This is a genomic window from Streptosporangium amethystogenes, from assembly GCF_000721075.1.
GTDB classification, from domain to species: domain Bacteria; phylum Actinomycetota; class Actinomycetes; order Streptosporangiales; family Streptosporangiaceae; genus Streptosporangium; species Streptosporangium amethystogenes.
In genome coordinates this window covers 57,672-141,645 of record NZ_JOEQ01000019.1, presented here as the reverse complement: position 1 = coordinate 141,645, position 83,974 = coordinate 57,672, and the positions used below count along the sequence as shown (strand labels likewise).

The window sequence follows — 83,974 nt, the reverse complement described above, 5'->3', positions numbered from 1 at the left end:
GACCCGAAGTGTTCCACCGCCGGCGAAAGTGTTCCGCTGCCGCTGCCGGAAAGTTCCACCGCCGGAAAGTTCCACCACGTGCTGCCGGAAGCGTTCCACTACGTGCTGCCAGTTCCTGGCCTGGGTCCGTCCACTCTGGAACGCCCCGTCAACCAGATGAGTTCTCGGCTCCCTACGGTCACGGATCGGTCGCGTAGGGGTTGGTCGACCGGGAGCGACGAAGAGGGGTACCTCTGGATCTGTCGACCGACCTGCCCAAGACCCCTAGAAGTTCCTACTACAGTGCGTGATCACCCCCGGTGCTCAAGCCGATGTGGCCTGATCCAGTTGGGTCCAGCCGCGTTGAGGACACCAACCCAAAATCAGCGGCACAAATCGGGAGAGGTGAGGAAATCGGTGACACCGTCTCAAAGCCCGGAACGATCAGCTCGACCTCACAGCTATGTGCCCCACCGGAGCTCATGCCTCTGGATGCCCTGAGAGCCATGCTTGCCACGTCGCTGATCCCACAGCAACCAAAGATGATCTTGAAGTCCGCTGGGTAGTCACACTGATCACCCAGGAGCTCATCCGGCATGTAGAAGATCTAGGGGGCGCTGAGAGCACCTCACGTTGCCCTCTTCTCGGAAGGGTGAGCCTTTGCGATGGAACCAGTAGGGCCAGGGCCCATGCCGCTTTCCATGGTCCTAGAAAACCTCAGGCCGGGCTTTCCGGAGAGCCTCCATATGTGACGAAGGTCACAGATCAACTTCCGTCAGCTCGCGTGGAGCAGCACTAGCGAGGGAGACCACCGAACTGTGGAGAACCTCAATCTGGAGCTATCGGCCTCGGCTGCCCTGCCCCTGCGAGGGACCACGCTGCGGCGTCGACCGAACGGTCCGCTGAACCTGGGCGCGCTGGGTCTGCTGGGCTTGAGCGCGTTCGGTCCGCTCCTGAGCGACGCGCTCGGGGGACATCGCGGCGCGCAGGCCAATCTCCTTGCTAATGGCGGCCAACTGCCCGCGAGCCTCCTCAACGGTGGCCGGGCGACGTCGGCCCGGGAAGGCCAGCGCGGCCGCGGTCGCCGCGCCGTGCGCCTCCTGGTCGACGGGCCGGGCCGGGCGAGGCGGAGCGGCGGGCGGCGGGGAGCTGAACCGGGCCACGTCGGCGGCGGCCACGGTCGCCAGCTGCTCCAGGCGAGCATCGGTGAGAGCGCCGTAGCGGCGTTCGGTCCAGGCCGGGGCCGCTGCTGCGCGGCGCCGGTGTAGATCGTGGGCCAGGGTCTTGGTGTGCTCGGTGAGGGCGGCGGCTTGGCGCAGCTGGCGGTGTTGCTCGTGCCAGGCGGCGATGGTGGCCACCAGCACCAGCAGCGCGGCCGCCACCACCATCCACGTCGCACTGGCCGGCCCCTTACGGGCGGCGTGGCCGATAATCCGGACAACAGCCCGCACCTCGCCCCACCCCGCAGGGCGGCCGCGCCCCTCACCGCGGGGAGCCTGAGCCGACCAGGCCAGGCGGTCGGCCAGCGCCGCGATCGGCCCCGGCCCGCCCGCACTCGGCGTCTCGATGCGCTCGGCGAGCGCGGCCACCATCGCGGCCGCGCCCCGGCACCCACTGCGCCAGACCACGACGTCGCCGGGTGGGGTGTGCTGCAGGCGCTCGCGGACGGCGTCGACCAGCTGCGCGGCGCGTGCCCACTCCGTGACGTCGACGGCGGTCTGCTCGCCGGGACCGGGCGGGCCCGCGACGTCCGGGGAGCGCCGCCACTCGGCGAGCGCCTGGTGCTCATTGACGATGTCCCACTGCTGGCGCAGCCGGGGCAGGGTCAGGTCCGCGGCGAGCTTGCCGCCGCCGAACCACACCGGCTCCTGCCCCTCGGCCGGGCGTAGCGCGGCTGAGTAGCCGACGACCTGGTCGCGGCCGCCGGTGACGAACCGGGGCCGTACCAACGCCCCGGAGGCCTTGACCCGCCGGACAAATTCGGCTTCGCTCGCCGAGCGCGCGGCGGCCGCGCGCACCAGGCGGGCCAGGCGCTGCCGTTCGGAGGGGGCGCCGGCGCGCATCTTCTGGTGTTCGGCCTTGGAGTAGCCGGGCATGCCGTGCCCGGCGCGGCCTTCCACCACCACCAGGTCGAAGCGGCGCTCCATCTCAGCGCACACCCGGCTCATGGTGCGCCGGTCGTTCCAGGTGGCGGCGACCTTGCCGTCCTCGCGCACCAGGTTGACCATCAGGTGGATGTGCTCGTTGCCGCCGACCGAGCGGCCGTGGTGGACCGCGATCCACCGGCACGGCGCCCGGTCGTCCGCCTCGTCGAACCCCATCCTGGCCACCGCCGTACGGGCGACCTCGGCCCACTGCGCATCGGCCAGCTCCTCGCCGGGCGGCAGGGAGATCGCGCAGTGCCACACCCAGCCGTTCGGCGGCGTGACCCCGAGCAGGATGCGGTGTGAGTCCATGTCGCGGCCCAGCGCGTAGATGGCGTCGGCGTCGGCGACGTGGTCCAGCCGCGTTCCCTCGGCCAGGCCGAGCGTCACGTCGGCCGCGATGATGCGCTGGTCGGTGTGCTCCCCGCTGGAGCCGGGCCCGAACAGGTAGCGCACCAGCCCGGCGGGGCTGCTGCCGCGCTGAGCGGAGATGAAATTGTTCACCAGCCCCGGCCCCCGCCGCGGCCGTCGTCCTGGTCGTGGTCGGCGTCGTGGCCCTGGTGGCGGTCAACCTCGGCCTCGACGTCCAGGCCGTGATCGGCGTCGTCCTCGAGTACGGCACGGCGGCCGTACGGCAGGCCGAACTCGCCGTAGAGCGCGGTTGCCGCGTCCAGCCGCGCGAGGAAGCGCAGCGTCGCGTGCATCGTCGCCTCCAACGCTGCCGGCACCTCTCCGGTGGCGTTGGCCACCTTGGCCAGCTGGTTGAGGTTGACCCCCACGGCCGCCACCAGGCGGCGCGCGGCCAACAGCTCGGCGGCGTTCGCGCGCAGCTGGCTCGCACTCGCCGCGTCCCCGGCCAGGCCCGCCTCCACCAGGAACCGCGGCACGCTCACCCCGGCCTGCCCGGCCCGCGCGTCGACGATGGCCTGCTCGGCGTCCGACATCCGCACCGAGTGCTTGTGCGGCCGCCCGCCCGGCTCGCGCCGCTGCCTCACCGGCGGCCGCCGTGCCGGCTGACCGCCCGAGCCCGCGTCGCCCTCGTCCTGGCCCCGATCGTCTCCTGCCGCCATCCGGCCTCCCCCAGCGGAGCGACCCGCCCCCCGGCGGGACATCTCCTCCCAGACGATAGGAGAGGAGATCAACCGGGCGAAAGCTCGCGAAGCGATCCGGAGCCGGATCAAATATCTTGCTAACGCAGGAAACCGGTCCTCGCCTACGCGCGAGGCCCCTCGACACCACAGGTGTCACGCGCGGAGATGATGTCAGCCGATGCGCGGACTTGCCGCCCAGCGGATCGCTACGGTGAACGGCCATGCCCCTCCCCCCGTCGCCCTCCGATCTGTTGTCCTGGCGAGTGAGGGGCGCGACGATGTGGAGGCCATGGAGCCCCAGATATTCGATAACGGTCACTGCCGCGGCACGGCTACGCTCTCGCTGTGGACCGCTACGCCTGGCTACCAAGTCACCAGCAACACGCCGCCTACAGCCTCGCTCATGCCGACAACCTGATCGAGCGCGCCGGCCGCATCGCCCTCGATCACACCCGGCGAGGCACGGTGACCCTGAACGACATCGTCGTCGGAGACTTCGCCACCATGACGGTGACCGGGGTGGTGCCCCTCCCACAGGCCATGGTGCGGCTTGCCTCCGATGCCCTCAACCAGCTGCGGTCGACTCTTGAACACGTCCTTTATGCCGAGATAGAACATCGAGTCGATGCTCCTCTGACCAGCGGGCAAGCCCGCGGGGTGGAGATGCCTTGCACCTCATCCGTCGACAAGCTCCAGGAGTGGGCGACGAGGAGACCGCGTCGCGATGTGGACGTGCTGCAACCCGGGAGAGACCTGTACCGGCGGATCGCCGACCTGCAGCCGTTTCACCGCAGAAACTCCCAAGACGCCCACCCATTGAAGGTTCTGGTTGAGCACACCAACCACTCCAAGCACCGCACCCCGTCGCTCGCCGCCACTCTTATTGGCGCTGTGACTCCTGACCGGCCATCCGATGACATCCAGGTGACGATGCCATCAGACCGTCCAGTCCAGGTCGGCGACGTTCTGGCCAGGCTGCCGGTCGGCCGCGTCGTCGAGGTCAACCTGTGGCCAAAGGTCTCGATCCAGCGCCCCCACACCCAGACCTGGCACATCCTGATCCACGAACTGCGCGACCTTGAATCCTGGGTTCGCCAAACCGCCCTACCGACGCTGATCGCAGGTAGCACCGATGTCAGCCCGCTGCCTCCCCACCTCGACATCACCGTCGGCTACGCCGACTTCCGCACCGCGCTCGACGCAGCCAGCCCCGCTCCTGCTGCGGACCGTCTCGAAAAGCTGGTGGGCGCCGAGATGGCGCGTGAAGGGCTCCCCGGCATCCTGCTCTTGCACCCCCACGGCGTACCACACGGACAGGCCCTCACCGCATGGGCCGCCACACTGAGCGACGACGAAGTACTCCAAAGATTCGAAAGCCTGCATGGGCTTGAATGGCACGACTTCGATGCCACCGTCCGCGCCATGATCGACGAGGCGCTCAACGGTCACCGCGGGCCTACTGGTCCGCTACACCCTGCGCCGCGCCCCCATGCCCAACCATGATCCTTTAGGTCAGATCTCCACGGTACGAAGGGAGGGCCACTCTCCCCGCTGAGATCAGGTACTCGATGTCAGCCCTCTGCGGAAGAATGCCGTCATGGGCGAATCCCTCGCGACACAGTTCCTTAGAACAGATCTCGAGATTTCCTGCACTCAGTGCGGTTACCCGATATGGATCAGGTACTCAGAAGTCGTGGCGCAGGCCACCCTCACCTGTCCCTGCTGTTTCATCCAGCTCCGGTTAGTCGACGACACCGGCAGCGCTCAGAACGCGGGCAAGGTCATCGACGAGGAGATCACACGAGCTCTGAAAGGCCTCAGCCGATGAAGTACCAACAGCAGCTGCAGGTGGCTGTACGCGAACGACTTCGCCGACTCATGACGGTGTCCTTCGCCAATGCTGGCCACGAAGTACATCTCACAGTCACATGGATCAAAGGCCAGCCGGCGCTCAGAGGCTTGCTGGAGGAAGCTGGCAGAGCCGAGTCCGGCCTGGACCGAGAGCGTTTCCGCGCAGGTTTGGCCCGCGACGAGCCGTTCGTCTGGACAAGTAGGACCGAGGAAGGGCGTGCCACCCTCGTCTGGGGGCTGTTGCAGGACATCGCGGCGGAGGACGAACGCAATCCCCAGGCAGGGTTTCGGACCGCCATGGAATACAGCAACAAGTCCAACCTTCAGGACAGCTGGCGGGAGTTCGCTGAGGACATCCTGCAGCCGCTGTTCGACTTCCTCTGCGAACGTGTCGGCGCGGCGAGCAGCATCCTGCACACGCTGCAGCGCTATCGGACCCGCATCGAGTGGTTCGATCGCGACGAGCTGCACGCCCGTTACACGGCCGACACTGGCAACGGCGAGGAGATCTACAACCTCGACCTTCAGCGTTTCCTGTTCCTGGAAGGCGATCACCTCACGCACGCCAAGCCACGATCAGCCTCAGGCGAAGCGGATCTGATTGGCGACCTCGACGGCAGCGAGCCCTTGATCTGCGATGGAAAGATCTTCGACGGCAGCGGGCGAGGCAAGTCCTACCTCATCAAGGGCATGCACCAGATCATCAAGTACGCGCACGACTACGGGCAGCACACCGCTTACCTCGTTATCTACAATCTCACCGACAAGCTCATCGACTTCCCCACCGACGGCACCCCCGACGCCTGGCCGCCGTACACCGAACTCGCTGGCGTCCGGGTGTATTTCATTCACGTCCGGGCCCTGCCACCGACCACCACCGCCAGTAAGGCTGGCAAGGCCACCCGTGTGGTCATCGCCCGCGATGACCTCTCCAACCCCGATAGCGCCTGACACCCAATAGACGGTGTGGTCTCCACTGACCACGGGGCGATTCAGGGTGAACTGTGAGGGGATACCTCAAGATCTTGAGCAAGCCCGACATGCCCCTTGTCGATCGCGGCCTCGTAGAACGCGTCAGCGAGGGCCACGATGATCCCTTTGATCGCAGGCCCGTCGGTGAAGAAGTAGTCAGCCATGGTGTTGTGCGCCTCCTGGTTGTCGGCGACGGCCTCGGTGACGGCGGACTGGAAGTCCTGCGACTCCATGAACTGCTTCTTCGAGTTCACACGGGTCTGCTGGAGCAGGTTCGTGTCGGTGAGCAGTCGCTGCACGAGCCCCTGCACGAACTCCCGGATCTGGGACTCGGCGAACGACTCGGCGCCGAAGAGGTCGTTCATCTTGTCGATGACGACCTGGAGCGCGACGTACTTCGGCTCCTTCTTGGTGCCGGTGCCTGCTCCGCTAATCCCCTTCAGCTGGCCGTCTCCGGTCAGCGAGATGTCAACCGCGATTGCCTTGCTGTGCTTCACACCAACCAGGACCACGTCCGAAAGGTCGACCTCGGCGCTCCACGAGGACTCGGCGATGACCTTCTCCAAAAGCCGGAGGAAGATCGAGAGCATCTCCATATAAGGGTCGCCGTAGTCGACGATCTGGCTCATGAAGTCATAGAGCCGCACGTAAGTGGAGACGTCCTTGCGGAAGAGATCGAGCGTGTTGAGCGTGACCTTGTCCTCGGCCTCGATCGCTGCCGCATAGCGACGCCGGAAGTCATGCTGAGCCGGGCTGATCGCCGCCGAGAGCGCGTTATTGCCCTTGCGGGTGACCCACAGCTCGGCGACCTGGCGGACCTGCTCCTCGGTGTAGATGCCCGCTTGGGCGAGCTTGTTCGCCAGATGTATAACGACGTACGGGTTGGTCTCGGTCTCCAGGGTGGCGTTGGTGAAGTACGGCTCGAAGGCGGCCCTGATGTCGTCGGGCTTGTTGACGAAGTCGATGACGAACGTCTTGGCCTTCTGCTCCCCGCCGGCGGTGCGGTGGGTTCGGTTGAGCCGGGAGAGCGTCTGCACGGCGGTGACCCCAGAGAGCTTCTTGTCGACGTACATCGCCGAGAGCAGCGGCTGGTCGAAGCCGGTCTGGAATTTGTTGGCAACCAGCATGATCTTGTACGTGTCGCCCTTGAACGCCGCGGCCAGGTCGGCGCCCGCTCCAGGGTTCATTTTTGCCTCGGTGAACTCGTCGCCCTTCGACGGCGCCGGCCCCCAGCCCTGGCTCCACTCGTCGTTCTCGGCCATCGACACCGACCCAGAGAACGCAACTAAAGTCCGGTAGTTGTATGATGCGTCCTCGGCCGCCCGCTTGGCGATGTAAGCATCTATCGCCTTCTTGTACTTCACCGCGGCCTTGCGCGAGTCGGTGACGACCATCGCCTTCGCCTTGCCCTCCAGCAAGTGGGCAACGTTGAGGTGGAAGTGCTCGACGATGATCTTCACCTTCTGGCTGATGTTGGTCGGGTGCAGCTGCACCCACCGCATCAGCCCCTTGCGGGCAACCGACTCTTCGACCTCGCCACCACCGCCGCTCCCTGCCTTCCCATCGATCTTCAACACGGTGTCGTAGGACTGGTAACCCTTAAGCACGTCGAGGATGTAGCCCTCCTCGATCGCCTGCTTCATCGAGTACAGGTGGAACTCGCGCGGCTTGCCGTCCGGCCCCTTGCGGCCGAACAGCTCCAGGGTCTTGTTCTTCGGGGTTGCTGTGAAGGCGAAGTAGGAGATGTTTTCCGACTCGGCCCGCTCGGCCATCTCCGAGGCCAGGACCGCCTCGACGTCGATCGAGCCGCCCTCCTCAATCTCCTTGATCTCCTCGGCGGTCAGGACCTGCTTCAGTTTCGAGGAAATCTGTCCCGACTGCGAGGAGTGCGCCTCGTCTGCGATGACTGCGAACCGCTTGCCCTTCAGGCCAGAGTCGGCCCGAATCTCATCAAGTGCGTACGGGAAGGTCTGCACCGTCACCGCGATGATTAACTCGCCATTCTTCAGCGCCTGCGCCAGCAGGCCGGACTTTGACTTCGCACCGGCCTTGCGCACGTCCTCGGGACTGATCGTCGCGACGATCTTCCCTGTGCCGTCGATCTGCCGGATCGCGTCCTGAAGCTGCCCATCGAGCACCGTGCGGTCCACGACCACGATGACCGAGTCGAAGACCTTCTCATCATCGATGTGGAGCCGCGCGAGACGGTGTGCCGTCCAGGCGATCGTGTTCGTCTTTCCCGACCCCGCCGAGTGCTCAATCAGGTAACGCTGGCCGACACCCTCCTCAGCCACCGCGGCCACGATGTTTGTGACCGCCTCCCACTGATGGAACCGGGGGAACAACATGCTCGTACGGCGCACCGACGTGCCGGTCGCGACGTCCCACTCCTCCTTGGTCTCCACGATCATCAGCCGACCGATGATGTTGAGCCAGGCATGCTTCTCCCAGACCCGCTCCCACAGATATGCCGTCGCTGACCTCCCGTCCACACCAGGCGGGTTCCCGGCACCGTCCTCGAAGCCGGTGTCGAACGGCAGGAAATGCGTATCCTCGCCTTCCAGCCGGGTAGTCATCGCAGCCAGGTCGTTGGAGACCGCGAAGTGGACCAGCGCCCGATGCCCGAACGACAGCAGCGGCTCGCGCCGACCGTTGGTCAGCGGGTTGCGCTTCTTCTGGTACTGCTGGATCGCCTCGTTCAGCGACTGGGTGAAGTCGGTCTTCAGCTCCACCGTCGCGACCGGGAGCCCGTTGGCGAAGAACACTAGGTCGATGCTGCGTTGATCGGCGGTCGAGAAATGCACCTGACGCATCACCCGGACCCGCATCGCCGCATAGTGCGCGTTCGTTGTCTCATTCAGCGTTGTCTCGGGCCTGAACTGCGCCATCTTCAACCGGCCACCGCCGATGTACTGCACCCCGGCACGTAGGATGTTCAGCATCCCGCCGCCATGTTCCAGCGGCCTGTCAAGCGCCGTAGTCAGTACGTCGAGAAACTTCGCCTGCGACCCAGCCGTCTTCAACGCTTTCTCGTACGCCGACTTCTGAGTCGCCTCCAGCCACGCGAACAGATCCTCAGGGAACAGCGCCCGTTCACGGTCATAGCCGGTGTCGTCCGCCGAGTACAGCCACCCATGGGCCGCGAGGTACTCGCAGATTTCGGTCTCGAAGACGACCTCGTTGTGGCCAGCCATCACGCGACCTCTCGTACGTCGACCTGACCCGTCACGGCAGCGGTGATGAGTGCCGATCGGCGCTCGCGAGCGAGCTCGATCAGGCGCTGCGTCTCTGCGATGAGCGCGTCAATCTTCTCCGCCTGCTCGTCAAGATGGACCGCGATGCGGCGCTGCTCAGCTACGGACGCCGTCGGCACCCGAAGACTCTTGATGTCATCGAGAGCGAGTTGCATCTTCGTCCCGCCCGCTGCTCCCTGGTTGAGTTGGTCTTGGCCAGCAGTGGTCAGCATGAACCACCCCGCGAACCTTGAGTCCAGGCGGTTTGAATCAAGGCGGCAGAGGGCCACATGCTGGCTTACATACGAACCGACCCAATCGCTATCGACCACAGCTACGGATCCCAGGTAGGCGGTGATGGAGAAGAGCAGGTCTCCTATCTCCAGTATCGTCCGCGAGCCTTCGGTCACGTCAGCCGGGAGGCTAACGAACTGGATCTCGCCCCGGATGCTCAGGTTCGTACGAGGCAGATTTCCGATTCGCAGGAATCGCTCGCCGTCGTCAGCATAGTAGTCGCCCCAACCGCGAGACCCGCTCGTTAGAAACTTAATGTACCGGCGCAGTTGCACACTGGGCTCGCCGAGAACAGCGAAGGTTGTGTCCACAACCGCTTGCCGCCGCTCGCGGAGTATCTTGATCAGGCACTGCTGCTCCTCGATGAGCGTGTCGATGCGGGCGGTCTCGCGGTTGAGGTAGTCGGCGACAGCGCTCTGCGTTTCGAAGTCCGGGAGGTCAATCCGAATTTCAAGGAAATCGCCCTGGCTGATGTTCTGCATCGAGGAACTCGTCCCAACGCTCGCAGCTTCGACCTGAGATCGGTAGATTGGCGTCTTCGTCCACCAATCGACGAACCGCGGGTCAGCGCCACTGAATGTCACGGCCCACAGCCGGTCTGGAAGGTAGAGGTTCGGGAAGTCCTGACCCACTGCAGCAGCGACCCCCAAGTGTTGCTTTGTGTTCATTCGGCTCACAATCAGCGAGTCGGCCAGCACCGGACACGACACTCGGTCTAGGTCATGAGCATCCACTTGCTTGTTCTCTTCTGGACTAAAAACTCCGCCGTAAACGGCACTCGTCTTGAGCACGCCTGGCTCATCGGCGGTGGCTGGCCATGGTGCTCCATTGACGCTGGTTCCACTCTGGACGGATCTAACGACTCGCTTGAGCGGAAGGTTCCGCCACCCGATCCTGGTCACTTCTCGACCTCGCGGAGCAGATCGAGGATCTTGGCGACCTGTTTCTCCAGGTCGTCGTCGATTTCGGTGAGAGGGCGGGGCGGGACGTACTTGTAGAAGTGGCGGGTGAAAGGGATCTCATAGCCGGTCTTGACCTTGGCCCAGTCGATCCAGGCGTCGGGAACGTGCGGCTTCACCTCGGCATCGAAGTACGCCTGGATGACTTCGATCTTGCCCACAGGTCCGGCGGTCGAGCCGCCGTAGGTGAAGGGCACGTTCTCGGTGTCGCGCTTCTTGGAGTCAGGCTTCGGCTTCCTCTTGCGATCGACGACGGGCTTGCCGTCCTCATCCAGAAGTGATCGCTCGACGGTGATGGTCCAGTAGCCGAACTCGTCATTGCGCAACACCTTCGAGAACTCGGGGTCGGCATCGGCGAAGTCGGCGTATAGGCGGAGAACCTTGGCGCGGTCAGTATCGCTGAGCTCACGGTTCTTGTTGCCGAGGTTCTTGCGCATCTTGGTCCAGAACGAGGTGCCGTCGATGAGCTGGACCAGGCCCTTGCGGTCGGGGTGCTTGGTGTTGTCGAGGATCCAGATATAGGTGGGAATGGGGGTGTTGAAGAACATATTGGTCGGTAGTGCGACGATCGCCTCGACCAGGTCGTTTTCCAGCAGCCCCTTGCGGATGTTGGACGGGCCGGATTCTGCGCCCCCGTTGAAGAGCGGCGAGCCGTTCATGACGATTCCGACCCGGCCGCCGCCGTCCTCGGGGGCACGCATCTTGTGCGCCAGATGCAGCAGGAACAGCATCTGGCCGTCCGAGGTCGGCGGCAGGCCCGGCGCGAAGCGGCCGTATGGGCCTGCCTGGTCACGCTCTTTGGTGACGGCCTTGGCGTACTGCTTCCAGTCGACGCCGTATGGCGGGTTGGACATGCAGAAGTCGAACTGGCGGCCCTTGAAGGCGTCGTCGGTGAGCGTGTTACCGAAGGTGATGTTGGACGCGTCATGACCCTTGGCTAGCAGGTCGGACTTGCAGATCGCGTACGACTGCGGGTTGTACTCCTGGCCGTACAGACTCAGCCGGGCGCCCGGGTTATGCGCGAGCAAGTGCTCCTCGGCAAGGGCGAGCATGCCGCCGGTACCGGCGGTGGGGTCGTAAAGCGTACGGACGATGTTTTCCTCGTCCAGGACGGCGTCCTTCTCGGCGAAGAGAAGGTCGACCAGCAGTCGGATCGCGTCGCGCGGCGTGTAGTGGTCACCGGAGGTCTCGTTCGCGGCCTCGTTGAACTTGCGGATGATGTACTCGAACGCGTCCCCCATGTCGGCGTTGGACACTACATCGGGGTGCAGGTCGACGGCCGCGAAAGACTTCACGATCTCGCGCAGGAGACCGGCCTTCTCCAGGGCGATGATCTCCTTCTTGAAGTCGAAGTACTCGAAAACATCGACATCGGCGGAGAACCGGTCGATGTAGTCGACGAGATTGTCTTCGAGCCCGTCCGCGTCCTTCAGAAGGTTGGCGAAGCTGTACTTCGAGGTGTTGTAGAACGGCCGGCCAGTCTTCTTCTTGACCTCGACCCGGAGCCGGTTCGGGTTCTCGTATGCCGCAGCCAGGTCTCGGACGGTCTTGCGGTCCGGCTCCAGGATGCAGTCGAGGCGCCGAAGGATCGTGAACGGGAGGATCACGTTCCCGTACTGGTTGGGGCGGTAGGGACCCCGAAGCTGGTCGGCAATTGACCAGATGAAACTACCGAGCGTGCTCACAAGGCTCCTTACGGGAATCGCTCAACGTGCATAATTACGCTGGCCCACTGGGGTAGCCGTAACTCGGGCAAGGCAACGCACGTCCGCTGACGGGGCGTCATGAAGCCATCTTCGCGCACCTCGGCCTCCTGCGTACCCGGGAAATCAGGCCCGCCCGCACCGTAGTGGAACGGGCCGACACAAAGCGCGAGCAACGAGAGTCAGGCAGGTGAAGCCCTGCAGGATGTAGTCGTCGCCGTCCTCCTAGACGGTTGGCGAGTCACCGTCGGGGCTGTCGGGATTCTTGCCGAGGAACCGGAGTGCCATGAGCCCGGCATGGCGAGGAGTGCGAACCGATCTCCAAAGCCCAGCAGGGCTAGGCACCAGATCGGGGATCGTCCTCAAGAACTCGTCCGCGCAGGGCCTCCAGTTCCCGCCTCAGAGCGCCCGACCCGACGAGCATCAGGGCGTGTACCGCGCTCGCCTCCCGGGCGGATGCCCAGATGCCCGATCCGCGGGCCTGGAACGGGAGGACCTCGATCGAGTGGACCCGGAAAGCGGCCGGGTCCAGGTATCGCATGCCCCCGGTCCCGCACAGGTAGGTCGTGGCGCCTGTCAGCCAGGCCAGGTCGGCCAGGCGTTGCGAGCGTTCACCGGGTGCGAGCAGATCGCTGCTGTGCAGGATCCGCCCCCGCCACCCGACCTCCTCCAGCAGCAGGCGCGTGGACAGCTCCGTCACGTCCGCCAGTCGATCCGTACTCTCGAACGCGGCGAGTACGGGTTCGAGCCCCCTCTTGAACGACGGCCAGTAGGCACTGTGCCGGTAGTGGTCGGCGAGGAGCTGAGCGACCCGGCGCCGGCAGCGGGCGGGATCGGCCAGACGCGCTCCGCGGATGGAGGTGGAGCGGCCGTATGGCAGATGGGTGGAAATGGAGAGCCATTGCGGCTGCCACGAGCCGTCGAGCGAGGCGAGGCGCGCACGGTGCTGGTAGTCCCTGCGTGCGAACTGCACGTCGTCCAGGACGATCCAGTAGTCGGCGGCGAACAGCTTGGCCAGCGTCACCAGCCGGGGGAAGAGATTGGGCTGGTGGATAGCGCACACCTCGCCGTACGGCAGGTCAGGGCGTAAGGAGCCTGCTGTCGAATCCGGCGCGGAGAAGAGCCTTGTAGGCGTCATGAACCTCTCCTGGGACGGGCTGCTCGATGGCGTAGCCGAGCTTGGGGTACTCGATCACGCGCTGGAGGTCGCCGACGAGCATGTCGATGACCAACTTCGGATCACCGATCGAGCTGACGTAGTCATCCAGCTCAAGCGGCTCGGAGGCGCACACCACCTCGACCTCGGGCCATACCCTTCGTGCCGTGGCGTAGGCCCGGCGCTCCATGTACGGCTTGGAGATCAGGAGCACCGAACCGGGCCGAATACCCGCATCGGCCAGCACCTGGCGGGACAGTGCGATGTTCTGGCCGGTGTTGGTGGCGTTCGGCTCCAGCAGAATCGCCTCGTCGGACATGCCGAGGTCGAGCGCGTGCTCGCGGTAGTGGACGGCCTCGCCTCGGGGGAAGCGCGCCGCCGTAGTGGGGCTGGTGGCACCGGAGAAGACGAGCAGCGGGAACCAACCGGCGCGGTGCAAGTCGACTGCCGCGCGGGCCACCCCCAGATCGTGGCTGCCCAGGCCGATGGCCACGTCACACCGGCTCAGGTCGTGGTGCATCTGGTGGTAGTCCCAGATGGTGTGGGCGTGCTGCCACTGCTCGTCGGTGATGACCTGCTGCTTGACGCTCACTCGGTTGCTCCCTGGTCACCGTGGCAGAGGGAGGCGGATTTCCCCCTGGATGCCCTCGATGCTGCGCAGTTGGTGCGCGAGCCCATGCTGCGCGGCCTCGCGTGCGGCACGGTCGAGGATCAGCACCCCATCATCCACTGTGGCCCGATCCGAAAGCAGGACGTGCCCGTAAGCCGTCTCTAGCCGGACCCGCTGCATGGGCGCATCGGTGACTGCGGTGGCGCGGCCCTGCAGCGGAGAGGTCAAGACGGCCTCGGCCGCGACGAGCAAACTAAATAGGTCGTCGTTATCGCCGACGAGCCGGTCGAGCTCGTCGGGAGTGATGTGAACCAATTTGATGACATCGTTCACGCGCTTAAGTCGAATCACGGGGGTTCCTGTAGGGGGCAGGTTGAAAGGTTCGGTGCGCCAGGGCTGATCGGCAACGTCAGCGCGTGCGTACGGTGTGGGGTCCGTACGCACGCGCTGACGTTGCCGAGCTTCACTTGAGCGTCGCTACCACCAGGTTCAGACCGCCGGCCAGAGGCTTGTTGCGCCGTGGCACGAACCCGGCCTTGGTCAACAGCTCGGTGTACTGGCTGCTGGTGCGCTCCTGTCCGCCGGGGAAGAACTTCATCATGGTGACGTCCAGGAGGGCGTTGAGCGTCAGCTTGTCGATGCACCACAGCGCGGTCGGGCGCTGCGACATGACCATGGCGGTACGGACCCGCGCCAAGAGCCGCAGCGCGTCCTCATCACCCCAGTTGTGCAGGATGCTGCCCAGCAGGTACACCCCGCTCCCGGGCGCCGCGTCGAGGCAGGGGACGCCTTCGAAGGCATCGCCTGCCAACACCTGCCAGCGGTCGGCCATCCCGCGAGCGGCCATGGCCGCCTCGGCTCGTTCGGCGACCGACGGCAGCTCCTGCAGAACTCCGTTCAGGTGCGGGTGGGCCTCCAGGACGGTCGCGAGCATCATGCCGGTGCCGCCACCCACGTCCACGATGGTCCGCACGTTGGAGAAGTCCTGATCGGCGAGTGCTCTCGCGACCGGGTGGGAGCGGGAGGACATGAACTCGCCGAACATCTCCCTCTGCTTCGGGTGGCCTTCCAGGTACGCATACAGCGAGTGCTTGCCGCCGGGAAGGACGGGCCGGCCGGTGCGAACGACCTCACCCAGCTGGGGCACGGCGCTCCAGCTGACGGGAGTGGCGGCCCAGGTCACCGCGTGCCGCATGGAGCCCGGGACATCGCGTCGCAATGCGGCCCCCAGGTCGGTCAAGCTGACGCCCCCGGGGGTCAGGGTGACGACGCCCGCGGCGACCATCGGGAGCAGGATCCGCTCCAGCAGGTCCGGGATGGCGCCGCACCGCTCGGCGACCTCGTGGACCGGAAGGATTTTCTCGTCGGTCGCGTCCAGGGCGTCGGCGACGCCAAGCTCGCAGAAGGCGTTCAGCGCGCCGAAGAGCGCGATGCCGTCGATGATGTCCTGGATGTTTTCCTGCTGCCGGGCGCTCACATGGTCGGTGCCGGGTGGTGGAGTGGTGCGAACGCGCTGGGGCAGGCTGGCCTGGCTCATGGGTGCGGTTACCCTTTCGGCGTTGAGGTTGGCGTCGGCGTCGTCAGCAGCTGGTCCACGTTGAACGGTTTGGTCAGGTAGCCGATCTCGTGCATGGTGTCGGCGACGCGCTGCAGGCGGTTCTTGTCGCACGTGACGGGCCAGGTGCCCAGGGCGATGACGGCGGCGGTCGCGGAGTCGATCTTGGTGTAGGTCGGCAAGATCTCCTCGACGGCGTTGCGGTCACCGGCGGCGTCATGCTGAGCCCGCACGATGGCGCGCTGGAACCTCGCGGCGAGGTCCGGGTTCCGGGCTGCCCACTCTGAGGAGACGACCCACCCGGCGATGGGGAAGATATCCAGAGGGCCGCCGGCCGCGGTCATGTCCCCGATCTGTGTGCCGCCGGAGTAGCCGATCTGCGTGCTGTAGGGCTCGGTGACCCATGCGGCATCGACCCTGCCCGCCAGAAGATGCGTCTTCATCTCAGGGAGCGGGAACTCCTTGAAGGTCACGTCATTCGCGGTCAGGCCGACCTGCCGCAGAGCCACCGTGACCGTTAGCGTCCCGATGCTGCGCAGCGTCGCGACCCCGATGGTTTTGCCCTTCAGGTCCGCCATGCTCTTGATGGCGGAGTTCTTGGGGACCATGACGACGAACGTGCCGGGTGCGGCCTGGTAGTTGTCGGCGATCACGGTGAGTTTCCGCCCGGCGTCAGCGGCTTGGATGACCGTGACGTAGTTGCCCTGGATGACGTCGAAGCTGCCACCGATGAGGCTTTCCAGGGCGGGACCGGCACCTTGGATGGGCGCGATGCTGACGTCGAGCCCTTCGGCGCGGAAGTAACCGCGATTTCTGGCGATGTGAGCGGTGGAGGCGTCCGGGACCGGCAACGCACCGACCTTGATCTTGGTCAGCGGAGACTCTGCGACGTCCTTGGAGGGATCCGTGACGCCACAGGCCGATATAGCGACAGTAAGCAACAGGGCAATTACCGAAAGTGTCCGTTGGGGGGAACGCAAGGACCGCTCCGAATCGTAAAAGGAAATGTCAGATGGGTGGGCGGCCGACTGCCGCTCAGCGAGGAGGGGGGAACTTAGCTCTCATGAGAGGGCTGAGCGAAGCCGTGGGGTGAGATCGAAGGGGAACGATCGGGCGCGTCAGAGCTCGTGCGATATGCGCGGCGGCGGCCTCGATCTCACTGGCGGGGGCGATGGGCGCTCCCCAGATCCACCACAGCCACGGCTTACCCTGCCGGGGTCTCACGGTGATCCGTCCTCCGAAGGCGGCGTTGTCGCGCCTGACGACGACGAGAGACAGATGTGATCGCGTGGTGAGGGTCGCCTGGAATCTTCTGCCCTCCACCGTCTTGCCGAGGGTACGCAGAATGATCTCGTCGCCGGGCTGGTCCATCACGTTGATCACCGCCGGTTTCGTCGTGAGGTCGATAGATAGCGTGTGAAGGGGGGCGACGCTCGCGGCCGGCCGGGGATGCCATCGCTGTGCATCATCGGTTCCGTAGCACGGCGATACCCCCGACGAAGTGCCCGCTCTGCGTCACGGGCGCATTTGTCCGGCGAGGCCTGTGGGGCTCCAGCGGCACCACTCCCGGCTCCAGCGCCTCGAACCCGTCGAACAACCCGACGATCTCCTCCATCGGGCGCGGGTAGATCTGCGCGTCCGCAGCCACGTAGGCGGCGGTCGCCTTCTCCAGATCCTCTTTGCTCATGGCACCAGGGCAGGCGTGTGAGAGCACCAGGTGGCTACCCTCGGGCATCCACTCCCGCAGCGTGGTCAGGATCCGTCGCGGCTCGTCGTCGGGCATGAAGTGCAACAGCGCGCCGGCGATGACCGCACCCGGCTTACCACCGGACCGCAGTGCCTCTATGTCCGGGTGCTGCAGCAACGTGGTGGTGTTTCGGACATCGGCCTCGACGATGCGCACCAGGTCGTTCGTCGCGAGCAGCGCCCGGCCGTGGGCTGCGACGTTCGGGTTGTTGTCCACATACACGAACCGGGCGCCAGGCACGATCCGCTGGGCCACCCGATGCAGATCATCCTTGGCGGGACTGTTCGAAGGCAGGCCCGACCCCAGGTCGAGAAACCATCGCATCTCCATGCGGGCGAGGGTCTCAACGCTCTCGATGAGGAACTGTCGGTTGGCGCGGGCCAGCTCGGGCAGTTCAGGAATGATCTCGGTGAGCTGCTCGGCCGTAGCGCGGTCGCCCCCGAAATTGTCCTTGCCACCCCGCAGCGTGTCATACACGCCAGCGGATGTAGGAGGCGAACCGGGCAGCTCAACGTATGGTCTGAGGGCTTCACTCATCATGGAACTTTCCGGGCTGGTCATCGTGTTCTCCTTGCCTTTGCTTGCCCTCCCCTCCATGCAACTGTGCGGGCGGGCCACCAGACCGGACGCGAAGGAGGACCTTTCACCGGACTTTTCCTTCTCTCGGCGGACTTTCGCTGGAAAAGTCCTGCGCTACCGTGAGGAACGGTGACTACCCCGAGGCGGACATGACCGAGCAGTGGACGGCGTTCGATCGCGAGTGCAGACTGCGTGGCTGGGGACAAGCGGCCGCGTTCCTTGCGGAATACGCGAGGTCAGCGCAGTTGATGGGGGAGGAGGCTAATTTGACTGAGCGACAATTACGTCGTTGGCGCAAACCGAATCCGCCCCTTCCTCGTCCCCGAGCATGGCGGGTGCTGCACGCGATGTTCGGCATGAGTCCTACTGAACTGGGTTTTCCGTCGCCGCCTCCGAGTAGAACGGAATACATCGAGCGGACATCCGAAAACACGTTTGGCCTGGACCGTAGAATGTTCCTGGCCGATACCCTCGGCGCTGCCGCGAGTATTAGCCTGTCCGGTTCCGACTCTGTAGGTACCACCCATATCGCTGAGCTGCGCGAGGTTTTGCGTTCGCTCTATGCTCTCGACGATGCCTATGGCGGGGGTGATGTGCGATCTCTTGCCGTACGGCATCTGCAACGGATTCGTCGTGTGATCAACACCGGAAGCTACCCCGCCAGTGTCGGCCGACAACTCCAGCTTCTGGCAGGAGAAACAGCGGAGCATTGTGGTTGGTTGCATTATGATGCCGACCAGCAAGATGAGGCTCGCCGGTTCTGGGGCGAGGCATTGACCACCGCCACCATGCTGCGTGATCCAAGCCTTGAGGTTATGGTGTTTGCCAGCCTCAGTATGCAAGCCATTCACGAAGACCGGCCTCGGGACGGCTATGACCTAGCCCGCGCGGCCCGGCTGCGCGCTGAGGCTATGCAGTCGCCAATTTTGGTATCGATGATCGTCGCACGTGAAGCTCGCGCTCTTGCGAAAATGCGAGACAACAGCGGTGCGCGACGGGAACTCGCTTGTGCGATGCGCGTGATTGAACGTTCCGACCGAGAGCGGCCGGCACCGTCATGGGCAGCCTTCCATGGACAGGCCGAACTTGGTTACACGCAGGGCTTGATCTACGCAGAAACCGGGCACCATAACGCGGCTGTTCCGTTTCTGCGCGCTGCTCTGGCCCATCAAGAGCGCACCTATACCCGTAATGCTGCTCTTTATCGGATCACTCTGGCCCGTAGCCTGGTGCTGGCTGGAGAGGCTGACGAGGCCGCTTCTGAAGCGGTTGCTTCTCTGCCTCATCTGGAAGAAGTCGAATCCGGGCGTGTGATCCGGCGGCTGAGGGAGGTCCGCAACCTTCTCGCGAAGACCGACAGTCGAACAACAGCCGGTTCGGTAGAGGTCTTATCGAATCACCTAACAGAGAGGGCGATATGACTGATCAGGTGACCATCCAGCGATGGGACGGCAGCGGGGCGGTGGCGCAGCTGGACGCGATCCTTTCAGCGTACGAAGAGGTATACGCCGAGCCTCCGTACCTGGAGGGACCACGGGATGTCGCAGAGTTCATCGAGCGCTTCCAGCGTCAGGTCGAACGTCCGGGCTTCCGGCTTGCGATCGCGTATGAGGATATGGAAGTCATCGGTTTCACTTTCGGATACCTGTTGCCGCCGGACACCCAATGGTGGCGAGGGCTGCTTCGACCGGTACCGGAGGAGTTCACGCGGGAAACCGGGGACCGAACCTTCGTCATCATAGAACTGGCTGTCCGAAACCCGTGGCGGCGGCGCGGCATTGCCAAAAAGCTTCACACCGCTCTGATAGAAGGTCTGGAGGTCGAGCGGGTTACGTTGACGATGCGACCCGAGCCAGAAGCGAGACCGGCCCAATTGGCGTACGAGTCATGGGGATACAAGAAGGTTGGGGAGTCGCGACCTTGGGACGAGGCGCCGCTGTATGACTCAATGGTCCTCAACATGAAGAGCCACTGATCCCTAGCAGGATGTCAGCGAATACATAGACGTCCATCGGCCGGAGCCGCAGGATCGAATAGGGTTCGGCCGCGATACCTGCATGCCGCTTTCGCGGGTAGGGTTACCTTTAATCAATTCGACTTTCCGTAAACCCGAAAGTCTCATTCTGTAACCCTTGCAATAAATGTTCAGCAAGCAGCCTGACGTTAAGCGTGCCCGCAGTCAGGCATTATGTCATCGTCGATTGCTTTTTTTGGCTGCCCGGCATTTGAGAAGGTAGCCGAAAATAGCGCCATGCCAAAAAGCGCCGAAAAGAAAACTCTTGACAACTCCAAGTGGAAGGCATGCAATACGGAGCACTTCCAATCAACCGTTAAATCGGAAGGAGCCTTTGATGAGCGTCAGCACGATGACGCTGGAGTCGCGGGTCGAGGAGACGGCCGACTCGGACCTCTTCGACCTGGACATCCGTGTCGTGGAGAGCAGCGGTCAGATCAACAGTCTGATCTCGACCACAGACGGCGGGTGCGGGTCCACGTGCGGCAGCAGCTGCGTCAGCAGCACGTAACCAGCGAACGCGGATGCTGGCTGTGCATATCGCCAGGCATCCGCTCTCGTACGGAACTCAGGGCGGGGCCAATCCAAGCTCCGCAATCGAGCAGAAAGGAGATTTCGGATGACCGCGACAGTACTGGAGTTGCAGGTTGAGGAGCCGGCCGGGTCGGACCTCTTCGACCTGGACGTCCGCACACTGGAGGTAGCGGACTCGGCCGGTCTGATCAACATGACCGACGACGGTTGCACCAGCACCTGCGGTGCCTGCGTTACCAACGCCCCCTGATCGGGCGCACGCCTGATCTCAGGCCGGTGCCGTTGCATGGGCCCTCCCGCAGCGGCGCCGGCCATCCCTTGATCACCGCGACATCACGGAGGTATGCATGCCCTCCCACGTTCGTCCGGGGTTCCGATCTGCCGGCACGGCCCTCATCCGTGCCAGCGCCCACTCCTGGCCAGATCTGCCGCCGTGGCCTGACCTGACCGATCCCGCGCCCGAGCGCGTCGCTTCCTGGGCGCACTGGCTCCGGCAGGTGTGGGCGGTCGACGGCCTCGCCGAAGCCCTGGACCACGCCAGCCCCGTGCTCGCCGCGCAGGTGCGAACCCTTTGCGCGGCCGAGGAGCCCGCCGTCCGCGAGACGTGGCGCGCGGTGCTGTCCGTGGCCCGCTACCTGCAGCGCATGGTGGGGCGAGCGACGCCGTTCGGCTTGTTCGCCGGGGTGGCCCCGGCGTCCTTCGGGGCCACCGCGCAACTGAGCTGGGGTACCCGGCATCACGCCGTTGCCCGAGCGGGGGCGGAATGGCTGGCCGACGTCGTCGCACAACTGGAGGGATGCCCCGGCCTTATGGCCCGGCTGCCGGTGGTGGCCAACACCACGCTGATGGTGCGCGGAAACCGTCTGATCGTGCCCTATCAGCCGCGGGGAACAGGGGCGGTGGAGATCTCGCTGCGCCACACCGCCGCGGTGCGCGCCGCGATCGACGCGGCCCGCGCACCAATCCGCATGGAGGACCTGGAAGCGAAGATCCAGGCAGAATTCCCGGCGGCCGCGTCGGCGAAGATCTCGGCGATGCTCATCGAGCTGGTCACTCGTGGCGCATTGATCACCAGCTTGCATGCGCCCAGCACCGAACCCGATGCCTTGGGCCACCTGGTGGAGCGACTGGAGGCGGCTGGGGTCGCGACGGTGGCACTGGTCGCCGACCTGGCCGTCGAGCTAAAAGAGGTCCATGCACTCCTTGAGCGTCACAACCAGGCGCCTGCGAGCGAGGGCCGCGTAGTTCGCACGGACGCGACCGCGCGGATGCGCCGCCTCGCCCGGACCAGGCAACACCCGCTGGCGGTGGATCTGCGGCTGGATGCGCAGGCTGTCCTCCCCGAAGAGGTCGCCCGTGAAGCAGAGCGTGCCGCGCTGACCCTGGTACGTCTGAGCGCCTACCCCTACGGCACACCCGCTTGGAGGGCCTACCACCAGCGGTTCTACGAACGGTTCGGCATCGGGTCGATGGTGCCGCTGCTGGACGTCGTCAGCGACAGCGGTATCGGCTGGCCTGATGGATACCCGGGCACGGTGACACCCGCGCAGCGCTCGCCGATGTCGAGCCGCGACGAGGTGCTGCTGGCGCTGGCTCAAGACGCGGCACTCGACGGCCGCGCCGAGGTGGTCTTGGACGAACAGCTGATCGCGGCCCTGGAGCTGGGTTCCCAACGGCTGCGGCCACCGTCGCACCTGGAGCTGGGGGTACGCATTCATGCCACCGACCAGCAGGCTTTGCAGCGCGGCGACTTCCGCCTGGAGATCATGACTCTCTCACGAGCCGCGGGGGTAGTGACCGGCCGGTTCCTGAGCGTCCTTCACCCGCGGGACCGGAAAGAGTTGGCCGCTGAGCTGGCGGACCTGCCGGGCGGCGACCCCGACACCATGGCGGCGCAGCTGTCCTTCCCGCCGCTGGACCCGGCAACCACACACGTGACCCGAGCTCCACAGACCCTGCCGACCGTGATCAGCTTGGCTGAGCACCGCACCGCCGACGAGGGGACACTGACTGCCGAGGATCTCGCGGTGGGCTGCGACGGCCGCCGGATGTACCTGGCCGCGCCCGCGCTCGGACAGCGGCTGGAAGCCGCGGGAATGCACGCGCTGAACCTGCAGACCCACACACCGCCACTCGCCCGCTTCCTGACCGAACTCAGCCGTGCCCAATGCGCCCAGGTGGCGATGTTTGATTGGGGGGCCGCCGCACGTCTGCCGTTTTTGCCGAGGTTACGCTTCGGTCGCACGATCTTGTCCCCGGCGAGGTGGCGACTGAAGGCGGCCGAGCTGCCCACTCGCTCGCAACCGTGGACGGTATGGGATGAGGCCCTGACCGCCTGGCGGGTGCGGCGTCGGGTGCCGAGTCTGGTGCGCCTGACCGAGGGGGACCGGCTGCTGCCTCTGAACCTGGACGTGGCCGGGCACCGGGCGCTGCTGCGCGCGCACCTGAACACCTCGTCGCACGCCGTGCTGACCGAGGTCTCAGCCCCCGAAGACGCCGGTTGGTGCGAGGGACGCCCTCATGAGGTGATCGTGACGCTGATGGCCGTCGAACCGCCGCCGTGGCCGCGCTTGCCGACACCCACCCGGGCACGGATCGTCGGCCGCACCCAAGGTCAGATGCCTGCTACTTCCCGTGTGCTGCTGGCCAGCCTGTATGGGGACATCCACCGCCAAGACATTGTTCTCACCGAGCACCTGCCCATCCTGCTCGACCGGCTCGGCCGACCGGCCTGGTGGTACATCCGCTACCGCGACCCTGACCATCATCTGCGTCTGCGCATCGCCTTGCCCGACCCAACAGGATTCGGCCTGGCCGTGCGTACGGTAAGTATCTGGGCCGAGGAACTGCATCGGGCCGGTCTGCTACGCGAGGTGACCTACCCCACCTCCTACCCCGAGACCGGCCGCTGGGGATCCGGCCCGGCGATGGGCGCGGCCGAGGCGGTGTTCGGCGCCGACTCGCGCGCCCTGCTCGTCCAACTTGGCCAGCCGGTCCGCCCCCACCACCAAGCGCTGGTGACCGCCCATAACGTCGCGATCGCCGTGGCGTTCACCGGCAGTGTCGCCACGGGCATGCAGTGGCTGATCGACCACATTCCCGCCACCGCACCGGGCCGGGTCGCGCGGCCGGTGTTCACCGAGGCCGTCCAAATCGCCGACCCCCGCGACGACTGGGCGGCGCTGCGCGCGGCCCCGGGCGGCGCCGCGATCGTCGCCGCCTGGAAGCCCCGAGACGAGACCCTGGCCGCCTACCGTACCCACCTGGCCGGCCCCGACGCCGTGGGCATCGACGTCGACGACGTCCTCGGCTCCCTGATGCACATCCACTTCGTACGCGCCTGCGGCATCGACTTCGACGACGAGGCCGTGGGCATGTACCTCGCCCGCGCCGCGGCCCTGGCCTGGCGTGCTCGCACCTGCGGTGGCCGCTCGTGACCGATGACCACCCCGCCGCCGCGTTCGCCGAAGCGGTCGCTAACCAGTTGGCGCGTCCCGATGCCGTTGCCGGGCCGTCGACCGCTCAGCCGTGGTGGCGCCAGTCGCTGGCCCACGGGGCGCCGGGCATCGCCCTGCTGCACATCGAACGCGCCGCCGTAGGCCTCGCACCGTGGCAGCGCGCCCACGACTGGCTCACCTACGCCACCCGAGTTCCGCTCACCGCCGGAGCCGACAGCCACCTGTTTCATGGTGCTCCGGCTATCGCTCACGTTCTCGCCTGCGCGGCCGCCGCCCGGCCCGGCTCCTACGAGAAGGCCCTGGAAGGCCTCGACAGGGTGATCACCGCTGATGTCCGGCGCCGGGCTGGTTTCGCGCAGGCCCGCATCACCGCGGGGCGCCTGCCCGCACTGGCCGAGTTCGACGTGATCCGAGGCCTGACTGGCGTCTGCTCCTACCTGCTGCGCCGCGACCCCGGCGGCGAAGCGGTCCGCGCCGTTTTGGAGTACCTGGTGCGCCTGACCAAGCCCCTGAAGATCAATGGGGAGACACTGCCGGGCTGGTGGAGCGCCTCGGGCCCCTCCGGGCGCGACAGCGTCCGGTTCGCCGGGGGGCACGGCAACTGCGGGGTGGCCCACGGGATCGGCGGCCCGCTGGCCCTGCTGGCGCTCGCCGCCCAGCGCGGCGTCACCGTGCCCGGCCACCGTGACGCCATCGGCCGGATCTGCGCGTGGCTGGATCGGTGGCGCACCGACACCGGCGCCGGCCCGCTGTGGCCGTACTGGGTCAACCGCTCTCAGCTACGCGCCGGACATCGCGACCTCGACGGCCCGCAACGTCCCGCATGGTGCTACGGCACGGTCGGCCTGGCACGCGCCCAGCAGCTCGCCGCCCTGGCCATCGGAGATACCGACCGCCGACACATAGCGGAGGACGCCTTGATCCACGCTCTGACCAACCCTCTCCATCGCGCGGCGATCACCGACACTTCGCTGTGCCACGGCTACGCCGGGCTCGCCCATGTCGCCACCATCTCGGCCTCTGAGGCCACCCCGGACGCCGCGGCCCGGCTGCATGCCCTCGTCCCTGACCTGCTGGACGCCGTCCAGCCCGCCGCCGGCGATCCCGAACACACCGCCGCCGCTCTCCTGGGTGACGTTGGACGCGATCCGGCTTTTCTCGACGGCGCCGCCGGCGTCGCCTTGGCCGCCCTTGCCCCCAGCACCGCGACCCTGCCCCGAACCGGCTGGGATGCCTGCCTGCTCATCGCCTGACCGCCCGCGACCGACCTACCTTGTGAGGACGCCCCACCTGATGCTCACTATCGACTGGCGCCAGTACAACATCGAGGTCCCCGACCGTGCCACGGCCGAACACGTCGCCATCTGGGATCTGCGCCCGACGCTGACCGCAGCCCAGGGCGCCGGTCTCCTGCACGGCTGGTGGTTCGTCCGCAAGCACCCCTGGCGGCTGCGCTACCTGCCCGATGATCCCATTTCCACCGTCATCGCCGACCTGCTGGACAAACTGGCCGCCGACGGCCGGATCGTCAGCTGGGCGCTCGGGATCTACGAGCCCGAAACAACGGCGTTCGGCGGGACCGCGGCCATGAGCGTCGCCCACGAGCTGTTCCACCATGACAGCCACCACCTGCTCACCCGCGCCGCACGCCACGACGGTCCGGTCCTGGGGCAGCGTGAGACCACGGCCCTGCTGTGTAGCGCGATGCTGCGCGCCGCCGGTCTGGACCTCTACGAGCAAGGCGACGTCTGGGAAAAGGTCGCCGAGCTACGCACCGCCGAGCCCAGGACCGTCGCCCCCGAGCGGGCTGCCAGGCTGGCCGCGGCGATGCGCCGCCTCATGACCGTCAACGTCCGCGATCTGTGCGATCCGGCGAACGCCGGTCCCCTCGTGGGCTACGACGGGTGGGTCACCGCCTTCGAGAAGGCCGGGCAAGCCCTGGCGGACCTGTCGCGCCATGGACGGCTGACGCGAGGTCTGCGCGCTGTCCTCGCCCACCACATCATCTTCCACGCCAACCGCGCCGGGCTCCCCGCAGCCGACCAATCCGCCCTTGCCGCGTTGGCGTTGGACACCGTGTTCACCACAGACCGGGACCTCGCGTCTCGATCTGCCACCACCTCCGAAACAACTAAGGTCGACCGAATGACTACTCTCAGCGATAACCCCGCGTTGTCCGCCGACCGGCTCCGCGCTGAACTGACCGACCGGCTGCGCGAGCAGAAGGTGCTTCGTACCCCCGCCGTCGAGGCGGCCTTCCGGCGAACCCCCCGGCACCTGTTCCTTCCCGGCGTACCGCTCGACCAGGCGTACGCCGACAACCCCGTTTACACCAAGACGACCGAGGATGGCACTCAGATCAGCGCCGCCTCACAGCCGTGGATCGTCGCCGGAATGCTCGAACAGCTCGACCCGAACCCCGGCGAGCGAATCATGGAAGCCGGGGCAGGCACCGGCTACAACGCGGCGATCATGGCCGCTATCGTCGGTGAGAGCGGCCACATCGTCACGATCGACATCGACGAAGATCTGGTGGACGGCGCCCGCGAGCACCTGGCCGCCGCAGGGGCCGACAACGTCGAGGTCATCCTCGGTGACGGCGCGCTCGGCCATCCTCAGCGCGCCCCCTATGACCGGATCATCGCCACCGTCGGCGCGTTCGAGACACCGACCGCGTGGCTGGACCAGCTCGCCCCCGGCGGGCGCCTGCTTGTGCCGCTTCGCCTGCGCGGAACCAACTCGCGCACCATCGCCTTCGAGCGAGGCGAAGACCGCTGGCACAGCGTGGGCAGCAAACTGGCGGTCTTCATGCCGCTGCGCGGAATCGGCGACGACGCACGGCGCATCGTCACCCTCACCCCCGAGGAGGACGTGACCCTGCAGGTCCACAAGGACCAGGCCGTCGACGGCCACGCCCTGGCCGGGGTACTGGACACCGAACGGCATGAGAGGTGGACCGAAGTGCTCTTCCCTCCCGGAGTGCTGCTGGAGTGGATGGAACTGTGGCTGTGTCTGCGCCTCGACAACGCCCTGATGCGGATGAACGTCGAGCCCGCGGTCAAGGACCGTGGCCAGGTCACCCCCATGTTCCCCTGGGGCTCCATGGCCACCACCCGAGGCGCTGACCTCGCCTACCTCGCCATCCGCCCCGCCACTCCCCCGCCGGCCGATGGCGGCAAACTGTACGAGATCGGCGTCATCGGCCATGGGCCCACCGGTCAGAACCTCGCGGAACTGGTGGCCGAGCAGGTCCGGATCTGGGGTACGGAGTACCGCACCCGTACCGTCCGTTTCGAAATGCCCGATAACCCCGAGACCTCCGATCCCGACTCGGGCCGGTTCGTCCTGGATCGGCCACACCACCCCATAACGGTCATTTGGGAGTAGCGCAATGGATCCGGCCGGACCAGTAGCGCGCCGGTTTCCCCTCGTCGCGCGCTCACGCCCGGCCTGTACACCGCTCGATGCCCGCGTCAGCGAATTATGCGCCCTCGCCGACGCGGCCGAGCGCGACGAAGATCCATCGTCGGCCTCCGTCGTCTTCAACCAGGCCGCCCTGCTGGCCTCCGATCTCGGGTTGCCGGACCTCGCGCGGGCCTGGTGTCACCGTCACGCCGAGCTCTACCTGCATGCCTGTCCTCTGAGTGGGCAGGCCGCGCGCCGTGCGCTGGAACCCCTCGTCAACCTCGCTCGCCTGCGCATCCGCGACGGTGACGGCGACGGCGCTCTGCGGCTCCTCACCGACCTGTACAAGGCCGTCACCACCCGCGCCGACACCGTCCTCGACGGTCTACCGGTGCGAGCGGGAACGCTCACCTCGAACACCGACGATCACCGAGAGGTTCGCCAGTGGTTGTGGGGCGTCTTGCTAGCCGACGGGGCTCGTGCCCTGACCGGCGCGGGCCGCTGGCAGGACGCGCTCGCGCATCTCCAGCAGCACAACGGTGTCGGCCAGCGGATGCTCGACGGCCGCCAGGTCGCGGTCATCGCGAGCAGCACCGCGGGCGACGCTCAGGGCGCCTTGGCGCTGCTCGCGGACACCGTTCCTGGTGAGCCGTGGGAAAACACGGTGACGGCGTGCCTGACCGTGCTGTCCCGTCGTGCTGCCTACCAGCCGGTCGATGACGACCTGGCCGTACTGGTGGACCGCTACCAGCGGCTCGTTCCCGCACCTGGCCTGACGGTGTTCAGCGTGCGGCTGGGCTTGTCCATTTTTGACGTCGCTGAGGGCGTAGAGCATCCCGGTGTGAGGGGTGTCGCCGCCACGCTGATTCAGCGAGCGATAGCGTCCCGCGATGGATACGCGGCGCGTGAGGTACTGGCCCATGAGGGGTGCGCCGCGCTACTCACCGGCGAGCAGACACGCAAGCTCGCTGGAGTGGTAGAGGTCTGCGCTATGGGACACCGGAGATTTCCGGCGCGGTCGAGGGCCGGTCTTTCCATCGCGTTGATCACCAGCGAAGCAGTGCTTTCCCACTCATTGAGGTGATCTCAGTGACTTTCAAATGAGTCTGCCGTGCTCGATTGGGTGAGGACGAGGGCGGCGCGGGCGGTATTGCCGATCTTGCTGAGGGTGGTGGTGATGTGCTGCAGGGTGCGCCAGCGTTGGTGAGTCGGACTGGCGGCTGCTGGGGTTCGCCAGCATAAGCGTATGCCGCGCCTTTAGACCCGATTTTGTCGATTTGAGTCCGGAAGTGGCCATCTTGCGCGCTCATTCCGAGCATGAGACGTCCGTCCATGGGGCATCGACCCTGCTCAGGGGATAGGCGAACATTTCAAGTCCCCCTGCATGCTTCACGCCAAGAAGGTCGACAAGCTCGCCGACGCGACACAAATCCTGAAACCACTTGCCTGCGGTGACATTGCGGTGTGATCTGATGACGTGCAGCGATGGGACAAGTTAAATGATCGTCAGTTGACGGTGTTGCAGCGGATCGAGAAGGGGCAGGAACCGGTCAGCGCAAAGACGCCGGAGCTGGCTATAACGGTGTACGCGCTTCGTGACCGTGGCTTGGTCACCACGCCGCGAAAGGACGGATTCTGGCAGGCCGAGATCACTGAGGCTGGCCGCTTCTATCTGGAGCATGGCCATCACCCGGACCGGCCAACTCCAGGCACAGCGAGCAGTGCCATCGTTGCCCGTACACCAGGCGCCTCCAGAACACGTGACGCCGGTCAAAGCCCCCTCGGCCTGGCCAAGGAGTTGATCGAACGCCTACAACACAATGGGGGAACCCTTGAGATCCAGAACCCTGACCAGGAGACACGCGCGTCTTACCGGCGGGCGATGCACGCGGCCAAACAACACAACTTGGTACCCGTAGGTTTCCATCTGTGGCACACCGGCCGAAATGGCGGCGATCTGATCATCCGGCTCTTCGACGACGCGCATCCGGACGAGACGGACTGGAACCGCATTCGCCTTAGTGCACGCGATAAGGTCACCGATGCCGACGCGCTGGTCAAGCTGCTTCGGGATCATTCCGAGGTACTGGCCGTCTCCGAGGCACTCATGCCCCGGGCCATCGACCTGGTCAAGTCCCTTGCAGAAGAAGCCCGCCGACGCGGCCACAAACTCGCGATGTCCAAGAAACGCAAAGCTCGCGGACTGTACATGCAGGTCGGTACGGGGCAGTACCCGGTTGCCGTCAAAGAGGAACAGGACCAGGTGGTCCGCGAGCCAGATCCCGAGGGAAAACGCCGAAAGCCTTATGCCTGGCAGCGACTCCCCGTGCAATACGAATCCGTACCAACGGGACGCCTTCGCCTGGAGTTACCCCAGTCGCCGCATAGTCGACGCGACCAGTGGACGGATAGTTCGCGCTCGCTGGTGGAAAGCAAAGTACGCGAGGTCGTCAAGGAGATCGAGCATCGCGCCGGAGCGGAGGAACAGGCTGCCCTCGCCCGAAGACAGGAATACGAGGAGTGGCTCGCCAAAGAAGAACGAGAAGAAGCCGCGAAGCGGGCGCGCTGGGAGGCCGCGATGGTGCAGGCCCGGAGCCGCGCAGTTGACGACTACCGCAACACGACATTCGCCAATGCCTTGGATGCCTGGGGGGCGGCCAGCGAAATCCGAGAGTTCTGCGCCGCTCTCGACCAAGCCGCGGCTGGCTGCCAGGAGCCAGGGGAAGCCGAACTCCTGCGACCCTGGATCGAGTGGGGACACGCAATCGCCGACCGCCTGGATCCACTCCGCGGTCCATCTCGTCTCGCCCACGCGGGCTTCGACAAGGATCCAGCCCCAGACGACCTGCGCCCTTACCTCGGGGACTGGAGTCCCCATGGCCCCCAAAAGGGGTATTACCGGCCTCAAGCCGAACAGCGAACACAGGTCAGCGATGCCTACCGCGAAAGCTGGTCGTATGGACGCCGAGGTCGGCCTCAATGGTGGCGGCGATAGCGTGACACTTGCGGGCCCTCAACTCCGACACTGCGCGCTGGACCAGCTCACCCAGACGTTCGACCTCAGCCCGTAAGGCCTTGAGCTCGTCATAACGGTCGATGACTTCCTTACCGCACCACTCATAGAGCGCGCCACCGACGCAACCGTCCGTTCACCTTCAACACCACGCAGATGGCTTCTTCCCTGAAATCCGGCGAGAACTGCCTGCGACGCCTCGTCACGTACCTACCTCTTCCAGACTTCTGTCAGCTTATGTAGCCGACTGTCCGGAATCTGCTGGGCACCTCAGGGGCCGCAGGCGGCGCAGGATCTTGCAGGGCAGTTGTGATGTCGGCAGGCGGCGAGGAAGACTCGGCCAAGGGCGAATCCCATCCATCCTTGTGCCGACGCTGAGTTGCCATTCGAGAACGGTGATCTGATGGCGGAGGGCGAGGGTTTGACGTTCTTGACTCGATCGCCCATCGGAAGCAACCGCAGCGCCGCGAAACGTTCGTGACGGCGCGATATGCCAGACCAAAAACCACGAACGATCACCATGCTGCACTCTGAGCGGCTGGGATCGTCTACGTAAGGCGAGCCCCAGCAAGGCTAGTCTGGCCGGATGACGTTATCGGCAGGTGAGGTGCCATTGGAGTGGTTGTTCTCAAAAAGACGATCAGTGTGCTCCGGGCAGTAGCCGAAGGACGCTCCTTCCTTACTGGGCTCGCCACAGTGCTCGATTCGCCAGCACCCGCTCGCAATGACCCAACAGCACCTTCCTTGGTCGAAAAGGGCCTTCTCATCCTCTGTCCATCGCTCTGGATGGGTGTACGGCGTGATGACGTAACTGAGGTTGTCCATAGACCCACCCTGTTCGCGACGGAGCCCCGAAGATCCGCCTGACAATCGAACATGATACCGAATAAAGCTGTGTGGCTAGTCGGGTTGGGCAAGGTAGAACGAAGCCCTGCCACTGGACTGCGGCGGCCTTCCAGGTCATGTGCGGCATAGATCGGCTTTTAGGTCGCCGATTTCCGTAAATAGGGTCTGGAACGTGTGAAACTGTCAAGCCCGATCGCGCGATACGTAAGAGACCGGTCTGGCGCAACAATTTCACATCGAACGGGTGTACATGGCCGCGACTAATCCCCCTAAGCCGCTGCTGGACAAGTCCGCTGAAGCGGTGAGGCGCTTCGGCAAATCCGCCGCCATCAAGTTGAACGGCGGCGGGCAACCCGAGGATCAACTCCGTGCGCCGTTAGAGCGGTTGTTCGAGGACATAGCCGCAGCCCTCGGTGTCGACGTTGCCATGATCGGTGAGATGTCTCTCGCCGCACTCGGCGTACGCCCGGACTATGCCGTGGACGTGGCCGGTGCCCGGGTGGGCTACGTCGAGCTCAAAGCTCCTGGACGCGGCGTGCCGACGACCTGGACCCCAAACAAACACGAGAAGACGCAATGGGAGAAGTTGCGCCTGCTGCCGAACGTCCTCTATACCGACGGCGCTCTCTGGGCGCTGTATCGCGATGGTGAGCTGATCGGGCAAGTGGCCCGGCTGAACGGTGACATCTGTACGGCAGGCAGCAAGCTCGTTCCCTTCGATGGGGAGTTCGCCCGTGTTGTTTCCGATTTCCTTCTGTGGAAGCCAAATCCTCCACGCAACATTCGCCAGCTCGTTCGCGCTGTAGCCGGATTGTGCAAGCTGCTGCGCACCGAGGTCCTCGAAACCATCGGCCGTGAGCTGCGGGGCGAGGAGAAGCAAAAGATCTTCACCGAGCTCACCACAGACTGGCGCAAACTGCTGTTCCCCGGCCTCACGCATGAAGAGTTCGCTGACGCCTACGCACAGACGGTGACATTCGCCATGTTGCTGGCGCGGGTGGACGGCATCGCCTTCGAGGGCCGCAGCCTCGGCCAGATCGCCGCGCACCTCGGCAAGAACCACTCGCTCATGGGGAAGGCACTAGCCGTACTGACCCATGACGCGGTGGAGGGCCGCAGCGTCGTCGCCGAGACGCTCAAGCGGGTCATCGGAGCGGTGGACTGGGACCGGATCAGCGACGGTTCGGCGGACTCCTACCTTCACCTGTATGAGCACTTCCTTGAGGCTTACGACTCCGACCTTCGTAAGGAAAGCGGCTCGTACTACACACCGAACGAGGTCGTCTCGTTCATGGTCCGCTTCGTCGATGACATCCTACGCAACCGGTTCAGGCGGGACGGCGGCTTCGCAGCAGACGACGTCGTGGCCGTGGATCCGGCGATGGGCACAGGAACCTACCTGCTCAACATCGTCAACAGCGTGGCTCGGACTGTGGAGAAGGAGGAGGGCAAGGGCGCGGTTCCCGCCCAGCTGAAGAAGCTCTTCGGACGCCTGATCGGACTAGAGCGACAGGCCGGCCCCTACGCCGTCGCCGAACTCCGGCTGAATCAGGCCCTCAAAACAGAGCATGGAGCCGAGGTCGCTGAGAAGGACCAGAAGCTCTACGTCGCCGACACTCTGGACAGCCCCTTTGATGACACGCAACTTGACCTGGGTTCGATGTACGAGCCGATCGTGCGGTCTCGCCGCGAAGCCAACCGGGTCAAGCGCGAGACACGGGTCCAAGTCGTCATCGGCAATCCTCCGTACCGGGAACGTGCCAAGGGGTTGGGCGGCTGGATCGAGCAGGGCGCCGGAAACTCCGGGATCGGCACGCCACTGCTCGACTTCAAGGCCTCCGGGCTCGGCAGATATGAGTATGTGCTGTCCAACATGTATGTCTATTTCTGGCGGTGGGCGACGTGGAAGGTCTTCGACGCCCACCCGGACCAGCCCGCCGGCATCGTGGCGTTCATCACGACCTCGGGCTACACCACCGGCCCTGGCTTCGCTGGAATGCGCGAGTACCTCCGCCGGACAGCCGATGAGGGATGGATCATCGACCTCTCACCGGAGGGACACCAACCCGACGTGTCGACTCGTGTCTTCCCCGGCGTTCAGCAGCCGCTCTGCATCGGAATCTTCGCCCGGTACGGCACGGGCAATTGGGAGACACCCGCGCTGATCCATCACATCAGCCTGGCGGGGCATCGCTCCCAGAAGTTCGCGCGCCTGGCGGAACTGGTTGTCGACGGACCCGGATGGGCCGACTGCGCAACCGGCTGGGCGGATCGACTCCAGCCCGTTCAAGGGGAAGACTGGCGTAGCTACCCGGCGCTTGGAGACCTGATGCCCTGGCAAGCTCCTGGCGTCAAGCCCAACCGGACCTGGGTGTACGACCCGAGTCCCGACACCCTACGAACACGCTGGGAGCGCTTGATCAAAGCTCCTGCCAGCGAAAAAGCCATCCTGTTCAAGGAGAGCGACGCCCGTAAGGTCGACAGCGTCGTACGGCCGATCACCGGTTTCGTTATTCACAATGGGACGATCAAGGATGAGACTGGCCGATGTCCTGTGCCAGTCCGCGTCGGCTACCGATCTTTTGATCGGCAATGGATGATCCCAGACAATCGCGTTCATCACCGCCCCAGCCCCGATCTGTGGAGAGTGGCGAGTGACGCCCAGGTATTCGTGTCTGAACAGCACGCACATCCCATCGAGGGTGGCCCCGGTCTGGTCTTCACCGCCCACGTGCCGGACATGGACCACACCAACGGCCGGGGTGGGCGAGTGCTTCCGCTCTACCGCGATCGAGCTGCCGGTTCGTCCAACCTCGCTCCCGGCCTGACACGCCTGCTGTCTCACTGTCTCGGCCTGTCCGTCACGGCGCCCGACGTGCTGGCGTACGTCGCGGCGGTGACCGCTCACGGCGGCTACACGACTCGCTTCGCCCAGGAACTTCGAACGCCGGGCGTGCGGGTGCCGCTCACAGCCGACCCAGAGCTGTGGACCCGAGCCGTACACCTAGGGAAACGCGTCATCTGGCTGCACACCTACGGCGAGCGCTTCGCTGACTCGGCCGAGGGCCGTCCCGCAGGACCCCCAAGGCCGGATCCAGCCCACCGTACAAAGTCACAAGTAGCTATCCCCGGAACGACTGAAGAGATGCCCGATGACATCTCCTACAACCCCGAGACTGCAACCCTGCACGTCGGCGTCGGCCGCATCTCACCTGTCCGCCCTGAGGTGTGGGCGTATGAGGTATCCGGAATGAAGATCGTCAAGAAGTGGTTCGGCTACCGCAAGAAGAACCCGGCAGGCCGGAAGTCCTCGCCCCTCGACAACATCCACAGCGAAGAATGGCCCGCCGAGTTCACCACAGAGCTGTTGCAACTCCTCCACGTACTCACGCTGTGCGTGGAGCTGGAACCCGACCAGAACGACCTACTGGAGAAAATCTGCAACAGCCCGCTCATTCCCGTCGCCGACCTCGAAAGAGCGGGCGTCTTGCCGGTTCCCCCCAGCGCTCGTAAAGCCCCCGCCGCCGAATCCCCCGAAGCCCCGACCTTGTTGTGATCATGTCTACCCGAGCTCGCTCGTCCTGGCAGATGCCTAAGCTGATCGCGTGATTCAGGAAGACGCTGCTGTCCCCGAGCGCGTGGGCCGTTCCCTGCCATCGGCCTTCTGGAGTTCGCGCCGGTCGCAGTTCAGGGGGTGCTGGCAGCGACGCGGTACCAGCCGGGTGCGGCGGTCTGCATGCTTCCGCCGGGGGTCCAAAACCGCACCTGGGAGCGGGTCAGTCTCCCCGGGTGGCCGCCTCCACCGCCGAAGTCTCTGTATACGTCCTTGCCGGTGTTCTCGACCCAGACGAGCGACTTCTGCTCGGCGGTGAGCCGTCGTTCGAGCCACTCTGCGTCGACGAGGAGTTCGTTCTGTCCAACGTTGACCGCGTGGCGAACGGTCGCGACGAGCTGGCCCGTGTCGTCGGTCCAACCGTTGCGCCCGTTCCAGTGGAGCTCGCCGGGGGCGAGTCCGAAAAACTCGGGGGCGGGCATGTAGAGGGAGATGGTGTTCTGGTCCCCGGGGGCATACCCGTATTCGCCGAGGAGGCGCCAGGCCGCGGGCTGGGTGGGGACGGTGAGCGGCTCGGTCCATTCATGGCGCATCATCTGGAGGTCCTCTCCGTGGCGGTGGCCATAGGGGAATTCGCCAACGTACCCATGGTGCACCTCGGGATTGTTGGCGATGGGCGTGCTGAGGAGATCGCGCCCTTCGAGTTCGCTGATAGCGGCAGCGAGGTCTTGGGTCGCGACCAGATGGGTGTAGAGGTGGGTCCAAATGCCCCGGGTGCGCTCCGTGGTGTCGGAGCCGTTGTTCCAGGCATAGGTACCAGACAGGACGATGTGGGGACGGCCTTCAAAGACGGCTTCTTTGACTGCGATATCCGGGAGGTCGGTGTCGTTGACGATCCACTTGGCGTCGGTTTTCGCGACCATAGACGCCCAGTCGTAGGCGGGTACCCATGGGCGTGGGGTCTGGTCAGCGAGGGCGAACTCGATAACAGTCGGGTCGACCTGCCGGGAGATGTTGGTGTGCGGGCCCGGGACGACGGGCGCCGGCGGGTCCCAGCTGTTAGGGATTTTAGGGGCGTGGTCGGAGACGATGCCGATGAGGCGGTTGAGCGCTATCCACTGATACTTCTTGCCGATGCGTTCAATCCATGCGGGCTTAGACCGGCCAATGCCAAACTTGCCGACGACGTACCGGTCGAAGGACGCGTGGAGTCGGGGCTGGTACCCGAGGCGGATGACTTCGGTGACGACCCACCGTGCGGCGGAGGGGAGGTCGATGCCGTGGCGGTCTCGGAGTTCGGGGCTAAGCTGGTAGATGAAGAAGTCGTCGCCGGTGGCCGAGCGGACCAGCTTCGGGTAGCTGCTGGTTTTGTATTTGACGATGTCTGTGTCGGTGGGCCAGGTGATGGGCCAGTCGCTGGTGTAGGGCGGCCGGAACTGGTCGACGGTGACGCCAGCGGGGAGGACTCCGCGGTTGTTGGCGGCTTCGAGGATGCTGCGAGCGGCGTCACGCACAGCGGCGTTCGGGGTGACGATCGACGGCACGGAGAAGATGGTTTTCCACACCACCTCGGCCGCGGCAGCCCAGTCGTCTTGGGTGCCCCTCACAAGAAGGGCCGCGTACGCGGCCTCGCAGGCTCGTTCGACGACCCACTCGTCGTCGACCACGGTGAACCGGTCCAGCAGCCCGGCCGCCTGGCCCGGGTGGCGGGTCAGGAGACGGGCGGCGGCGATGGTTGCCGGTTCCCGGACGCGGCGGTCGCTGGCGCTGGTGGCCCACAGGAGCGCGGTCGCCCACAGGCGGGTGGTTTGTTCACCAACGTGGTCCAGCGGCTTCTCCCTGGCCCACCGGATGAGCCGGTCGACTGCTCCGCTGGTGCCGTGGGTGATGTGGAACCAGCCGGGCAGAAACGAGTCGCGGGCACCCATGTTCAGGCCGGTGAGGAACTCGTGGAGGCAGTCGGCGTTCAGAGGGTGGTTGGGGCGGGCGGTGAGACGGAACAGCATCGTCAGCGCGTCGGAGCACACGTCGGCCTGGCGGAGCGCGTCGACAACGATGTCGCGGGTGGCATCGGTGATTGAGATGCTATTGCGCCATCCGGTTCCGGCGACAACGGCTACGGCGATGGCGTCGTCGTCATCGATTTCAGTGCGGAACTCGGTGAGCTCGAGCCCGAACCGTTCCGCGACCACGACGGATGTTGCTTCGAGAAGGCCGAGGTCGGTCGTGCCACCGAGGCCGATGACCCTGCCAAGACGGCCGCCGAGCTCGGCCGCGATGCCGGCGGCGTCGATGACGTCGGAGAGGGCGTCGGAGACGATGAGGTGGTGTCCGATGCGTTCGAACGTGATGGCGATGATGTCTGCGCCGTGGGGGCTGCCATCGGGGACGACATCCTCTTCGACGAGCCCTTGGGCGATGAGCGCGTCGAGGAGTGACTTCTCGGCACTCCGGTCGGACCAGATCGGTGCCAGCTGGGCTTGAGCCTGGGCACGAGTCAGCAACGGGTCGCCGCCGCCGTCGGCGATGGCTGAGGCGAGGGCATGCATGGCCTGGTGGACGAGGCGGTCGGACGGTGAGGCATCGATCCGGTCGCTGACGATGTTGTTTGCATTGTCGAGGACCATCCGGGTTAGCTCGTCAAGGCCCATGGTGGCCTGGTCGAGGGACAGCCGGGTGTTGTTCTTGAGCGCTTCGCAGACCAGGCGCAGGTACAGCGGGTTGTCGAATTCGCCGTGGATGGGCGGCGACGTCGGCGGTTCGAGGCCGTAGAACGCGGCGTACTCGCTGACCGCTTCGAACTCGACCCCTTCGAACCCGGTGTGCTCGAACCGTGGCAAGGTGAGCCCGGGTGGGAGGACCTGGCCGACGTAGTGCGTGCGTGCGGTGAGGAGGAGCTGGACGTTCGGGTACCGGCCGACGGTGGTGATAAGCCGTTCGAGGTTGTCGCGCCACGTGAACCGTGGGCGGGTGTCATTGAGCGCGTCGATGATGAGGAGGGCCGGGACGCCTGCGACGCGGGCGCTCTCGTCGAGGAGCGCGATGGCTTCCTCGCTGGTGAGGTCGGACGGCATCTTGAGCACGTCGCGCAGGTGGGTCAGCGGGTCGCGGTCGGTGAACCAGCGGCCGTGCATCATGACGCTGGGGCGGCCCTGGCCGAGGCGCCGGACGACCGCGTCGATGGCGAGGTAAGTCTTCCCGATGCCGGCGGCACCAGTCATGAGTGCGACCCGGGCGGCGGCGAGCCGACCGACGGGGCTGATGAGGAGTCCGGTGGCGTCAGTGAGCTTTTCGCCGAGTTCGCGCAGGGCGTCGACGGCTGCCGCGGGGAACGACACCTGGTACTCGGCCTGGAACTGCCGCCAGCTCCGGGTGTCCCAGTTGTCGTCGGGGTACGTGGCGTCCATCGCTGCGACTTCGACAGCTTCTTGGTCGCTGACGATTTTCGAGGCCTCGTCGAGCGCTTGAGCGAGGTCGTCGAGTCCAGTGGTCGTGCGCGAGGTGTGCCAAGCGGCTAACGCGTCAGTGACCTTGGTGGCGGCGTCGAGGGCTATGTTCAGGTCTGCGGTGGGTACTTCGTGCTTAGCGTTGCGTACGCGGCGGGCGGAGTCGTTGACTTCATCGATCTGGTTGCTGACGACCGCCCACCACTCGTCGTCAGAGCAGAGCGCTGCGATGGACCTGGCGGCGGGCACCTCGACGTTCAACTCGGGCATGTACCGGGGCCGGGCGGCGTCAATCGCCTCCTGCAGCCGATCTTTCCACCACTGGGCGGGGAGGAGGTCGGCGTCGAACCAGTACCGGCGCTGGATGCCGGTGGTGTCAAGGCGTTCGAGTCGGGTAACGATGCTCGTCGCCCACTCGAACTCGAACTCCACCGTCATGCCGCGCGCGGTGGCCATGGATTTCCAGCCCTCGAGCCAGCCTCCCGGGTCATTGATCTTCTCCAGGAGCGACTTGCCGCGGCCTCCGGTGGGACCGGTCGGGTCAGCAGGGATGGCAATCGCGTACTTGGTCAGATTCGGATGCTGGTCCAGGGCAGCCTTGACGGACTTATCGAGCTGTGCCTTGTCGACGTCGGCGTGGGTAGTCCAGTACTTGGCCTGCCAGCCGTGCTCGGTGCCGCCGGGCAGCGTCCAGTAGCACTCGACGCCGCCGTCGCCGCCAGCTCCATGCAGTGAGACGAACTTGGCGTCAGCCGTGGGCGGCTCCTGTGCCACCTGTTGGCAGATGAACTGCTCGTACCCGTCGCGTTGCCCGCCAGGGCCGAGTGACCGAATCCGCGTGAATTCGATATCGGGGATGTTCACGGGGTGCCCTTCGGGTGCTGCGGTCGGTCCGGGAGAAACGCTACCGGTCCGCCTCGGAACTCGCGGCCGGAAACTGGCGCGACCCGGCCCCTCTATGCCGGCCGTGGTATGACGTCAAGCGCACTTCTGTGACAACGATCGCGAACCTGGACGCAAGATCTGCGCACAGGCATCTCGGACGTTGCATTCCGGGTCGAACTGATCACGCTCGTGGTTGGCGCGGCCCTGGTTGGGGTTCGCAAGTCCTTTGCCGGGCGGTAATCCGCCTTGCCCCGGAGCCGGTGGACCGGGTGTGATGATCGGCGTGAACATCTTCTCGGCGGTCGAGCGAACCGACCCGTCCCCGGCCGGGCACGGGGACAGCCACTCCCAGTTCATCGACCGTGTGGCAGGTCCCTTCTGGGACCAGGTCCGGGACCTGATCGAGGACTGGTTCTCTCGGCTTTGCTCGGATGCCCAAGCGGACGTCAGGGGACGGCTGCGCTCCAGGAATGACCGGCAGTCCAAGGGGGCCTTCTTCGAGTTGTACCTGCACGAGTGTCTCCTCCGGATGGGCTACACCGTGACTTGCCACCCGGAAATCGACGGGACCAGTCGCCGCCCGGATTTCCTCGCAGAGAAGGACGGCAGCGCGGTCTACATCGAAGCTCGATCAGCGTCGTCCAGTGACGTCGCGGTGGGTGCGTCCGCGAGGGTCAACACTCTGTACGAGTCGCTCGACAAGATCGACAGCCCGAACTTCTTCCTGTGGATCGACGTGGAGAGGCAGGGGGGCGGCCCGCTCCGGGCTCGCCCACTGCGCTCCACACTGGAGAAGTGGCTAAGAGAGCTGAACCCGGACGCCTACAGTGACCGTGGGAATGGCCGACGTGACTTCCCAGGAATGCTTTATGAGGCGGACGGGTGGCGGATCCAGTTCCACGCGCTCCCGAAGTCGCTCGAAGCGCGCGGAAAGGAGGGCGTGAGACCGCTTGGGATCTTCGGTGGCGGGCAGGCCTTCTTGGTGCAGGAGGAGGGGATCAAAAACGCGCTGAGCGACAAGGGTTCCGCATACGGGCGGCTTGGTGCTCCGTACGTCGTCGCGGTGGCGTCGAGCAGCATGACCACCGGTAACTACGACGTGAAGAACGCCCTATACGGCACCGAGGCCCTGCTGACCGGCACTAGCCCTGGCGGCGAGACCCGTTTGGACGCCCTCGTCCGCAATCCCGACGGTTACTGGTACAAGGGCGACCGTTGGGACCACCGCCACGTGTCGGCGGTGCTCGTCGTCAAGAACCTGCACCCCGCTTTCGTGGGCACCCAGCAGCACACCATCTGGGAGCACCCCGACCCTGAGTGGTCCGTGCCCCCGTTCCCGATGTGGCGGCGATCGACGGTCGACGCCCACGGCGCAGTGCATTTCGTCGATCCTGCGCACACACCGACGGAGTGGTTCGGCCTTACGGACCCATGGCCGATCGGGGAGCCCTTCTCGCGAGAGGGCCGATCCTAGAAAGGCCGGGCTCGCACCCCAGCCTGTGCCGACATGCAGTGGCAGTGGACTCGGGGGCCGTGTCGACGGCGATGCCTAGTGTTCTACGTTCTCCTTGTTCACGACCTGCCCGGGGTCGTCAGCGACCCGCCGCAGTGCGTTCGTCATCGCGTCGAGCTGGGCAGGCGAGGGCAGCTCTGTTGTCATGTTCCATAGCGCCTGGCCACCGTGCCGGGCGCCTTTCAGGTAGTCGATCCGCTTGAGCAGTGCGACACCTTTTTCTTGATCTTCGGGGCCCAAGGGCGAGCGTCCAGCAGCCCGAGGACAATCCCCTCGATCAGCGCGATCTTCGCGTCCTCGAATCCCTGGAACCGCCATCCGTTGAACTTCAGGCAGACGACTTTCTTGTCGCCTTCGAGCGACCCTTGGATCATCTCCAGGATGCTGGATTTCCCTGCACCCCAGTCGCCATGGACGCCGAACGTGACCGCCTGATCGGGTCGATGGCGCAGCATCTTGATGATGGTCCGCGCGATCGCCTCGTTGTTGAGCAGGTCGACTTTCGCTTCAGCGTCGATAAGGATCATGAATGCCTCATAGTGTTGTCGCTCAGCGGGAAACCCTCTCCAGCCGGCCCACGAGCCCGGAAACGCACTAAGGCCGGACAGTGCATAGTACGGCCCCAGTAGGACCTCATCACGATTTGTTGCCTCGGCGCATCCGGCCGACCGTGTGAATCACCCACGGTCGGGACACCTGTGCAAGTGGCGCTGGGCCGCACATCATGCGAGCCGCTCAGGCCATCACAGCATTCCCGGCCAGCGATCCCTGACTCCGGTGTACCGGAAAAGCGATGGTCGTTTCCTCGATCTGGCCCCAGGCGGGAGATAATCACCGTGTCATCTCCGATACGCGGTGAGGAGGGCTCAGTGAGCGATGCCGACCTGAACGATGACGGAGCGCCTACTCTGATCGCACGATACGGGCAGCTCCTGAGCGAAGATCATGACGAGGGTGAGCGCGGCGAGCTCCTGCTGGGCATACTCCATGACCTTCTGACTGGGTCTGGCATCCAACCTCGGCCAGCCGCGCCACTCGTCGGGGTGAGTCCGACGCTGGGTCTGCGGCGTGGTGACACGAAGCTGCTGCTTGATCTGGTTTGGCGCGACTCACCGCTGACGGCACAGGACGTCGCTGTGTGGCAGCAGGCCGCGCAGCGGCGTCGCAACGTGCAGATCGTGCTGATTTCGATGTCGGGGTTCGACTCCCGCGTTGGCGAGAGCGTGGACCCGCAGAGCCCGGTGGTGGTCTTGCTGGACCGTACGCACGTCGAGGCCGCGCTGTGTGGGCTGCTGACGATCGAGGACGCAATGCAGGAGGTCGGCGACCGGGCGATCTTCGACGGCGCAGCCTTCACCTCCGTGACCGACCTGGTACTGACGGCGCGGCGTGACAATCCGCCGTCGTTCGTGTCGTTCACCCGGTCGCCGATGCCGTGGGAACTCGAGCTCGCCGTTGCCGCTGGCGTCTCGCTGCAGCATCTGCTCAGCGCAGGTGCGGGGTGGGGGCAGATCACGGGTTTCACCGTCGATGGGTCCCGGATGCTGATCACGACCGGCGGAGGCGTCATGGAAGTCGACACCCTGCGCGGCACCGCTCACTGGCTGCTGCCGCTGATGGGTTGCTCGGGAAGCGCTCTGGCCTCGGCCGACGGTGGAATCCTGGTCCGGAGGGGCTCGGCCGTCGTGCAGTGGAAGGACGGTGTTTTGACACCGATTGCCGGGGATTTGGGCGATACCCGGATGCTGCTGTTGGGTCCCAATGGGCAGGCATGGGCCTTGTGCGGCAGCGGCGTCGAGCTGGCCAGCGCGAAGCTGGGCCTGGTTCGGCTGGGCGGCACGGTCGGTGATCAACAGCGCTACTCGATCTCGTTCGACGCGAACGTGCTCAGCGCGGTATGGCTGGACAACCTGCGGTTCTTCCTCGGCGCAGAGGGCCACAGCGCGGTCGTGGACCTGGGCCGCAGCACGATGGTGCGACGGGAGGACTGGATCGAGTTGCCGAGTCCCCAATATCTTGTGGTCCAGGGCGGTGAGGTCATCGCCGCAGGTTCCGACCGTACTGGCGTTCGAGCCTTCCTCCATCGTGTCAATCCCGCCGCGAGAACGACCAGTCTGGTCGCGCAGATGCAGCTCAACATGGTCCAAGGGCTCGGCATCACCCCACAGGGACGGCTTCTTCTGCTCGGCGACGTGCGGGGCAACAGCCAAACCCCGCGCCCGGTCATCATCGAGGTGAGTGGGGGCGGACCCCAGACCTACACTGCGACCCCCACGAGTGCGCTAAAGAGACCGGTCGAACCCGAGCCGCCTGTGGCTAGCGCTGTGGCCGGAGCGACGGCCGAGACTATCGATGCTCCTTCGGCTGTCGCGGCGGCCACCCCCGACCCGTACGCGGCCGTCCGGATCGTGGCGCATGGTGAGCGCAAGAACTACGCCCTGGATCACCGACCTCTCAAGACCGGTGGACAGGCTCAAGTGTTCCGGGGAACGCACAAGCACACCGGCACAGCGGTGGCGTTGAAGCGGCTGCGTATGACAGGGAACGATCAGCGGGCGCGGATGCATCGCGAGGTCGACGCGGCCAGCATGTTCGGCTCGAACCGCCACGTGATGCCGGTCCTCGACTTCAGCCCTACCTTCGAATGGCTCGTCATGCCACTGGCCGATCACTCGGCCGAGGACATGGCCGCCATCCTTAACCAAGACGGACCGCTGCGAGAGTTGATCACGGCGATCTGCGAAGGCCTACGGGAGCCACACCAGGCCGGGTGGATCCACCGCGACCTGAAACCGGCCAACATCCTGTGGCTCGACGGCCGCTGGGTCATCGCGGACTGGGGCCTGGGCCGCCGCCCTCGCGGGCAGACCACCGCGCCGGGACGCACGCAGGTCGGCGAACTCTACGGCAGCGCGGGCTACGCCGCCCCTGAGCTGTACACCGACGCCCACGCGGCCAGGCCGCAGACCGACATCTACAGCATCGGCCAGATGGTCGGCTGGGCATCCCTGCAGACCGATCCCCGCGCGAACGTGCCGCATCTCCCCCCGGCTGGCCCGTGGCGGGCGGTCGTGCGCGCCGCGACCCACCACGATCCACGCCAGCGTCCGGCGACCGTGGATGAGCTCCTCGCGTTGATCGCGGCCGAACTCGACCCGCCTCCGGCCATCCCTGTCAGCCGTGGCCGGGCACTCATCGAGGCCGCCTGCGAGGGAGACACCTCAGCGGTACCCGCCCTTTTCCACCTCGCCGCGGACACGGCCAGTGGCAATCCTGGGTCGCGATAAATGCCTTATCGCGACCCAGAACCTTGATCGTTTTAACCTGGGAGAACGCCCCGATGCCCGAGTTGGGCGACTGGAGGACGACCCGACCGCCCCGGTACCGACGTCCTTCATTACGCCGTATCATGCCTCGCTTGTGCCGGTCGAACGGGGTCCGCCCAGTGGCGGCACGACACTCTCCGAATGGGCCACCTCGACGCTCTTTGCCTTGATGGCATGGGCCCGCTCCTTCTCCACCTCGGCGATGATCTCCTCGGCCTCACGCTGCTCCAGTCCCCACCGGCTCATCAGCGGGCGTCGGCCGACCCGCTGACTGCCCTCACTGAGGCTCTCGATATAGGTGAGCCGCGCCGCCTCGTACCGGTCGGTGGGCAGCAGCGGCACCACGCGTTCCACCTCGACGAGAGTCTCAACGGGCTGGCACACGTGGTCCTTGGCCAGCGTCTCGGTGGACGGTTGCCGGGTGTTCCGGACGATCCACATGAGCAGTTCGTACGCGCCCGCGAAGGCCACCGGTGCCAGGGCACTGATCAGGCGCGATCCGAGTCCGCCGAACCAGCCGTGCGCCACGTTCGCCGCCAGCGTCACCGCCCCGCCCAATGCGAGCGCCACCCACGCCAGCACCGGCACACGTAGCCGACGACGCGAGCAGTAGACCATCACCAGCGACGCCATGACGATCACACCGTCGGACATCGCCGGATACAGAATGGCCATGTCGTGCCGCTCACCCAAAGCGATCGCCAGACCGTAGAAGTGGTGGTACGAGACGTAGGCGGCCGCGCCGGCGACCGCCAGCAGGACAGCCACCGCGAAGCCCAGGATGATCCGGTCCCCGTACTGATCGCGCTGGTTCCGCTCGACCCAAGCCCCTTCGACCGGAACCACCTCCCCGGCGATTTCTGGTGTCGAGGGGCGGCGTACGGCCTGGCTTCCGGGTTGATCAGGTTGCTGGGATGCAGGAAGGGGTTCGGTGCTGCGATCACCGAGCTCCTGCCCCCTTACCGCCGCTGCCCTGAGCGCAGTTGAGATCGTCTGCTGAGGATCCTGAACTGGCGGTTGCCGGGCTTCCCCGGCGTGGGCGTGTGCCGCGAGGTAGGACCCGATCTCGTTGAGGTGGGTGTGGGCACCGCCCCCTCTCCGCGCGCCTATTCCGGGCATGAGAGGTCCAGCCACGGAGCGTCGGTGCTGCTCAGGAGATGGGCGAACGGTTCAAGTCCCCCCTCGGACACAAACGTTTTGCACGCGTGGAGGTACGGGTTTGACCCGGGCCTCCACGAGTCGTTTCCGGGGTCGACAAGTCAACCGTAGATCTCGGTCTTGCCGACGGGGTCGGCCTCCTGAATGACCTTCACGAGGTCTCCTAACGCGGTCATCACGGCATCGATCTCCTTTCGTGTCATGCGACGTCGGCCACCGGCCTGCCGCAGTTGATCCTGGGCCGCCAGGTCACGTCCAGCGAAGTGGCGTATGAGTTGATCTCCGAAGGCGGCGAAGGCCAGCAGCTCTTCCCGGAAGGCCTCCATCTCGCTGACCTGGCTTTTTCCAGGTGTGTTTGATGCCGACGGGTGGAGACCCAGAGCAGGTAGCTGGTGGCCACCGCGCCGATCAGGGCTGTTGCCCGGCGTCTGCGTTCCAGCAGCCAGTCGGAGAAATAGGAGCCCGAGCGTGGTTTCGGTACGGCGAGCTCGACGGTGCCGGCTCGGATATCCCAGCCGCGGCTTCGATAGCCGTTGCGCCGGTTGGTGCGCTCGTCACTGCGGGTGCCGTACTTGGCGTCGCAACGGCGCCACGCCATCTAGTCGGGGAAACTCGTACACCACCTCCGTGGACGCAACCGAGGGCGCCCCACCCTCAGCCCTGAAATTTTCATACCTCCGCTGAATTCTTCGTGCCAAGGAGCAGGTCAGCGGTATGGCCTGGGGAAACGTCCTGTACACGGGTGCGGAACAGGCCAAAGATGGGAGCGCTCCCATACGGGCACCCCTTCCCTGGAGGCTTGAAGATGAAGACACTGCGTTTGTGGGCTCTGTCCACAGCGGTCGCGCTCCTGGCGGCGATCGGGGTGGCCGTCACCTCACCCGCAGCCCAGGCGGCGGTCGCCTGTTCCGTGACCTACACCAAGGCCTGGGACAACGGCAGCGGGTTCGGCGCCAACATCACGATCAACAATCTCGGCGACCCGGTCAGCCCGTGGACGCTGCGCTACAGCTGGCCCGGCAACCAGCAGGTCACCCAGGGCTGGGGCGGAACCTGGACTCAGTCGGGCCAGAGCGTGACCGTGACCGCCCCGTCGTATGCCCAGGGCCTGGAAACGGGCGCCGGCGTCACCGTCGGCTTCAACAGCGGCTACAGCGGCACCAACACCAACCCCACCGCTTTCACCGTCAACGGCGTGGCCTGTGGCGGTACCCCGACGTCGACGCCCACGCCGACACCCACGCCGACGCCGACGCCGACGCCCGGCAACGCGCAGGCTGTCGTGGCCGCGATGCAGCCCGGCTGGAACCTGGGCAACTCCCTCGACGCCACCGGCTCGGACGAGACCTCATGGGGTAACCCGCGAATCACGGCGGCGCTGCTCGACAACATCAGGGCGCAGGGCTTCAACAGCATCCGGATCCCGGTGACCTGGGGTCAGTACCAGGGCGGGGCGCCCAACTACACCATCAATGCGACGCACATGAACCGGGTGAAGGAGGTCGTCGACTGGGCCCTCGCCGACGGCTTCTACGTGATGATCAATATCCATCACGATTCGTGGCAGTGGATCCAGAACATGCCGAGCGACCGGACGAACGTGCTGGCTCGGTACAACGCGATCTGGAGCCAGATCGCCGACACGTTCCGGAACTCCTCGGCCAAGCTGGTGTTCGAGAGCGTCAACGAGCCGACCTTCACCGGCAGTTCCGGGGACGCCCAGAACGCGACCCTGCTGAACGAACTCAACACGTCCTTTCGAAACATCGTGCGCCAGTCGGGCGGCAACAACGCGACCCGGTTGCTCGTCCTGCCGACCCTGCACACCTCGGCCGATCAGGCCAGGGTCGACGAGCTGGTCAGCACGTTCAACACGATGAACGACCCCAACCTCATCGCGACGGTCCACTTCTACGGGTACTGGCCGTTCAGCGTCAACGTCGCCGGCGGCACGCGCTTCGACGCCACCGTCCAGCAGGACCTGACCGGCGCCTTCGACCGGGTGTACAGCGCCTTCGTGACCCGCGGCATCCCTGTGATCATCGGTGAGTACGGCCTGCTTGGCTTCGACCGGCACACCGGCACGATCCAACAGGGCGAAAAACTGAAGTTCTTCGAATTCCTCGGTCACTACGCGCGGACCAGGCAGATCACCACCATGTTGTGGGACAACGGCCAGCACTTCAACCGGACCTCGTTCCAGTGGGCCGACCCCGAGCTGTTCGCGCAGATCAAGTCCAGTTGGACGACGCGCTCGGGGACGGCCTCGTCGGATCAGGTGTTCAACGCGAAGGCGTCCGCCATCACGAGCAAGACGCTCACGCTGAACCTGAACGGCACCTCGTTCGTGGGGATCCGCCAGGGCGGCACGGATCTGGTACGCGGCACCGACTACACCGTCTCGGGCGACCAGCTCACGTTCACCGCATCCGCGCTCACCCGGCTGACGGGCTCCCGGGCCTACGGCGTCAACGCGACACTGTCGGCTCGGTTCTCCCAGGGCGTCCCGTGGCGGATCAACATAGTCACCTACGACACGCCGACGATGCAGAACGCGAGCGGAACGACGAGTTCCTTCACCGTCCCCACCACGTTCAAGGGTGACCAACTCGCCACCATGGAGGCCAAGCACGCCAACGGCACCAATGCCGGCCCTCACAACTGGACCTCGTTCAAGGAGTTCGACGTCGCCTTCGCGCCCAACTACAGCACCAACACCATCACGCTGAAGCCGGAGTTCTTCGCCGAGGTCACCGACGCCTCAAAGGTCACGCTCACCTTCCACTTCTGGAGCGGCACGACCGTGACCTACTTCGTCACCAAGTCGGGAAGCACGGTCACCGGTACCACGACCTGATCAAGCGGACCTCCCTCCCGGCAGCGTCCCGGCGGGCCACGGTTCAGGAGAACGGATCGTGGCCCGTCGGCATCCCAGGCCATACCGGAACGTACGCCTGCGACCTCATCCGGCCGATGTCCGGCCTGACGTACGGCCGAGTGATCATTCAGAGGTCTTTGAGGGGCCGTGGCCTGGTCATCCAGGTACTCCACCACCGTGATCGTGTTCCGATCGACGTGGCGCCTTCTCACACCGGGACCGGTGACACGAAGGCCGCTCCACACGGAGGGTGATCATCAGAGCACGAACGGCATTTACGGCAGTTTTAGGTGGTCTGATGCATTGTTCTCCTATTACATGCTAGTGGGAGGAAGAAAGATGACCTCTGGGTCGGACGAATTCAGCACCGCGGAAATACTGGCGAACAAGCCACCCAGGCGCCGTATCCCCCGCTCCGCACTGCTCATCGCCACTACCGCGCTCGCCGTGGTCACGGGTGCCGGCGTCGCCACCGCGGCCGCGTTCTCGCCCGCGCCGTCCCCGACACCCACGACGGGCGACACCGCGACACCATCGGCGACACCTTCCGACACGGCGCCGGGACAGGATCGGGGCCGAGGCCACAGGATGGGCTTCGGCGGACCTTCCATCCATGGCGAGTTCGTGGTGCCCGACGGTGAAGGCAAGTACGTGACCGTCGCCACCCAGTACGGCGACGTCACGGCCGTCGGCCAGGACTCGATCACGGTCAAGAGCGAGGACGGCTACACCAAGGAGTACACGATCAACGGGGACACCCGGATCAACCGCCGCGGCGAGGACGGCGACGCGGTGAAAGCCGGGCAGAAGGTCATGGTCATGGCGAAGGTGGATGGCAGCACGGCCACCGCCGTCGCGATCCACGACGCGACCACGCGCGACGGGCAGGGCCGACACGGCAAGGGAGGCCACTGGTACGGCAAGGGAGACCGCCCACACCGAGACCACCAGTCCGGCCAGCCGTCGACCCCCTCACCCACGCCGACCTCCTGACCGCTGAGAATCACCCCCGTCCCATGCCGCCCGAGGTGACATGAGACGGGTTACTTCACGGACAGGTCACGTCCCGAAGAACCAGCGCAGACCCTGCGCCGACGCCTCGACCGCCCACCGACGACAGTCCTCGCCGGCAATGGGACTGGTGACCGACCAGGTGTGATCGCGCGAGCTCCGTATGTGATCCATGGGGACGCCGTCGACGGAGAAGACGGCGGTCCGAACACCGGCGATCTCGATGCCACGGGTTCGGCGATGTCAGTCCGGTCGTGGGGCCGGATTGGCGGTGACCGAACGGAGCAGGGGCCGTGACAGCGCACCCGCCCCCAGCACCCCGGCGAACCCCACGGCGACAGAGGTCAGCAGCGTGACCGCCCCGCTCACGCTCATCGCCGCGTACACGAACGGCAACGCGCAGAACATGCCGATCAGGATGGAACCGCCGCCCATCACCGCGAGGGGGACGAGAGTCTCGGTACGCCGCGCCCTGTCCAGCACTTCGAGCGGGGTCCCGGCCAGGCGGAGCAGGGCGTACGCCTGCCGCCGGTCGAGCACCGACGAGGCAGCCGTGATCCCCGCGCTCGCGATCGCCACCAGGAAGGAGACCCCGAGCACGACCAACGTCCCGGTGCGGACGTCGTCGAGCAGACGGATGCCCTGCCACTGGTCGTCCACCGGCGAGGCGGCGATGCGCCCCGGCACCAGACCGGCGAGTGCCGTACGGGCGGTGTCGATCCGCACGGTGTATCCGTCACCCGAGGGCAGGCTGATCGTGAGCGTCCTCTCCTTCGCCCGGCCGGACCCCGACCTGTCGGAGGTCTTGACGTGAGCGTCGATCCCGGCTCCGGAGAGCCGTTCCCTCGCCTGCTCCGCGAGGGCGGCCGCCTGGGCGTCGGGGACCACAAGGCGCAGGCCGGCCGTGGAGGGGGGAACGCCCAGCAGGTCGGACGACGGGCTCAGCAGCCCGACGAACCCGGCGATGAAGCCGGTCAGTGCCACTCCGCTGACGGTCCGCCAGGCCGACCTCGGGTCGTCGACCAGGCGGCGGCCGGCCAGCAGCCTGGCGGGCCGCCGTGCCGTACGGGTGGTGATCCGGCCGATGACGCCCACCACCCAGGGCCCGACGAGGTTGACGCCGAGGAAGGCCAGCCCGAGCACGCCCACGACGACGGTTGTCGACGTGCTCCGGGACGACAGCGGGACGGCGATCAGGATCACGAACAGCGCGACCACCCGGACGAACCGCATCGCGGGCGGCGTCTCCCGTTTCGCCACCCCGAGCGGGCTGACCACCACCCGCCGCAGCCCGACCACCGCCGACAGGCCGACCAGCAGGGGTACGGCCAGCAGTACGCCGAGCACGGGGAGGACTCCGGGCCACAGGTCGGCGGCGAACCACGACCCGCCGGCCATCTCGATCCGGCTCAGCAGCGGAATGGCCGCGCCGTACAGCACCAGGCCGAGCACGGCCCCGCCGAACGCCGTGATCACCGCCTCGGCGACCGTCATCATGACGACCTGCCACGGCGTCGCCCCCACCAGCCTCAGCGCGGCCAGCCGCTGGTCCCGCCGCGCCACGGTCAGCCGGGCCGCCGCGCCCCCGAACACGAGCAGCGGCACGACCATCAGCACGCTCGCGATGAGCGCCATGATCTGGTAGACGACGGTCTCGTCACCGGCCCTCCCCGTGAAATCGCTGATCTTCGTTGGCGGCGTGGACGTCAGCGGGTGGTCCGCCCGGGAGGCCGCCATCGCGGGGTCGGCGGCCGTGCGTCCCACGACGGCGACGAGCTCGTCCGGGTACAGCAGCCCGTCGTTCCCGATCGTGCCCGCCACCTTGCCGGGGAAGCGCGCGGCGAGCTGCTCGGCCGGTAGTTCCCTCATCAGCCCCGCGAGCCCCGGCGACACCCACACCTCACCCGGCCTGGGCATCCGGTTCATCCCCGGCGGCCTCACCCCGGAGACCTCCCGCAGCGGCGCGACGTCCACAACCGTGATGCTCAGGTCCCGGACATAGTCCTTGGCCGTGGCCTCGATCGCGACGGGCGTCCCCTTGGCCTCCACCGGGTTGCGCCACGCCTCCCGGTCGGCGCGCGCCGCAAAGGCCACGTTGGCGGCCAGCGCGAACACCAGCAGCGCCGACGAGATCGCCACGGCTGCGGCCGTCAGCCCCGTCCCCAGCATCGACTGGCGTCCGCCACCGCGGAGCAGCCGCCAGCTCAGCTCCAGCAGGTTCCTCACGCGTTCCCCCCGGACAGCGTCTGGGTACGGTCCTGCCTCTGGCCAGGTGCGAGGATCATGCCGTCGCGGACCTCGACGACCCGGTCACACCACCGGGCCACCTCCGGGTCGTGGGTGACGACGACCAGGGACGCGTCGTGGTGCTTGGTGGCCTCGACCAGGATGCGCATGATCTCATGACCGGTGGCCTGGTCGAGGGCGCCGGTGGGCTCGTCCGCGAAGATCACAGCGGGGCGGGTGACGAGCGCGCGGGCGATCGCGACCCGCTGTGCCTGCCCTCCGGACAGCTCGCCCGGCCGCCGCCCCTCCATCCCGCCCAGTCCGAGCGGCCCGAACCACGCCCGCGCCTCCTGTACGGACCGTCCTCGCGCCATCCCGCCTAACATCAGCGGCAGCGCGACGTTCTCGTCCGCCGGTAGTTCGGGCAGGAGCTGCCCGAACTGGAACACGAATCCGAACCGGGTACGGCGCAGCGTGCTGCGATCCCGCTCCCCCATCGTGTCGATCCGTTCCCCCAGCAGACGCACCTCTCCGGAATCCGGCTTCATGATGCCCGCGAGACAGTGGAGCAGAGTGGATTTGCCCACCCATGGGTTATTGCACTTCTTTTTCCTAGAATGAAGGGGTAGGGAAAAGCGGAGGGAAAGGGACGGCAGTGATGGCATCCAAGACCAAGGCCCCCAGTAAAGCCGTGATCGAGCAGCACGCGCGCATCACGGTGATCAAGGAAGCGATGCTCAACGGCGCCGCCATGTCGATCAACGGCATCGCCGGACAATGGAACACCGCAGGCGATGTGTGGACCGCCGACGACCCCTCAGTAGGTAACACCTTGATCCTGGTTCGGATCTCCGACGCCGAGGAAGAGGAGGTCAACGGTGTAGCCCGCCAGATCGAGGACACCTGCAATCTGACCGCCCGTCGCGGCGCGAGGGTCGGCATGATCCTTGTCGAGAACGACACCTCAGCGTTCAAGCGCCGCAAGATCGAGCTGCCCAACGGAGAGACCCAGCTCCGTACCGTACGCCCGAAGTTCCGGCGTGCTCTCAAGCTGCTCAGCGAGGGCAGGTTCCGCCGGTTCACGACCTACCACCTTGACCGCACGGTCCGTGACCCGAGGGACTTGGAAGACCTGATCGACGTGGTGGAGGGGTCGCGCCCGCGCATCATCGCCGATTCGTTCACGGGCAGCCTGCGCTTGGCCAATGACAGTGACATCACCTCTGCCCGGATTCACTGCGCCATCGCCAACCAGGCATCACGTGACACCGTGCGCCGAGTCTCCCGCACCCGCAAGCAGCAGGCCCAAGAGGGACGTTTCGGAGGAGGCAGGCGACGCTACGGGTTCGAGCCCGACGGGACCACGCACCGCCCGCAGGAAGCCGACGCCATCGCCCGTTACCACGCCATCGCGCTTACGGGTGTGTCCGTCAAGGAGATCGCACGCGACATGAACGCGGCAGGTCTGCTTACGACCACCGAGAAGCCGTGGACATCGCAGCTGGTACGCCCGATGCTGCTACGCCCTTGTATCGCAGGGCTTAGCGTGCATCGAGCAGGGGTTCCCGTTGACCTTCCCCAGGAAGAGGGAGACGAGGAGGGGGAGGAGGAGATTGCCGCCATGCCCCGGCATTACACGCCGGATGATGTGGTCGGCACCCTGCCCGGTGATCCGATCGTCGATCCCGACGACTATTGGAGGCTGGTGAACCTGTGGACCGACCCCGACCGCTACACCACCCTAGGAAACACGCCCCAATCGCTCGGATCATGCATCTACCGGTGTCCGTGTGGGGGAACGGTGACCACGCAGAACAAGAAGTGGAAGCGCAAAGACCCAAAGACCGGCGAAGTCATCCGGATCGATGTGGAGGAGGCATATCGCTGTCCAGGGTTCGGGAAAGGGCACGTTGTGTGTCAGCGTGCGGAGCTTGACGCACTGGTCACCGCAACGATCAAAGAGCTGATTCGCATTTCCGACCCTGCCGACATCATCGGCCACCCCACCACCGCAGAAGCCGACATCCCCGCTCTCCGCGCGGAAATGGCGACGCACGAGGCACGGCTACGGGAGATCAGCGCGGACCGCGAAGCCGACTTGATCAGCCGGGCACAGATGATCGACATGACCGCTAAGCGCCGCAAGAAGATGGAAGCGACGAAGGCCAAGCTTGACCAGGCGCTTGAGGATGTCCACCCCGCCGCGAAGCTGATCGGTGCAGAGGACATCGACGCCGCATGGGATGCCCTCACCCTTGGCGAGCAGCGGGAAATCTGCCGCCGCATGCTGGTCGTGACCATCCAGCCTCTCGGACGGGGAAGGCGTGCACCGGTCCGTGAGCGGGTCACTATCACCAAGCGTCACCGTGACGCGCAGACCACTTAAGACAGCAGTGAGCCCCGGACCCTCGTATAGGTCCGGGGCTCACTACTGTTTCAGAAGACCAGCCGCCTAGCCTGCCCTACATGACGCATCAGCGGTGGTTCTTGAAGACCAGCGCCAGGTAATCCCGGTCATCATCGGCCAGCGGCCCCAGTCCGGCCACCGTCCGCCGCACCCATTCCCGATCTTCGTCGGTCAACTGATAGACCGTCCGCCGCCGCGTAACACTCCGTTGATCCCTACGTCCCCTGCGACTACTATCCGTAGCTGCCGAGTTGCTCCGCCCCTCCTCTCCGTACCCCACCCGCCCACCCAGGCGTTATCGGTGCTTCGCACGCCTGCCTCAGCGCGCCCCTCTCGGACGAGCTGATCTATCCGGCGCATCTACCACCCACGCTTGCCGCACCTTCGACCAGCACGCCGACCTCAACGCCCCTCCTCACCCCCCTCCACCACCGGCGCGCTGCTACGCCTCGTGGGCAGACCATCCACCCAATGCCAGGTACGCCTCACGCCCCGAGCCGTGCGCCCCACCCACGCCTCAGCCACTCCCGGCCGCTCTGACTCCACCGTGGCCCAATGCGCCACCTGCACCCACGTCGCGCTCAGCGTCCACATGACCCCGTCCGTCCCGTCATCCAGGCGCGTCCCGACCTGATACACCGTCACCTTGTCCGGGCCGATCGACTCCGGCGGCCTACCACCAGCCGAGACATCGCTGTACGCCCCGGTCAGCTCCGCACGGTCCGAACCACTCTCCTGAACCCAACTGAAGACCACCGCCGCCCCCACCAGCAGCGCGATGACCACGAACACCGTCATCAGCGGAAAGTCCGGCTCAGATAACCACGCAGGTACACCCGTGTCCTACCGTCCTTGCCCGAGAGATAGACCTCCTTGCCACCGTTGTGCAGTGACTCCTTAATGGCCAGATCCACAGCATCCGCATCAAACGTCTCGATCACATGCGACTCGCCGCCCAAAGCCCCGACGACGTAGCGATCTGCGGACTGATCGGCAAAACGAGGCTTAAGAGCGTCGTACCGCTCCGCGCTCTCCGCACGCCACTTGTCGTCTTTCCTGCTCTGATACCACAGGTAGGCGGGTATGAAGATGGCCAATACAGCAAAAGCCAGCAGAAGATGCGTATCGGTGACACCGACACCCGCAGCATGGTGCATAAGAATGTCCCTTCCCTCAGTGGCTGTCTTTGCCGTTACTGTCACTAGATCCATGAGCCCTCAGCGCTGACTGCCACGACCAGGGATACACGGTCTTGCCCGCCAGCCGTCCGTCCTCCCACGTCCACGCCGTACTGATCCGCGCCCCCCGGTCCTCATACACCGCCATAGCCGCCACCCCCGGCCTCTTCGAGGCTTGTTGCCCCCATTCCTCTAACTGCGGCCACGAGACCAACCACTCTTGGACGGCGCTCTCCTCTTCGAATTCCTTCGTGATCGTGCTGGCCGTGATCGTGCTGATCACATAGGGGCGCACCGGCCACGGCACACCCGACAACGACGCCCGCTCATGCGCCACCCCCTGCGCCGCCGGACGCCGCCGATCAATCCGCCGGTTTCGAATCCGCCGCGTCATCCACCAGCCCACCAGCATGACCACAAACACCACACCCAGCGGGATCAGCAGCACCTCAACCGCAAAAACCTCACCCATCGTGATCAGCCCCATTTCCTTTCGATGTCCGCCCGCTTATTCGTAGTGCGTGCGCCGACGCTCCCGCCACACCCGTCGTGCCTGCTGCTCTTCCATCAGCTCACGCGCGTCCGAGTCCGACAGCCCTTGCTTCTTTCGCCACTCCCTATCACCCCACCACTCCCACGCCCGACGAACCGAACTGACGAGCATGATCAGCCCGCAGATGATGAACAGGCCCCAGTGGAACCAGGTGATTTGCGTTTCTCTCTCCACGATGTGCAGCCAGACCATTCGCTACCTTCCTCCCTGACTCATAACCCATTGCCACATTTACCGTTCCGGCCCCGACTTTTCGCCCCCCTATCGGGACATTCACATTTCCCGTTCCTCCGTCATCAAAGGCGCTTCGCACGCCCTCTCCGCCCGGCGACCCTCACCGCTAAACGATCTTCGCCGACCCGCAGCCGGCCGACGCCATGATCATTTGGTCTTCCCCCAGCTCAGGAGGCAGATCGACCTCTCTTGCCCGCGCCTGCAACTCCGCCAGATGCGCCCGCCACGCCTGCGCCCGAGCCACCTCCCGCAGCAACCGCACCCGTCGTGTCGGCAAGGAGACATCCCCCACCGGGACCGGACGCCAGATGTAGCGGCCCACCTCCCGCACCCCGCCGTCCTCACCGGCCAGGCCCAGCACTTCCAGCACCCAGGCCCGCCGATCCTGTCGATGCTCACCCAGCGACTTGTTCGACCACTTACGCGAGACCAGCACCCGCCGCCCGCCGTACCCCAGGTGTTCGGGCTTGTGCGCCTTGCCCCGGCACCGGCCCGGCACCATGCCCGCCTTAGCCCCCTTCGGCTGCACACCGAACCGCAACCAGTTCGCACACGCCGCAGAACACGGCTCATACCTCAGCGCTTCGACCAGCCGCGCCGCGTGCGCCGCCCGCGCGTGATCCTCCGCCCCGATGCCCCCGCCGAGACTCTTGGTCAGGTACTTGGCCAAGTAGCGGATGCGCTGGTCAGCATCCGGCGTCCCCGCCAACACCCCTTGCATGTCCATCTGGTCGCCGAAACGCGCCACGTGCAGCGGAGTCGCCTCATCATCGGCATCCAGCCGGGCCAGCGCCTCATCCCACGACGGCAGCACCTCACCCGTGGACGGGTCCACGTACCCGCCCTCACCGTCTTCGCCGTCGCCCGCCACCCAGACCGGCAGGCACCCCGCCGGATAGCGCACCTCATCACACGGCGGCCACCACACTTGGTGATACGTGGCAGCCACCACCGCCCGCAGATCCGCCCGGCTCACCGTGCCCCGCACCGCCATATGCAGATGTACCGCCAACCGCCGTTGCGGCTCCACGGAGGCGAAGTACTGCACGTCGAACCCCGCCACCCGCCGCAGGTTCTGCACGAACCGATCCACCAGCTTGGAAAAGTGGATCGCATCCCGTGCCGCCCGCCGGTAGTCGTAGGTGCCCGGATCGATCGGAACGCCGTTGCGCACCCTGCCGTAAGAGGGCAGCGTCAGCGTGACGAACATCGACGGCCTGTAGGCCCGCCCGTCCGGCGCCGCGTAAGTCCGCCCCACCGTCGAGGAGCTTCGCTGCCGACGAGGCAGGTCCGGCGCGTCCTGACGACGCCGAGTCGATCGTGTCCGCTTGACCGGCACGGCCCGCCCCAGCACGTCACCCCCGAGCCCGGACCGCTCGATCTCCGCATCCAGATCAGCTATCGCCAGGCCGATAGCGTCGGTGCTCTCGCCCAGCTCCGCCGCCTCAGCCCGCCACGCCTCCCACTGCGCCCGCACCATCACCAGGCGACGCTGTTCCTCCGTCGCTTCCGCAGGAGCCCGGACCGGTTCGGCTTCCATGTGCCAGCCCTCCCGGCACTGCACCGCCCGCAACGCTTTCGCCCGCCGCGCACACGGCGGGCACTTGCTTTCCTGCGTCGAGCCGCACGGCAGGTTCACGATCTCCGCCGAGCTGCTGTGCGTGTCCGTCACCCGCATAGGGATGCTGTGCAGGCACACCCCGTTCTCGATCGCGACCTGTTCGACCACCTCTGTCGCGAGGGTTTGGGCCATCCGCAGCGCCCGCGATACCGCCCCCGGCTGAGAGACCTCCGTCAAACGGCCCACCCCTCGTACTCGTCGTACTCACCCGCCATCTCCGCCCCGTCCTCCGCGTGCTCGTACTCCATCGGGTAAAGGACCGCCTGCTGACCGCAGCCACGGCATTCGGCCACCCCCCGCACGATGTCCACGAAGATCTGACCCACCGCCCCGCACACCGCGCACCCCAGCTCAGCCAGATAACCGCTCAGCCCTCTCACAGCCATGCCTCCCGTACGTCCGAATACCGCATGATCATTTGCTTGATGTCGTCATCGCTGACGTATGCCGCCCGCACCCGCAACGGTTCCGGCGAGGTCTCCAGCCGCACGAACGCCGTCCCCGCACCGACCGAGGGGTCTGCCGGATCACGGGCGATCTGGTCGGCCAGCGCGCCCCGCTCCCGAGCCCCATCCCCCAGAACCATGTCCACCTGTTCGGCCTCATCCAGCCGAAGCGCGATCTTGTCGGGGAACAGGTTGCGGATGTTCATCACTTCCTTGCGCGGGTCCTGGAGTGCCGCCATCACCCCGATGCCCACCGCGCGACCCTGTGTGGTCAGCGTCGCCAGCGCCGCCATGATCCGCGCCTTAAGACCCCTGTCCGGCTGATACGCCGTCAGGAACGCCACCTCATCGACCAAGACGAGGATGAACGGGTCATCGAGCGTGGGCAGGTGGGAGCGCTGTACCCCGGCGTAGCGGTCCGCCCGCTCCTGCATCACCTCAACCGCGCGTTCCAGCAGCTCCGCGCACTCCTCCGGCGTCGCGGCGTACTCATTCAGCAGCGCCTTACCGAAGGACAACTCCATTCGTTTGGGGTCCAGCCCCCACACCTGCGCCAGCCCCACATCCAGCGCGGGCAGCAGCCCCCGCACCGTGCCCCACAGCCACGAGCCCTTACCCGCGCCCGTCGCCCCCGCGATCAGCACATGTGTCCCATGCACCTTGAGCCGGTACGGGGTGCCGTCCTCACAGGCGCCGATCTCCACCGACCCCACCACCGGCCGACGCGGTATCGGCCGCGCCTGCAACGGCTCAGCCAGCGGATCACGCCGAGGGAAGGTCAACGTCACCCACCCCGGTCGAGGCGACGAGACGCGACACCAGGTCGAGCCGAAGCCATGCGCGAGATTAGCCGCCCGATCCGCCCAGTCCTCATCACTCTGCCCCGCCAGCATCCGCACCGTCACCGCATCAGCCCACGACGAGCAGCGCACCCGCAACAGCCCCGGCGTCCACGTCCGCCCGGTGATCGACCGACTCAGACCCGACACCGCCAGCACCGACCGCCACCGGCGACGGTAGACCCACACCCACCGCCACCACGCCACCAACGGCCAGCCCAGCACCCGCATCCCCAACGCAGGCCACAACCCCGCCCACGTGCTCACCGCGCAGACGATCGACCCCACGACGATCAGCGCCAGCCGCCAGCCCAGCGCATAAACCATCCCCGACGCCAACCCCACCAGCGAGCACGCGACCGGATGACGCACCACCAGATGCACCACCCCCACCACCAGACGCCACCCCAAGATGAGCAGCGTCACGACCGCCGGAGTACGAACCACGGTCGGCGCGAACACCACCGCCGTCTCCGGAGTGGTCGAGACCAGGCCCACCGTTTCCGAGCCCGGCAATTTACGCAGCACGAACTAACCGCCTCTCTGAAAACCGCGAATGACGACGAGAAAGGTCGCAAATAGCGACAGAAGGTGATCGGGAACGCCGATAAGGCGGGAGCCGCCGACGAGCAACAGTCAGCAGCCCCCGCCTAACCCGCCTACGGGTTAATGGGGTCGCGTCCCTTCGTGGCCTTGACAGGCATAGGGACCGCGCGAATCGCCGTCGCACGATAGGACAGTGCGATCTTGTTACCGTTGAGCCACGGTGTGATCGTCAGCCCGTCCAGCACCAAAGGCACGAACGGAACACCGACAGCCGCCAACTCCGCAGGCAGCTCAGGCAGCACCGGCATTTCCGCCGCACTGATCTTGATCTGCATGGACTTGTTCGCGGCCCTGGCGGACGGGTCCGCATCCAGCACCGAGACCGCCCAGATCGGCAGCCCCGTCTCCTTGTCGCGCTGCTGGACTGGTCGTGTGGGCGTAGACGCCTCAAAGTCCGCAACCGCTGTCACTTCACCCGAGGCATAACAGCCATACGGGAAAAGATCTTCGAACCGTACAGGGATGCGTCCTCCCTGTAGTGCCAATTCCACACTCCCTTGTTCGGTGGCGCTTGTGAATTGACCAACGGGCGACCCCTATTCCGCGTTCCTCCCACAGCGGACAAACACTCTTTATGCGCCCTTTACGGACACCCAAAAGCGCTTTGACCGTCTCTGTCAGCGCTTCACGGACCACGCGCACCACTGGATATCAGCCTCACCAGCACTCATCCCAAAGCCCTACTAATAGGGCATCTCGGGTGTGTTCTAGGTCACAACACGACCGAAAAGGGTCCACGCGAAGCCATGCCAAGTTGCCGAATTAATCTTATTAAGGTCAAGCAGGCGGCAGCGCTCCGCGCCGCCGCCCGGCGGGGCATGCCCGCCCCCGCCGGACGGACATCGAGGCCGGGCATGCGGCGTGGCCGCCGGTCCCGCCCCGCGCCCGCCCACCGGGGACGGGCAGACCCCGCCGCCCACCGCACCAGCCCACCGCCGCACCGAACGCGCCCGCCTACCGGGGGACGCGCCGCCGCCGGGAACGATGCTTACTCCCCGAAAGCGTCACCATCCAGGCGGGGCCGTGCCGTTCTCTCAGATGCATTCGTCTTTCCGCCGCGTTGGCGCCGGCCGAACTCCCTTGCGGTCGCCCTACGGGTGCCTTCGGCATTCCGCCGGCCCCACCGCTCCCGTACAGGCTCCTGTCCGTAGCGCATGGTTGCTCTACCCAGCGCAGGTACCCATCACCAAGTCACGCAGCGATCCGTTCGATGTAGTTAGCGGCAACGCGCGCGTCTGCTTGGGCGAGGAGATCGCCGATGGCGGCGGCTTGTGTCAGGAGCAATGGAACCCGCTGATGCGCCGTAAGGCTGGTAATCGCTCCGGCTGCTGTGTCGGCGGCGGCGTCGATCTCGTCACGAGCAATGAGGAACCGTGCCCGGTCTAGGAGGATGAGCGGCCGGTCCATCGGATCGTCATCGGGATAGCCATTCAAGGCGATTTGCTGGGCGTCCCACGCATCAGCCGAATCGGTCACGGTGAGAACTTGGCTGGTGTACATGGCCAGCTCACGGCGAGGAAACCCAAAGAACGTCTCATGCTGTTGAGCTGGGGTGAGCTTGTCGGCAAGCGTCTGCGCCTGACGTAGGGCTTGCCTTGCTTCAGTATGGCGGCCGAGTTGGGCATGGGCGCGAGCGACGAGCCCAGCCAGTTGCGCCGCACCGGGTCCAGCCTCCCGGATGGCAGGGGCAGCCCGATCGGCGATTGCGATCACATGAGCGAGTTGCGGTGAGTACAACGCGGTCATGGCTTGGGCCATGACGATCCAGGCGGAAGTCTCGTTGTCGCCTGACAGGTCAGCCAGACGGGCAGCGGTGTGGAGCCATTCGCGGGCATCTCGGTCGTGGCCCAGGTCGGTATGTGCCGCCCCGATCAATCCCGCAAGGCGAGCCGCGGTGACATGCAGGTCCCGCTGATGAGGATGGGTTCGGCATAGTTCGGCGAGCGCGGCCATGTCCGGAGTGAGGCCGGTCAGTAGTTCAGCCGGTGAAGTGTGGCCGTAGGTGCTGGCATGACCAATAACGACGTCATGCCAGTGATCCACGTCGGCGGTGCTGATGGTGACGCCAAGGTGACTGTCGAGCCCTTTGCGGACGTCCTCCAAGGTGATCATTGGGGCTGCTGCTGCAAGGCCCAGGAACGTGCGTCGCTTCAAAGGGTCCTCCTCAGACTCGGCGTACGCCGGGTAGGTGCTGACGGGGTCGTCGCCGAGACCAAGACGGTCCACATTGGTGCGATACCAGCGGGTCAGGAGCCGCCGGTAGAACGGGCCGGGACGTTCTTTGCCGTGTTCCCACCGAGAGAGCTGCTGGCAAGAGACGGCGCATGACTGTCCATCGTCTGAAGCCAAGCCCTGCAAGCCCTGACACACCTGTTCTTGAGTTACCCCCATCGCCAGACGCCACGCCATGAGCAGTGTCGGAGTGTCCGCCTGCTGCTGAATTTCACTGGTCAGTCGCCATGACGACCACTGCCGATCGGCCGCTGTCTTCCGGAGCCGATCAACGATCTGCGCACGCGGGTGGGGGGCCACACCTCGACCGTAACAGCGGACAAGCGCCCCGTGAAGTTGCGTCTTTCCCGCAACCCACGGCCACCCAGCTACCAATACCGCCGCAACATTCCCACTCGCCACGATCGCCTCAACACCGCAGACCACAGCCGAAGGAGGCGCAACGGTGACGATCCCCACGATGCAGCAGAGGCCCCGAACGCAGGAACAGACCCGACCCGCATCGACCAGACCGGCACGGCAGGAGAGCCCGCCGAGGCTGATTCAGGCAGGCGGCCTCTGTAGGACCTGCGGCGGGGCCGGAACCGTCTCCACGAATCAGGGCCTGAAGACCTGCCCGGCCTGCGGAGGCTCTGGCAGCAGGTAGCCGGTGAGCCTCACCAGTAGGGAGGAAAACCGGGTGAGTGCAATGAACGACGTGTTCCGCAGTGTGCCCCGCAGCATGGCCGTTCCGCTGGCCGAGCGGTACGAACACAAGAAGTTCGCGGGTACGAGCGACACGGCCCACACCAAGGACGAATGAAGGAGGTGAATCGGATGAACACGATGAACCACATATTCCAGGGTGCGCCACTCGTCAGGGCGGTATCCCTGGTCGAGCGGCACGACTACAAGAAGAAGGCGGGCTCCAGCGACACGGCCCACACACAGGACGAAATCATCACCTGATCCGGTGGGGTCTCGGCGGCAGGAGTCCGCAAGAGGACATGTTCGCCGAGACCCCGCCTTTCGCATGGGAAGGCCCTGTCATGTTGACCTTGTGTATCAACCCCGCTGATCTCATCCAGGGATGGCGCTGGAACGGTGACCGCTACGTCGCTGGAAGGTCGTGGCTGGCTCCGTTCACTCACCCTGCACTGGAGCACCACCTTTACACCGGACCCGAGAGAACAACGATCGTCATCCGTGAACGCCGCACCGGTAGCCCTCCTACGGTTATCACCCCAGAGGCATGGGACGGCCCGATCATCATGGTTTCTACAACCCCGTCCGGGCGTGTGGCCATCCAGACCGGTGCATCGGTCGTCGTCCCGCTGTATACGACCGTGGACGGGACCGGCGTAATTCACGCCTCATGGGACCTGAACGACCTACGAGGCCGCACCCCGTCTGACCGTTTGAATGAGGTGGAGGTGGCGCGACTGCTCGCCTTGTGGCTGCGCTACACGCCCGCAACTTTCCTAGACGACGTCGTCCGACTGACCGAGCGCGCAACTCTCACCATCGAGCACAGCAGGTTTCACCTGCTCTTCCCGGATGACGGAGTTCACTACACGCCACGTGAAGTCCAGCCGGACGCCGACGTGATCGCCGCATTCGACCAGCTTCTCAGCGAGGCGATCGAGCATCGCGTCTACGATCCGGACGCGGTGTTGGTCGAGGTATCCGGCGGCGCGGATTCGGCCCAGGTCGCCCTATCTCTGACCGCCCGGCATCCAGGCCGGTTAACCGCCGCCGGAATGCTGCTTCCTGGCCTGATTGGCAAGCAGCAGGCATACCGCCGCGATGCACTGATAACCGGCCGATTCGCCCAAGACGTGACAGTCGCAGCGCTACCGCCGATGCACCCGAAGGGAATCCGCGCAACCAGGCAGACAGTCAGCCCCTATGAAGAGCCCTACACCGAGGCCACCACGGCAATGCTGCACGCTGCCGCCGCCGGACGGCAGGCAACGGTGTGGTCGGGGATCGGCGGTGACGAGATGCTTGCCCTGTCCTCCAGCGAACGGGAACGACTGCCAATCGGCCACGGCCGGGACGTGAACGGCTGGCTTTCGAACAAGACCGTTGCCCTACTGGAAACCGCTGATGAAGGGTTGCCGCCGGTGTCAGTGGTCAACGAAATGACCCTTCTCGCGTTCGGCTACCGGGCGCCGATGATGCTCCGGGCGAACTGCTGGCCAATGCATCTCTTGGCCGATCCGGCGCTGATCCGGTTCGGGGAATGGCTACCGGTGCAGTGGCGGCGCGGCAAGCGACTCGCCCGCGCCCGATTGGAGCGCGCCGGATTCGCCCCCGAGGTGGTTTACCCGGCGGTATCGGAGAACTTCGCCGACCTCATGCGTACGGCCATCACTCGCCATGTGACCCCATGGCTACGGTTGATGCTCGCCCAGGGCGGGGTTCTGCTGGACTGCGGATTCATCGCCCCAGACGGGCTCACCGCCACACTCGATCGAATCGAGACCGGCGGCTACGTCGAACGAGACGCCGAGCTATTCGACCTGCTCATGGTCGAACAGGCCGCCGCCGCGTTCAGGTAAGGCTCATACCGAGGGACGGCAGATGGGGTTGCAGCTCAGCACAACGAGCCAGCGCGTATCCGGTTACGCCATCCTGCTGGAAGGTCCGCACCACCCGCCAGCCTTGCGTCTCGTAGTAGGCAACGAGGCCGGGGAACGGGCCAGTGCCCCGCCTCACCCAAGATCGACCCTGAATCGCCGCTTGGTGTAGTGCCCACCACGCGATCAAACTGCCCGGCTTGTGGTGGGCATAGGCAGGGTCGGTCACGGTCGTGGCCAAGAACAGCGCAGACTCGGCACGCTCGGTTTCATCCGGCCAGCCAAGTGATGGCGTGTTCTCAAACACGCTCGTCACTCCGGCCACGATCCCGGAAGTGGTATGCACCAGTGCCCACACCGGGATGCCTGAGATGCCTGCCTGTCCGGCGAGCATGTCGGCGTTCTCGTGCCAGCCATCCCAGCCTTCGATCTCGCGTTCACGCATCCAGGCAGCACGTGTCCGGATCAGGTCAGTGATAGGGGCGATGTCGTCAGCGGTCGCGGGACGCATCTTGAACATGCAGGCCACCGTATCCACTCGCCATCACATCCAGGATCGATCTGGTCGTGAGGGGAGCACGTCGCAGGCGAGTTGGAACCAGACCGCCCCGCCCGCTTCATCGTCGTGATGAACTCCCCATGAGGTTGCGAGCAGATCCACCAGCCACAGGCCCCGCCCGCCGTCGCTGTCCGCCCCAGGCATACGCAAGGCCGGTTCACTCGTGGCTGACCCGTCGTCGGTCACCTCCACGTGGATCACTCCCGGAGCGCAGGCCACGTACACCGTCACCAGCCCGTCTGTCTTGCGCCCGGAGTCCGAATGAATCACCGAGTTAGTGACCACTTCGCTCACCAGTAACAGGACATCGTCCAGTACCACAGTCTTGATCCGTCCCACGAGCAGGTTCCGCGCCCATGCCCGCGCTGTCGGTACCGAGAGTTCTTCGCCTGGGAACTTTGTAAACCCTATCCGGCGTAGCACGCTCGCACCGGAGCCCTCCGACGCTCTCACTGCGTCACCTTCCAGATACACTCAGGCGCGTCAGCGTCAAGCGCCTGCACGCGCTGAGACCGGCTCCGGCCCCAGGTGAAGAACCAGCTAGCGTCATGCATCGACGCCCTGATCTTCAACGGCCCCCTTGCCCTTGGGACCAGTAAGGCGGGTTCCTCACCTCTCGGGAGATCGACCATCGCGCTCAGGCCCAGCATGCGTAACTCCCATGCCAAGCGCACCAGGTGAATGAACTGCTGTTCCTGTTGCATACCCGCTGCCATCTTCCGCCCTTTCTGCCCAGCGTCAGACCTGGGCGAACTACGACCAGTCATGCCCCCTTGCCGTTACCATGGTGCAGGTAGCATCTATAAATTGGCAAGATGCCAATTGCAGGTTTCCGGTTTGCCTGTGTTTGTCCTCGTGCGGGACTCTCAACAGGTCGAACCGTCTTCCGAGAAGAGGTGACCGCGTTGACCATCGGGAGCAGTCCCACAGTGAGGCGCAGACGGCTTGCCAGCGAACTCCGCCGTATCCGCAAAGAGGCCGGACTGACCGCCGAAGCGGTCGCCGAGAGACTGGAACTCGATCCATCTTGGGTAAGTCGCATCGAGACGGGCCGTCGCGGAATCCGCGCGATCGATCTCCGCGCACTTCTCGACGTCTACAACGTGCATGGCGCCGCTCGTGACGAGCTGCTGATTCTCGCCCGTCAGGCCCGGCAGCGCGGTTGGTGGCATTCCTTCGGCGATGTGATCCCGGAGTGGTTTCAGGTTTTCGTCGGCTTGGAGGCCGAAGCAGCCGAGCTACGCAGCTACGACACCGAACTCGTGCCTGGCTTGCTCCAGACGCCCGACTACTACCGGGGCTACATCAGCACCGCACCCATGGCAGCCAGCCCCGAAGAAATCGACCGAAAAATCGACTTTCGCCAAGCCAGACAAGCGAGGATCACCGGCTCCAATCCGCTGAAACTATGGGCGATCATGAACGAGGCCGTCATCCGTCGCCCCGTCGGCGGCCAGACGACCATGCAGGCCCAGCTTCGCCACTTGGTAGAAACGTCGGAACGACCGAACGTCACCCTGCAAGTTCTTCCATTCGCCGCAGGACCACACCCAGCGATGGACGGCGGATTCGTCATCCTGGGATTTCCCCAGGCGCCAGACCCTGATGTCATCTACCTGGAGAACCAAGTAGGTAGCCTTTATCTGGAGGAACCGACAGCGGTTGATCGGTATAACCTGTTGTTCAACCACCTGCGAGCGAAGGCCCTCGATCCGGACCAGACCCGGAGCCTACTCGCTCAGGCGGCAAAGGAAGCGTGATGATCGTGAACGGCAACGGCGCAGGGATGGAGACCGACCTGTCTCTCTTCCTGTGGCGTAAGAGCAGCTATAGCAACAACGGCGGCAACTGTGTCGAGGTCGCGTCGAACCTGCCCGGCATCATCGGAGTCAGGGACAGCAAGAACCCAACCGGCCCAGCGCTGGTTTTCACCCCCGGCGAGTGGTCAGCGTTTCTAAGCGGCGTCAAGAGTGGCGAGTTCGACGCCTGACGTCCTGCTGACTCTCCACCCGCCTCTGTCTGACTAGCCGCCAGACCCGAGAGCCCTCGCTATGACGGGGGCTCTCTTCGTTTCATCTGTGCGCGTAGCGCGTGCAGGTGGGTGACCCCGCCGCCCAATTGTCCGGGGCTCCCGGAACCCGTCAAGCACGGCTGTACCGGCAGGGCAACCAGCTTGGCCGGAAGGTCACCGGGCAAGGTACACACGAAGCCGAACTTGACGGAACCCGGTCGCAGTCCCGGTGTCGGCAGCTATGGGGGTGAGGGGGAAGTGTGGGACACCTGTGCATGGTGCCGCAATGTTCCGCTCCCAGCCGTTCCCGCTTCGCGGTAAGTCGAAGCAGACAGAGCGACCAGGACGAGGCGGTCAAGCTAGGTAAAGCATGTGCGGCATTCTGCCGACTGGACCGGTTCTCTCAGACTGATAAGAAGTGTAACAATCCTAGAACGGGCTTCCCCGATCCGCTCGGCCCCATGATCGCCAAAGTCTCCGCACGGCCGATCCCGACATCCACCCCCGCCAGAGCGACGGCCGGCCCGAACCGCTTGACCAGGCGGTGGCCGGAAAGCACGAATTCACTCATGCCTCCGACCCTGGCCTGTCCGCCCTCTCTCCCGGATCGGCCGACCGGCTGATCGTCGACGTCCGGCATCGGCCGAAAGTCCACCCTGGTAGAGACGTACCGGGGCCTTCGCCCGGGTGCGGTGGCGGCCGGAAACATCACCGGCTGAAAGGCCATGCCGCCGGTTGGGGCCGGGCTCAGCGGAGCGTCACTCCACCCGCGGCGGTGGCGACGCCTATCCGGTTCCAGGCGTTGATCGCAGCGATCGTCCACAGCAGATGGACCAGTTCGGTGTCGTCGAACTGCTCGGCGGCCGCGTCGAGGACCTCGTCCGGAACGCCCTTTTCCGCGATCAGGGTCACGGACTCGGTCAGTGCCAGGGCCGCGCGTTCGGCTTCGGTGAACAGTGGGCTCTCACGCCAGACCGGCAGGGCGTCCAGACGACGCGGGTCCTCTCCCGCGTCCAGGGCGGCCCGGGTGTGCAAGCCAAGGCAGAACACGCAGCCGTTGAGCTGTGATGCGCGCACCCGCACGAGTTCGGCGAGGGCCGGCTCCAGGCCCTCGCACGCTGCCGCGTCGAAGACCGTCATGACGGAATGGACATACGGTGCCGTGGTGTGCACGTTGACGCGCGGCTTCATCGGGCTTCTACCGGGCGGCGGCCCTGCACCGAGTAGATCACGCACGAACTGGCCCGGAAGCCGGGGTCGGCCAGCAGGACGCGCACATCGGCGAGTTGCCGGTCGGTCATCCCCTCCTGGACGAACTGATCACGCAGGTGCCGGGTGTGGTGGGCGACAAGGTGCACCCCCGGGGAATCCGAGTGCCACAGCTCCAGCCGCGGCAGCGGGTCGATGTCGACCAGGCCGGCACGGTACATCGCGGCAGCGGCGTGACGCCCCCACGCCACATCGGCGCCCGCGCGGGTCATCAGGCGGATCTTGGCCTCCATGAACATCTCGTAGAGCTGCCGCGCGGCAGGATCGGGCATCAGCAGCGCGGGGCCGTAGGTGATGTCGAACTCGTCGAGTTGGAGCATGCCGCCGGGTTTCAGCGCGCGTACCAGGCGGTCCAGCACGGCGAGGCGTTCCGGCAGGTGCAGCAGCACCAGCCTGGCGTGTACGAGGTCGAACTCGGCTTCGGGCAGCGGGTCGCGCACGATGTCGTGGCGCAGGATCTCAAGGCCGGGAACGGCGGGGATGCGCTCGGGCTTGATGTCGGTGGCCACCACGCTCCCGGTGGGACTCACCCGCCGAGCCAGCCACACCGCCACGCTGCCCCCGCCCGCCCCCACCTCCAGACACCGCCACCCCGGAGCGACCCCGGCCTGGGCGAGGCGGTCCGTGGTCATCGGGTCGTAGGCGCGGGCCAGGCAGCTGTGCTGGTCGAGGGCGTGCTCACCGTGATTGTCGAAGACGTAGCGCGACGCGCTCGTCCCGGCGGCGGTGACGGTTGGATGCATGGGTCCTACTCCTCGGTCGGTGTGAGAGAGCCGGAGACGGCGGACTCGGCCGCGATACGGGCGAGGGTGGCGGCGCAGACCTTGCCGGTCGGACCGAGCGGCAGTTCGGGCAGCACCACGAACCGTTCGGGCAGTTTGCGCGGCTCCAGCCCGCGCTCGTCGCGCAGGTAGGCGGTCAGTACGGCCGGGGACGGCGGCGGGATGCCGTTCTTCGGGGCCACACACGCGCACAGGCGCTCGCCCAGGTCCGGGTCTGGGACCGGCACGCAGCACACGTCCGCTACATCGGGGTGGGTGCCGAGCTCGCGTTCCACTTCGAGCGGAGAGATGTTGAGCCCGCCCCTGACCACCACGCGCCGGATCCGGCCGACGACCCACAGCGTGCCGTCGGTCTCCAACCGGCCCAGGTCGCCGGTGCGTACCCACCCGCCCGCGGCCCGATAGCGGTCGTCCAGTTCGGGTGCCGCCACGTGGCACAGCGGGCTCATCGGTCCCAGCGCCCAGATCTCCCCGGTTTCCCCGGCGGCCACCGGTCGCCCTTCGTGGTCCCGGACGGTCACCTCGGTCACGTCGGGGTCGGGGCTACCGGCCAGCCCGGGACGCCACCGACCGGGGTCGCCGCCCGTGTGGCAGTTGACACCGTCGGTGGACCCGTACACGTTGACGACGGGCCGGTCGAACCGCCGTACGCAGGCGTCCCACGCCTCCTGATGCAACGGCGCCCCGCTGGCGATCACGGCCCGCAGGGACGACAGGTCCGCGTCGGCGTGACCGTCGAGATCGGCCATGCGGCGCAGCATCGTGGGTACGCCGAGCACGTGGGTGGGACGGTGCCGCTCGATCGCGCGCAACGCGGCGGCGGGGTCGTAGCGGGACAGCAACACGAGGGTGCCGCCGTGCCTGGCCAGGGTCACCGAGGTCCCGCAGGACCCGAACGAGGACGCCAGGGAGACCAGCAGCAGATTACGCATCGGCTCCGGGCCGAACCGCAGCGCCGCCAGGTAGTTGCCCCGCCCGCCCGCCATCGCGTTGTGCGAGTAGGCGACCATCTTGGGCTCGGCCTCCGAGCCCGAGGAGACCAGGATGCGTGCGGGCGCCTCCGGGTCGAGACGGGTGGGACGCCAGCGCCGGACCTCGTTCCCTCCGGGACGGTCCAGGCCGCGTGCCCCCGTCACGGGCCGGCCGAACGTCCACAGTTCGCGAAGGTGCGGCATCTCACACCGCCGGTCGCGGGTCGCCTCGACCATGGCCGGGACGGTGATGAGGGCTCCGGCCCGAGATCTGGCCAGCAGGGCGACGACGTCGCGAAGCCCCCGGGCGTCGGGAATGGGCAATGCCACCGCGCCGATCGCCGCGACCGCGAGTTCGGCCACCACCGCGTCGCGTCCGTTGGGCAGCAGGACGCCGATGATGTCAGCCGCCCCCCAGCCCGCCCCGGACAGGGCGGCGGCGGCGCGGCGGACCCGGATGTCCAGCGTGGCGTAGTCGAGGGCGCCCGCCTCGTCGATGACCGCGGGGCGGCCGGGTGCCATCCGGACATGTTCCCCGAACAGGGTGTACAGATCCCGGCCGGGGCACAGTCCACGCGCGGTCCACTCCGCGCGCAGCCGTCCGGGAACACGATCGGCCAGGACGATGCCGTTGGCGGAGGTCCAGGGCGGCGCATTGACGGGTCTCATCGGGCGTTCTCCAACCAAAGGGGCGCGGTGGCCGGGACGAATGTCCACGGCGCGCGGCTGTAGACGGCCTCGCCGCCGATGTCGAGCGCGGTCGAGAACGCGGGGTCGGCGGCCATCTCGGCCAGATCGGTCACCACGGTGACGGCGCCGGTCCTCCCCGGCCACCGGGCGGGTGAGCAGGCGGACGCGGCGCCGATCCCGGCGCCGGTGCGCGTGGCATCCCCCCTACCGTGCGGGACGGCGGCGTCGCGGATGAGTCGGGCCGCGTCGACCAGGGCCGTCTCCGCGCGTACCCCCGCGCCGGTGCGGGAGCGGGCCAGCAGCGCGGCGACTATCCCCTCCGCGCTGATGAGCCCGCCCAGCACATCGGTGAGGGTCAGCAGGGACGGTGCGGGCGGCTCGCCGGGGCCACCGACCAGGGCCGCCACTCCGCAGTACGCCTGCACCAGGTAGTCGGTGGCCAACGGCTGGGGGTCGGGCAGGAGATCCGCCCAACCCCCCGCGTGCGCGTGAACCAGACAGGGCCGCACGGCGGCGAGGGCCTCGTGGTCCAGGCCGAGCCGGACCGCGCGGCCCGGCGGCCAGTTGTGCAGGAACACGTCCGCGGCGGCGATGAGCCGCAGGACGGCACGACGGCCGGGCACGGACTTCAGATCGGCCTCGACCACCCGCTTTCCCCGGTTCAGTGCCTGGAACCTGGCCGAGCACTCTCCCGCCATGGGCGGAACTCCCCGCATGGGATCACCTCCTGGCGGTTCGAGCCGGACGACCTCGGCGCCGAGCAGGCCGAGCAGGTGCCCCGAGAGCGGGCCCTGCACCCTGCTGGTGGCCTCCACGACCCGCAGCCCTGCCAGCGGGGCGTGGTCGTGCGGGCCGAGTGGCGGAAGGGCGGATGCCGGGTCGGTGACCACCTGCCCGCGCAGCCGCCACGGCGACACCGGGGCGGGGGGAAGAAGGCCGGGGGCGTCGGCGGCCCGCACCGGCAGCACGCTGACGCCGCTGCGTTCGGCCACGACTCGCACGGCCCGGTAGTCCAGCGCGGCCACCGCCGTCCCGAGCGCGGTGGGCAGCGAGCACGTCGCGGTGGCGAAGCGCTGCTGGAACGCCGGCCAGCCCGTCGCGACCGCGGCGGGGGCGACACCCAGTTCCGTCCAGAAGCGCCGCCAGTCCTCGGCGTCGAGCGTCTCGATCTCGAAGCGCACACCGTCCGCCGAGCGGAAGAGCGGCGCACCGTACCCGGCTGCCCCGACCGGACCGGGTGAGCCGAGACCGGGCTCGGCGGTGGCCGCGGCGACGTACTGGGTGAGAGCCAGCAGTGCCGCCTGGGCGGCCGAAGTGGCCGCCGCCAGTGCCGGCCCGCCGCGCAGCAGGGCCAGCACACCCGCGCTGACCGCCTGGACCGCGAGCACCCCGGCGCACACCGAGGCGTAGTCCACCCGCAGCGGTCGTGGCCCACCGACGGCCCGCCCGTGGACCTGCATGATCCCGCAGGCGGCCTGCACGTCGTGTTCGCCGGCCATGGGCACGGCCACGGGCCCTGACCAGCCGATCCGGCACTCGGGCAGCGCACCGTCCAGCACCGTGAACGGAAGGCGGGTGACGCCCAGCCACCCCGCGGGGGCCCCGTCCGGCGGCGGCTCGTTCCCTGTCTCGACGGCACAGCCCAGCGCGCGCAGCCGCCGTACGGCGACCCGCAGCGCGGTTGAGTCGCCGAGCGCGCGCACGGCCGTCCCCGACAGCGGCCGGCCCGCCGTCACCCCGGACCGGACTACGTCCACCGGCCCGTCCCGTGGGTCTCCCGCATCTCGCCGAGCCGGTCACGCAGAGCCATCCGGCGGACCTTGCCGGTACCGGTGCGCGGTATCTCATCCCAGGTCAGCACCACGGGGTCGGCCAGCCGCGGCAGATCGGCGGTGGCGCGCCGCCACGACCCGAGATCGAGTGCGCCGTTCTCGGTGACCACGACGGGCAGGGAGGGGCGTTCGGGGACGCTCAGGATGACGCACTCCAGCACCTCGGGGATACGGTCGTCGATGACGTCCTCCAGCTCGACGCAGCTTCCCTCGGGGATGGCGTCCACCTCCCGATCCACGAAACGCATGCCGCCGGTGCGGGTGAGGGCGCCGACGTCGCCGGTGTTCCACCACGCGCCCGCCCGCTTGTCCTGCCAGCGGCTCTGTTCGCCGACGTATCCGAGGCACAGTGCCTTGGTCCGGCAGTACACCAGGCCGGTGGTGCCTCGCGGCACCGGTCGCAGCGTCTCGGGGTTCATGACGCGCAGCCGGGTACGGGTGGGGATCGGATGACCGAGGTCGCGGGTGGTGGGATGCCGGTCGTGCGCGGCGGCCATGGCACGCCGGGTGAGGAACCGGAAGGTCAGCGGACCGGTCTCGCTCTGGCCCCAGCCCTGCAACCACACCGGGCGGCGGTGTCGCGTGGTGTGGAGGAAGGCGCGCACGGTGGGCGGGTGCATGGCGTCGAAGGTGCTGATGTAGAGGCGGACGCGCTCGAACGGACCGCCCTGCTCCTCGGTGTGGCGCTGCCAGCGCACGTAGGTCGCGGGCAGCGCTTCGAGGGTGGTGGGCCGATGCCGGTGCAGAAACGGGCCGGCCTCGGCCCAGTCGGGGGCGCAGACCGCCAGGAGTTTGGCGGGGGCCAGCCACAGCACGCTGGCGGCCTGGGCCAGCGCGCGGCCGTGCGCGAAGGAGATCGCACTGGCCACGGTGTCGCCGGGACGGCTACCGAGCACCGGCCAGCGGTGCGCCTCGAAGCCGGCCAGCCGACGCATGATCGTACGGGTGGAGTGGACGACGAGTTTGGGCACGCCGGTGGTGCCGGAGGTGTGCATGATGGCCAGCGGGTCGTCGGCGGGCGGGCGGTACGCGGGCGGTACGGTATGGCCGCGTACATCGTCGATGGACAGGGTGCCCTCGGCCGCGCCGTCGACGAGCAGGGTCCTGGTGGCGAAACAGGTCAGGTCGGTGCCGGCCTCGCGGCTCGACGCCAGCAGCGCGGAATCGGTGACCAGGAGGGCCGGCTCCAGTCGCTTCAGCAGTGTCTCCAGCACATCGGGGGCCAGATTCGCGGAGAGCGACGCGGGCACCGCGCCGATGCGCGCCGCCGCGCAGTTCAGCAGCACGTAGTCCCAGTGGTTGCGCTTGGCGATGGCGACCCGGTCCCCGCGCCGTACCCCGGCGGCTGCGAGCCACCCGGCGACATCGCGGACGAGCCCGGCCAGGCCGGGAATGTTCAGGGCGGAACCCAGCGCGGGCGCGATGTCCAGCGGCCGGCTCAGGTGCACGGCCGTGGCGTGGCCTCGGTCGGCCAGATCGTCGAACAGGGTGCCCAACTCGATGGGCCTGGTGAGGAGTGTCATCTACTCGCCTTCCGGTTCGGGGATGGGGACGGGAAGCCGCGGCGCGGGCGCGACGGACGACCCCGGTCAGCCGGCGGGCGACAGGTGGGCGAGCACCCGCGCGGCGGCCCGCGCGGCGGAGGCGACCGCACCCTCACTGCACGGGCGCAGCGCCGTCCAGTCGCCCGCGTACTCCACCGCCGAGGCCGGACGGGCCTCGAACGCGGCGCGCAGTTCGAGGGCACGCGGTGTCGCCTCGGGCAGGCCGTACCGGAACCGATGCACGTGGGCGAAGGTGACGCACGCGGCCATCCCGGGCACGAAGCGTTCGGCACGGGCGGTGAGTCGCTCCTTCACCTCCTCGTCGGGGGCGTCGATCAGTTCGGCGGTGCCCCGGGGTGAGGCGACGAGCGACACCAGGCCGCGCCCCGCGGGCACCCGCCCGGGATGCTTCTGATGATCCACAGTGATCACGTTGACCAGGGGGTCCTCAGCGGCGGGGACGAGGGTGGCGAAGCCACGCCGTACACCCGTGGGGGCCATCGGCCGGTCCAGGACCAGGGTGAGACGGAGCATGGGCGCGTAGCCGCACGCATCCCGGTAGGCGCGTTCGACCGGCGGTGCGTCCGTGTGCAGGCGTGCCGCGACGGGGGCGGGCACGGCCAGTACCGCCGAACGGGCGGTGACGGTGCCGCCGGGCGACTCCAACCGGACCTCACCGGGGTCCGCGACCACCCGGGTCACGGTGTGCCCGGTGACCACGTCGAGCCGCGCGGCCAGCGCGCGGGCGAGGGTGTCCATGCCGTCGCGGTAGGTGTGCCAGCCGTTCGTGCTGCCCGAGGCCGTCAGGTGCGCGGCGAACGGAGCCGCCGCGGCGCGCTCCGGATCCCACCCGAAGAATCCGGCGACCAGCGGTTGGATGAGGTAGTCGCGAAGATCGGGATGGTAGCGCCTGACGAGGTCGGCGACCGTGACGGAGCCCAGTGGGCCGCGCTCCGGACGGTCAGGGTCGAGGTCGCCGAGCCAGGCCAGGCGCGTCTGGAGGCGGAGCAGGTCCACCCGCGCGCGTGGCGGCAGCCCCGCCCCGGTGAGCAGCCCCAGCGGGCGACCGGCGTGTGGCCTGGACCGGCCGCCACGCCACACGGCGAGCGCGTCGCGCACCCGGGGCACGGCCTCGGGGTCGGCGTCCAGACCGAGGGCGGCGATGAGCCTCCAGGTGGCCGGGTAGCCCGCGGCAGAGGGGAGCATCTCGGCTCCGGTGTCGATCAGACAGCCGTGGGCGCGCAGGGTGCGCATCCGCCCGCCGACCGCGTCGGCGGCCTCGAAGACTCTTACCGAGCACCCCGCCTCGGCGAGCGCGTAGGCTGCGGCCAGCCCGGCGGGACCCGCGCCGACCACCGCGACGTCCAGTGCGGAGGTCATGTGGCGGTGCCGGTGAGCAGCGGGGCGGCCAGGTTCGCGATGACCAGCAGGATCACGGTGACCCGGTGGGCGCGAATGGCGATCCGCCGGGCGCGCAGGATGTCACCTCGCACGGCGCCGATTACCAGGTGGGTCGCGCGCATGGCGAGAACCGGTACCAAGACGATCGGTAACCACCAGGGCACGGCGCCGACGAGGGGACCGACGACGATGAGCAGGGCCGCGACGGCGGTCATCACGGTGATGAACGCCGTGTTGACCCCGGCGGGCACCAGGGCCGCGACGGTGACGCGCCCGGCGCGACGGTCGCCGTCGATGTCGTGGGTGTTGGAGTAGAGCCCGAACAGCATCGGCCCAAATCCGAACAGCAGGGCCTGCACGAGAACCAGATCGGTCACCTCGCCGGTGAGCAGGCCGTACGGCACCAGCACCCAGCCGACGCCCAGACCGATCAGGAAGATCTCCTGAAATCCTCGATAGCTGATCTTCAGCCCCCAGGAGTACTGCACCGACGCCACGACGCACACCGCCGCCAGCACGACCGCCCACGGCGGGCGATGTGGCGCGACGGCCACCGCCAGCGCCCACAGCACCACGCCGAGTGCGGTCGCCGACCAGGCGAAGCGGAGCGCCTGAGCCTCGGTAAGGGTGCCGGCGACCAGCGGTTTCCTGGCCAGGCGTCGCCTTGCGGCATCGGCACCGTAGTTGGCCGCGTCGCTGCCGTCGCGGTAGCCGGTGATGTCGTCGAAACCGACCATGGCGGCCACCACGGCGATCTCGGCGAGGACGATCAGCACCAGCAGGCCGATGACGCCCGGCTCCCACCGGCCGGCGGGGGCGAGCAGCGTCCACACCAGTGGCAGGCCGAGGTAGTAGTCGTAGACGTCGAGCTTGGCCAGACGCGCGTAGGCCACAAGGGTGCCGCGTGCGGTCGCGGCCGGACCGGACTCCGTTTCCCCGCCGGTTTCCCTGCCGGTGAACTGATCGGTCATCGTGCTCCCCGGGTTTCGTGGGCGAAGGCGCAGACGGTGTCGGCGATGTGTTCCAGTTGGATGTCGCTGAGGTGCGGATACAGCGGCAGGGCGAGGTTGCGCCGGGCGGCCGAGGCCGCATTGGGCCAATGTGTGTCGCGGGGCGCGTGCGGCGCGAACGCGGGCTGGGCGGGAAGGGTGCGCGGGTAGTAGACGTGCGAGTCGACGCCGCGCGCGGCCAGGTGTGCCCTGAGCGCCTCGCGGCGGGTGGCCAGCACCGCGTAGACATAGTGGCAGCGGCCGTCACCGCCGACAGGAGGTGCCGACACCCCGAGGGCTGCCAGGGAGGCGAACCGGGTGGAGTAGTAGTCGGCGATATCCGCCCGGCGCGCCAGCCGTCGGCCCAGACCGGCCAGCCGATGCGTCTGGAAGGCGGCCATTACCTCGTCGAAGCGGCTGTTGTGTCCGATGCGGTGGTGGACGAAGCGGCGCGTGCCGTCCTGGCCGTGATTGCGCAGCATCCGCACGCGCATGGCCAGGTCGGCGTCGTCGGTGACCACCACACCGCCCTCACCCGGCATGCCGAACGTCTTGACCTGTACGAACGAGTAAACGCCCGCGTCACCCCAGCGACCCGCTGGACGTCCCAGCAGCGTGCCGCCCTGCGCGACCGCCGAGTCCTCCAGCAGGCGTAGGTCGTACCGGTCGGCCAGCTCACGGAAGCGGGGCATGTCCGCCATCGTCGAGAACATGTGCGCCGGCATCAGCGCCTTGGTACGCGGGGTGATGAGCGCCTCGGCGGCGACGGGGTCCATGGTCAGCCGCCCCGGGTCGACGTCGGCGAAAACCGGCCGGGCACCGAGGTTGACGACGGTCGCGGCCAGTGGCGCGCAGCCGAAGGCGGGCACCACCACCTCGTCGCCGGGACCGACTCCCATGGCGTTCAGCACCAGGGTGAGGGCGGTCGTGCCGCTGGAGCAGGCGACGACGTCGCCGGCACCCAGCCGATCGCGCAGTTCCCGCTCGAACCGGGCCGTGTGCCCGCCCAGGATGAACCTCTGGGTGGCGGCGGTGCCGATGGCGCGCACCGTCTCCAGCAGCGTGTCGCGCTCCTCCTCGAACAGGTCGGGAGGGAAGAAGGGGATGGTCCCGGTGGTCTGGGCGGTCACCGTCGTCCTCCCGCGTAGAAGTTCTCGATCTCGTCGCACACCCGGTCCACCTGCCACTCGGCCAGGTCGGGATAGAGCGGTAGTGCGAGGGCTCTCGCGCAGGCCGCCTCGGCGCGCGGGAAGTCGCCGGGGGCGTGTCCCAGATCCGCGAAGCACGGCTGGAGATGCATCGGAACCGGATAGTAGGTTTCGGACTCGATCCCCTTGGCGGCCAGATGCGCGACGAGGGCGTCGCGGCCTTCGACCTCGATGAGATGGACGTAACAGACCCGGTTACCGCCAGGGTGTGGTGGGACGGCGCCGGGAATCGCGTACACCCCCGGGACATCGCGCAGCCGGTCGTCGTAGCGCGCCGAGAGCTCGCCTCGGCGGGCGATGTCGGCGTCGAGGCGGGCGAGTTTGGCGAGCAGGACGGCTGCCTGGATATCGTCCATCTTGCTGTTGAGGCCGGAGAGCACCGTGGGGTTGGCGATACCGGGGAAGTGGTCCAGGGTGCGTCCGCCGCGACCGTGGTGGCGTAGCGCTCGCGCGGTCTCGGCGACGGCGTCGTCGTCGGTGAGCAGCGCCCCGGCGTCGCCGATGGCGCCGAGAGTCTTGGTCGGAAAGAACGACAGCACCCCGCCGACGCCGAGCAGCCCGGCGTGCGTGCCGTCCAGACGCATGCCGATGGCTTCGGCGCTGTCCTCCAGGACGGTCAGCCCGTGTCTTCGCGCCACCTCGTGCACGCCCCGCATGTCCGCGAGGCGATCGAACAGGTGCACCGGCATGACCATCCGGCTGCGGGGGGTCACCACGGCGTCCACGGACCGCGGATCGATCCCGTACCCGTGCTCCTCGATGTCCGCGAAGACGGGCACGCCTCCGGCGAGCACCACCGAGCCGGCCGTGGCGATGAAGGTGTAGGCGGGGACGATGACCTCGTCTCCGGGGCGCAGTCCGGCGGCGCGCAGCAGCAACACCAGTGCGTCGGTACCGGAGTTGACACCGACGACGTGTCTCGCGCCGGTCCACCGGGCGAGCGCCCCCTCGAACTCCGCGACCTTGGCGCCGTGCGAGAACTTGCCCCGGTCCAGGATGTCGACGCAGTGAGCACGGATCTCGGACCACAGCTCACCGAACGACGTGGCCTGGGTGAAGAAGGGGATCGGCGCGGGCTCGGTTCGCGCCGGGGATGTCGCGGGAGGAGGGAGGATCTTCTCCATGGCTCTCTTCCTGTGCGGCACGGTCGGGGAGAGCAGGTCCAGAGAGCACGGCGGCATGGCGCGGGAGGCTACGCGTCGGTTTCGCGCGTCCGGTCGCACCAGCCGTGGGCTGTCCGGGGCGCCTCCGGGCAACCGCACGGCGGGCGCGCGGTGGACGCGTCTGGATCAGCGGCCCAGCAGGGGAATGTCGTTCTTGCCGAGGTGGTAGTCGCGAACCGCGTCGATCAGCTCCGTCACGGAGAGCCGGCCGGTGCCGTCGGTGTCCAGCTCCCGGAACGCCTGAGCGGCCACGTCCGGCTCAAGGCCGACGGCCTCGAACCACTTGGTCATCTCCGTCTGACTGATCTCGCCGTCGCCGTCGCCGTCCAGGACGTTGACGATGGCCTGGATGGTGGGACCCACCACGCTGGCGAATCCGGCGTCGCCCTTGCTGATGATCTCCTGGTTGGCGGCCTGGACGAACTGGCCCTTGTCCATCTGGGGAGTGCCCGCGGCCCTGGACAGGCGGTCGAACATGGCCAGGTAGACCTGCCGAAGCTCGGCGCCCTTCGGGGTGCCCTGAGCGCCCAGACCGGTGACGATGTCGTCGGCCTCGGATTCGAAGTCCGAGCGCTCGATCACACCGTCGCCGTCCGAGTCCCAGAGACGGAAACGCTCTTCCAGACGACTGCTCTCCTTGGTACCTGCGGCCATTTGAGTCCTTTCCCGAGAATTTTGGGCAGCCCAATGGATGAGCGCCAGGAATGAGCAGAGTCAGCAGCAGAATTCCATCCCTCGAAATTCGCCACTCTCCGCAATGGCGTTATAACCATGGGTGACGGTCCGTAAACGCGGGATCAAGAAAGTCCCACGGCTTTATCTGGTGAGGTATCCAAAAAGGGAACAGCTGGACATAAACCAGCCGTCCGCCGATATATGGATATCGAGGATCGATCAATTCTCATAGCCTGATCACCGTGAGATCGGGCGCGCCGGCACCGCATTCATCCATGCCTCCGGGCACGCCCTGCCGGAACACCAGCGACATCTCAGGGACCAGATTCAGGTCCCGGCCGGTGACCATCGGATCGGCATGAACGAGCACGTTGTAGTGATTGGGGAAGTGACAGCCGTCGAACCCGAGCAGCACGCCGATTCGGCGTCGGCCGATCCAGACCTCGTCACCACGGTCGAGCACACCCGCCGTGGCGATCTCGACGAAGCCGAGAAAACCGACACGGTCTATCCTGGCTCCGGCTGCGGTCTCGGTGTGGTCGGTGACGACCAGCTCGTGCACCTCTCCGGCTCGCACGCACCGGCTCGCGTACGGTTCGAGTCGCATACCCCGGTCCGTCCGACGGTGGACCAGCAGCTTCACCAGGGTCGCGGTGACCTCACGCTTGGGGCCGTCCTCGTACGGATTCACCCCGTCTCCTTTCCGGTGGCCGCCGCCAGCCGATAGACGTCCTCGACGAGACGTAGGGCGGGCAGCCCGCCGTCACCGTCCCCCGCGCCGTTCCGGATCCGCCCTTCGAACGCGTGCAGCACCCCCACGTACTCGTGCCACAGAGAGTTCTTGAACCCCGGATGGCCCGTCAGCATGTCGGCGTGGAGCGTTCGGCCATCGGCCAGCAGGACCTCGATGTCCTTGCGCTCGCCCGGATAGGACCAGTCGAGCAGCACCCGCACCGACGCCGCCCCGGCGCGTAGCCCGATGTCGGCCCGCCGATCGGTGTCCGCCGCGTCGCGGGTGATCCGCGCGGACACCACCTCGGCCGGCCCCAGCAGCGACTCGACCAGATCGAACGCGTTGGGGCCGTTGTCGGCGACACATCCGCCGCCGCATCGCCGCGCGTCCAGGTACCAGGTGTCCGCACCCGCGTGTTCCTCGATGCGTTCCAGGTAGCGCACCGTCAGCTTCTCGACCCGTGCCCCGGTGAGCCCGGCTCGCAACCGCCCGACCGCGTGGTTGTACCTGCGGTGAAAGGCGGTGAACAACGGAACGTCCCCGCGCGCGGCCAGCCGCGCCAGCGAGACGCCCTGCTCCGTGTCCAACGCGAGCGGCTTCTCCACGCACACGGCCACTCCGCGCTCCAGCGCGTCCGCGCACACCCGCGCGTGCGCGTCGTTCGGCACGGTGACCACCACCGCGTCCGGACGTACCTCGTCCAGCAGCCGCAGATGGTCGGTGTAGACGGGCACCGAGCCGGTCCGCGCGGCCAGCACCGCCGGATCGCGATCGCACACCGCGCTCAGCCGCAGCGTCGCCGAGCCGCGCAGCGCCGCGAGGTAGAAGCGGGAGATCACACCGAGGCCGACGACCCCGATCCGCAGCGGGACCGTCATCGCTCCGCCAGGACGTCCGGTACGGCAAGGCCGGCATCTGCCGCGACCTCCGCCAGCTCGGCGTATACCGTCGCGTCCAGCGGGACTCCTGTACTCAGATGTTCCTCGGCACGCCGGTGTTCGTGCCACCCGGGGTAGCGCACCGGCTTCGCCCGGTCGACGGGCGGGCAGGCCAGCAACGCGCCGAACAGGGCGTTCGCGTCGGCCTCGGCCCCCTCGCGCAACGCGCCCGGTGCGACGGCCGCCACGAAGAAGCCGATGTCGTCGTCGCGTCCGTCCGGCCCGCCGTCGCCCGAGAGCGCGTCGGGATGCGCGCCCAGCCGCGCGCCGGGCACCAGCGCGGCCAGCACCTCCACCGCGATGCCCAGCCCGAACCCCTTGTACTGCCCGGCCTCGCCCCCCAGCCACATCAGGTGCGCCCGCCCGGCGTCGAAGGCGGCGGGGTCGGTGACGGAGCCGCCCCCGTCGTCGCGGAGCAGTCCTTCGGGAACGGGTCGCCCGGCGCGGGCGGCCTGGCGGATACGGCCGGTGGGGGCCGCGGTGGTGCTCATGTCGAGGACGAACGGGGGGTGGTCGCCCGCCGGGGCGGCGACGCTGAGCGGGTTGGTACCCAGCATCGTCACCGCCCCGCCGGGTGGCCTGGCGATGCGCTGACCACCACAGTTGCTGGCGACCAGTCCGATCATGCCGCGGGTGACCGCGCGCAGCGCGTGGTGCCCGGCGCAGCCCAGATGGGTGGCCCCGCGCACGGCCGCCACCCCGATCCCGTACGCGGCGGCGCGTTCGGCCGCCACGTCCATCGCGACCCCGGCCACCCACAGGCCAAGCGCCCGGTCGGCGTCGATGAGCACGGCCGCGCCGCGGTCGGCGACCGTACGGGGTTCGGCGTGGGGGTTGACCCGCCCCTCGTCGAACAACGGCAGATAGAGCCGGGTCAGGTTGACCAGGCCGTGCGAGTTCAGGCCGGTGAGGTCGCCGTAGCAGAGCGCCCGCGCGGCCTCGTGCGCCCGCTCGGGTGCCAGGCCCCGGGCGGTGAACACCGCCGAGGTGAAGCCGAGCAGGTCGGCGTGGCGCACCCGTACGGTCCCCGGCACCCGCGACGCGGGCTCGGGGTGCGGTCGCGCGGCTGACAGGGTCTGGTTCACGGTCGTCCGTTCGTGTCGTCGGTGAAGGCCAGCAGTAGTCGGGCCACCGCGGCGGCGAACTCCGCGAGCTCGTCGGCCCGCGCGAACTCACCATCGGCGTGGGCGTTGTTGGCGGCGAGGTCACCGGGTCCCAGCACCACGGTGCAGGCCCCGGCGACCTCCGACATCCAGATGGCGTCGCAGGTGAAGGCGGGCTCGTCGGGCGGCCACGGCGCGATCCCGGCCACGTCACGCAGGAGCGCGTGCATCCGAAGGTCACGATCGTCCAGGACGGGCAGACCGCGCTTGAGCCATTCCAGCCGAGTGATGACGTGCGCCTCGGCGGCGGTTCTGGCGAACAGTGCCGTACCGGAGAAGGCCGTGACGAACGCGTCGAGGCCGTCGGCCAGGGCGGCCCGCAGGTCCCGCTCCAGCCGCCGCCCGGTGGCGGCCGAGGCGTAGGCGAGGTTGAGCAGTAGCGACCCGCCGCCGTAGACCTTGTTGTGCAGGGTGCCCGTGTGCAGGCCCGCCACGCACATCGCGCCCTCGGCGGCGTGCCGGTCGAGTGCCCGGCCCAGGTACTGGGCGAGAAAGCCCAGCAGGACACTGGCGTTGTGCCCGTGGGCGGGGTGGTCGTCGATGGCGTCCACCCCGTCGACGACCACCCGCGCGGTCATCGCCGCGGTGCCGCGCGGCAGGAACCGCAGCCGGGTGGGCTCGCAGAAGACGTTCAGTCGCCCGGTGTGGCCGCGCTCCACCAACGGCCTGGTGCCGAAGACGCCCATGGCGCCACCCTCCTCCCCCGCCACGGCCTGGATCAGAATCCCGATGTCACGGCCGATGGCAGGGCGCAGTGCCCGCGCGGCACGCACCCCGGCGAGCAGCGCCACCGCGGGTCCCTTGGCGTCGATCGCACCGCGACCGTAGAAACACTCGCCGTCGAAACGGACAGGCTGCCATCCGGCGACGGTGTCCAGATGCACGTTGAACATCACGGTGCGGGCGACCGGCAGTGCGGGCCCCAGCAGCAGCACCAGGCTGGGCTGGTGTTCGAGGAAACCGGGGATGTCCAGCGTCGCGCGCACCGGTGCCGGGACATCGGGGCGGTCAAGCTCGGCCCTCTCGGCGGGCGCGTGGCGTACGACGCGAAAGCCGATCGCGGCGGCGGCGCGGAGATAGTCGGCCTGCGCCTCGCGCAGCCTGGGCGCGGGCGCCTCCGGGCCGGTCTCCAGCGGACCGGCGGTGGGCAGCCGCAGCAGCTGCAGCAGCAGGTCACGGTCGGCCGGGGTGAGCGGGACCGGAGACACGGCGCGGGCGGGCGGAGCGGTCATCGGAGCCCTCCGGCCGTTGCCGCCACCTGGTCCACGAGCCGTTCCAATGCACGCCCGTACGCCACGAATGCGGCGTGGTCACCACGGCCGGGGTCACCGAGCGCCGCGTCGGTGCTCGCCGCGGCGAGGTGCGGGCGCAGGTGCAGGTGCGGCTCGATGGAGAGCGCCCCGGTGTAGCCATGGGTGAGCAGCAGGCGAAGGCATTTCGCGACCTGGGCCTCACCGGTGCCCGGCGGGACGAAGCCGACTCTGCCCCCCGGACCGGTCACCGCGTCCTTGACGTGCACGTGCACCACATGCTGGACGAGGGCGGCCAGCATCGGTGCTGACGGGTATCCATACGCGACGCCGTTGCCGATGTCGAACAGCAGCCGCAGCGCCGGACTGCCGACGCCGCCCACCAGGTCCAGCATTCGTTCGGCGCGATCGCCCGCCCAGCCCGCGCAGTTCTCGTGCGCCAGCAGCAGCCCGGCGTCCTCGGCGCGCCGCGCCAGCTCACGCAGCCGCCAATGGGCGCGACGGCCCCATTCGGCCTCGGGCAGACCACCCGAGGGGTAGGACATGACGCGCACCAGGCGGGTTCCCAGGGCGGCGCAGCGTCGGGCAAGGACATCCAGTTCGGCCAGATCGAGGGCGAAGTCTCCGGTCACGGGTCGGGACCAGTCACCGATCTTGGAGGCGACGCAGACCACGGTGACGCCGGCCGCCCGGATGCGCTCCGCCGAGTGGGCGAAGGTGGCCTCGTCCAGCCTCGCGACGGGGAGGCCGCCGATCGTGCGCAACTCCAGGTGCTTCCAGCCCAGCTCGTCCAGAGCGGCGAGTTGGCCGGGCAGGTCGGGGGCCGCCTCGTCTCCGATCCCTGCCGGCACGACTCCGCTCGGCGGTCGTCCGCCGACCGGGACGGGCGTGTGCTCAGCGGGTGCCGTGGACACGCCGGACCTCCTTGTGCCGGGCGGTGTCCGGCTCGTGCGCGGCGCACAGATCCTTGGCCTCGTTGA

65 protein-coding genes and 1 pseudogene (1 of these 66 running past the window's edge) are annotated in these 83,974 nt (G+C 66.9%); 22 read left to right on the top strand and 44 right to left on the bottom strand.

The window, feature by feature from the left end; translation table 11 throughout:
- Positions 1 to 818 precede the first annotated feature (818 nt).
- Both IG98_RS47320 and IG98_RS47315 read right to left on the bottom strand, forming a co-directional pair.
- A complete protein-coding gene (locus IG98_RS47320) occupies positions 819 to 2,627 on the bottom strand; it encodes a relaxase/mobilization nuclease domain-containing protein (protein WP_051752892.1) in 1,809 nt (602 codons plus the stop codon).
- Positions 2,624 to 3,193 carry a plasmid mobilization protein gene (locus tag IG98_RS47315; RefSeq protein WP_051752891.1) on the bottom strand — a complete coding sequence of 190 codons (570 nt, stop codon included), beginning with the start codon at positions 3,191 to 3,193 and terminating at the stop codon, positions 2,624 to 2,626. Before IG98_RS47315 ends, IG98_RS47320 begins: the two co-directional genes overlap by 4 nt.
- A 366-nt stretch (positions 3,194 to 3,559) precedes the next feature.
- Between IG98_RS47315 and IG98_RS0125915 the strand changes: the two genes are divergently transcribed.
- Positions 3,560 to 4,717: a hypothetical protein gene (locus tag IG98_RS0125915; RefSeq protein WP_063766283.1), complete on the top strand. Its 1,158-nt coding sequence runs from the start codon at positions 3,560 to 3,562 to the stop codon at positions 4,715 to 4,717.
- A 321-nt stretch (positions 4,718 to 5,038) separates the two neighbouring features.
- A complete protein-coding gene (locus IG98_RS0125905) occupies positions 5,039 to 6,016 on the top strand; it encodes a hypothetical protein (RefSeq protein WP_157594518.1) in 978 nt (325 codons plus the stop codon).
- A 41-nt stretch (positions 6,017 to 6,057) separates the two neighbouring features.
- Here IG98_RS0125905 and IG98_RS0125900 read toward each other — a convergent pair whose 3' ends face one another.
- The 9 genes from IG98_RS0125900 to IG98_RS0125855 all read right to left on the bottom strand — a co-directional run bounded on the left by IG98_RS0125900 (position 6,058) and on the right by IG98_RS0125855 (position 17,855).
- Positions 6,058 to 9,231, bottom strand: a complete 3,174-nt coding sequence (locus IG98_RS0125900) for a type I restriction endonuclease subunit R (protein WP_051752905.1) — start codon at positions 9,229 to 9,231, stop codon at positions 6,058 to 6,060.
- Positions 9,231 to 10,232 (bottom strand): restriction endonuclease subunit S, encoded by a 1,002-nt coding sequence (locus IG98_RS0125895; protein ID WP_157594517.1) that lies wholly within the window; start codon positions 10,230 to 10,232, stop codon positions 9,231 to 9,233. The genes IG98_RS0125900 and IG98_RS0125895 overlap by 1 nt, the downstream gene beginning before the upstream one ends.
- A 230-nt stretch (positions 10,233 to 10,462) precedes the next feature.
- Entirely contained in the window at positions 10,463 to 12,208 is a 1,746-nt protein-coding gene (locus tag IG98_RS0125890) for a type I restriction-modification system subunit M (RefSeq protein WP_030917325.1), read from the bottom strand.
- Between the two features lie 355 nt (positions 12,209 to 12,563).
- On the bottom strand, positions 12,564 to 13,364 hold the full coding sequence (locus tag IG98_RS0125885; protein ID WP_084195651.1) for a WbqC family protein: 801 nt from the start codon (positions 13,362 to 13,364) through the stop codon (positions 12,564 to 12,566).
- Positions 13,306 to 13,974 (bottom strand): YdcF family protein, encoded by a 669-nt coding sequence (locus tag IG98_RS0125880; RefSeq protein WP_030917319.1) that lies wholly within the window; start codon positions 13,972 to 13,974, stop codon positions 13,306 to 13,308. The genes IG98_RS0125885 and IG98_RS0125880 overlap by 59 nt, the downstream gene beginning before the upstream one ends.
- 15 nt (positions 13,975 to 13,989) lie before the next feature.
- The gene (locus IG98_RS52635) at positions 13,990 to 14,325 is read right to left on the bottom strand and encodes a hypothetical protein (protein WP_211264100.1); all 336 of its coding nucleotides are present in this window, start codon (positions 14,323 to 14,325) and stop codon (positions 13,990 to 13,992) included.
- 130 nt (positions 14,326 to 14,455) lie between these two features.
- Positions 14,456 to 15,529: a methyltransferase gene (locus IG98_RS0125870; protein ID WP_030917313.1), complete on the bottom strand. Its 1,074-nt coding sequence runs from the start codon at positions 15,527 to 15,529 to the stop codon at positions 14,456 to 14,458.
- 8 nt (positions 15,530 to 15,537) lie between these two features.
- Positions 15,538 to 16,527 carry an ABC transporter substrate-binding protein gene (locus IG98_RS0125865; protein WP_084195650.1) on the bottom strand — a complete coding sequence of 330 codons (990 nt, stop codon included), beginning with the start codon at positions 16,525 to 16,527 and terminating at the stop codon, positions 15,538 to 15,540.
- 485 nt (positions 16,528 to 17,012) lie between these two features.
- Complete coding sequence (locus IG98_RS0125855; RefSeq protein WP_169750177.1) at positions 17,013 to 17,855, bottom strand: SAM-dependent methyltransferase; 843 nt, start codon at positions 17,853 to 17,855, stop codon at positions 17,013 to 17,015.
- 167 nt (positions 17,856 to 18,022) lie between these two features.
- Here IG98_RS0125855 and IG98_RS49045 point away from each other — a divergent pair, with 167 nt between their 5' ends.
- The 10 genes from IG98_RS49045 to IG98_RS0125790 all read left to right on the top strand — a co-directional run bounded on the left by IG98_RS49045 (position 18,023) and on the right by IG98_RS0125790 (position 34,699).
- Positions 18,023 to 19,294 (top strand): NsdA family TPR-like regulatory protein, encoded by a 1,272-nt coding sequence (locus IG98_RS49045; protein ID WP_084195655.1) that lies wholly within the window; start codon positions 18,023 to 18,025, stop codon positions 19,292 to 19,294.
- 8 nt (positions 19,295 to 19,302) lie between these two features.
- Positions 19,303 to 19,848 carry a GNAT family N-acetyltransferase gene (locus tag IG98_RS0125850; RefSeq protein ID WP_211264099.1) on the top strand — a complete coding sequence of 182 codons (546 nt, stop codon included), beginning with the start codon at positions 19,303 to 19,305 and terminating at the stop codon, positions 19,846 to 19,848.
- Positions 19,849 to 20,224: 376 nt separating this feature from the next.
- Positions 20,225 to 20,398 (top strand): FxLD family lanthipeptide, encoded by a 174-nt coding sequence (locus IG98_RS49040; protein WP_084195648.1) that lies wholly within the window; start codon positions 20,225 to 20,227, stop codon positions 20,396 to 20,398.
- Between the two features lie 108 nt (positions 20,399 to 20,506).
- Positions 20,507 to 20,671, top strand: coding sequence for an FxLD family lanthipeptide (locus IG98_RS49035; RefSeq protein WP_084195647.1), 165 nt, complete (start codon positions 20,507 to 20,509; stop codon positions 20,669 to 20,671).
- 97 nt (positions 20,672 to 20,768) lie between these two features.
- Positions 20,769 to 23,858, top strand: coding sequence for a lantibiotic dehydratase (locus tag IG98_RS0125835; RefSeq protein WP_084195646.1), 3,090 nt, complete (start codon positions 20,769 to 20,771; stop codon positions 23,856 to 23,858).
- Complete coding sequence (locus IG98_RS0125830; protein WP_030917295.1) at positions 23,855 to 25,132, top strand: lanthionine synthetase C family protein; 1,278 nt, start codon at positions 23,855 to 23,857, stop codon at positions 25,130 to 25,132. The genes IG98_RS0125835 and IG98_RS0125830 overlap by 4 nt, the downstream gene beginning before the upstream one ends.
- A 40-nt stretch (positions 25,133 to 25,172) precedes the next feature.
- The gene (gene fxlM / locus IG98_RS0125825) at positions 25,173 to 27,266 is read left to right on the top strand and encodes a methyltransferase, FxLD system (RefSeq protein WP_030917292.1); all 2,094 of its coding nucleotides are present in this window, start codon (positions 25,173 to 25,175) and stop codon (positions 27,264 to 27,266) included.
- Between the two features lie 4 nt (positions 27,267 to 27,270).
- Positions 27,271 to 28,368 (top strand): hypothetical protein, encoded by a 1,098-nt coding sequence (locus tag IG98_RS0125820; RefSeq protein ID WP_030917288.1) that lies wholly within the window; start codon positions 27,271 to 27,273, stop codon positions 28,366 to 28,368.
- Between the two features lie 393 nt (positions 28,369 to 28,761).
- Positions 28,762 to 30,279, top strand: coding sequence for a hypothetical protein (locus IG98_RS50815; protein WP_157594515.1), 1,518 nt, complete (start codon positions 28,762 to 28,764; stop codon positions 30,277 to 30,279).
- A 1,114-nt stretch (positions 30,280 to 31,393) separates the two neighbouring features.
- Positions 31,394 to 34,699: a type ISP restriction/modification enzyme gene (locus IG98_RS0125790; RefSeq protein ID WP_063766285.1), complete on the top strand. Its 3,306-nt coding sequence runs from the start codon at positions 31,394 to 31,396 to the stop codon at positions 34,697 to 34,699.
- Between the two features lie 131 nt (positions 34,700 to 34,830).
- Here the strand turns inward: IG98_RS0125790 and IG98_RS0125785 are convergent, their stop codons facing one another.
- On the bottom strand, positions 34,831 to 39,006 hold the full coding sequence (locus IG98_RS0125785; RefSeq protein ID WP_030917270.1) for an NACHT domain-containing protein: 4,176 nt from the start codon (positions 39,004 to 39,006) through the stop codon (positions 34,831 to 34,833).
- A gap of 304 nt (positions 39,007 to 39,310) precedes the next feature.
- Here IG98_RS0125785 and IG98_RS0125780 point away from each other — a divergent pair, with 304 nt between their 5' ends.
- Positions 39,311 to 40,501, top strand: coding sequence for a hypothetical protein (locus tag IG98_RS0125780; protein ID WP_157594514.1), 1,191 nt, complete (start codon positions 39,311 to 39,313; stop codon positions 40,499 to 40,501).
- A gap of 221 nt (positions 40,502 to 40,722) precedes the next feature.
- Here the strand turns inward: IG98_RS0125780 and IG98_RS45300 are convergent, their stop codons facing one another.
- Positions 40,723 to 41,067 carry a KAP family P-loop NTPase fold protein gene (locus IG98_RS45300; RefSeq protein ID WP_169750176.1) on the bottom strand — a complete coding sequence of 115 codons (345 nt, stop codon included), beginning with the start codon at positions 41,065 to 41,067 and terminating at the stop codon, positions 40,723 to 40,725.
- A gap of 342 nt (positions 41,068 to 41,409) precedes the next feature.
- Here IG98_RS45300 and IG98_RS47310 point away from each other — a divergent pair, with 342 nt between their 5' ends.
- A complete protein-coding gene (locus IG98_RS47310) occupies positions 41,410 to 43,827 on the top strand; it encodes a serine/threonine-protein kinase (RefSeq protein ID WP_157594513.1) in 2,418 nt (805 codons plus the stop codon).
- Positions 43,828 to 43,947: 120 nt separating this feature from the next.
- Here the strand turns inward: IG98_RS47310 and IG98_RS47305 are convergent, their stop codons facing one another.
- Both IG98_RS47305 and IG98_RS53515 read right to left on the bottom strand, forming a co-directional pair.
- The gene (locus tag IG98_RS47305; protein WP_051752878.1) at positions 43,948 to 44,712 is read right to left on the bottom strand and encodes a DUF2637 domain-containing protein; all 765 of its coding nucleotides are present in this window, start codon (positions 44,710 to 44,712) and stop codon (positions 43,948 to 43,950) included.
- A gap of 655 nt (positions 44,713 to 45,367) precedes the next feature.
- A pseudogene (locus IG98_RS53515) lies at positions 45,368 to 45,607 on the bottom strand (transposase); the annotation flags it as partial.
- 222 nt (positions 45,608 to 45,829) lie between these two features.
- Between IG98_RS53515 and IG98_RS0125750 the strand changes: the two are divergent.
- On the top strand, positions 45,830 to 47,881 hold the full coding sequence (locus IG98_RS0125750; RefSeq protein ID WP_030917256.1) for a cellulase family glycosylhydrolase: 2,052 nt from the start codon (positions 45,830 to 45,832) through the stop codon (positions 47,879 to 47,881).
- Positions 47,882 to 48,241: 360 nt separating this feature from the next.
- Positions 48,242 to 48,895 carry a hypothetical protein gene (locus IG98_RS50810; protein ID WP_157594512.1) on the top strand — a complete coding sequence of 218 codons (654 nt, stop codon included), beginning with the start codon at positions 48,242 to 48,244 and terminating at the stop codon, positions 48,893 to 48,895.
- Between the two features lie 261 nt (positions 48,896 to 49,156).
- Here the strand turns inward: IG98_RS50810 and IG98_RS0125735 are convergent, their stop codons facing one another.
- Both IG98_RS0125735 and IG98_RS0125730 read right to left on the bottom strand, forming a co-directional pair.
- Positions 49,157 to 51,139: an FtsX-like permease family protein gene (locus IG98_RS0125735; protein WP_030917246.1), complete on the bottom strand. Its 1,983-nt coding sequence runs from the start codon at positions 51,137 to 51,139 to the stop codon at positions 49,157 to 49,159.
- Entirely contained in the window at positions 51,136 to 51,726 is a 591-nt protein-coding gene (locus IG98_RS0125730) for an ABC transporter ATP-binding protein (RefSeq protein WP_245651712.1), read from the bottom strand. Before IG98_RS0125730 ends, IG98_RS0125735 begins: the two co-directional genes overlap by 4 nt.
- 71 nt (positions 51,727 to 51,797) lie before the next feature.
- Between IG98_RS0125730 and IG98_RS47290 the strand changes: the two genes are divergently transcribed.
- Positions 51,798 to 53,525, top strand: a complete 1,728-nt coding sequence (locus IG98_RS47290) for a recombinase family protein (RefSeq protein ID WP_084195642.1) — start codon at positions 51,798 to 51,800, stop codon at positions 53,523 to 53,525.
- A 423-nt stretch (positions 53,526 to 53,948) separates the two neighbouring features.
- Here the strand turns inward: IG98_RS47290 and IG98_RS0125715 are convergent, their stop codons facing one another.
- From IG98_RS0125715 to IG98_RS0125675, 9 genes are all read right to left on the bottom strand, one after another.
- Positions 53,949 to 54,344, bottom strand: coding sequence for a hypothetical protein (locus tag IG98_RS0125715; RefSeq protein WP_030917237.1), 396 nt, complete (start codon positions 54,342 to 54,344; stop codon positions 53,949 to 53,951).
- Positions 54,344 to 54,703 carry a hypothetical protein gene (locus IG98_RS0125710; protein WP_030917234.1) on the bottom strand — a complete coding sequence of 120 codons (360 nt, stop codon included), beginning with the start codon at positions 54,701 to 54,703 and terminating at the stop codon, positions 54,344 to 54,346. Before IG98_RS0125710 ends, IG98_RS0125715 begins: the two co-directional genes overlap by 1 nt.
- 16 nt (positions 54,704 to 54,719) lie before the next feature.
- Positions 54,720 to 55,211: a hypothetical protein gene (locus tag IG98_RS0125705; protein WP_030917231.1), complete on the bottom strand. Its 492-nt coding sequence runs from the start codon at positions 55,209 to 55,211 to the stop codon at positions 54,720 to 54,722.
- Positions 55,212 to 55,232: 21 nt separating this feature from the next.
- Positions 55,233 to 55,469, bottom strand: a complete 237-nt coding sequence (locus IG98_RS0125700; RefSeq protein ID WP_030917228.1) for a hypothetical protein — start codon at positions 55,467 to 55,469, stop codon at positions 55,233 to 55,235.
- A 148-nt stretch (positions 55,470 to 55,617) separates the two neighbouring features.
- A complete protein-coding gene (locus IG98_RS0125695) occupies positions 55,618 to 57,264 on the bottom strand; it encodes a replication initiator (protein ID WP_245651711.1) in 1,647 nt (548 codons plus the stop codon).
- 41 nt (positions 57,265 to 57,305) lie between these two features.
- Positions 57,306 to 57,518 carry a hypothetical protein gene (locus tag IG98_RS0125690; RefSeq protein WP_157594511.1) on the bottom strand — a complete coding sequence of 71 codons (213 nt, stop codon included), beginning with the start codon at positions 57,516 to 57,518 and terminating at the stop codon, positions 57,306 to 57,308.
- Entirely contained in the window at positions 57,509 to 58,945 is a 1,437-nt protein-coding gene (locus IG98_RS0125685; RefSeq protein WP_030917220.1) for an FtsK/SpoIIIE domain-containing protein, read from the bottom strand. Before IG98_RS0125685 ends, IG98_RS0125690 begins: the two co-directional genes overlap by 10 nt.
- 131 nt (positions 58,946 to 59,076) lie before the next feature.
- On the bottom strand, positions 59,077 to 59,514 hold the full coding sequence (locus tag IG98_RS0125680; RefSeq protein WP_211264097.1) for a plasmid replication, integration and excision activator: 438 nt from the start codon (positions 59,512 to 59,514) through the stop codon (positions 59,077 to 59,079).
- 700 nt (positions 59,515 to 60,214) lie between these two features.
- Positions 60,215 to 61,555, bottom strand: a complete 1,341-nt coding sequence (locus tag IG98_RS0125675) for an NsdA family TPR-like regulatory protein (RefSeq protein WP_157594510.1) — start codon at positions 61,553 to 61,555, stop codon at positions 60,215 to 60,217.
- Between the two features lie 379 nt (positions 61,556 to 61,934).
- Here IG98_RS0125675 and IG98_RS54355 point away from each other — a divergent pair, with 379 nt between their 5' ends.
- Genes IG98_RS54355 through IG98_RS0125660 form a run of 3 tightly spaced genes read left to right on the top strand, consistent with a single transcriptional unit; the run spans position 61,935 to position 63,798 of the window.
- Positions 61,935 to 62,057 (top strand): hypothetical protein, encoded by a 123-nt coding sequence (locus IG98_RS54355; RefSeq protein WP_281178524.1) that lies wholly within the window; start codon positions 61,935 to 61,937, stop codon positions 62,055 to 62,057.
- Between the two features lie 14 nt (positions 62,058 to 62,071).
- Positions 62,072 to 62,203 carry a hypothetical protein gene (locus IG98_RS54350; RefSeq protein WP_281178523.1) on the top strand — a complete coding sequence of 44 codons (132 nt, stop codon included), beginning with the start codon at positions 62,072 to 62,074 and terminating at the stop codon, positions 62,201 to 62,203.
- A gap of 38 nt (positions 62,204 to 62,241) precedes the next feature.
- Positions 62,242 to 63,798, top strand: a complete 1,557-nt coding sequence (locus IG98_RS0125660) for an asparagine synthase-related protein (RefSeq protein ID WP_157594509.1) — start codon at positions 62,242 to 62,244, stop codon at positions 63,796 to 63,798.
- Here IG98_RS0125660 and IG98_RS0125655 read toward each other — a convergent pair.
- Positions 63,791 to 64,336: a hypothetical protein gene (locus IG98_RS0125655; protein WP_030917212.1), complete on the bottom strand. Its 546-nt coding sequence runs from the start codon at positions 64,334 to 64,336 to the stop codon at positions 63,791 to 63,793. The genes IG98_RS0125660 and IG98_RS0125655 overlap by 8 nt on opposite strands.
- A gap of 24 nt (positions 64,337 to 64,360) precedes the next feature.
- Positions 64,361 to 64,798, bottom strand: a complete 438-nt coding sequence (locus IG98_RS0125650; RefSeq protein WP_281178525.1) for an ATP-binding protein — start codon at positions 64,796 to 64,798, stop codon at positions 64,361 to 64,363.
- 482 nt (positions 64,799 to 65,280) lie between these two features.
- Here IG98_RS0125650 and IG98_RS0125640 point away from each other — a divergent pair, with 482 nt between their 5' ends.
- Positions 65,281 to 66,135 carry a helix-turn-helix domain-containing protein gene (locus tag IG98_RS0125640; protein ID WP_030917202.1) on the top strand — a complete coding sequence of 285 codons (855 nt, stop codon included), beginning with the start codon at positions 65,281 to 65,283 and terminating at the stop codon, positions 66,133 to 66,135.
- A complete protein-coding gene (locus tag IG98_RS0125635; RefSeq protein ID WP_211264096.1) occupies positions 66,135 to 66,365 on the top strand; it encodes a DUF397 domain-containing protein in 231 nt (76 codons plus the stop codon). Before IG98_RS0125640 ends, IG98_RS0125635 begins: the two co-directional genes overlap by 1 nt.
- A gap of 768 nt (positions 66,366 to 67,133) precedes the next feature.
- Here IG98_RS0125635 and IG98_RS0125625 read toward each other — a convergent pair.
- The 16 genes from IG98_RS0125625 to IG98_RS0125550 form a co-directional block, all read right to left on the bottom strand.
- Positions 67,134 to 67,577 (bottom strand): carboxymuconolactone decarboxylase family protein, encoded by a 444-nt coding sequence (locus IG98_RS0125625; RefSeq protein ID WP_030917193.1) that lies wholly within the window; start codon positions 67,575 to 67,577, stop codon positions 67,134 to 67,136.
- On the bottom strand, positions 67,574 to 68,398 hold the full coding sequence (locus IG98_RS0125620) for a class I SAM-dependent methyltransferase (RefSeq protein ID WP_030917190.1): 825 nt from the start codon (positions 68,396 to 68,398) through the stop codon (positions 67,574 to 67,576). Before IG98_RS0125620 ends, IG98_RS0125625 begins: the two co-directional genes overlap by 4 nt.
- Before the next feature lie 5 nt (positions 68,399 to 68,403).
- Positions 68,404 to 70,077 (bottom strand): class I adenylate-forming enzyme family protein, encoded by a 1,674-nt coding sequence (locus IG98_RS0125615; RefSeq protein ID WP_030917188.1) that lies wholly within the window; start codon positions 70,075 to 70,077, stop codon positions 68,404 to 68,406.
- The gene (locus IG98_RS0125610; protein ID WP_084195639.1) at positions 70,074 to 71,855 is read right to left on the bottom strand and encodes a CoA transferase; all 1,782 of its coding nucleotides are present in this window, start codon (positions 71,853 to 71,855) and stop codon (positions 70,074 to 70,076) included. The genes IG98_RS0125615 and IG98_RS0125610 overlap by 4 nt, the downstream gene beginning before the upstream one ends.
- On the bottom strand, positions 71,846 to 73,453 hold the full coding sequence (locus IG98_RS0125605) for a class I adenylate-forming enzyme family protein (RefSeq protein WP_030917184.1): 1,608 nt from the start codon (positions 73,451 to 73,453) through the stop codon (positions 71,846 to 71,848). Before IG98_RS0125605 ends, IG98_RS0125610 begins: the two co-directional genes overlap by 10 nt.
- Positions 73,454 to 73,519: 66 nt before the next feature.
- Positions 73,520 to 74,854 carry a protoporphyrinogen/coproporphyrinogen oxidase gene (locus IG98_RS0125600; protein ID WP_030917181.1) on the bottom strand — a complete coding sequence of 445 codons (1,335 nt, stop codon included), beginning with the start codon at positions 74,852 to 74,854 and terminating at the stop codon, positions 73,520 to 73,522.
- Positions 74,851 to 75,846, bottom strand: coding sequence for a UbiA family prenyltransferase (locus IG98_RS0125595; RefSeq protein ID WP_030917178.1), 996 nt, complete (start codon positions 75,844 to 75,846; stop codon positions 74,851 to 74,853). Before IG98_RS0125595 ends, IG98_RS0125600 begins: the two co-directional genes overlap by 4 nt.
- Positions 75,843 to 76,994 (bottom strand): DegT/DnrJ/EryC1/StrS family aminotransferase, encoded by a 1,152-nt coding sequence (locus IG98_RS0125590; protein ID WP_030917173.1) that lies wholly within the window; start codon positions 76,992 to 76,994, stop codon positions 75,843 to 75,845. The genes IG98_RS0125595 and IG98_RS0125590 overlap by 4 nt, the downstream gene beginning before the upstream one ends.
- Entirely contained in the window at positions 76,991 to 78,253 is a 1,263-nt protein-coding gene (locus IG98_RS0125585) for a DegT/DnrJ/EryC1/StrS family aminotransferase (protein WP_245651710.1), read from the bottom strand. The genes IG98_RS0125590 and IG98_RS0125585 overlap by 4 nt, the downstream gene beginning before the upstream one ends.
- A 108-nt stretch (positions 78,254 to 78,361) precedes the next feature.
- Positions 78,362 to 78,889 carry an EF-hand domain-containing protein gene (locus tag IG98_RS0125580; RefSeq protein ID WP_030917168.1) on the bottom strand — a complete coding sequence of 176 codons (528 nt, stop codon included), beginning with the start codon at positions 78,887 to 78,889 and terminating at the stop codon, positions 78,362 to 78,364.
- Between the two features lie 247 nt (positions 78,890 to 79,136).
- The gene (locus IG98_RS0125575; protein ID WP_037971246.1) at positions 79,137 to 79,601 is read right to left on the bottom strand and encodes a DUF6917 domain-containing protein; all 465 of its coding nucleotides are present in this window, start codon (positions 79,599 to 79,601) and stop codon (positions 79,137 to 79,139) included.
- On the bottom strand, positions 79,598 to 80,521 hold the full coding sequence (locus tag IG98_RS0125570) for a Gfo/Idh/MocA family protein (RefSeq protein WP_030917162.1): 924 nt from the start codon (positions 80,519 to 80,521) through the stop codon (positions 79,598 to 79,600). Before IG98_RS0125570 ends, IG98_RS0125575 begins: the two co-directional genes overlap by 4 nt.
- Entirely contained in the window at positions 80,518 to 81,666 is a 1,149-nt protein-coding gene (locus tag IG98_RS0125565; protein ID WP_084195638.1) for an Ldh family oxidoreductase, read from the bottom strand. Before IG98_RS0125565 ends, IG98_RS0125570 begins: the two co-directional genes overlap by 4 nt.
- On the bottom strand, positions 81,663 to 82,976 hold the full coding sequence (locus IG98_RS0125560) for a M20/M25/M40 family metallo-hydrolase (protein WP_051752866.1): 1,314 nt from the start codon (positions 82,974 to 82,976) through the stop codon (positions 81,663 to 81,665). The genes IG98_RS0125565 and IG98_RS0125560 overlap by 4 nt, the downstream gene beginning before the upstream one ends.
- Positions 82,973 to 83,908, bottom strand: a complete 936-nt coding sequence (locus IG98_RS0125555; protein ID WP_084195637.1) for a sugar phosphate isomerase/epimerase family protein — start codon at positions 83,906 to 83,908, stop codon at positions 82,973 to 82,975. Before IG98_RS0125555 ends, IG98_RS0125560 begins: the two co-directional genes overlap by 4 nt.
- Positions 83,889 to 83,974 carry the final stretch of a Gfo/Idh/MocA family oxidoreductase gene (locus IG98_RS0125550; RefSeq protein WP_245651709.1) on the bottom strand. It continues 955 nt past the right edge of the window, so 86 of the gene's 1,041 nt are visible here — the last part of the coding sequence; its start codon lies beyond the right edge, outside the window; its stop codon occupies positions 83,889 to 83,891. Before IG98_RS0125550 ends, IG98_RS0125555 begins: the two co-directional genes overlap by 20 nt.

Coding starts and splice junctions, on each gene's coding strand:
- IG98_RS0125700 (WP_030917228.1), bottom strand. CDS start 55,469: ATGGTCTGGCTGCACATCGTGGAGAGAGAAACGCAAATCACCTGGTTC.
- IG98_RS0125620 (WP_030917190.1), bottom strand. CDS start 68,398: ATGCATCCAACCGTCACCGCCGCCGGGACGAGCGCGTCGCGCTACGTC.
- IG98_RS0125560 (WP_051752866.1), bottom strand. CDS start 82,976: ATGACCGCTCCGCCCGCCCGCGCCGTGTCTCCGGTCCCGCTCACCCCG.
- IG98_RS49035 (WP_084195647.1), top strand. CDS start 20,507: ATGACCGCGACAGTACTGGAGTTGCAGGTTGAGGAGCCGGCCGGGTCG.
- IG98_RS0125715 (WP_030917237.1), bottom strand. CDS start 54,344: ATGACGGTGTTCGTGGTCATCGCGCTGCTGGTGGGGGCGGCGGTGGTC.
- IG98_RS0125855 (WP_169750177.1), bottom strand. CDS start 17,855: ATGACCAGCCCGGAAAGTTCCATGATGAGTGAAGCCCTCAGACCATAC.
- IG98_RS0125580 (WP_030917168.1), bottom strand. CDS start 78,889: ATGGCCGCAGGTACCAAGGAGAGCAGTCGTCTGGAAGAGCGTTTCCGT.
- IG98_RS0125655 (WP_030917212.1), bottom strand. CDS start 64,336: ATGTTCAAGATGCGTCCCGCGACCGCTGACGACATCGCCCCTATCACT.
- IG98_RS50810 (WP_157594512.1), top strand. CDS start 48,242: ATGACCTCTGGGTCGGACGAATTCAGCACCGCGGAAATACTGGCGAAC.
- IG98_RS0125660 (WP_157594509.1), top strand. CDS start 62,242: ATGTTCGCCGAGACCCCGCCTTTCGCATGGGAAGGCCCTGTCATGTTG.
- IG98_RS0125885 (WP_084195651.1), bottom strand. CDS start 13,364: ATGACGCCTACAAGGCTCTTCTCCGCGCCGGATTCGACAGCAGGCTCC.
- fxlM (WP_030917292.1), top strand. CDS start 25,173: ATGCTCACTATCGACTGGCGCCAGTACAACATCGAGGTCCCCGACCGT.
- IG98_RS0125705 (WP_030917231.1), bottom strand. CDS start 55,211: ATGGGGCTGATCACGATGGGTGAGGTTTTTGCGGTTGAGGTGCTGCTG.
- IG98_RS0125710 (WP_030917234.1), bottom strand. CDS start 54,703: ATGCACCATGCTGCGGGTGTCGGTGTCACCGATACGCATCTTCTGCTG.
- IG98_RS0125690 (WP_157594511.1), bottom strand. CDS start 57,518: ATGGCTGTGAGAGGGCTGAGCGGTTATCTGGCTGAGCTGGGGTGCGCG.
- IG98_RS54350 (WP_281178523.1), top strand. CDS start 62,072: ATGAACACGATGAACCACATATTCCAGGGTGCGCCACTCGTCAGGGCG.
- IG98_RS0125750 (WP_030917256.1), top strand. CDS start 45,830: ATGAAGACACTGCGTTTGTGGGCTCTGTCCACAGCGGTCGCGCTCCTG.
- IG98_RS0125615 (WP_030917188.1), bottom strand. CDS start 70,077: ATGAGACCCGTCAATGCGCCGCCCTGGACCTCCGCCAACGGCATCGTC.
- IG98_RS47290 (WP_084195642.1), top strand. CDS start 51,798: ATGGCATCCAAGACCAAGGCCCCCAGTAAAGCCGTGATCGAGCAGCAC.
- IG98_RS0125570 (WP_030917162.1), bottom strand. CDS start 80,521: ATGACGGTCCCGCTGCGGATCGGGGTCGTCGGCCTCGGTGTGATCTCC.
- IG98_RS47315 (WP_051752891.1), bottom strand. CDS start 3,193: ATGGCGGCAGGAGACGATCGGGGCCAGGACGAGGGCGACGCGGGCTCG.
- IG98_RS0125790 (WP_063766285.1), top strand. CDS start 31,394: ATGGCCGCGACTAATCCCCCTAAGCCGCTGCTGGACAAGTCCGCTGAA.
- IG98_RS0125835 (WP_084195646.1), top strand. CDS start 20,769: ATGCCCTCCCACGTTCGTCCGGGGTTCCGATCTGCCGGCACGGCCCTC.
- IG98_RS0125625 (WP_030917193.1), bottom strand. CDS start 67,577: ATGAAGCCGCGCGTCAACGTGCACACCACGGCACCGTATGTCCATTCC.
- IG98_RS0125595 (WP_030917178.1), bottom strand. CDS start 75,846: ATGACCGATCAGTTCACCGGCAGGGAAACCGGCGGGGAAACGGAGTCC.
- IG98_RS0125695 (WP_245651711.1), bottom strand. CDS start 57,264: ATGGCCCAAACCCTCGCGACAGAGGTGGTCGAACAGGTCGCGATCGAG.
- IG98_RS0125905 (WP_157594518.1), top strand. CDS start 5,039: ATGAAGTACCAACAGCAGCTGCAGGTGGCTGTACGCGAACGACTTCGC.
- IG98_RS0125895 (WP_157594517.1), bottom strand. CDS start 10,232: ATGAACACAAAGCAACACTTGGGGGTCGCTGCTGCAGTGGGTCAGGAC.
- IG98_RS0125635 (WP_211264096.1), top strand. CDS start 66,135: ATGATCGTGAACGGCAACGGCGCAGGGATGGAGACCGACCTGTCTCTC.
- IG98_RS0125585 (WP_245651710.1), bottom strand. CDS start 78,253: ATGCCGCCGTGCTCTCTGGACCTGCTCTCCCCGACCGTGCCGCACAGG.
- IG98_RS45300 (WP_169750176.1), bottom strand. CDS start 41,067: ATGATCCTTATCGACGCTGAAGCGAAAGTCGACCTGCTCAACAACGAG.
- IG98_RS49040 (WP_084195648.1), top strand. CDS start 20,225: ATGAGCGTCAGCACGATGACGCTGGAGTCGCGGGTCGAGGAGACGGCC.
- IG98_RS0125600 (WP_030917181.1), bottom strand. CDS start 74,854: ATGACCTCCGCACTGGACGTCGCGGTGGTCGGCGCGGGTCCCGCCGGG.
- IG98_RS49045 (WP_084195655.1), top strand. CDS start 18,023: ATGACCGAGCAGTGGACGGCGTTCGATCGCGAGTGCAGACTGCGTGGC.
- IG98_RS0125900 (WP_051752905.1), bottom strand. CDS start 9,231: ATGGCTGGCCACAACGAGGTCGTCTTCGAGACCGAAATCTGCGAGTAC.
- IG98_RS0125870 (WP_030917313.1), bottom strand. CDS start 15,529: ATGAGCCAGGCCAGCCTGCCCCAGCGCGTTCGCACCACTCCACCACCC.
- IG98_RS0125605 (WP_030917184.1), bottom strand. CDS start 73,453: ATGACACTCCTCACCAGGCCCATCGAGTTGGGCACCCTGTTCGACGAT.
- IG98_RS0125820 (WP_030917288.1), top strand. CDS start 27,271: ATGGATCCGGCCGGACCAGTAGCGCGCCGGTTTCCCCTCGTCGCGCGC.